The sequence below is a fragment of the Nisaea sp. genome (assembly GCF_040217065.1).
Lineage (GTDB): Bacteria > Pseudomonadota > Alphaproteobacteria > Thalassobaculales > Thalassobaculaceae > Nisaea.
Map to the genome: position 1 here is coordinate 286,785 of NZ_JAVJNX010000011.1, position 114,733 is coordinate 401,517.

At 64.0% G+C, this 114,733-nt stretch carries 110 protein-coding genes, 1 other RNA gene and 1 pseudogene (2 of these 112 only partly in view); 66 read left to right on the top strand and 46 right to left on the bottom strand.

Annotation, left to right across the window (positions count from 1 at the left end):
* Positions 1–1,225: the 3' portion of a serine hydrolase gene (locus RH950_RS19560; protein WP_350059428.1), read on the top strand. Its footprint begins 29 nt before the window's first position; 1,225 of the gene's 1,254 nt are visible here — the last part of the coding sequence; the start codon falls outside the window, past its left edge; its stop codon occupies positions 1,223–1,225.
* A 59-nt stretch (positions 1,226–1,284) separates the two neighbouring features.
* Here RH950_RS19560 and pgmG read toward each other — a convergent pair whose 3' ends face one another.
* The 5 genes from pgmG to RH950_RS19585 form a co-directional block, all read right to left on the bottom strand.
* Positions 1,285–2,667, bottom strand: a complete 1,383-nt coding sequence (gene pgmG, locus RH950_RS19565; RefSeq protein WP_350059429.1) for a phosphoglucomutase/phosphomannomutase PgmG — start codon at positions 2,665–2,667, stop codon at positions 1,285–1,287.
* A complete protein-coding gene (locus RH950_RS19570) occupies positions 2,664–3,992 on the bottom strand; it encodes a UDP-glucose dehydrogenase family protein (protein ID WP_350059430.1) in 1,329 nt (442 codons plus the stop codon). Before RH950_RS19570 ends, pgmG begins: the two co-directional genes overlap by 4 nt.
* 15 nt (positions 3,993–4,007) lie before the next feature.
* Positions 4,008–4,877 carry a UTP--glucose-1-phosphate uridylyltransferase GalU gene (gene galU / locus RH950_RS19575; RefSeq protein ID WP_350059431.1) on the bottom strand — a complete coding sequence of 290 codons (870 nt, stop codon included), beginning with the start codon at positions 4,875–4,877 and terminating at the stop codon, positions 4,008–4,010.
* A 105-nt stretch (positions 4,878–4,982) separates the two neighbouring features.
* Complete coding sequence (locus RH950_RS19580; protein WP_350059432.1) at positions 4,983–5,708, bottom strand: DnaJ domain-containing protein; 726 nt, start codon at positions 5,706–5,708, stop codon at positions 4,983–4,985.
* A gap of 25 nt (positions 5,709–5,733) precedes the next feature.
* On the bottom strand, positions 5,734–6,477 hold the full coding sequence (locus tag RH950_RS19585; protein WP_350059433.1) for a VWA domain-containing protein: 744 nt from the start codon (positions 6,475–6,477) through the stop codon (positions 5,734–5,736).
* Between the two features lie 85 nt (positions 6,478–6,562).
* Here RH950_RS19585 and RH950_RS19590 point away from each other — a divergent pair, with 85 nt between their 5' ends.
* Positions 6,563–7,048, top strand: coding sequence for a GNAT family N-acetyltransferase (locus RH950_RS19590; protein WP_350059434.1), 486 nt, complete (start codon positions 6,563–6,565; stop codon positions 7,046–7,048).
* Between the two features lie 6 nt (positions 7,049–7,054).
* Here the strand turns inward: RH950_RS19590 and RH950_RS19595 are convergent, their stop codons facing one another.
* A complete protein-coding gene (locus RH950_RS19595) occupies positions 7,055–7,999 on the bottom strand; it encodes a division plane positioning ATPase MipZ (RefSeq protein ID WP_350059435.1) in 945 nt (314 codons plus the stop codon).
* A gap of 495 nt (positions 8,000–8,494) precedes the next feature.
* On the opposite strand from RH950_RS19595, the gene RH950_RS19600 reads away from it, so the two are divergent.
* Together RH950_RS19600 and RH950_RS19605 are read left to right on the top strand one after the other, a co-directional pair.
* The gene (locus RH950_RS19600) at positions 8,495–8,701 is read left to right on the top strand and encodes a hypothetical protein (RefSeq protein ID WP_350059436.1); all 207 of its coding nucleotides are present in this window, start codon (positions 8,495–8,497) and stop codon (positions 8,699–8,701) included.
* A gap of 68 nt (positions 8,702–8,769) precedes the next feature.
* A complete protein-coding gene (locus RH950_RS19605; RefSeq protein WP_350059437.1) occupies positions 8,770–9,510 on the top strand; it encodes a class I SAM-dependent methyltransferase in 741 nt (246 codons plus the stop codon).
* 16 nt (positions 9,511–9,526) lie between these two features.
* On the opposite strand, the gene RH950_RS19610 is transcribed toward RH950_RS19605, so the two are convergent.
* From RH950_RS19610 to RH950_RS19620, 3 genes are read right to left on the bottom strand one after another with little or no spacing between them, the layout of a single operon-like run.
* A complete protein-coding gene (locus RH950_RS19610) occupies positions 9,527–10,744 on the bottom strand; it encodes a TonB-dependent receptor (protein ID WP_350059438.1) in 1,218 nt (405 codons plus the stop codon).
* Positions 10,741–11,553: an outer membrane lipoprotein-sorting protein gene (locus RH950_RS19615; RefSeq protein ID WP_350059439.1), complete on the bottom strand. Its 813-nt coding sequence runs from the start codon at positions 11,551–11,553 to the stop codon at positions 10,741–10,743. The genes RH950_RS19610 and RH950_RS19615 overlap by 4 nt, the downstream gene beginning before the upstream one ends.
* Positions 11,554–11,557: 4 nt before the next feature.
* Positions 11,558–13,930 carry an efflux RND transporter permease subunit gene (locus RH950_RS19620; protein ID WP_350059440.1) on the bottom strand — a complete coding sequence of 791 codons (2,373 nt, stop codon included), beginning with the start codon at positions 13,928–13,930 and terminating at the stop codon, positions 11,558–11,560.
* A 154-nt stretch (positions 13,931–14,084) separates the two neighbouring features.
* On the opposite strand from RH950_RS19620, the gene RH950_RS19625 reads away from it, so the two are divergent.
* A complete protein-coding gene (locus RH950_RS19625) occupies positions 14,085–14,678 on the top strand; it encodes a TetR/AcrR family transcriptional regulator (RefSeq protein WP_350059441.1) in 594 nt (197 codons plus the stop codon).
* 12 nt (positions 14,679–14,690) lie between these two features.
* Here the strand turns inward: RH950_RS19625 and RH950_RS19630 are convergent, their stop codons facing one another.
* On the bottom strand, positions 14,691–15,596 hold the full coding sequence (locus RH950_RS19630) for an allantoinase PuuE (RefSeq protein WP_350059443.1): 906 nt from the start codon (positions 15,594–15,596) through the stop codon (positions 14,691–14,693).
* Positions 15,597–15,734: 138 nt separating this feature from the next.
* Here RH950_RS19630 and RH950_RS19635 point away from each other — a divergent pair, with 138 nt between their 5' ends.
* Positions 15,735–16,721, top strand: a complete 987-nt coding sequence (locus RH950_RS19635; RefSeq protein ID WP_350059444.1) for an NAD-dependent epimerase/dehydratase family protein — start codon at positions 15,735–15,737, stop codon at positions 16,719–16,721.
* A 28-nt stretch (positions 16,722–16,749) separates the two neighbouring features.
* Here the strand turns inward: RH950_RS19635 and RH950_RS19640 are convergent, their stop codons facing one another.
* The 5 genes from RH950_RS19640 to RH950_RS19660 all read right to left on the bottom strand — a co-directional run bounded on the left by RH950_RS19640 (position 16,750) and on the right by RH950_RS19660 (position 21,117).
* The gene (locus RH950_RS19640; protein WP_350059445.1) at positions 16,750–17,649 is read right to left on the bottom strand and encodes an HNH endonuclease; all 900 of its coding nucleotides are present in this window, start codon (positions 17,647–17,649) and stop codon (positions 16,750–16,752) included.
* Between the two features lie 47 nt (positions 17,650–17,696).
* The gene (locus RH950_RS19645; RefSeq protein WP_350059446.1) at positions 17,697–18,929 is read right to left on the bottom strand and encodes an aspartate aminotransferase type Ic; all 1,233 of its coding nucleotides are present in this window, start codon (positions 18,927–18,929) and stop codon (positions 17,697–17,699) included.
* Positions 18,930–19,017: 88 nt separating this feature from the next.
* A complete protein-coding gene (locus tag RH950_RS19650; RefSeq protein ID WP_350059447.1) occupies positions 19,018–19,740 on the bottom strand; it encodes a transporter substrate-binding domain-containing protein in 723 nt (240 codons plus the stop codon).
* A gap of 149 nt (positions 19,741–19,889) precedes the next feature.
* On the bottom strand, positions 19,890–20,738 hold the full coding sequence (locus RH950_RS19655; protein WP_350059448.1) for a TauD/TfdA dioxygenase family protein: 849 nt from the start codon (positions 20,736–20,738) through the stop codon (positions 19,890–19,892).
* Positions 20,739–20,832: 94 nt separating this feature from the next.
* Positions 20,833–21,117, bottom strand: coding sequence for a hypothetical protein (locus RH950_RS19660; protein WP_350059449.1), 285 nt, complete (start codon positions 21,115–21,117; stop codon positions 20,833–20,835).
* Between the two features lie 175 nt (positions 21,118–21,292).
* On the opposite strand from RH950_RS19660, the gene RH950_RS19665 reads away from it, so the two are divergent.
* Positions 21,293–22,339 (top strand): hypothetical protein, encoded by a 1,047-nt coding sequence (locus RH950_RS19665; RefSeq protein ID WP_350059450.1) that lies wholly within the window; start codon positions 21,293–21,295, stop codon positions 22,337–22,339.
* 262 nt (positions 22,340–22,601) lie between these two features.
* Here the strand turns inward: RH950_RS19665 and RH950_RS19670 are convergent, their stop codons facing one another.
* Both RH950_RS19670 and RH950_RS19675 read right to left on the bottom strand, forming a co-directional pair.
* Entirely contained in the window at positions 22,602–23,006 is a 405-nt protein-coding gene (locus tag RH950_RS19670; protein WP_350059451.1) for an ester cyclase, read from the bottom strand.
* Between the two features lie 45 nt (positions 23,007–23,051).
* Positions 23,052–23,573 (bottom strand): CIA30 family protein, encoded by a 522-nt coding sequence (locus tag RH950_RS19675; protein WP_350059452.1) that lies wholly within the window; start codon positions 23,571–23,573, stop codon positions 23,052–23,054.
* 40 nt (positions 23,574–23,613) lie between these two features.
* On the opposite strand from RH950_RS19675, the gene RH950_RS19680 reads away from it, so the two are divergent.
* Positions 23,614–23,901: a VOC family protein gene (locus RH950_RS19680; RefSeq protein ID WP_350059453.1), complete on the top strand. Its 288-nt coding sequence runs from the start codon at positions 23,614–23,616 to the stop codon at positions 23,899–23,901.
* A gap of 206 nt (positions 23,902–24,107) precedes the next feature.
* On the opposite strand, the gene RH950_RS19685 is transcribed toward RH950_RS19680, so the two are convergent.
* From RH950_RS19685 to trhO, 3 genes are all read right to left on the bottom strand, one after another.
* The gene (locus RH950_RS19685; protein WP_350059454.1) at positions 24,108–24,695 is read right to left on the bottom strand and encodes a hypothetical protein; all 588 of its coding nucleotides are present in this window, start codon (positions 24,693–24,695) and stop codon (positions 24,108–24,110) included.
* Positions 24,696–24,855: 160 nt separating this feature from the next.
* Positions 24,856–25,527 carry a glutathione S-transferase gene (locus RH950_RS19690; RefSeq protein ID WP_350059455.1) on the bottom strand — a complete coding sequence of 224 codons (672 nt, stop codon included), beginning with the start codon at positions 25,525–25,527 and terminating at the stop codon, positions 24,856–24,858.
* Positions 25,520–26,518 carry an oxygen-dependent tRNA uridine(34) hydroxylase TrhO gene (gene trhO, locus RH950_RS19695; RefSeq protein ID WP_350059456.1) on the bottom strand — a complete coding sequence of 333 codons (999 nt, stop codon included), beginning with the start codon at positions 26,516–26,518 and terminating at the stop codon, positions 25,520–25,522. The genes RH950_RS19690 and trhO overlap by 8 nt, the downstream gene beginning before the upstream one ends.
* 204 nt (positions 26,519–26,722) lie before the next feature.
* On the opposite strand from trhO, the gene RH950_RS19700 reads away from it, so the two are divergent.
* From RH950_RS19700 to RH950_RS19740, 9 genes are all read left to right on the top strand, one after another.
* Positions 26,723–27,643: a dihydrodipicolinate synthase family protein gene (locus tag RH950_RS19700; protein WP_350059457.1), complete on the top strand. Its 921-nt coding sequence runs from the start codon at positions 26,723–26,725 to the stop codon at positions 27,641–27,643.
* Positions 27,644–28,146: 503 nt separating this feature from the next.
* Positions 28,147–28,704 carry a cupredoxin domain-containing protein gene (locus tag RH950_RS19705; protein ID WP_350059458.1) on the top strand — a complete coding sequence of 186 codons (558 nt, stop codon included), beginning with the start codon at positions 28,147–28,149 and terminating at the stop codon, positions 28,702–28,704.
* Positions 28,705–28,762: 58 nt separating this feature from the next.
* Positions 28,763–30,517 carry a copper resistance system multicopper oxidase gene (locus tag RH950_RS19710; protein WP_350059459.1) on the top strand — a complete coding sequence of 585 codons (1,755 nt, stop codon included), beginning with the start codon at positions 28,763–28,765 and terminating at the stop codon, positions 30,515–30,517.
* A 4-nt stretch (positions 30,518–30,521) separates the two neighbouring features.
* Positions 30,522–31,223 carry a copper resistance protein B gene (locus tag RH950_RS19715; RefSeq protein ID WP_350059460.1) on the top strand — a complete coding sequence of 234 codons (702 nt, stop codon included), beginning with the start codon at positions 30,522–30,524 and terminating at the stop codon, positions 31,221–31,223.
* A gap of 425 nt (positions 31,224–31,648) precedes the next feature.
* The gene (locus tag RH950_RS19720) at positions 31,649–32,263 is read left to right on the top strand and encodes a DUF2652 domain-containing protein (RefSeq protein ID WP_350059461.1); all 615 of its coding nucleotides are present in this window, start codon (positions 31,649–31,651) and stop codon (positions 32,261–32,263) included.
* Positions 32,264–32,580: 317 nt separating this feature from the next.
* Entirely contained in the window at positions 32,581–34,011 is a 1,431-nt protein-coding gene (locus RH950_RS19725; RefSeq protein ID WP_350059462.1) for a UbiA family prenyltransferase, read from the top strand.
* Entirely contained in the window at positions 34,008–34,430 is a 423-nt protein-coding gene (locus RH950_RS19730) for a GtrA family protein (RefSeq protein ID WP_350059463.1), read from the top strand. Before RH950_RS19725 ends, RH950_RS19730 begins: the two co-directional genes overlap by 4 nt.
* Positions 34,427–35,752, top strand: coding sequence for an FAD-binding oxidoreductase (locus tag RH950_RS19735; RefSeq protein WP_350059464.1), 1,326 nt, complete (start codon positions 34,427–34,429; stop codon positions 35,750–35,752). Before RH950_RS19730 ends, RH950_RS19735 begins: the two co-directional genes overlap by 4 nt.
* Entirely contained in the window at positions 35,749–36,486 is a 738-nt protein-coding gene (locus tag RH950_RS19740) for an SDR family oxidoreductase (RefSeq protein ID WP_350059465.1), read from the top strand. The genes RH950_RS19735 and RH950_RS19740 overlap by 4 nt, the downstream gene beginning before the upstream one ends.
* A gap of 28 nt (positions 36,487–36,514) precedes the next feature.
* On the opposite strand, the gene RH950_RS19745 is transcribed toward RH950_RS19740, so the two are convergent.
* On the bottom strand, positions 36,515–37,759 hold the full coding sequence (locus RH950_RS19745; RefSeq protein WP_350059466.1) for a hypothetical protein: 1,245 nt from the start codon (positions 37,757–37,759) through the stop codon (positions 36,515–36,517).
* Positions 37,760–37,900: 141 nt separating this feature from the next.
* On the opposite strand from RH950_RS19745, the gene RH950_RS19750 reads away from it, so the two are divergent.
* The gene (locus RH950_RS19750; RefSeq protein WP_350059467.1) at positions 37,901–38,695 is read left to right on the top strand and encodes an SDR family NAD(P)-dependent oxidoreductase; all 795 of its coding nucleotides are present in this window, start codon (positions 37,901–37,903) and stop codon (positions 38,693–38,695) included.
* A 13-nt stretch (positions 38,696–38,708) separates the two neighbouring features.
* On the opposite strand, the gene RH950_RS19755 is transcribed toward RH950_RS19750, so the two are convergent.
* From RH950_RS19755 to fliG, 4 genes are all read right to left on the bottom strand, one after another.
* A complete protein-coding gene (locus RH950_RS19755; RefSeq protein ID WP_350059468.1) occupies positions 38,709–39,959 on the bottom strand; it encodes an MFS transporter in 1,251 nt (416 codons plus the stop codon).
* A gap of 142 nt (positions 39,960–40,101) precedes the next feature.
* A complete protein-coding gene (locus RH950_RS19760; RefSeq protein ID WP_350059469.1) occupies positions 40,102–40,935 on the bottom strand; it encodes a glutathione S-transferase family protein in 834 nt (277 codons plus the stop codon).
* Complete coding sequence (locus RH950_RS19765; RefSeq protein WP_350059470.1) at positions 40,932–41,903, bottom strand: 2OG-Fe(II) oxygenase family protein; 972 nt, start codon at positions 41,901–41,903, stop codon at positions 40,932–40,934. Before RH950_RS19765 ends, RH950_RS19760 begins: the two co-directional genes overlap by 4 nt.
* 156 nt (positions 41,904–42,059) lie before the next feature.
* Positions 42,060–43,082: a flagellar motor switch protein FliG gene (gene fliG, locus RH950_RS19770; protein WP_350059471.1), complete on the bottom strand. Its 1,023-nt coding sequence runs from the start codon at positions 43,080–43,082 to the stop codon at positions 42,060–42,062.
* A 281-nt stretch (positions 43,083–43,363) separates the two neighbouring features.
* Here fliG and RH950_RS19775 point away from each other — a divergent pair, with 281 nt between their 5' ends.
* From RH950_RS19775 to RH950_RS19815, 9 genes are all read left to right on the top strand, one after another.
* Positions 43,364–43,915, top strand: coding sequence for a PAS domain-containing protein (locus RH950_RS19775; protein WP_350059472.1), 552 nt, complete (start codon positions 43,364–43,366; stop codon positions 43,913–43,915).
* Between the two features lie 137 nt (positions 43,916–44,052).
* Positions 44,053–44,610, top strand: a complete 558-nt coding sequence (locus RH950_RS19780; RefSeq protein ID WP_350059473.1) for a CIA30 family protein — start codon at positions 44,053–44,055, stop codon at positions 44,608–44,610.
* A gap of 59 nt (positions 44,611–44,669) precedes the next feature.
* Positions 44,670–45,215 carry a DUF6512 family protein gene (locus RH950_RS19785; protein WP_350059474.1) on the top strand — a complete coding sequence of 182 codons (546 nt, stop codon included), beginning with the start codon at positions 44,670–44,672 and terminating at the stop codon, positions 45,213–45,215.
* A 33-nt stretch (positions 45,216–45,248) separates the two neighbouring features.
* A complete protein-coding gene (locus RH950_RS19790; protein ID WP_350059475.1) occupies positions 45,249–45,467 on the top strand; it encodes a helix-turn-helix domain-containing protein in 219 nt (72 codons plus the stop codon).
* Between the two features lie 222 nt (positions 45,468–45,689).
* Complete coding sequence (locus tag RH950_RS19795; RefSeq protein ID WP_350059476.1) at positions 45,690–45,980, top strand: DUF6512 family protein; 291 nt, start codon at positions 45,690–45,692, stop codon at positions 45,978–45,980.
* Between the two features lie 65 nt (positions 45,981–46,045).
* Positions 46,046–46,411 (top strand): type II toxin-antitoxin system HigB family toxin, encoded by a 366-nt coding sequence (locus tag RH950_RS19800; protein ID WP_502889821.1) that lies wholly within the window; start codon positions 46,046–46,048, stop codon positions 46,409–46,411.
* A complete protein-coding gene (locus RH950_RS19805) occupies positions 46,412–46,822 on the top strand; it encodes a helix-turn-helix domain-containing protein (RefSeq protein ID WP_350059477.1) in 411 nt (136 codons plus the stop codon). It abuts the gene before it with no gap.
* Positions 46,823–47,484: 662 nt separating this feature from the next.
* Positions 47,485–49,686: an excinuclease ABC subunit UvrB gene (gene uvrB / locus RH950_RS19810; RefSeq protein WP_350059478.1), complete on the top strand. Its 2,202-nt coding sequence runs from the start codon at positions 47,485–47,487 to the stop codon at positions 49,684–49,686.
* Positions 49,687–49,985: 299 nt separating this feature from the next.
* On the top strand, positions 49,986–50,963 hold the full coding sequence (locus RH950_RS19815; protein ID WP_350059479.1) for a calcium/sodium antiporter: 978 nt from the start codon (positions 49,986–49,988) through the stop codon (positions 50,961–50,963).
* 8 nt (positions 50,964–50,971) lie between these two features.
* On the opposite strand, the gene RH950_RS19820 is transcribed toward RH950_RS19815, so the two are convergent.
* Both RH950_RS19820 and RH950_RS19825 read right to left on the bottom strand, forming a co-directional pair.
* Positions 50,972–51,334: a dihydroneopterin aldolase gene (locus RH950_RS19820; protein WP_350059480.1), complete on the bottom strand. Its 363-nt coding sequence runs from the start codon at positions 51,332–51,334 to the stop codon at positions 50,972–50,974.
* Positions 51,335–51,336: 2 nt separating this feature from the next.
* Positions 51,337–52,173, bottom strand: coding sequence for an SDR family oxidoreductase (locus RH950_RS19825; protein WP_350059481.1), 837 nt, complete (start codon positions 52,171–52,173; stop codon positions 51,337–51,339).
* Between the two features lie 461 nt (positions 52,174–52,634).
* On the opposite strand from RH950_RS19825, the pseudogene uvrC reads away from it, so the two are divergent.
* The 10 genes and pseudogenes from uvrC to RH950_RS19875 form a co-directional block, all read left to right on the top strand.
* Positions 52,635–54,530, top strand: a pseudogene (gene uvrC, locus RH950_RS19830) (excinuclease ABC subunit UvrC); the annotation flags it as partial.
* Positions 54,531–54,605: 75 nt separating this feature from the next.
* Complete coding sequence (gene pgsA / locus RH950_RS19835) at positions 54,606–55,238, top strand: CDP-diacylglycerol--glycerol-3-phosphate 3-phosphatidyltransferase (RefSeq protein ID WP_350059482.1); 633 nt, start codon at positions 54,606–54,608, stop codon at positions 55,236–55,238.
* A gap of 37 nt (positions 55,239–55,275) precedes the next feature.
* Positions 55,276–55,782 (top strand): molybdopterin-guanine dinucleotide biosynthesis protein B, encoded by a 507-nt coding sequence (mobB, locus tag RH950_RS19840; protein WP_350059483.1) that lies wholly within the window; start codon positions 55,276–55,278, stop codon positions 55,780–55,782.
* Between the two features lie 3 nt (positions 55,783–55,785).
* Positions 55,786–57,057, top strand: a complete 1,272-nt coding sequence (locus tag RH950_RS19845) for a molybdopterin molybdotransferase MoeA (RefSeq protein ID WP_350059484.1) — start codon at positions 55,786–55,788, stop codon at positions 57,055–57,057.
* Positions 57,054–57,305: a molybdopterin converting factor subunit 1 gene (gene moaD / locus RH950_RS19850; RefSeq protein WP_350059485.1), complete on the top strand. Its 252-nt coding sequence runs from the start codon at positions 57,054–57,056 to the stop codon at positions 57,303–57,305. The genes RH950_RS19845 and moaD overlap by 4 nt, the downstream gene beginning before the upstream one ends.
* A gap of 4 nt (positions 57,306–57,309) precedes the next feature.
* Complete coding sequence (locus RH950_RS19855; protein ID WP_350059486.1) at positions 57,310–57,756, top strand: molybdenum cofactor biosynthesis protein MoaE; 447 nt, start codon at positions 57,310–57,312, stop codon at positions 57,754–57,756.
* Between the two features lie 317 nt (positions 57,757–58,073).
* Positions 58,074–58,439, top strand: coding sequence for a ParB/RepB/Spo0J family partition protein (locus RH950_RS19860; RefSeq protein WP_350059487.1), 366 nt, complete (start codon positions 58,074–58,076; stop codon positions 58,437–58,439).
* Between the two features lie 84 nt (positions 58,440–58,523).
* Positions 58,524–58,880, top strand: a complete 357-nt coding sequence (locus tag RH950_RS19865; RefSeq protein ID WP_350059488.1) for a CidA/LrgA family protein — start codon at positions 58,524–58,526, stop codon at positions 58,878–58,880.
* On the top strand, positions 58,880–59,599 hold the full coding sequence (locus tag RH950_RS19870; RefSeq protein WP_350059489.1) for an LrgB family protein: 720 nt from the start codon (positions 58,880–58,882) through the stop codon (positions 59,597–59,599). The genes RH950_RS19865 and RH950_RS19870 overlap by 1 nt, the downstream gene beginning before the upstream one ends.
* Positions 59,600–59,686: 87 nt before the next feature.
* Positions 59,687–60,688, top strand: a complete 1,002-nt coding sequence (locus RH950_RS19875; RefSeq protein WP_350059490.1) for a DMT family transporter — start codon at positions 59,687–59,689, stop codon at positions 60,686–60,688.
* A gap of 3 nt (positions 60,689–60,691) precedes the next feature.
* Here RH950_RS19875 and RH950_RS19880 read toward each other — a convergent pair whose 3' ends face one another.
* The 5 genes from RH950_RS19880 to RH950_RS19900 form a co-directional block, all read right to left on the bottom strand.
* Positions 60,692–61,678 (bottom strand): NAD(P)-dependent oxidoreductase, encoded by a 987-nt coding sequence (locus tag RH950_RS19880; protein WP_350059491.1) that lies wholly within the window; start codon positions 61,676–61,678, stop codon positions 60,692–60,694.
* Positions 61,678–62,418 carry an HpcH/HpaI aldolase family protein gene (locus RH950_RS19885; protein ID WP_350059492.1) on the bottom strand — a complete coding sequence of 247 codons (741 nt, stop codon included), beginning with the start codon at positions 62,416–62,418 and terminating at the stop codon, positions 61,678–61,680. The genes RH950_RS19880 and RH950_RS19885 overlap by 1 nt, the downstream gene beginning before the upstream one ends.
* Before the next feature lie 154 nt (positions 62,419–62,572).
* Entirely contained in the window at positions 62,573–63,490 is a 918-nt protein-coding gene (locus tag RH950_RS19890; RefSeq protein WP_350059493.1) for a carbon-nitrogen hydrolase family protein, read from the bottom strand.
* A gap of 23 nt (positions 63,491–63,513) precedes the next feature.
* Positions 63,514–64,110 carry a GNAT family N-acetyltransferase gene (locus tag RH950_RS19895; RefSeq protein ID WP_350059494.1) on the bottom strand — a complete coding sequence of 199 codons (597 nt, stop codon included), beginning with the start codon at positions 64,108–64,110 and terminating at the stop codon, positions 63,514–63,516.
* Positions 64,107–64,532, bottom strand: coding sequence for a ketosteroid isomerase-related protein (locus RH950_RS19900; RefSeq protein ID WP_350059495.1), 426 nt, complete (start codon positions 64,530–64,532; stop codon positions 64,107–64,109). The genes RH950_RS19895 and RH950_RS19900 overlap by 4 nt, the downstream gene beginning before the upstream one ends.
* 195 nt (positions 64,533–64,727) lie before the next feature.
* On the opposite strand from RH950_RS19900, the gene rnpB reads away from it, so the two are divergent.
* The 21 genes from rnpB (at position 64,728) to ligA (ending at position 89,815) form a co-directional block, all read left to right on the top strand.
* An RNA gene (rnpB, locus tag RH950_RS19905) (RNase P RNA component class A) lies at positions 64,728–65,118 on the top strand.
* Between the two features lie 421 nt (positions 65,119–65,539).
* Positions 65,540–66,001 (top strand): division/cell wall cluster transcriptional repressor MraZ, encoded by a 462-nt coding sequence (mraZ, locus tag RH950_RS19910; RefSeq protein WP_350059496.1) that lies wholly within the window; start codon positions 65,540–65,542, stop codon positions 65,999–66,001.
* Positions 65,998–66,969, top strand: a complete 972-nt coding sequence (rsmH, locus tag RH950_RS19915) for a 16S rRNA (cytosine(1402)-N(4))-methyltransferase RsmH (protein WP_350059497.1) — start codon at positions 65,998–66,000, stop codon at positions 66,967–66,969. The genes mraZ and rsmH overlap by 4 nt, the downstream gene beginning before the upstream one ends.
* Positions 66,966–67,337, top strand: a complete 372-nt coding sequence (gene ftsL, locus RH950_RS19920; protein ID WP_350059498.1) for a cell division protein FtsL — start codon at positions 66,966–66,968, stop codon at positions 67,335–67,337. Before rsmH ends, ftsL begins: the two co-directional genes overlap by 4 nt.
* Positions 67,337–69,073: a peptidoglycan D,D-transpeptidase FtsI family protein gene (locus tag RH950_RS19925; protein WP_350059499.1), complete on the top strand. Its 1,737-nt coding sequence runs from the start codon at positions 67,337–67,339 to the stop codon at positions 69,071–69,073. Before ftsL ends, RH950_RS19925 begins: the two co-directional genes overlap by 1 nt.
* On the top strand, positions 69,060–70,553 hold the full coding sequence (locus RH950_RS19930) for a UDP-N-acetylmuramoyl-L-alanyl-D-glutamate--2,6-diaminopimelate ligase (RefSeq protein ID WP_350059500.1): 1,494 nt from the start codon (positions 69,060–69,062) through the stop codon (positions 70,551–70,553). Before RH950_RS19925 ends, RH950_RS19930 begins: the two co-directional genes overlap by 14 nt.
* On the top strand, positions 70,550–71,986 hold the full coding sequence (locus RH950_RS19935) for a UDP-N-acetylmuramoyl-tripeptide--D-alanyl-D-alanine ligase (RefSeq protein ID WP_350059501.1): 1,437 nt from the start codon (positions 70,550–70,552) through the stop codon (positions 71,984–71,986). Before RH950_RS19930 ends, RH950_RS19935 begins: the two co-directional genes overlap by 4 nt.
* Positions 71,987–71,995: 9 nt before the next feature.
* A complete protein-coding gene (gene mraY, locus RH950_RS19940; RefSeq protein WP_350059502.1) occupies positions 71,996–73,084 on the top strand; it encodes a phospho-N-acetylmuramoyl-pentapeptide-transferase in 1,089 nt (362 codons plus the stop codon).
* Positions 73,085–73,089: 5 nt separating this feature from the next.
* Positions 73,090–74,478: a UDP-N-acetylmuramoyl-L-alanine--D-glutamate ligase gene (gene murD / locus RH950_RS19945; protein WP_350059503.1), complete on the top strand. Its 1,389-nt coding sequence runs from the start codon at positions 73,090–73,092 to the stop codon at positions 74,476–74,478.
* Positions 74,475–75,599: an FtsW/RodA/SpoVE family cell cycle protein gene (locus RH950_RS19950; RefSeq protein ID WP_350059504.1), complete on the top strand. Its 1,125-nt coding sequence runs from the start codon at positions 74,475–74,477 to the stop codon at positions 75,597–75,599. Before murD ends, RH950_RS19950 begins: the two co-directional genes overlap by 4 nt.
* On the top strand, positions 75,596–76,732 hold the full coding sequence (gene murG / locus RH950_RS19955; RefSeq protein ID WP_350059505.1) for an undecaprenyldiphospho-muramoylpentapeptide beta-N-acetylglucosaminyltransferase: 1,137 nt from the start codon (positions 75,596–75,598) through the stop codon (positions 76,730–76,732). Before RH950_RS19950 ends, murG begins: the two co-directional genes overlap by 4 nt.
* A complete protein-coding gene (gene murC, locus RH950_RS19960; RefSeq protein WP_350059506.1) occupies positions 76,729–78,174 on the top strand; it encodes a UDP-N-acetylmuramate--L-alanine ligase in 1,446 nt (481 codons plus the stop codon). Before murG ends, murC begins: the two co-directional genes overlap by 4 nt.
* Before the next feature lie 2 nt (positions 78,175–78,176).
* Entirely contained in the window at positions 78,177–79,133 is a 957-nt protein-coding gene (gene murB / locus RH950_RS19965; protein ID WP_350059507.1) for a UDP-N-acetylmuramate dehydrogenase, read from the top strand.
* The gene (locus RH950_RS19970; RefSeq protein ID WP_350059508.1) at positions 79,130–80,047 is read left to right on the top strand and encodes a D-alanine--D-alanine ligase; all 918 of its coding nucleotides are present in this window, start codon (positions 79,130–79,132) and stop codon (positions 80,045–80,047) included. Before murB ends, RH950_RS19970 begins: the two co-directional genes overlap by 4 nt.
* On the top strand, positions 80,035–80,910 hold the full coding sequence (locus RH950_RS19975) for a cell division protein FtsQ/DivIB (protein ID WP_350059509.1): 876 nt from the start codon (positions 80,035–80,037) through the stop codon (positions 80,908–80,910). The genes RH950_RS19970 and RH950_RS19975 overlap by 13 nt, the downstream gene beginning before the upstream one ends.
* A complete protein-coding gene (ftsA, locus tag RH950_RS19980) occupies positions 80,910–82,211 on the top strand; it encodes a cell division protein FtsA (RefSeq protein WP_350059510.1) in 1,302 nt (433 codons plus the stop codon). Before RH950_RS19975 ends, ftsA begins: the two co-directional genes overlap by 1 nt.
* Positions 82,212–82,399: 188 nt before the next feature.
* Positions 82,400–83,986 (top strand): cell division protein FtsZ, encoded by a 1,587-nt coding sequence (ftsZ, locus tag RH950_RS19985; protein WP_350059511.1) that lies wholly within the window; start codon positions 82,400–82,402, stop codon positions 83,984–83,986.
* Positions 83,987–84,167: 181 nt separating this feature from the next.
* Complete coding sequence (gene lpxC, locus RH950_RS19990; protein ID WP_350059512.1) at positions 84,168–85,082, top strand: UDP-3-O-acyl-N-acetylglucosamine deacetylase; 915 nt, start codon at positions 84,168–84,170, stop codon at positions 85,080–85,082.
* 124 nt (positions 85,083–85,206) lie between these two features.
* On the top strand, positions 85,207–86,040 hold the full coding sequence (locus RH950_RS19995; protein ID WP_350059513.1) for an outer membrane protein assembly factor BamD: 834 nt from the start codon (positions 85,207–85,209) through the stop codon (positions 86,038–86,040).
* Between the two features lie 6 nt (positions 86,041–86,046).
* Positions 86,047–87,711: a DNA repair protein RecN gene (recN, locus tag RH950_RS20000; protein WP_350059514.1), complete on the top strand. Its 1,665-nt coding sequence runs from the start codon at positions 86,047–86,049 to the stop codon at positions 87,709–87,711.
* A 13-nt stretch (positions 87,712–87,724) separates the two neighbouring features.
* Entirely contained in the window at positions 87,725–89,815 is a 2,091-nt protein-coding gene (gene ligA, locus RH950_RS20005; protein WP_350059515.1) for an NAD-dependent DNA ligase LigA, read from the top strand.
* A gap of 380 nt (positions 89,816–90,195) precedes the next feature.
* Here ligA and RH950_RS20010 read toward each other — a convergent pair whose 3' ends face one another.
* Positions 90,196–90,984, bottom strand: coding sequence for an enoyl-CoA hydratase/isomerase family protein (locus RH950_RS20010; RefSeq protein ID WP_350059516.1), 789 nt, complete (start codon positions 90,982–90,984; stop codon positions 90,196–90,198).
* A gap of 20 nt (positions 90,985–91,004) precedes the next feature.
* On the bottom strand, positions 91,005–92,819 hold the full coding sequence (locus RH950_RS20015) for an aminopeptidase P family protein (protein ID WP_350059517.1): 1,815 nt from the start codon (positions 92,817–92,819) through the stop codon (positions 91,005–91,007).
* Positions 92,820–93,071: 252 nt separating this feature from the next.
* Here RH950_RS20015 and RH950_RS20020 point away from each other — a divergent pair, with 252 nt between their 5' ends.
* Positions 93,072–93,518 carry a DUF1127 domain-containing protein gene (locus RH950_RS20020; protein ID WP_350059518.1) on the top strand — a complete coding sequence of 149 codons (447 nt, stop codon included), beginning with the start codon at positions 93,072–93,074 and terminating at the stop codon, positions 93,516–93,518.
* Positions 93,519–93,600: 82 nt separating this feature from the next.
* Here RH950_RS20020 and RH950_RS20025 read toward each other — a convergent pair whose 3' ends face one another.
* From RH950_RS20025 to RH950_RS20040, 4 genes are all read right to left on the bottom strand, one after another.
* A complete protein-coding gene (locus tag RH950_RS20025; protein ID WP_350059519.1) occupies positions 93,601–94,521 on the bottom strand; it encodes a 50S ribosomal protein L11 methyltransferase in 921 nt (306 codons plus the stop codon).
* Positions 94,518–96,842: an ATP-dependent helicase gene (locus RH950_RS20030; protein WP_350059520.1), complete on the bottom strand. Its 2,325-nt coding sequence runs from the start codon at positions 96,840–96,842 to the stop codon at positions 94,518–94,520. Before RH950_RS20030 ends, RH950_RS20025 begins: the two co-directional genes overlap by 4 nt.
* Positions 96,843–97,170: 328 nt before the next feature.
* Complete coding sequence (locus RH950_RS20035; RefSeq protein WP_350059521.1) at positions 97,171–98,979, bottom strand: chloride channel protein; 1,809 nt, start codon at positions 98,977–98,979, stop codon at positions 97,171–97,173.
* Positions 98,980–98,982: 3 nt separating this feature from the next.
* Positions 98,983–99,459 carry a thioesterase family protein gene (locus RH950_RS20040; RefSeq protein ID WP_350059522.1) on the bottom strand — a complete coding sequence of 159 codons (477 nt, stop codon included), beginning with the start codon at positions 99,457–99,459 and terminating at the stop codon, positions 98,983–98,985.
* Between the two features lie 75 nt (positions 99,460–99,534).
* Between RH950_RS20040 and RH950_RS20045 the strand changes: the two genes are divergently transcribed.
* The 4 genes from RH950_RS20045 to RH950_RS20060 all read left to right on the top strand — a co-directional run bounded on the left by RH950_RS20045 (position 99,535) and on the right by RH950_RS20060 (position 104,040).
* Entirely contained in the window at positions 99,535–100,464 is a 930-nt protein-coding gene (locus RH950_RS20045; RefSeq protein ID WP_350059523.1) for a hypothetical protein, read from the top strand.
* Between the two features lie 115 nt (positions 100,465–100,579).
* The gene (locus tag RH950_RS20050; protein WP_350059524.1) at positions 100,580–102,340 is read left to right on the top strand and encodes a hypothetical protein; all 1,761 of its coding nucleotides are present in this window, start codon (positions 100,580–100,582) and stop codon (positions 102,338–102,340) included.
* 240 nt (positions 102,341–102,580) lie between these two features.
* Positions 102,581–103,402, top strand: a complete 822-nt coding sequence (locus tag RH950_RS20055; RefSeq protein WP_350059525.1) for an MlaA family lipoprotein — start codon at positions 102,581–102,583, stop codon at positions 103,400–103,402.
* A gap of 14 nt (positions 103,403–103,416) precedes the next feature.
* Positions 103,417–104,040, top strand: a complete 624-nt coding sequence (locus tag RH950_RS20060) for an MlaC/ttg2D family ABC transporter substrate-binding protein (protein ID WP_350059526.1) — start codon at positions 103,417–103,419, stop codon at positions 104,038–104,040.
* 71 nt (positions 104,041–104,111) lie between these two features.
* On the opposite strand, the gene ettA is transcribed toward RH950_RS20060, so the two are convergent.
* From ettA to RH950_RS20085, 5 genes are all read right to left on the bottom strand, one after another.
* On the bottom strand, positions 104,112–105,794 hold the full coding sequence (ettA, locus tag RH950_RS20065; RefSeq protein ID WP_350059527.1) for an energy-dependent translational throttle protein EttA: 1,683 nt from the start codon (positions 105,792–105,794) through the stop codon (positions 104,112–104,114).
* Between the two features lie 327 nt (positions 105,795–106,121).
* Positions 106,122–106,406, bottom strand: coding sequence for a GIY-YIG nuclease family protein (locus RH950_RS20070; protein WP_350059528.1), 285 nt, complete (start codon positions 106,404–106,406; stop codon positions 106,122–106,124).
* 255 nt (positions 106,407–106,661) lie between these two features.
* Positions 106,662–108,119: a DUF294 nucleotidyltransferase-like domain-containing protein gene (locus RH950_RS20075; protein ID WP_350059529.1), complete on the bottom strand. Its 1,458-nt coding sequence runs from the start codon at positions 108,117–108,119 to the stop codon at positions 106,662–106,664.
* Positions 108,116–109,516, bottom strand: coding sequence for a 3'-5' exonuclease (locus RH950_RS20080; RefSeq protein WP_350059530.1), 1,401 nt, complete (start codon positions 109,514–109,516; stop codon positions 108,116–108,118). The genes RH950_RS20075 and RH950_RS20080 overlap by 4 nt, the downstream gene beginning before the upstream one ends.
* A 6-nt stretch (positions 109,517–109,522) precedes the next feature.
* On the bottom strand, positions 109,523–110,134 hold the full coding sequence (locus tag RH950_RS20085; protein ID WP_350059531.1) for a hypothetical protein: 612 nt from the start codon (positions 110,132–110,134) through the stop codon (positions 109,523–109,525).
* Between the two features lie 211 nt (positions 110,135–110,345).
* Here RH950_RS20085 and RH950_RS20090 point away from each other — a divergent pair, with 211 nt between their 5' ends.
* The 3 genes from RH950_RS20090 (at position 110,346) to RH950_RS20100 (ending at position 112,991) form a co-directional block, all read left to right on the top strand.
* Positions 110,346–110,621 (top strand): DUF4212 domain-containing protein, encoded by a 276-nt coding sequence (locus RH950_RS20090; protein WP_350059532.1) that lies wholly within the window; start codon positions 110,346–110,348, stop codon positions 110,619–110,621.
* Positions 110,622–110,633: 12 nt separating this feature from the next.
* The gene (locus RH950_RS20095) at positions 110,634–112,448 is read left to right on the top strand and encodes a sodium:solute symporter family protein (protein ID WP_350059533.1); all 1,815 of its coding nucleotides are present in this window, start codon (positions 110,634–110,636) and stop codon (positions 112,446–112,448) included.
* 168 nt (positions 112,449–112,616) lie between these two features.
* On the top strand, positions 112,617–112,991 hold the full coding sequence (locus RH950_RS20100; protein ID WP_350059534.1) for a hypothetical protein: 375 nt from the start codon (positions 112,617–112,619) through the stop codon (positions 112,989–112,991).
* Between the two features lie 140 nt (positions 112,992–113,131).
* Here RH950_RS20100 and RH950_RS20105 read toward each other — a convergent pair whose 3' ends face one another.
* The 3 genes from RH950_RS20105 to RH950_RS20115 form a co-directional block, all read right to left on the bottom strand.
* Positions 113,132–113,416, bottom strand: a complete 285-nt coding sequence (locus RH950_RS20105) for a GIY-YIG nuclease family protein (RefSeq protein WP_350059535.1) — start codon at positions 113,414–113,416, stop codon at positions 113,132–113,134.
* A 165-nt stretch (positions 113,417–113,581) separates the two neighbouring features.
* Positions 113,582–114,469: an HpcH/HpaI aldolase/citrate lyase family protein gene (locus RH950_RS20110; RefSeq protein ID WP_350059536.1), complete on the bottom strand. Its 888-nt coding sequence runs from the start codon at positions 114,467–114,469 to the stop codon at positions 113,582–113,584.
* Position 114,470: 1 nt separating this feature from the next.
* A protein-coding gene (locus RH950_RS20115; RefSeq protein WP_350059537.1) for a CaiB/BaiF CoA transferase family protein crosses the window boundary here: on the bottom strand, positions 114,471–114,733 show its 3' portion. 967 nt of this gene lie beyond the right edge of the window; 263 of the gene's 1,230 nt are visible here — the last part of the coding sequence; its start codon lies beyond the right edge, outside the window — the gene reads right to left on this strand; the stop codon is at positions 114,471–114,473.

A 114,733-nucleotide genomic window follows, 5' to 3' on the forward strand; every position in this document is an offset into this window, starting at 1 on the left:
CAGGGCTTTCTGCGCTCTCACAGTCGGCTTGATGGTCTGGCTTGCGGCCAGCGGCGCCGAGGCGCGCTATGCCTCCTTCGTCATGGACGCGGATACGCTGGACGTTCTCTACGCCAAGAATGCCGACACCCGGAACTACCCGGCATCGCTGACCAAGATCATGACCCTCTACATGCTTTTCGATGCTCTGGACCGGGGCAAGGTCACTCTGAAAACCAAGATGGCGGTTTCCAAGCGTGCGGCCGGGCAACCGCAGACCAATATTAACCTGCGGGCCGGCGAGACAATCTCCGTCAAGGACGCGATCCTCGCTCTGGTCACCCGCTCCGCGAACGATGTCGCCACCGTCGTCGGCGAACATCTGGCGAAAAGCGAAATAAATTTTGCCGTGGCGATGACCCAGAAAGCGCGCACACTCGGCATGACCAAGACCGACTTCCGGAACGCATCCGGCCTGCCGAACCGGCGCCAGAAAAGCACCGCACGGGATATGGCCAAGCTCGGCCTCCGCATCCAGCGCGACTTTCCGCAATATTACCATTTCTTCAGAACCACGAAATTCACCTACAAGGGCCGCACCTACGGCAACCACAATAACCTTCTGAGGCGCTATTCCGGTACCGACGGCATCAAGACGGGCTACACCCGGGCTTCCGGCTTCAATCTGGTGTCCTCCGTCCACCAGGACGGCCGGCACCTGATAGCCGTGGTGTTTGGCGGCCGGACCGCCAAATCCCGCGACCAGCACATGATTTCACTCCTGAATCGCGGCTTCAAGAAGGCAGAACTGATCGCCCGAAACCGGACCCCGGCGCCAATTCCGATGGCACGCCCGGCCCTTGGCGACAAAGCTGTCGTCCAACTGGCATCACTTCAGTCCGACATCGCGGACAGCGGCCTGCAAACAAATGTGGCCCTGCAATCGGGTCCCGCCGATTCAGACCGGGACTGGGGCATTCAGGTCGGCGCCTATTCCAGCAAGGGGCCGGCGGAAGCGATGATCGACACCGCCCACAAGCACCTGAAGAAAGTCCTGAGCGGTTCGGTGGATTCCGTCGAGCGGGTGACCCGCGACCATGGCACGGTCTATCGTTCGCGCATTACCGGCCTGAGCGAGGCCGGCGCGCGGAACGCCTGCGCCATGCTGGCCCGCCAGCATGTTCCCTGCGTTCCGGTCCCGGGAACCGACAGCGTCGAAGTCGCAACCATGCCGGCCAGCGACTGAGCAAAAAAGCGCCGCTCAAACCGGCGGCGCATTTCCAGAATATAATCTCGATTGAACAATCAGATATCCGGCGGTGTCTCACCGACAGCTGCCAGCGCGCCCCGAAGCTGGTCTTTCAACCGCTCCAGCCCGTCTTCGGTCTGTGACTCGCAGCGGGCGACCAGCACGTCCTGGGTGTTGGAGGCACGCAACAGCCACCAGCCGTCGGGCGTGTTCACCCGAACCCCGTCCGCGTCGGACACCTCGATGCCGTCCTGGCCGGAGAGCCAGTCCCTGACCTCCGTCACCACATCGAACTTGCGGGTATCGTCACACTGGAAGCGCATTTCCGGTGTGTTCATGACCTGCGGCAGCGCGTCCCGGATGGCAGACAGCGGCTCGTCCCGATGGCTCAGCACCTCGATCAGTCTGACAGCCGCGTAAAGCGCATCGTCGAAGCCGAAATAACGGTCCTTGAAGAAGATGTGCCCGCTCATTTCGCCCGCGAGCGGGGCGCCGGTCTCGGCCATCTTGGTCTTGATCAGGGAGTGGCCGGTCCGCCACATCAGGGGCTGGCCGCCATATTCCGCGATCTTGTCGAACAGCACCTGGCTGGCCTTCACATCGGCGATGATGGTGGCACCCGGATTTTCCTTCAGCACGTCCTCTGCCAGCACCGTCAGCAGCTGGTCGCCCCACAGCACCCGGCCCTTGTCGTCGATGACACCGATACGGTCGCCGTCGCCGTCAAAGGCAATACCGAGATCTGCCCCGCGCTCCAGCACCATGGTCACGAGTTCTTCAAGGTTCTCGGGTACGGTCGGATCCGGATGGTGGTTCGGGAACGTCCCGTCGACTTCCGGGAACAGAACCTTGTGGTTCGAGGGCAGCCGCATGCAGACCTCATTCACCGACGGTCCGGCGGCGCCGTTGCCACAATCCCAGACGATCTTCAGCTGCCGGCCCAGTGTGATGTCCCGCATCAGGCGCTCGACATAGCTTTCCAGGATATCGACATCACCGACCGATCCGGCGCCGCTTTCGTAATCGCCTTCCGCGGCGATCCGGCCGAGATCCTGGATGTCGGCGCCGAAGAACGGCCCCTTGCCCAGCATCATCTTGAAACCGTTGTGGCTCGGCGGATTATGCGAGCCGGTAATCATGATCCCGCCGTCGGTCTCGAGGGCATGGACCGAATAATACAGCATCGGCGTGGCAACGCCGCCAAGCCGGGTGACGGCGATCCCCGCCGCCATCAGACCCTCGACCACCGCCGCTTCCATCTCCGGCGAGCTCAGCCGTCCGTCCCGGCCGACGGAGACCTTTTTCCCGCCATTGCGGATGACCCGGGTGCCGAAAGCCCGGCCCAGGGCCCGTGCATCCTCCGCGCCCAGCGTTTCGCCGATGACGCCGCGCACGTCGTATTCGCGCAGCACCGTCGGCTGGAAGCGATGCGCGCTCATGCGGAGGCCTTTGCGGCGACGGTATCGCGGCCGATGCAGACATAGGTGAAGCCTGCGTCGGCCATGTCGGCCGGATTGTAGACATTGCGCAGATCGATCATGAGCGGCTCTTTCAGCAGACCTTTGACACGCTTCAGATCGAGAGCGCGAAACTCGTTCCACTCGGTAATGATCGAGACCGCATCGGCCCCCTCCATCGTGGCATAGGCATTCTCGCACATTTCCACGTCGGGGAGCATCTGGCGTGCTTCCTTCATGCCTTCCGGGTCGTAGGCCCTTACCGTCGCCCCGGCAGCCTGCAGGGCCGGAACGATATCCAGGCTCGGACTGTCCCGCATGTCGTCCGTGTTCGGCTTGAAGGTCAGCCCCAGCACAGCGATCGTCTTGCCCGAAACATTTCCGCCGCAGGCCGCGATGATCTTCTCCGCCATCTGCTTCTTGCGCTTGTCGTTGATGTCGACGACCGTCTCGACGATGCGCAGCGGCGCCTCGAAATCCTGTGCGGTCTTCACCAGCGCCAGCGTATCCTTCGGGAAGCAGGAACCGCCGTAGCCCGGTCCCGCATGCAGGAACTTCCGGCCGATCCGGCCGTCCAGCCCGATGCCGCGGGCCACGTCATGCACGTCGGCGCCGACCTTCTCGCACAGATCCGCGACCTCGTTGATGAAGGTGATCTTGGTCGCGAGAAAGGTGTTCGCGGCATACTTGATGAGTTCACTGGTCTGCAGCGTCGTGAAGACGATCGGCGTCTCGATCAGGTAGAGCGGCCGATAGATCTCCCGCATCACTTCCTGGGCCCGCTCGCTCTCGGTGCCGATCACCACGCGGTCCGGTCGCATGAAATCGGTGATCGCGGCGCCTTCGCGCAGGAACTCCGGGTTCGAGCAGACATCGAATTCAGCGTCAGGCCGGGTCTCGCGGATAATCCGTTCCACCTCGCGGCCGGTGCCGACCGGAACCGTCGATTTGGTGACAACGACGGTGTAGCCGTTTATTGCCTCGGCGATCTCTTTTGCCGCTCCGTAGACATAGGAGAGATCCGCATGGCCATCGCCGCGCCGGGCCGGCGTGCCGACGGCGATGAACACCGCGTCCGCATCACTCACGGCCGATTTAAGGTCCGTGGTGAAGGTCAGCCGGCCCGCCCGCACGTTATTGGCGACAAGATCGTCGAGACCGGGTTCGAAAATCGGAATCTCTCCGCGATCAAGGCGGGAGATCTTGACCTCATCCTTGTCGACGCAGACGACATCGATACCGAACTCGGAAAAGCAGGCTCCAGACACCAGGCCAACATAGCCGGTGCCGATCATGGCAATACGCATGAATTCGCTCCGTTATCAGGCGTAATTCTTCAAAAAGCTCCGGACGGCATCCGCCATATCCGGACGGTCGAGAGCATAGGCGATATTCGCTTCAAGGAAGCCGGCCTTGCTGCCGCAATCAAAGCGATGTCCCTCGAAGAGGAAACCGTTGAAGGGCTGCAGGCCAAGCTGGCGTGCCAGCGCGTCGGTCAGCTGAATTTCGCCGCCGGCGCCTTTTTCAAAGCGCGCCAGATCCTCAAACACTTTCGGCTGCAGGATATAGCGGCCGATAATTGCATAGTTCGACGGCGCATCTTCCGGCTTCGGCTTTTCCACCAGCCCGCGCACCTCGATCAGGCGCCCCTTTACCTCGCCCGGCGTGATGACGCCGTAGGACTGGGTTTCCTCGCGCGAGACTTCCATGGCCGCAACCATGTTGCCGCCGACTTCGTTGTAGGCACTGACCATCTGCTTCAGGCACCCCTGACCGTTCAGGATCAGGTCATCCGCGAGCAGAACCGCGACCGGCTCCATGCCGACGAAATTCCTGGCGCACCAGACCGCATGGCCAAGACCCAGCGGCTCCTGCTGGCGGGTATAGGAAAACTGACCCGGCTCGGGGATCGTGGCCTTGACGACTTTCAGCGCCTCTTCCTTGACCCGGTCTCCGAGCATGGATTGCAGCTCGAACGCGTGATCGAAATGATCCTCGATCGCGGACTTGCCTCTGCCGGTCACGAAGATGAACTCCTCGATACCAGCGGCACGGGCTTCTTCGACGGCATATTGGATCAGCGGTTTGTCGACCACGGGAAGCATTTCCTTCGGCATCGACTTGGTTGCCGGCAGGAAACGCGTGCCAAGCCCCCCAACCGGAAAGATCGCCTTCCGAACTGGCACTGGCATATCTGAACCTCAAATCGTTGCTTGGATCAGCGCCCCTGCCATGACGGTCGACAGGGCGCCCCGTTATTGGCACATAACCGTGGAAAACCGCAAGGATCGCTTGGCTCAGGATCCGAGCAGGACGTCTTTTGCCTCGTTGATCTGGGCTGCGAGGTAATCCGATCCGCCCCGGTCGGGATGATTGACCATCATCAAGCGCCGGTGCGCTTCCCGAATCGCGGCCTCATCGGCTCCCTCTTCCAGGCCCAGAATTTCCAGAGCCTGCTCCCGTGATAATCCGCCCGAACGCCGCTCCGTACCTGATGACCGGTCATTGCCGGCCTGGTCGTCGAACTCGCGCCAGGATTCCCCGTGTGTCCCGTCGAGAAAGCTCTCCAGCACGGCAACGGATTGCGGGTCCTGACGGACACAGTCCTCAAGCAGCTCCAGAAGATCATCCAGAGACAGGGCGGAAAGCTGCTGTCCCGCGAACCGTCCGCGCAACACCTCGCCATCCATCTTCCCGCTATCATGATCCAGACTGACAGCGAGGGTTTCCGTGCGGACTGCACTGCTTTGCCCGGACGCCGGGCCGCGTGCCATCTTTACTGCGTTCCGGAAGCGGCGGAAAATGGCGCCCGCCCGAATCAGAAACGGAAGACCGATCGCTGCGGCATAGACCAGCCAGTCGAAACGCCGGAAAAAGATCAGGGCGATCACCAGAAGGCCAAGCAGCCCGAGTCCTATCCATTTCGCCGTCACGCGAATCTTCGCCGGATCGGCATTGATGAACCAGTAGCCGATCAGGCCAAGCCCGATCAGGAGGCTGGCGCCGAGTATCAGAAACTGCACCTGATTTTCCCTCTCCAGTCGGTCGTCACTTGCCGAAACGATGGGTGAGTTGCAGCGCCGCTCCACCCCGGCGTGCCGAGAAATCCCGCAGGGCGCGACGCCCGCCCGCAGCATAGACTGCAACGGCCCCCAAAAGGTCCCGGAGTTGCTGTGCGCTGTTTCCGTCGAACGGACAGCAGGCGCCCTTTGTCAGTCTGGCGATCTGCTCGAACGCCCGACGCGCGGCCGGATCGCCTCCTTCGTGAAAAATGAAAACAGGCACGCCGAGAACCCCGAGTTCACCGGCCCTGTGGCAGACTGCGTCGATATCCTCTTCGAAGGCGTCGCCGACAAACACCGCCGCCTGCACCCTCTCCTTCTTCGTCTCGGAGATGATGTGACCAAGCAGACGGCCGATCTGGGTCTGTCCACCGAGGCAATACACCCCGGTCATTTCACGCAGCAGTTTCTTCGTGTCCGTCAGCCAGGCGCCGGCCTTGAATTCGCCGAAGCCCCGGTAATAGGCGAGCTGTACCGCGAGGCCACCGAGGGCCGCCGTTTCCGAAAACATCTCCCCCTGCAGCTGGCAGGCCCGGTCCCAGGACGGCTCGCGGCTGGCCGTCGCATCCATGGCGAAGAGCAGACGGCCCGGCCGCCCCGCCGGGACGGCGGCAGGCGCACTGCGCACACGGCGGACAAAGGCATCGATCTCGGATCGGGACGAGATTTCCCGCGCTGACTCCGTCGTGGGTCTGTCAACGACCCCGCCACTCTTTTTTCTTGTGGTCATTTTCGCCGCTTCACTTTCCTCACTGCTTTAGCATTATGTTGCATCGCAGCCTGAGGTTTCCAACCCGCATTGCAGGGAGAACATGATGGAGTTCGGTATCCGGGCCCTTCGCGAAGACGATGCCGAGCGCGTGGCAGAGATGGCAGCCGCCTTGTCCGCGCATGAAGGCATGCCGCCACCGCCCTTCGGCAGCGCGGATGTCATCCTGTACGGATTCGGGGAAAACAAGCGGTTCGACGGCATCGTTGCGGAAACGGAGTCCGGTCTGATCGGCTACACCCTGTTCATCGACAGCTTCAATATCGGAGTCGGCACGCCGGGGATCCACATGCTCGACCTCTATGTCGAGGACCGGGCACGGGGCACCGGGGCCGGGCGCGCCCTGATGGGCGCCGTTGCAGCGGAAACCATTGCCCGCGGCGGCTCCTGGATCGTCTGGCAGTCCCTGCCGACCAACAAGGTCGCGATCGATTTCTACACCCATATCGGCAGCCGGCAGTACCAGGCGGCGGATTTCGAACTCAGCGGACCTACCCTGGCCGAGATGGCAGCCGAATCTCCCTGGCGCTGACCTCCATCACTTTTGTTCAGCACCCTCATCACCGATAACCGGCGGAGTCTCGATCGCCTCGTCATTGGGCTGGCTGGAATGCGGCGTCGGAATTCGGTTCGGCAGCTGCAGCGCGTTTAGCAGGCCCCGGACTTCCTGGCGCGCAGCGACATGGGAAAGCTGCGGCTTGCCGCTGTCACCGATCTCGAAGACATCCAGCATGGTCAGACCGCGCAGGAACAGCTCGCGAAAAATCACCCGCTCGCTGAAGCCGGGCGCAACCCGAAAGCCGATCCGCTTCGCCAGCAGCCCGACCACGCGCTCCATCTCGAGCTTGTTGCGGGCGGCAAGACTGGAAAGGCGATTCCGCATCACGATCCAGTCCAGCGAACTGCCGTCGCGGGCCGCCTTCTGCTTGCGCGCCTCCCAGACCATTTCGGAATAGACGCTCGGCTTGATGATCTCCCCGGTCCGGCCGTCAACGTTGGCCAGCATGTCGAGGTCGACGAAACTGTCATTCAGCGGCGTGACCAGCTTGTCGGCATAACCGGTCGCGAGCCTGCCGACATAGGTATCGGTGCCCGGGCAGTCGATGACCACGAAGTCGCTTTCGCTGCGCAGTTTTTTCAGCACCGCCCCGAACCGCGTCCGGTCCTCGGCCTCCGCATCCTGCCGGTTCGGCTTGTCACTGCGGGAGAAGAACACATGCACCGGCATCGGCATCGAAATGCCTTCGTTCTTCATCGACGCCGCACGGTTCGAGAGATATCGGGTCAGCGTCCATTGACGCATGTCGAGATCAATGGAGCCGACTTTGAAGCCGAGCCGCAAAAGAGCCACGGTCACATGCATGGAGCCGGTGGATTTACCGGAGCCCCCCTTCTCGTTCCCGAAAACGATAACCGTTGCCGGATCGTCCTGGCCGAGCGGCGCCGGGGCCCTAGCGCCGGTATCCGGAGAGTGGTCGGTCACATTGTCACCTCGCAATGAATTGCCTTCGGTTCTTATCTCCGGTCCCAGGCGGCGTAAAGAGCGAAGCAGCACCCTTGGATACGCCCTTCTCGCGGTAGTGGTCCTTTTCGGTGACCATTGTCACCTCATGTTCAACCCCGAGCAGGCCACCAGGTTCAACCGAACGGCCGGGGTCGAGCAGAATTGCAGGCGTTTGCAGCCACGGTTAGGAACCGATATGCAGCCGGATAACAGATGCCGCGCGACGTCATTCGCCACGCGTCACCGCAAGGTATGCAAAATGCGCTTTTGGCGCCTGCCAACCATATTTCTGCATAATAATAGTGGATTATTGCGCTGATTTGCCTGTTTTCCGAAACTTGGCCGAATATCCCCACTGGCGACCTTGTCCAGCAATAGATTTTCTTTTTTTCGAATATTTTTAGGACGGCTGACACTTCACCTAGTGCCTGCTTTTTCGTCAACTGACCTTGCCAAAAGGTGCGGGAGGTAGTGATGACTCTGACAATGGGACACGGGACCGCTCGGTATACCGGCGACATCCATGAGGTACTCATTAATCGTATCGGCAAGATCAGCAAGGCTCATGGTCACGATGACCCACATTCTCCGGAAGTCGGTCTCTGGGTCTTCTTGCCGAAAGAAGCCGACATCGATCCGGTCCTGATCCGCCGGCGCGACTGGGAAGAAGACGCCCGCTGACGTCGGATTGACCGCAGGGGTGGGTATCCCCATTCTCCCCGGCAGCGATGAGGTGGGGAGCACGTTGAATGGCACCGGAATTGCCACGCTGGAACGAGCAGGATACCGCGGCGTTCCTGGCCGAAGGCGACGTCTTCGTGCCGCGGCGCGAAGAACAGATCCGGATCATAACCGACCGGCTGTTCGAGGGAGCAGTGCATCCGGCCGATGTGTTCGATTTGTGCAGCGGCGAAGGTCTGCTGACCAGGGCAATCCTTGACCGCGACCCGAATGTCACTGTGACGGCCTATGACGCCTCGCCTGGCATGCTTGACGCGACCGTCAGAACGGCCGGAGATGCCGCAGCGCGCCTGATCATAAAGCCGTTCCGGCTGGAAGAGCGGGACTGGCGTCGCGACGCCGGCCCGGCCGATGCCATCGTCTCTTCGCTTGCCGTTCACCATCTGGATGGACCGGGCAAGGCGGATCTGTTCCGCGATCTTTTCCCCATTCTCACCGCGGGCGGCGTCTTCGTCCTTGCCGACCTGACCGAACCGGCCTCCGATGCCGCACGGCGCAGCTTTGCCCGGCAATGGGAGTTAGAGGTCGAGCAGCGCTCGCTCGCCCTGCGGGGAGACCGCTCCGGACAGGAACGGTTCCGCGCCCTCGACTGGAACCACTACGATCCGCGCGTGCCCGACCCGCTCGACAAGCCCTCAACCCTGCTGGAGCAGATGGACTGGCTGCGGGATGCCGGGTTCGAGCAGATTGACCTGCTCTGGTGCGTTGCCGGCCACGTCATTCTCTCGGCCGTGAAACCGGCGGCATAGCCCCGCCGGCCACGCCTCAGAAATAACGGATCAGTGTCAGGCTGACGAAATCGTCACGCTCCAGCGCCTTCAGGGCGTTTTCCCTGTCGGCATTGAGAAAGAAACGGGCAACCGCCGCCAGCTTCCAGGCATCCCCGATCCGGCGCTCCGCCTCCAGGGACAGCAGGGTCGAGCGATCCTCGTTATCGATAACGGCCCCGGCGAGGAGCGAGGTGTCGTCGACATCGTTGAAGGTCAGCCGCGTGCCGATGAACGTGTCGTTGTTGGCAAGCGTCCCCGGCGCACTGCCATCCTCGTCCCGGCCGTCATACTGATATTCGGCCAGAAACCCGAGATCCATGTCGCTGCCGCGAATGCCGAAAAGCGTGTATTCGAACCCGGCGACGGCTGCGGGGAAATAGTCGCCGTGCCCGCCCCTCCCGATGGCCTCAAGCTTCCAGAGCCAGGCATCTTTGGTGTATTGCAGATCCAGCCCGGTCTGGTCGATCTGGTCGTAATAAGGCGTCAAGTTGGACGGATTGGCGGGATCGAGCGCGAGCAGGCGCGGCTCGCGGCTGGTGCCGTGAAAATGCGACAACCCGACGTCGAAATCGCCGATCACCTGGGACCAGCGGACGGCAAGGTCCGGATGGAACTCTTCCGCGTCCGAGTCGTACTGCGCATCGCCATCGACACGCACGCCGCCGCTCAGCCGGGCATCCGCGTCAGGGAACGTCCGCTCGCGGAAATAGGGCATGGCGAAGAAGCTGAACGTGCCCAGGTCGCTCGGCACCGCGAGCTGGACCATGGGCTGGCCCAGTTTGTCTTCCAGGTCCACATCCTCGACCCCGTCGCTCTGGTTGATGATATCCACCAGATGCCGGGATTCGGTGACACCCCAGAAAACCTTGTCCGCGCCGATCACCAGATCGTAGCCATCGCCGATATGCAGCCAGTTGGCCTCCCGGAGATCGACATGGGTCCGGCTGTCATCGTCCCTGTCGACACGCGCATAGGGCACCAACGTGAGACGGTCGTCTCCGCCATTCCAGTCCGCGGAGATTTCCGGCTCGAGGTAGAAGGACGGACTGACGGCCTGGTCCCGCTGCAAGCCGAAGGCGGGGTCGTTCGGGAATGCCCGGAGCTCCATGCCGAGTTCCAGACTGGTTTCTATGTTCGGCTCCTCCGCCAGAGCGGGCTGAGCACCGGCGGCAAGGCAAAGCCCCGCCGCCGCAAAACAAGCGCTCCTGATCATCTGACGCGCTTCAGCCGGTTCTTCTCGAAATCGCCCTCCGAGAGCCCGACCTTGAAGCTGTATTCCTCGAAGCTCAGGGTGGTGGACTTGCCGGTCTGGTGGTTGGTCATGTCCATCCGGTGGGTGCGCCAGTAGCGAGCCTGATACTGCTTGTAGTCGAGCATCAGCAGGGTCTTCAGCAGGGCATCCTTACGATCGTAGAACTCGATCTTGCGCGGCTGATAATCCTGCTTGTCCACCCAGGAGATCTGTTTGGTATAGCCGGAATGCTCATAGAGCGGTGTGCGCTCGACAACGAAGCACTCCCTGCTCGGTGCCGCCTCGCCGCAATTCTCGTCCCGGAGCCATGTATAGTCGTACCGGGCGACTTCCTGGCTCACCAGATCCTCGTAGGCGAATTCAGAGCCGACGAAGGGGCCAGACTTGTTCTTGGACGAGATCCGCTTCACCCGCTTCAGGGCCGGCAGGAAAAGCCACTGATCGTCCGGGTCCAGGATCTTGGTGTGCGAGAGAAAGGCCGTTCCCTCGATATCCCGCGGTTTGTCAAACACCGTGATGCTCTTGTCACCGACACCCTGCTCCGGCACTTCGAGAGAACGGAGACGCAATTCGCGAACGCTGCTCTCCCCCTCGGCGTTACGCAGGATCATCGACATCACGACGTCGCTGTCGCCCCAGCCAAGATCCCGCCGGTCGGTCTCCTCGGCAATCGCGCGCCCCTTCTCTTGCGGTGTTTCCGCATAGGCGGATTGCAGCATCGGGCTGATGGCCAGCACCGTCAGGGCAAGAATACGCTGAAGTTTTCCCATTTCCTTACTCCGCAGCTTGGGCAAGGGGAGCCTGTCCGGCACCCCGGTCTTTACGCCGGCCGTCGAGCAACAGCAGCATGGCCGGCAACAGCAGGAAGTCGATGATGATGGCCATGACCAGCGTGATCGCCGTCAGCATCCCCATGGACCCGTTGATCTTGAAAGTGGAGAGGGAGAGCACCGCGAACCCGGCGACCAGAATGGCGGTGGTGACCCAGAGCGCCGTGCCCACCGTCGAGAAGGCGTAGCGCACGGCATCCTCCGCGTCCTCGCCCCGCTCGACCCGGGCACGCCGGTATTTCGAGAGGAAATGCACCGTCGCATCGACGATGATGCCGAGGCTGGTCGCGGTGACCACCGAGGAGGCCATGCCGACCTCGCCGACCGTCAGCCCCCAGATCCCGAAGGCCATGGCCGCCGGCACCAGGTTCGGTGCCAGAGATATAGCGCCGAGCTTCCAGCTCCGGAGTGCAATCGTCAGTGTCGCGGAGATCAGCAGGAAGGCGAGGAAAGTGCCGGTCAGCATGCCCTCGATATTGCGCTTGGCAATATAGGCGAACATGACAAACGGGCCGGACGCCTTGGTTTCCGCTGCGCTCGGAAAATTTTCCTGGAGCCAGGCCGAGGATTCATCGTCCAGCGCCCGGAGCTCGTTGGTGGTGATGTTCTCCAGCGTGGCGATCACCCGCACCGCCGATTTGTCGACATTGACCTGGTTGTTCAGGTCGAGCCCGAATGGCAGGGACATTTCGAACAGCAACAGGTACTGCGCGGCAAGGTCCCGCTCGTCAGGCAGCCTGTACCAGTCCGGATCGTCGCCATGCATGTTCCGGTTCAGGCGCTTGAAGATGTCGGTCAGTGTCAGGACATGGACGACCTCGCCCCGCGCCCGGAGGAACTGCGTGAAATCTTCGAGACGGCGCAGATAATCGGGATCGGAAATCCCGCCGCTCTCCGCTGCCGGAATACTCCACTGGGCCTGGTAGATGCCCGAGAGATTATCCGTCGCCCAGTCCGTGTCGTTCCGGAATTCGATGCTCTTGTCGAAATACTTCACGAACTGGTCGTTCAGCTCGATCTTCGGAATAAAGGCGACGAGTCCGGCAACGAGAGCCAGCGTGCCAACCATGATCGGCACGCGCCGCCGGATGACGAATTCCGCCAGCCGTTCCATGGCAACACTCTCATGCTCGTCCCGCTGCTTGATGCGCACCGGGAGCACGGCCATCAGGGCCGGCAGGAAGGCGATGGAAAAGAACCAGGCCGCCCCGACGCCCATTGCCGTGATGTTGCCGAGATCGCGGAACGGCGGTGCGTCCGAGAAATTCAGCGACATGAAGCCGATCATGGTGGTCAGGCTGGTCAGGAAAACCGGCTGGAAATTCACGCGCAGGCTTTCCACCAGTGCATCCCGCTTGGACATCCCGCGCCGCATGCCATGGAACATGCTGATCAGCACATGGACGGAATCCGCAATGGCCAGTGTCAGAATGATGGTCGGCGCCGTGACCGACGGCGGTGTCAGCTGGATACCGAGCCAGCCGGCCAGTCCCATCGCCGTCATGGCCGAGAAGGCAATCACGAGAAGCGTCGCGAATGTTCCGGAGATGGACCGCAGCAGCACGGCCATGACCAGCAGCAGCACCCCGTACATCAGCGGGATCAGGGTCTGCATGTCGTTCTGCGCGGACACCGAGAAGCTGTTGTTGAGCGCCACCGACCCGGTGATCGCCAGGGTGATGTCCGGGTTATCGGCCCGGAATTCCGCTACCAGCCCGTCGACATGGGCCATCGCCTCTGGCACTTCCGTCAGCGCTTTCTGCGGCAGCGTGATGGTGATGTTGACCATCGTTGTCCGGGCATCCGGAGCGATGATCCGGTGCAGCAGCAGCGGCTCGGTCATCGCAGCTGCGCGGATTCTCTGCAGATCGGCAGCATCAAGCGGACTGTCCGCCGGCACCAGATCGTCGACGACCAGATCGTCTGCCACTGCCGTGCTGTTCTGGAAATTCGAAATGCTGTCGACCCGCGTGGCAAAGGGGACCTGCCAGGACTTCTCCGTCAGGTCCCGGATCGCGGCGAGCACGTCCGCCTGGAACACGTCGCCGTCTCCGGGCTGCAGCACCAGGGAAATATTGTCTTCTTTGTTGAAAACCCGCTGCAGACTCTCGAAGGCCTGAAGCTGGGGGTTCTCCTTGCTGAAAAAGACCCGGTAATCCGTGGAGAATGACAGGAACTGGCCTCCGAAGCCGGCGCCCAGCATAAGCAGAATGGATGCGGCGATCACCCCCCAGCGCCAACGGATGATCCAGTTGGCGTAATCCGTAACCCAATTGGCCTTCCGCATGGCGGAATTCCCCGACCGTTCGTTCGACATCGGCCCCTCCGGCAAAAACGAGAACGTGCTAGTATTCTCCTCACGGCATACAAACATATACTACACCGTGTAGTTTCCCTAAACTGGGCAGTGTACCCAGAGACGTCAAGGACCCATGGCGCACATTGATAAAAATTTTTCGGATAGCGGCCCGTTGACCGAGAAACAGCGGCAGATCGTTGATGCGGCCTGCAAACTTTTCACCGAACAGGGCTACGAAGTCACCTCGATGGACAAGGTTGCGGCGGAGGCCAATGTCTCCAAGCGCACGGTCTACAGCTACTTCGACAGCAAGGAGCACCTGTTCTGCACGGTGATGGGCGGAATGTGCCAGGGCTTCGGCGAACCGTCGCCGGACGATATCGACTTTTCGGGAGATTTCCGCACGGTCCTGACCGAGAGCGCCAGGCTGATCCTGGGCAAGGTGACCAGCACGGAAAAACTTCTCCTGATGCGCACCGTGGTCGGCGAGGTCGAGCAATTCCCCCTGATCGGCAAGACCTTCTGGAACGAAGGCCCGGGCAAGATGCGCGACGAGATGGCAAACTACTTCCGCCAGATGCAGGAGCAGGGGCTGATGAAGAAATCAGACCCGGTCCTGGCCGCGTCCCGGTTCCAGGGCTTCGTCGCCGGCCCCTTCCTCTTTCAAACCCTGTTTTCTGGCACCTGTGACTGGAGCCAGGAAGAAGCGCTCGGCACAATCGACGACGCCGTCGATGCGTTCCTCAGAGCCTACGCGCCGGACTGATCCGCCCGTCACTCAGCGATAGGGATGGTGCTCCCGCCAATGCCGGGCGATATCCAGCCGGCCGGTCACCCAGACATCTTCGAAACCCTTCATGTAATCCAGCAGCCGCGCCAGCCCGGCCGCACGCGCCGGATGGCCGATCAGCCTGGTGTGCAGGCCGATTGACATCATCTTCGGCTGGGTCGCGCCCTCCGCATAAAGCATGTCGAACCCGTCCTTGATGAATTCGAAGAACTGCTGGCCGGTGTTGAGCCAGCCGCGGGAGAACTTTGAATCATTATGGGTCAGGGAATAGGGCACGACGAGATGCGGGTTGCCGCCGACCTCGACCCAATAGGGTAGCTCGTCATTATAGGCATCGCTGTCATAGAGAAAGCCGCCTTCCTCCACCAGAAGCTCCCGCGTCGCCTCGCCCGGGCCGTGCCGGCAGTACCAGCCGAGCGGCCGCGCGCCGAGGGTTTGCTTCAGGGACTCGACCGCACGCCGGATATGCTCCTGCTCCTCCTCGCGGGACAGCTTGAAATGCTCAATCCAACGCCAGCCATGGCAGCAGATATCGAAGCCGGAGGACCGGATCGCCGCCGCCAGTTCCGGATTGCGCTCGACCGCCAGGGCGCAGGTGAAGAAGGTCGCCGGCATCTCGCGCTCCTGAAACAACCGAAGCACGCGCCAGAAACCGACCCGGCTGCCATATTCGAACATGGATTCCGCCGCAAGATCCCGGCTGCCGGGACCGGTTGGCGAATCCGGCGATTCCGTCAGGCTGGCTTCGGAGAAACCGTCCCCGTCAGGAATGGAATATTCCGATCCCTCCTCGATATTGATGGCGAAATTGACCGCCAGCCGCGCCCCGCCCGGCCAACGCGGATCCGGCGGATTGGCCCCGTAGCCCACAAGATCGCGCGGATATGCCGTCATGGTCTCTCACTCCTCAAACATTCAGAGGCAAGACTAGCGCGCAGCTGCGCAGGGAGCGATGCCTTTGGAAGTTCTTGGCAATCGTGCCACCCGCACTAGGATCATGCATCTGACTCAACTGGCTGGCTGGAGAATAAGATGGCGGTCCTGATTCTGGGTGGTGCGGGCTTTGTCGGCCTCAATATCGCCGAAGCGCTGCTGGCAAAGGGCGAGACCGTCGTGGTCTTCGACCGCCGCCCGATCCCGGCGGCCGCGAAACGCGCCTTCGCCACGCATCCGGGCAGCGTTGTCGAGGTCATCGGCGACGCGCTGAAGGACGGCGCCATCCTCGCCGCCCTGAAGGACAACAAGGTGGACCGGATGTTCTGCGCCGCCGCCATCACCGCCGGCCCGGAACGGGATGCCAACGCACCGCGCTCGATCCTTGAGGTCAATCTGATGGGTTTCACCGCCGCGCTGGAAGCCGCGCGGGACGCAGGTCTGAAACGGGTGATCAATGTTGGTTCCACCGCCGCCTACGGCACCACTGCCTTTGGCGACAAGCCGTTGTCGGAAGATCTGCCGGCCTGGCCGCACAACATGTATTCAACGACGAAGTTCGCCTCGGAATGCATCATCCGCAGGCTGGCCGAGCTCTGGGGCATGGACATGTTCAGCGTCCGCCTCTCCGGCGTGTTCGGTCCGTGGGAAGTCGACAGCGGCTTGCGCGATACCCTGAGCCCGCAGATGCAGGCCTCGCTCATCGCACTCAAGGGCGGCGAGGCCACCCTGCGCTACCGGGACATGCGGGACTGGACCTACAGCCGCGACATCGCCGACGCGCTGGTCCGTCTGATCAATTCGGAGAGCCGCCCCTACGACGTCTTCAACATCAGCTGCTCCGATCCCTGGAGCACGGCGGACTGGTGCGCATTGCTGGCCGGCGGCTATCCGGACTTCTCCTGGCGCCTCGCCACGCCGGAGGAAGAGCCGACCGTGAACCTGCATGGCGACACGGACCGGCAGCTCCTGGTCAGCGCGCGCCTGAAAGAGGCACTCGGCTGGTCACCGGATCTGAACCCGGAACGGAATTTCGCCGATTTCAAGAAATGGGCGGATGCTTATGGGGATTACTGGCTGGGCTAAGCGTGTATAGGCAACTCTCCACGTCTTTTTAATGCTTGAAGCAGTTATCCCGGTGCCACTTCAGAAAGCGAGGATGCGGCCGGTCTAACAGGCGATGCGGCGGTGTAGCTTTCCCAGATTTGTTGACAAGGGCTCGAACTGCTTCCGGATCGTTCGCCTGCCTTGAAACCAAAACCCCAAGATCATCATCCAAGCTTATCAATCCACGGTCGAACATCCAATGAACAGTTCCCGAAAGTGCAAGACCGTTGTTCACAATATCCGGCCCTTCGCTCGCTACCGGCTGAATGTGAGCCGCCTCGACCTCAGCTCGGCCGCCACCATTGATGAGCTTGATACCGCTGATCGCACAACGCTCGTCATAGGCCGACAGCACAACTTGGCGAAAAACTCGATCCCGAACAGCGCGCGACGAAATGTACGTCACTCGATCACGCTCTTGCTCATGCAAAAAAGCTGTCTGGTCTTCGTGAAAACCTGTTGCAGGCGTTGCATGGCCAGTTCTTGGCAGTTTTTGATCTTCCTCGCCCAGGCCCAGGCCAATGATCCGATTGAAATCCTCTCGAGAGAGGGAGCGAACAGCAGACTGTGCGCGCCCTGAAAGACTACCTTGTGCGTTCAGCAATCCCCGTTCGACATATTCACCAGCGAGCGTCAATGCAACAGGGTTTGAGAAATCGAGATAGGTCCCTGGTTCGATCAACGCCAGATACATATCCGGAGCAGTTGGATCCGGCACGATCTGTGAAACCTTTGCAACGGCATAATAGCCGCGTGTAATCGGCACTTTCGTTGGCTCGTAGTAAATAATCCAGTCATTCACGCATTCAGCCGCACGCTTGAAATATGGGCTAGGGAACTGATAGCGCTCGGCGGGACTATCCTCGTAAATCGAGTCGGCGCGGTGGATGAATACCCCAAATCCCATGCGGCTTACTTAACCTGACCACAACCGAGGATCATTCGGCGCCTGCATCAGCCCGCCGCCTTTCGCAAACACACCATCTTCGCCGTGGTGCAGAACACTTCCATTGCCCGTTCCAGCTCATCCACAGTCGGCATGGTCGGGGCGAGGCGGATGTTGCGGTCGCGCGGATCGTTGCCATAGGGAAAGCAGGCGCCGGAGGCGGTGAGCTTCACGCCGGCGTCGGCACAGAGCTTCACGGTCTCGGCGGCACAGCCGTCCATCAGGTCGACACTGACGAAATAGCCGCCCGCGGGCTTGGTCCATGTGGCCAGCCCGGTGCCGTCAAAGGCCTTGCTCATGGCCTTTTCGACCGCCGCGAATTTCGGCCCGATGATCGCGGCATGCTTCAGCATGTGCGCCTCGATTCCGGCCTTGTTCTTGAAAAAGCGGACATGGCGGAGCTGGTTGATCTTGTCCGGGCCGATGCTTGAATAGAACATCCGCTCCAGCGCATCCTCGACATTGACCTTGGAGGCCGCCATCGCCGCCACGCCGGCGCCGGCCAGGCTGATCTTGGACGTCGAGACGAAGGTCAGGATGCGGTCCGGATTGCCGACCGCCTCCGCCGCCTTCTGGATATTCTTCACGGCGGCGATCTCACCGGTCAGGTGGTGCACCACATAGGCATTGTCCCACATGATCCGGAAGTCCGGCGCGGCACATGTCATCGCCGCCAGCCGGTCCACCACCGCATCGGAATAGACCGCCCCGGTCGGGTTGGAATATTTCGGCACGCACCAGATCCCCTTGATGGAGGCATCTTCGGCGACCAGCGCCTCGACCGCGTCCATGTCCGGGCCGTCATCATTCATCTCGACCGGAATCATGCCGATCCCGAGCCGTTCGCAGATGGCGAAATGCCGGTCATAGCCGGGCACCGGGCAGAGGAACTTCGCATCGCGCCAAGGCCCGTCACCGCCCGGCACGCCGAATACGACAGCGCCCTGCAGCACGTCATACATCATCTGCAGGCTGCCATTGCCGCCGGCAATCACCAGATCCGGGGTGGTTTCCATCAGCTCGGCAAACAGCGCCCGCGCTTCCGGGATGCCGGCAAGGATGCCGTAATTGCGGTAATCGGTGCCATCCGCGCCCTTGCAGTCGTCGTTGCCGACGAGCTCGAACATGGCCGCCGCCAGATCGAGCTGGGCGGCCGCGGGCTTGCCCCGGGTCATGTCGATGTTCTGGTTGCGGGATTTCAGGTTCTGGTAGGCGGCGGAAAGCGCGTCGAGGTCGGACATGGGTGTGAGCCGGATGATGCTGTTGCGGTGCAGCGAACGCTAACAGATGGCCGGTTTCGAGGCCATAGCCGGATTGTCCGGATTCACCTCAGGATGCGACCGAGAGACGTCCGCGCTGGCCGAACTCGTTGATCATTCCTTCAACCAACCCGGTCGATTTCGCTTCAGAGACAAAGCGTTTGACGGCCTTGGCAAGGGCCGGATTCCCAGGCCGGACACCGACGGCCTGGCGGACCGCCGTATAGGCGCCGTCAAGCACCCGGGCACCGGCCATGCTCTCGGCGTTCTCCAGCAATGCCGGGCGCAACCCCGCCAGCGCGTCAAGCTTCTGGTCCCGGAACAGCTCGAAGGCCGCCTTGAGGCCCGGGGCGCGTTTCAATTCGGCATGTTTCAGGACACGGCTGAGATACAGGTCATAGGCGGAACGGTCGGATACCGCGATCCGCACACCGGGCTTGTCCACGTCTTCCAGCCGCGCCAGCTTCGAGCCGGCAGGCACCATATAGGTCGCCTCGATCTCGGCATAAGCGCCGCAGAACTCGATGGTCTCCGCCCGCTTCGGGTCCTCGGCAATCAGGCAGATATCCCACTCGTCCTCGTCGACGGCGTCGGCCACTGCGCCCGGCGAGGGATAGGTGCAGTAGGCAACGCTGAACCCGAGACTGCGCGCAATCGCCGCCGCAATCGCAGGCGACAGCCCCATGGGATTGCCGCTGTCGGACGTCCCCGTGACCAGCAGCACATTGCCAAGATTGATCCCGGCCCGCAGTCTGCCCTGGCCCGTCAGCCCGTACTCATCGATCTCGATCATCCCCGCATCACTCCCCGGTCACGCTGCCGCACCGCCTCAAAAAAGCAGCGGCGCATGTCACAATATAATGCTCAAACTATTCGAGGGAAATAGCGATGAAATTTCGCATGTTCCTAAAATACAAATAGAATCGGGAGCATAGCGCAGCTCTATACCGGCGCGGCGCCCGAGAAGGTCGTGCGATAGAGCAGCCGGCGATGGCCGTCATAATCGTTCGTCGCATAATGCAGCGTCGTCCGGTTGTCCCAGATCACGACGTCACCCGGCTGCCATTTATGCCGGCAGGAAAAATCCGGACGGGTGCAGTGCCGGTAGATTTCCTGCAGGATCGGCTGGCTCTCCTCCTCCGTCATACCATCGAGACGCGTGGTGTAGATCGGGTTCAGGAACAATGCCTTGCGCCCGGTCAGCGGCTGGGTGATCACGGCCGGGTGGAAGGTTTCCCGATCCGCATCCGGATCTCCCCGGGTCATCCGGATCGACGCATTGGCGCGGGTCTCTGCCGGCGGCGCGAACTTGACGCCATAGGGTTTGCCAACATGCACGGCCCTGCGCTCATCCACCACGGATTTGAGGGCGGCAGGCAGGCTGTCATAGGCGATGGTCTGGCTGGCCCAGACCGTGTCGCCGCCGACCTCGGGGATCTCGATCGCGTTCAACACGGAGCCAGCCGGAGGATTTGCCAGAAAGCTGAAATCGGCATGCCACTCCCCGCCGAAAACGCCGCCCCCGGCCTCGGACGCTTCCTTCAGCACGGCAATGGTCTCCGGATCCTCCTCCAGCGGCGCCACATAGGGCAGCTGCAGTGCCGGACCGAAGACACGGGTCAGCGCTTTCTGCTCCGGCGGCGTCAGGAACTGGCCGCGCAGGACGAGCACCTGATACTCCGCCAGGCTGCGTTTCAGGAATTCCGCATCGGCGCCGGAGATCGTCTCGGAGAGCGTAAGCCCCTCGATTTCCGCGCCGATGAAGCCGGTGAGCTTTTTCAGGACAGTCATTAGGCAGCCAGTCTTGTGGACACAGGACCTTGCATGCTTGCATGCGTTTCGCAGGCGGCAAAGGCATGGTCATTCTGCCTCGCCTCTCCGCAGATCACCAATTTCGTTTCGACAGCAGATGACTTCCGATCGAGAGGGTAATCGCCAGGGCGAGCGCATAAGTTGCCAGCGTCAGCCCCAGAAGCAGGGTGCCCAGAGATCGAACCTTCCCCGACCTTGCAAATTGCAGGTTGATGCCTCCCCCAGAATCTTGCATAAAAATCAAGGCTATAATGCCAATTGGAGAGGCCAAGGATGGACATGGCAGAGGGTGAAACGGGATCAACTGATCTGCACGGCGCTTTCGTTCGCCGCCCGAAACCTGAAATCCGAGGCTCAAAGATTACCTCCGACCCGGATCAACGCTTCTTTCGGGAACAGGACAACGCTCTTTACCGCGCCGAAATGGAGGGGCAAGGACGGGCCGACGGCCGAGCCCGCAGAAACAACTCCCCCTCCCTGACGGCGCAATGTTTACGCGGCCTGATCTCTGGCTCGGGAAGGGACAGCACGCAATGAAGATAGGGCGTCCCCTCGCAGTCCTGCTTGCGACGATGTCTATCGCTTCGCCCGCAGCGGCGCATATCAAGTGGTTTGAGCCCTACGACATCTCGGGTCAACCCAGGTCCATCGACGCCGTACTGAGCTCCACTTTCGTAACTTTTTTCCTGATTTCTGTCGCCCTTGTGTACCTGTTTTTCGTGATCGACCGCATCGCGCTGCGTCGCGGCGTTATGGAGGCGTTCCACCAGCGGCTGAAGGTCTTCGACGGGCTTTCGATTCTGATTATGCGCGGGGCGGCGGGTCTGTTCTTTGCATCGGCCTGGGCCATGGCCATATTCGGCGATATCAGCTTTTACCTTGCCCCGGAGCTGACCGTCGGTGAGAGCTGGGTGCCCTGGTTTCAACTCGCTCTGGCGCTCTGCGCGCTGAGCCGGTGGACCACGCCGTTGCTCGGTGTCGGGATCCTGCTGCTCTACGCCATGGCACTGCAGCATTACGGCGTTTTCCATCTGATCGACTACCTGATCTTCCCGGCCGTCGCCTATTTCTTCATGGCGACCGCCAGCGCCTCACCTGGCTGGAAGAAATCTGGCTTCGTGACCCTTTACGCTGTCACCGGGATCAATTTTCTCTGGCTCTCGATCGAGAAATTCGCCTTTCCGGATTGGACCTATCCGCTGCTGGCCAAACACCCGGCGCTGTTGATGGGAATCGACCCCGAAACCTACATGGTGCTGGCCGGGTTCGTGGAGTTCGTGATCATCTTCACCTTGCTCGGCGCGGCCTCGGTGGCGACCCGCTTGATCGCCTTCGCCTTCCAGACCCTGCTGGTACTCGGAATTTTCGAGTTCGGCCTGGTCGATGCCATTGGCCACTTGATGATCAATGCTGTCTTGTTCGTGCTGATCGTTCGCGGCCCGACCGATGCACGTAACATCCTGGTGCTGTCCGCAAAGTCGCCACAGATGGAGGCCTATTTCATGACCGGCCTCTACTATCTCGCCTTCGTCAATGCCTTCATCCTTTACTACGGCCTCCATACCCTGCTGTACGGCTGAGGTTCAGTCCCGCGGCGTTGGACTTCTCGTCCGCTTGCGCGGGAGATCGCGGACCGTCCGACCGGCGAGGACCAACCGGACGGCGGTTGAGATCCGGTGAACAACGATCTGGAATATGGGGTTTGGTCAACATGCCTGCATGCGTTTCGCAGACAGCAAGGGGCTGATCATTCTGCCTTGCCTCTCCGCAGATCACCAATTTCGTTTCGACAGCAGATGGCTTCCGATCGAGAGGGCAATCGCGCTTTCCGCCTGCTCCGGCCTAGCCGTTTTTGAGCGACTGCACGACCAGGGGCAATGTGTTCAGCCCCCAATGCTCGATATACCTCCCGTCCTTCAGCCGGACGATATCGTACACATTGATCTCGACCGCGCGCCCGGTCGCAGGAACACCTGCAAGAGTGCCGGTATGCCGCGCAAGGATACGTTTGCGGGTCGCAACCTTGTCACCCTCTTCCAGCTGATCGTCGATCTCGACCCGGATGTCCGACAGCCCGACATGCAATAGATTGAAGATCGCGTTCCGCATGCTGTCTATGCCGCTACCCATGCCGGGGATTGTCGTGTGGTTGACGAAATCCGGATGGAATATCTCGTCAAAGACCTGCGCGTCACCCCCGGCGAGGCAAGCGTGATTGAAGCGCTGAACGATTTCTTTGTTCGTCATGGTAACTCCCCCAGAACGGCCCGGCGCACGAACAGGAACGTCGCGTCAGTCGTAGAAATGCACCTCGGCGACCGCAAGATCGGCCTCGAAGGCGCGACCGATGGCGACGAGACCGATCCGCCGGAGAGAGGCAAGATCCAGCGGCGCCTCCAGCCGGTGCGGCAGGAAGCCGGAGAATGGCAGATAAACGGTCAGCCACTCCGGACCCGCCTCGAAGCTCTGGCGGTAGGACTGCCAGGACCGTTCAACGTCATCCGTACGCAAATGCATATTGTAGGTCTCGCCATTGCCGCGCACATCGAGGGCGATCCCCGTCCAGCACGTCGCGTCGATGCCCTTGCCGTCGGGCGCGAGATCCAGGGCCATCTGCAGAAAACCGCCATTGTTCTCAAGGCTGACCTGGCCGCGCATCCGAAGCGCCACGCGCCCGGCCACCGCCTCGCGGACCATCGTCCCACCGGAGACTCCGCCCATTACCCTGTCGGAAACCAACTCCCACGCCGTGCCTGTCGCGGCGGCGGGATGCGGGCTGGAAAAATCATCGATCGCTGGAACAGGGTCGGCCATGGCATGGCTCCGGAAAAATACGGTGGCTAAGGTGAAAAGAATGACGAATGCGAAGGATGAGCCCGGATCGCATCTCACCTGCTGCGCCTTCGGCGACGCATACCTGATGATCGAGGTCGGCGGCCCGCCCCCCGCCGATCAGAAAAGCCTCAAGCAAAACCCGACCAAGCTCCGTTTCAATGTCGAGAATGTGGAGGCTGCCGTTGCGGAACTACGCGCCAAGGGCGTAGCTCTGGAAATCGAGACCTTTTCCTGGGGGACCATCGCCAACTTCACAGACCCGGACGGCAATCTCTGCTCGCTCCGCGACGATGCAAGCTTTCATTGAAGCCTTGCCAGGGGTGTCGCGACCGGAGAAACAGGCAGGATTGAAGCGCTGTATGATCTCTTTGTTGATCACGGTAACACCTCCCAAACACTTCAGACGTGTCCAATCCAGACTCGTGCAAACCGACTATCCGGTGACTAACTCAAGATCGACAGCAAAAGGTATCGAAATAAAGAGCACGCCGCTTCGCCGCGCCTCCACCAGCATCATACGTAAACGGCTAAAGATCTCGGACCGTTGGCAAGCGTCCGGAACTGATCGCGCATATCCTTGGAGAACAGATTCTCTTCAATACAATTCATTTGCAGACCGTTCGCCGCTGCAGCCCATTGGAGCATGGCCGAACCACCGTCGTCAGAAAACCCGCACCCAACCAAACCGAGATCACGGAGTGTTGGTGGCAGGGCTGCCGCGAGCAACCGGGCACCTTCATCTCCAAGAGCCTCATTGTAACTCAGGCTGAATGAGGCCAGACCCGGTCGGTCCGCAGGGTCGATAGCCATCAATGCGTTCGCGATCAGAGCTGCCCCGTCCGGACCTATGCCGGCATTCCGAACGTGAAAATTCACGATCGCCGCTGGTTGTTTGGCCTCAAGTTCATCTGCCGCCGTCCGGCACACGCTTGTCCCGATCGCTCGAAGTGCCGCGGCAAGCGGTGCAGCGATTCGCTGACTGCGTCCAGGCTCGACCGAAGTGGGTGCGGCAGCATGGGCAAGCGGTAACTTCATCAAAGAAACCCCAGCAACGCCAAGCAAGCTCGTTCCGCAAAAAGCAATAAAGTCGCGCCGCAACATTTTGAGGTTTCCTTGCGCTCCGGGCTTACGATTATTAGATGAACTGGTAGCAGAACCGGCGGAAGTCCAGCCCTCACGAACCGGCCCCACTTGCGGCCATATAAGTGCGATCGTTCAAGGAACCGCCGCCAGAGTTCCTACGGGGCTGGTTCGTGCGCTTCTAATCTCTCTTTTCATTTGCCTTTCGGCGCATGATTTCCTGGAAGATCTCTGAATTCAGGTGACCGGAAAGCCAGGTTTGCAGCTCTGCCAGAGGCTGGGCATCGAACCATTCCCGGCCGGTATTGGCGAGTTGACGCACGAATGGAAATATCGCGTAATCCGCAAGGCTCGGCCGGCTTCCAAACAGATGGGCCTGGTCTGTCAGATGCTCGTTCAGGCGCCTCAGAAAAACCGCGCCCTCACCGCGATGATGGAGCGGGTCGGTTTCGGGACCATATCGGACGGCGTACTTGTAGCGGTCGAGGTGATGCTTGAAGGTCCCGTCGCACGCGGCAATCAGCGCCTCCATTTCCGCCACGCTGCCGGTCTCCGGGCTGAGCCAGCCGTCCGGGTCATGACGCGCCAGGGTCCAGCGCATGATGTCCAGGCTCTGCTCCAGCACCTGCCCGTCGGGCAAATGCAGCACGGGCACCGTTCCCTTCGGTGAAAGGGCGATCATCTCCGCGGGCTTGTCCCGAAGGACGACTTCATGCAGCACGCAATCCTGCCGGCTTGCCGTCAGGGCCAGCCGGGCACGCATCGCATAGGGGCAGCGGCGAAACGAATAGAGCACGGGAAGCGGACGGCCGGACACGCCCGCCGGCGCGGGGATGGCCTGATCTTCAGTCACCCGGCTCTCCGGAGCGGTCCGACGGCACCCTGGATGCGCTGCCGATATGCCTCTCCCCCCGCTGCTTCGCCAGTTTCATCTGCCGCTCCCGTTCCTCGAAGCGACGTTTCTGCCGGGCATCAATGCTCCCGTGGCACGATGGACAGGATATACCGGGCACATACAGGGACGAGGCCTTGTCCTGCTCGTCTATGGGCATGCGGCAGGCATGGCACATATCGTAGCTGCCCGGCTCGAGACCGTGTTTTACGGACACTCGCTGATCGAAGACGAAACATTCCCCTTCCCACAGGGACTCTTCGGGGGGAACGGTTTCGAGATATTTCAGGATCCCGCCCTTCAGGTGGAAAACATCCTCGATACCCTGCTGCTTGACGAAGGCCGTGGCCTTCTCGCAGCGAATGCCGCCGGTACAGAACATCGCCACCTTCTTGCCCCGCACGACCGCGGGAGACAGGCTCTCCTGGTCCCGGAACCAGCCCGGGAACTCCCTAAAACTGGTGGTGTCGGGATCGACCGCCCCCTTGAACGTGCCAATACCGACCTCATAGGCGTTCCTTGTATCGATCAGGATGACATCCGGGTCGCTGATCAGGTCGTTCCAGGCGTCGGGCTCGACATAGGTGCCGACGCTCTCTGTCGGATCAACGTCCGGCACGCCCATCGTGACGATCTCTTTTTTCAGCCGCACTTTCATGCGGAGGAAGGGATTCACATAGGCGAAGGATTCCTTCAGCTCCATATCCTGGCAGCCGGGAATGAGGCGGATATGCGCAAGCACCGCGTCCACGCCGCTCCGGCTGCCGGCAATGGTGCCGTTGATGCCCTCGGACGCGAGCAAAAGCGTGCCATACACATCGGCCGCCCGGCAGGCTTCCAGCAAGTCCGGCTGGCGGACCTCAAAATCCGGCAAGGCGGTGAACTTGTAAAGCGCCGCGACCACGAATGGGGCATCGTCAAAAGGTGCAGCTTTGTGTGACGCGTCCGTCAAATCGGAAAGCTCCTTCAATCCTCGTCTTTAGTGTCACCGCATATGCGGCATCATCGTGAATGCCGCGCGGTGTGATGATACCAAATGCGCTCTGACGCCAGAATTATATTACAGGGGCAACAACACCGCGCGGGATCGGGAAGTGACACAGGTCCCTGATCGGCTAATCTGCCTGCCAAAGAATCGCGGGAGGAAAAAAAAACCATGTCCAGCAAACCCTATTCCGGCATCTGGCCGGTCGCGCCGACGCCCTTCACCGACAATGGCGCCGTCGATTTCGAGAGCATGAAACGCGTCATCGACTGCATGGTGGACCAGGGCGTGGACGGCATCTGCATCCTCGCCAATTTCTCCGAGCAGTTCCTGCTGAGCGACGCGGAGCGGGCAGACCTTACCAGGCTCTGCCTTGAACACACGGCGGGCCGCGTTCCGGTGATCGTCACCATCTCCCATTTCTCCACCGGCCTCGTCGAGGCGCGGGCGCGCGAGGCCGCGGCCATGGGGGCCGCCATGGTGATGATGATGCCGCCTTATCATGGCGCCGCGCTGAAAGCGGACGAGACGGGCATGGCCGAGCATTTTGAACGTGCCAGCCAGGCCGGTGGCATCCCGATCATGGTGCAGGATGCCCCGCTTTCCGGCGTCGCCCTGAGCGTGCCGTTCCTGGTGCGCATGGCGAAGGAGATCGAGCAGGTGAAGCTGTTCAAGATCGAGGTGCCCCAGGCCGCGGCAAAGCTCCGCGCCCTGATCGAGGCCGGCGGCGCTGCCATAGAGGGCCCGTTCGACGGCGAGGAGGCGATCACCCTGCTGGCCGATCTCGATGCCGGCGCCACCGGTTCCATGACCTCGGCCACGATCCCCGATCTGATCCGCCCCGCCATCGCGGCGCATCTCGCGGGCGACCGTGCGGAGGCCAAACGGATCTACGAACGCCTGTTGCCGCTGATCAATTTCGAGAATCGCCAGTGCGGCTGGCGGGCCAGCAAGGCAGTGATGAAGGAAGGCGGCGTAATCGCCAGCGAACATGTCCGCCACCCGGTGGCACCACTGCATCCGGAGACGCGGGCGCAACTTCTAGAACTCGCACAGGAGCTTGATCCGATGGCGCTGAAGTGGGGAAACTGAATCGGGTCCAAATTGGTGCTTGACCTTCCAGTCGGTGGAAGCCTCATAAACGTCACCATGTGGCGAACGACATTCATAGCGGCAGCGATCCTGCTGATGACCGCGCTCCCGTCTTTCGGGCACGGCATAACAGATGCTGGCGTCATGAGCGCGGCGGGTGACGGCGCCGTGAGTCCGGCGATGGATCAGATGGGCATTGTTCGGGTCAGTGCCCCGTCCTGCTCGGACATCGGATGCACGGACAAGCGGTTTGCCGCATGTGCCGACTTGACTGCGGCCCACTGCCTTTCCGGCTTCCACCCCCCGGAGACGGGACAGTCGGTATCGCCCGGCCATACTGGAATATCGCTCTTCAGAGCCCCGGATGCTCAGCTCCGGGGGATCAGTCCCACCGCCGAGACACCACCTCCACGAAGCTGACCGGATTTCAATCACTTCCGGCGCCCGCCATCCAGCCGGGCCGCTGCATTCAGAAATCCAATCAAGTTCGTGAAGGAACACGCATGTCCTCCTCCAACATCCTTGGCGCTGTCCTCGGCGCCAGCCTTTCATTTGCCCTGCTTACCTCCGGCCCGGCCCTTGCTGCCGGCTCGCATGGCGGCGGCCACGGTATGCACGATAAGAAAATCGGCGGGCCAGGCGACCCTGCAAAGGTCTCCCGCACCATCGAAATCACCATGCATGACAATTTCTACGAGCCGGAATCGCTGAACATCAAGGAAGGCGAAACGATCCGTTTCGTGATCCGCAACGCCGGCGAATTCGTGCACGAGTTCAACATCGCGACCGCCGCCATGCATGAGGCGCACCGCCCGGAAATGATGATGATGGTCGAGCACGGCGTGCTTGAGCCGGACCGGATCAATCACGAGGCCGCGAAAGCCATGCAGGCCTCCATGGGACACGGCATGCATGACGAGGCGAACAGCGTGCTGCTGGAGCCAAGCAAGTCCGGCGAGATCATCTGGACCTTTCCGGAAAATGCCGAGCTCGAATTCGCCTGCAATGTGCCGGGCCATTACGAGACCGGCATGCACGGCACGGTCAAGCTGAGCCGCTGACGCACGCGTGCGCAGTCGCAGGGCTGCCGATCACCATGCATTCGACAGGAGACCATCCATGACATTCGGACTGTTGCGCCGGGCATTGCTGCTCGGCGCTGGTCTGGCGGCATCGCTTTCGGGCGCCGTCACGGCCGGCGAATATTCTCTCACCGTCGATCCGGTCACGGTCGACACGGGCGCCTTCACCCGCACCGGCATCGGTTACAACGGCGCCACGCCGGGTCCGGTCCTGCGCTTCGAGGAAGGCGAGGACGTCACCATCAAGGTGACGAACAACCTCAGCGAGCCAACCTCGATCCACTGGCACGGGCTGATCCTGCCCTTTGAGCAGGATGGCGTGCCCGGGATCAGCTATGACGGTATCGCGCCCGGCCAGACCTTCACCTACCGCTTTCCCATCGTGCAGAGCGGCACCTACTGGTTCCACAGCCATACCGGCTTCCAGGAACCGGACGGGGCCTACGGCGCCATCGTCATCGAGCCGAAGAAGCGCGAGCCGTTCCGCTATGATCGCGAATACGTGGTCCAGCTGACCGACGCGCATCCGCATTCGGGCGACCGCATCATGCGCAACCTCAAGATGATGCCGGATTACTACAACAGGCAGCAGCGCACCCTGTTCGACTTCCTCAGGGATACCGGGGAGAAGGGCTTCGACGCCGCGCTGTCGGACCGCGCCGCCTGGGGCGACATGCGGATGATGCCCACCGACATCGAGGATCTCCAGGGCTTCACACCCCTGATGAACGGCAAAAGCTCGGCACAGAACTGGACCGGCCTGTTCACGCCGGGAGAACGCATCCGGCTGCGCTTCATCAATTCGTCCGCCATGACCTATTTCGACATCCGGATACCCGGTTTGAAAATGACGGTCGTGCAGGCGGACGGGAACAATGTCCTGCCGGTTCCGGTCGACGAGTTCCGGATTGCCGTCGCCGAAACCTACGACATCCTGGTCCAGCCGAAAGAGGACACGCCCTTCGCCATTTTCGCCGAATCCATGGGCCGGACATCCTCCGTGCGCGGGACACTTGCCACGGCCGAAGGTCAGAAGGGTGATATCCCGGACCTGCGCAAGCCTCCACTGCTGACCATGGCGGACATGGGCATGGCCCATGAAGGCATGGATCACGGCGCCATGGCCATGGCAGGCGGCACGCACACAATGCCGGACGGCTCGACAATGAAGGGCATGGACCACAGCACCATGGCTATGACCGGCGGCACGCACACGATGCCGGACGGCTCGGCCATGAAGGGCATGGACCATAGCGCACACGGCATGATGCCCGCGGCGGATCCGTTCTATGCTCCCGGCAGCGGCCTGACGCCGACGGCGGCGAACGGCGGCAAGTTCCTCTCCTACGACGATCTCCGGGCACAGAAGCCGCTCTACCCGCACCGTGACGCGACCCGGGAGATCGAACTCAGGCTGACCGGCAACATGGAACGCTATATCTGGTCGATCAACGGCATCAAATACGCTGACGCCGAGCCGATCCGGCTGCAATACGGCGAACGGGTCCGCTTCAAGTTCGTCAACGAGACCATGATGACCCACCCGATGCACCTGCACGGCATGTGGTCGATCCTCGATACCGGCAAGGGCAAGTGGAACCCGGTCAAGCACGTGGTCAGCGTCGCGCCCGGAACGACGGTCTTCATGGAGACCGAGGTCGATGCTCCGGGCCAGTGGGCCTTCCATTGCCATCTGTCCTACCATGCCGACAGCGGCATGTTCCGTAAGGTCATCGTCGAAGGCGGACCGAAGGCCAAGGCTGCGTCCCTTACTTCCGTGAAAGGGGGCTGAAGCAATGCACAGGACATTGATCACGGCAGCACTCGTTGCCATTGCCCTCACCGGACAGCCGGCATCCGCCGAGCAGCTCTACTGGGGGATCCAGGCGGAGCAACTGGAATGGCGCGGCGGTGAAGGTTCCGAAACCTTTGCCTGGGACACCGATGCCTTTGTCGGCACGGACGAGTTGAAGGTCGTCTGGCGCAGCGAGGCGGAATACGCCACAGGGCCGAACAGCTTCGAGACCCTGGAGAACCAGGTCCGCCTCCAGGTTCCGGTCTCCGACTTCTTCGATGCCGTCGCCGGGGTACGCTATGACAGCCCGGACGAAGGCCCGCACCGGACCTACGGTGTGCTCGGTCTGCACGGGCTCGCCAAGCAATGGTTCGAGGTGGATGCCGATCTCTTCCTGTCAGAATACCCGTCGGCCCGTTTCGAGGTCGAATACGAGGGCCTGATCACCAACCGGATCATCTTTACCCCGAGCATCGAGCTGGATGTCCCCCTGGCCGACGACGAGGCAACGTCCCGGGCCGCCTTCGGGCCAAAGCTCGAGATCGGCGGGCGCCTCAGTTACGACCTGCTCGACCGCGCCGTCGCACCCTATATCGGCGTGCATTGGGAACGTACATTCGGAGAAAGCGGAAGGTTGGTCCAGGCCGAAGGGGAAGATAACGACGTGGTCTCGCTCGTCGTCGGCTTCCGCCTGATGTTTTAGCCGAACCCGTGCGCCCCGGGGAGGATAACTCCATCCCGGGGCGGTCGGCGTGGAGCCTCGCCAAACCAATCCCTGAGAGGATTCGCGGTCAGACAGGGATGCGCGCAAGATGGAAAAACGGATTACCTGTGCTCGCAAGTGTCGACGCCCGCTATAGGTCAACCAGGATGAACCCACACACCATGCAAGACGCGCCGGATCACCTATCGATGATGTGGGGCGGTGCTGCCTTTCTCGCCGCCCTGCTCATCCTTTTGGTCATTCTGGTCATTCGGCTTACCAGGCGGGCGAGATATGCCGGAAGCCCGCTTCCGGATCTGCCCGGCTCCCACCGCTTCGAAAAGATCAGTCGGCCCGGAGCTGATGCCCTTACAGCAGAAGACCTTATCTTTTTCCTGCCCGATATCAGCAACTATACCCGGTTCATGACCAGTAGCCGTTTCTCCTTCGATCATGCCATGACGATCGTGCACGCACTGGTCGAGGCCATGATCGAGGACGCAACTAGAAATCTGGTATTTTCCAAGCTGGAGGGGGACGCTGCCCTGTTCTTTGTCGAGGCCGGTAAACACTCCCCAGACGTGCTCGGCGAGTCCGTGACCGGCATCCTCTCAGCCTTCTACCGGGAGCGCGAACGCCTGAAGGCGTCCAACATCTGCCCTTGTCGAGCCTGCCGACATCTGGACGATCTCGACATCAAGATCTTCGTCCACCGGGGCAAGGCGGCGCGTTTCCAATTCAACAACTCGGTGGACCTGTTCGGGACGGACGTGATCGTGCTGCACCGAATCATGAAAAACAGCATCGATAGCCACCGCTATGTCATGGTCACGGACGCTGCCGCAGACAGCATCGCCCTTCCCAATACGCTCCAGCCACAGGCTGTCGAAGAGAATGTCGAACATATCGGGCTGATCCGGGGCAACGCGTTCATCTTCGGCAACGATCTCATCGCCGGCTGGGCGCAGAACAGTCGACCAGACCGACGGTCGGTCTGGTCCGGCACATTGTCGAAGCTGCGGGAAAACCTGCGACCCTGACACCGGACAGAGTGTGCCCAGTCTTGATCCAGGCCGCGGCATCGGTACGCGCGAGGCCGGTCATTGCGAACACGCCAGAGACCGGCGCTACCGACAAGACCAGGACGTCTGCCTTCCAAGCCCTGAAGAACCGTCTCCACCTTCAGGTCCCGATTTCCGGTCGATGCTCTGACATGAGACGGTCTCCCTCCAGTAGCTGTGCTCGCCGGAGGGAGATGCGAGTCGGGCGTGCTCTACAGGATAGAGCTGTATTCCGCGTTGTTACGGGGTAAGACTCCCGGGCTTGGATCAGGTCCGGAAACCGGGACAGTGTCGGCTTGGCTTTAGAGAAACATGAAATGCTCGTCGTCGATCTCGACGGCACCCTGTTGCGCAGTGACATGCTGCACGAGACCTTCTGGTCTGCTTTCGGCAGCGACTGGCGGATTCCGTTCTCGGCGGCGACATCCCTGTCCGCGGGACGGGCGGCACTCAAGCGCCGGCTCGCCGCCGCCGCGCATGTCGACGCCGCCACCCTGCCCTACGACCCGGACGTGATTTCCTACATAGAAGCCTGGCGCCAGACCGGCGGGCGCACGGCCCTGGTTACCGCCAGCGACCAGGCGGTCGCGGAAGCCGTCGCCGGCCACCTTGGCATCTTTGACGAGGTGCATGGATCGGACGGCAGCGTGAACCTCAAGGGGGACCGCAAGGCCGGCTTTCTTCAGAAGCGCTTCGGCGCACAGGGGTTCGCCTATATGGGCGACAGCGCAGCGGATCTGCCGGTCTGGAGCCAGGCGGCAAAAGCCATCACCGTCAATGCCCCGGCAGCCCTGCGCCGGAAGGCCGGGAAGATCTGCGACAATGTGGAGCACCTCACGACAACCACGACGTCGCCCCTGACTTACGGGAAGGCACTGCGACCGCATCAGTGGCTGAAGAACACGCTCGTGTTCCTGCCCATGCTCGCGGCGCATCAGCTGGATGCGGCAACGTTCCTCGTTGCGTTTCTGGCCTTCGTCTCCTTCAGCCTGATCGCGTCCAGCGTCTATGTCCTGAACGACCTGCTCGATCTCGCGGCCGACCGGGCCCATCCCCGCAAGAAGAACCGTCCCTTTGCCGCCGGCAGCATCCCCATCGCGCACGGCACCGCGATGGTGTTTGGGCTGTTCCTGCTCGGCATGCTGGCAGCGATACTGATCGGCTGGCACTTCCTGCTGGTCATGATCGGCTACTCGCTGCTGACCACGGCCTACTCGCTGCATCTCAAGCGGCGCATCGTGATTGATATCTGCGTACTTGCCGGCCTCTACACAATCCGGATCGTGGCCGGCGGTGTGGCAACGGAAAATACATTGTCCGTCTGGCTGCTGGCCTTCTCGATCTTCTTCTTTCTTTCACTCGCGGCAGTCAAACGGCAGGCAGAACTCGTCGACAGTGCGCGGCGCGGCAAGCTGACAACGGTCGGCCGGGGCTACCATGTCGACGATTTGCCGATGATGCCGATGATCGCCATCGGGGCGGGCTATGTCGCCGTCCTGGTCATGGTGCTCTACACCAGTTCCCCCGCCGTTGTGGATCGCTACGCCCGCCCGGAGGCCCTGTGGGGCGTTGCGGCGGTGCTGATCTACTGGATCACCCGGACCGTCATGGTGGCGCATCGCGGGCAGATGAATGACGACCCGGTGATCTATGCGGCGAAGGACCGGGTCAGCCAGCTCTGCCTGCTGCTGATTCTCGCCTGCGTGGCGGCGGGGATGGTGTCGTGACCCTGCGCACCCTCATCCTGCGCTATGCGGGTTTCGCCGTGATCGCGACACTGGTCAACCTGGCCACCCAGCGGGTCGTCCTGCAATATGGAGACAGCGGGATCACCCTCGCTCTGGCAATCGGCGCCGGCACCCTTGCCGGGCTGGTCATCAAGTATCTGCTCGACAAGCGCTGGATCTTCTACGACCTGGGCACCGGCATGAAGCAGCACGGCCAAAAATTCGCGCTCTACACCGCCATGGGATTGATCACCACGGCCATCTTCTGGGGCACGGAGACCGCGTTCTGGCTGGTCTGGGGCACCGATCTGATGCGCGAGATCGGCGCAGTGCTCGGGCTGACCGTCGGATATGTCGTGAAATACAATCTCGACAGGCGCCTGGTATTCACCGACCGCCGGATGGAGACCGCGCCATGAAGCTGTCCGGCTGGGGCCGCTATCCCGTCATTGACGCGCAGGTGCATGCGCCGCGCGATATCGAAGCCCTGCGGACGCTCGTCACCGGCGCCGGGACCGTGATCGCGCGCGGCAACGGCCGGGCCTACGGGGACAGCGCGATCAATCCGGCCGGCACCATCGAGATGCGCCACCTGAACCGGATGCTGGCCTTCGGTCCCGAAACCGGAACGCTGACCGCCGAGGCGGGGGTGATCCTCGGCGACATCATCGCTGCCTTTCTGCCGCGAGGCTGGTTTCCGGCTGTCACGCCCGGCACGAAATTCGTCACCCTGGGCGGCATGATCGCCGCCGATGTGCACGGCAAGAACCATCATAAAGACGGCAGTTTCCGAGAATGTGTCGACTGGATCGACATCATGGATGCCGACGGCGCGATCCGGCGCTGCTCCCGTGCGGAGCATGCGGAGCTGTTCGACTGCACACTCGGCGGCATGGGCCTGACCGGCATCATCCTGCGCGCGGCCATCCGCCTGCGCCCGGTCGAGACCGGATGGATTCGCCAGACAACCATCCCGGCGCCCGACCTGAAGGCCGCCATGGAGGTTTTCGAGCAATCCGTGGACGCCGCCTATTCCGTCGCCTGGATCGACTGCCTCGGCACCGGCAGCTCCCTCGGCCGGTCCCTCGTCATGCTGGGCGAACATGCGGGCCTTGCCGAGCTGCCCGCCAATCGCTCCGGGCAGCCCTTTGCCATCCCGCTGAAGCGCCCGCTGTCGATCCCGTGCGACCTGCCCGCCTTCCTGCTCAACCCGCTCACCGTGCGGGCGTTCAATGAACTCTACTACCGGGCCGGCGCCAGCCATGCGGGCGAGAGGCTGGTCGACTGGGACAGCTATTTCTACCCGCTCGACGCCATCCAGCGCTGGAACCGGCTCTACGGCCGCAAGGGCTTTGCCCAGTTCCAATGCGTCCTGCCGCTGGAGCGCTCGGAAGACGGGCTGACGAAACTGCTCGAAGCCACTTCCGGGGCCGGGGCCGGATCGTTCCTGGCGGTGCTGAAGCGTTTCGGTGCGCAGGAAAGCCCGTTTTCCTTCCCCATGGAGGGCTACACCCTGGCCCTCGATTTCCCGGTGCACCGCCGGACGCTCGCCCTGCTGGATGTGCTCGACCGGATCACCATCGAGCATGGCGGCCGGTTCTATCTGGCAAAGGACAGCCGGATGACGGCCGGAACGCTGCGTGCGGCCGATGCCCGCACCGACGCCTTCATGCAGAGGCGCGATGACCGCGCCTGGTCCGGCCGCTTCCACTCCTCGCAAGCAGAAAGGCTCTCGCTTTGACCAAGTCACCCGTGCTCATTCTCGGCGCCCGTTCCGATATCGGCATGGCCGCGGCGCACCGGTTCGCGGCCCTGGGCCATCCGATCCAGCTTGCCGCGCGCCATGCGGAGACCCTCGAGCCCGACCGGGCGGATATCGCGCTCCGGCATAACGTCCCTGCCACGCTGCATGAATTCGACGCCCTGGCGACGGATACCCACGATGGTTTTGTCGACGGGCTCCCCGCCCTGCCGGAGATCGCCGTGTCGGCGATCGGGCTGATGGGCGATCAGGAGACGAGCGAGCACGACACCGCTGCCGCCAGCGTGGTCATGCGGAGCAACTACGAAGGTCCGGCCAGCATCCTCGCCCTGCTCGCCAACCGTTTCGCGGAGCGCGGCTCAGGCACGCTGGTCGGCATCAGCTCCGTCGCGGGCGAACGCGGACGGGCGACGAATTATGTCTATGGCTCGGCGAAAGCGGGCTTCACCGCCTTCCTGTCCGGCCTGCGCAACCGTCTGGCAGCGCAGGGCGTGCATGTGGTCACCGTGCTGCCCGGCTTCGTCGCCACCCGGATGACGGAAGGCATGGACCTGCCCGCAAAACTGACGGCACAGCCGGAAGAGGTCGCCATCGCCATTGCCCGCGCGACAGAGCGCAAGACCAACACACTCTATGTCCGCCCGGTCTGGTGGCTGATCATGGCAATCATCCGGAACATTCCGGAAGCACTGTTCAAGAAGATGAAGATCTGACGGGACCCCGCCCCCTCCTGCTGTCTGTCTATTCGGCAGGCGGCAATGTGATCGACCAGTCGACGCCGGGCCATTGCGGATGCGCCCTCACCCGGTCTGTGGCGCCCGAGCGCCAGTCCCGCACCTCGGCCGCCCAGGTGGACCAGTCCGGGTCGTTGAACCCTGCGACCCGGGGTTGCCAGTCAACCGCCTGAAGCAGCAGGCCTGCGGCAAGCAGCCCGCCGGCGAGCCGTCGCCAGACCGGCGGCTCGTCCGGGTCGAACGCCGCCGCCATCAGCAGCAGGCCGAGCAGGATCGTGCCGACCATCATGTAGCGGTCACCGCCGCTCATCCCGAGCGAGGTCAGGATCGACAGCAGGGAGACGCCCCAGGCCAGCAGCAGCCAGTCGCGTCGGGGCCCCTGTCGCAAGACACGAATCTGGAAAGCGGCGAAGGCAAGCGAACCGGCGACGACGATCAGCAGCACCATCCAGCCATGATTGTCCGAGAAGCGGCCGAAAACGGGATAGCGCATCACCGCCTCAATGATTCCCTGCAGCCACTCGCCGACATCCTCGGAAAATGTGAACCGCGTTCCCCGCTGGCCCGCTCCGCCCGTCAGGACCACCGCTGCCTGCAGCAGGCAACCGCCGGTCAACACGGTCGCGACCCACAGGTCCGCGCGCTCCCGGCGGCGCCACCAGCGCAGCCAGAAGGCCGGCGTCATGAAGCAGGCCTGCGGGCTGGACACCGCCGCGAGCGCGGCAATGCCGGTCAGCGCCGCCCGCCAGCCGGGCGCCGGCGTCCGGGTCAGTTCCAGATAGATCAGGGCGACACTCACTGCCAGATGCGCCTGGCTGTTCACCGCGTTCAGAAACAGCTCACCCGCCGCGCCGAAGACCAGCAGCACCGCGCCGGCCAGCAGCTTGCGCCCGGTCGTGGCGAACAGCGGCGACCGGCCGAAAATGACGATGGCGAAGGGCACGAGCTGGATCACCCCGGCGACCGCCAGCGTGCCGTAGGGCGCCCGCTCCAGCGGCAGTTGCGCTGCCAGCCAGCCCGCCAGATTGGCGATGAAGGAGTAATAGCCGAGATGGGCCTGCGTCAGGACATCCAGCGCCCCGCCGCCCTCGAGCGTTGCTGCGAAATAGACAGTCATCTCCTCGGCCCAGAAACGCGGCGCGGTCAGCAGGGCCGGGTCGCGCCCGGCAAGGCACAGGGCGGCCAGCAGCAGGAGCAGCACCCGCACCGGAATTGAGGGCGGGTTTTCAAGGATATCACTGGTTTTTCGCATGATCGTCATCGGCGCCGGTCGGTCCCAGTTTCACAGGAGTGCGAGACTACTACGTCGTGCCGAAAGGTGCTCCCGCCATTTGCCAACCGCCCCGAACTTGGGGACACTGCCCCCACATAAAACCAAAGGGCGGGTGTTTCCATGCGTTTGAAAGACAAGGTCGCCATCATCGTCGGGGCGGGGCAGCAGCCCGGCGAGACGCTGGGAAACGGGCGCGCCGTCGCGCTGCGCTTTGCCCAGGAGGGCGCACGGCTGCTGCTGGTCGATGCGAACGGGGACTGGGTCGAGGAGACCGCCGCGCTGTGCCGGGAGGCCGGAGCCGAGGCGGAAACGCTCGTCGCCGACATCACCCGGGAAGAAGACTGCCGCTCCATCGCAGCGGCCTGCACCGACCGCTTCGGCCGCATAGACATCCTGCACAACAATGTCGGCCGCTCGCGCGGTGACAGGCCGACGCCGGAGATGGACGCGGACATGTGGGACGAGCTCATGGCCATGAACCTGAAGGGCATGTTCATGACCTGCAAGCATGTGCTGCCGGTGATGCGGGCGCAGCGCTCAGGCGTGATCCTGAACATCTCCTCGACCTCGTCCCTGGCCGCCCGCGGCACCGTCGCCTACAAGACCGGCAAGGGCGCGGTGAACACCATGACCCACCATATCGCCATGGAGAATGCGCCCTACGGTATCCGTGCCAACGCGATCCTTCCGGGCCTGGTCGACACGCCGATGGCGATCGAACGGCGGGCGCAGGAAAGCGGCAAGGAGCGCGACACCATCCGGGCCGAGCGCGCCGCCGACGTGCCGCTGCATGGCCATACCGGAACCGCGTGGGATGTCGCCAACGCCGCACTTTTCCTGGCGTCGAACGAGGCTGGCTACATCACCGGGATCTGCCTGCCGGTGGATGGCGGGCTGACCGCCAATATCGGCTAGGAAAACCGGGCCTTCAGGGCTCCTGCGCAGGGACCGCCGCTACCGAACCGGGCGTCCGCTGTTTCGCCATGCGCCAGCCCAGCCGCGGGTTCAACCGCCCCGCCATCACCCAGGAGGCGAGCAGCCCGAGGCCGGTCGCGGCGAACACGCCGGAGATCGGGGCGGCCAGCAGCACCAGCCAGGCGGCGCCGGGCGACAGGATGCCCGAGACATCCCGGAAACTGGCATAGACGGCGGACATTTCGGTCCGTTCCGACGGCTTGACGGACATCAGGAATGGCAGCCCGGCGACGATGTCGAGCAGCACCAGGAAGGCCGAGCCGAGCATCAGCAGGATGACCACCGCCCAGGGCCAGGCGCCGCAGATACCGGCCAGCAGGAAAGCCGCAGCGCTGCACAGGAAGCCGGTGCGCACCGCCAGCCGGACGCTGCGCCGCTCGACCCATTTCAGCATCACCGGGGTGGCGAACAGCATGGCGTTGCTGAGCGACAGCACCGTGCCGCCGACATTCTCGCCGAGCCCGTTCTCGATCGCATAGACCGGAAGATAGACGATATAGGTCCACCAGCCGCAGGACCGGAACACCGCGAACAGCCAGCCCGCGATCAGCCGGGGCTGGGCGAAGAACCGGCCGAGATAGGCGACGGGATTCGGGGTCGGCGCCCGAGCCCGGGTGATCAGCTTGCCGTTGCCGAGCCGCATCCACCAGAACAGCCCGAGCAGCACCAGGGCCGAGCTTCCGGCCACCAGGAACGGCGCCGGCTCCCAGACCTGCAGCAGCCAGACCCCGCCGGCCGGCCCGAGGGTCCAGGACGCGGCGCTGTAGAACAGCCGCAGGGTCTCGCAGCGCCCCAGATCCGAGCTGGCGACGTAATCCAGCACATAGGCATTGAAGCAGATGAAGATCGTCACCGTGCCGGCCATGCTGAAACTCAGGGCCGCCGCGATCATCTCCGGCGGGCCGAGCACCGCGATGCAGGCACTGGCCAGATAGCACAGGGCGCCACCGGTATAGAGCCAGCGGCGCGGCACGAAGCGGACCAGCCAGGGCACCAGAAGCCCCCAGCACATCGAGACCAGGCCGATGACGAAATAGATCTCGGAGACCAGGCTCGAATCCCGGTAGGCCCGGTACATCACGATCGGGAAGACCGAAATCATCATGCCGCGGGCGACCGCCTCTGTCCCGGCGAGCACGGCAAAGCCGCGCGCGCTCGGCACCGGTGTGTGGCGGAGAAGTTCTGGGACGTAACGCTGGAACATGGTGGGAACTCGTTGGTTGACCCGACGAGAAAATCAGGGAAAGCCGAATCCTGCTGCGCCACATCCGACCCGCGATCCGGTTTTTTCAATGCGGACGACGGGTTTGAAACATTTTCAGCGGGGTTTTCGGCCCGCGCGGCCCCTAGTCCAGCCCCATCACCGCCGCCATGGTCTTGCCGTCCGCCTGCTGCCGCGCCCGGACGGCGGCGATCCGTTCCGCCAGGGCCGGCGGCGGGGCGACCTCCTCCTCCCAGCCCGGCGTGGCGCAACACGCGGCGAACCAGGCATCGAGGCGCGGATGCAGCCGCTGCAGCGGGTAGCCGCCGAGATGAAGCCGGTAGGCATAGACGAACCAGGCGATGTCGATGACGGTGAGCCTGTCGCCGAGCAGGAAGGGGTGATCCGCCAGCCGCGTCTCGAAACCGTCGAACGCTGTGCGAAACCGTGCCGCCGAGAGCCGGCAGGTCTCGTCATCGAGTCCGGTGCGGGCGAGCCGCTCGTAGAAAGCGATCTCCGACGCCTTCTCCGCGTCCGGGTCGCCGCTGTCCGGGCCGTAATCCCGATAAGACTGCATCAGCTCCGCCGTCTTTGTGCTGCCGCTGCGGCCATGAACGTAGCGGAAGCTGAGATGCCTGAGATCGTGGTGCAGCGAATCCTCGGCGGCCAGCATGCCCTCGATTTCCGCGCGCCGGTCGGCCGGGATCAAGCAGGGCTCCGGAAAACGCTCTTCCAGCAGGGTGATGATGGCATTGCTGTCGGCATGCACCGCGCCGTCGAGCACCAGCACGGGCACCATGCCGCGCGGATTGATGGCGAGGAAAGCCGGCTGGTAATTCTCATGCGCCGCGAGATCGACGGGATGCCCGGTCCAGGCGATCCCCTTCAGCCGCAGGTACAGCCGGACCTTCTGGGAGCAGGAGGACATGCCGAAATGGAAGAGATGGACGCCCGGCCAAGCGGCGATTTCGGTGATCACAGTCCCAGCTCCGGATCCTTGACCACATCCTGCCAGTGCGGCCGCTGGGAGAAGGTCTTCAGCAGCTGCCAGGCATAGCTGTCCCGCACCGTGACCGGCCCCTTGTGGTCCGCCGGTGTCAGCGGCGCCCCGAGCGCCGGCTCCAGGAAGAAACCGACCGAGCGGCGCGGGCCGTCGCTGGCCCGCACCCGGTGCGGCGTGGCCGGAACCGCGCCCCGGGTCAGCCCGGTCATCACGCTGCCGACATGCACCGAGATCGCGTTCGGCACCATCGGGATGCTGCGCCAGAGGCCGTCCGGCCCCTCGGCCTCGAGCCCCGGCGCCTCCTGCCAGAGCAGGGACAGTCCGGATTCGTCGACATGCCGGGCGGCCGAGACCCGGACACCGTCCGGACCCGTGACCGGATTGGCCGCGCCACCGGCATAGGACAGGAAGCGCAGGGTCGAATGCGCCCCCTCGAACCGGTCCGCGATCGCCGCTTCGGCGAACCCGGCGGAGCGCCCGATCGACAGGATCATTGCCTGCGCCACCCGGTTCAGATGGTCGTAATGCGCCCGCACCGTATCAGCCCAGCCGGGCTCCGGCTCGGGGTCGGGCCAGGGCGTCGGCTCGCTCAGCATTGCCGCGCCGGGCAGGTCCGGGCCGGGCACGGGATCGGCCGGTCCGACATCGAAGAAATCGTTCTTCAGCCGCCGCTCCGGGCTGACCGGCCAGTAGCCGCGATAGAGGTTCGGATTGCCCGGCTCCTCCAGCCGCGTGGTCAGGCGGCGGCGCTGGGCCGCCGGCAGATCGAACACCTGCAGCCCGGACCGGGCCCGCATGTCCACCCTTTCCGCGTCGGGATAGCCGGTGATGATGACGCTGCCCGTGCGGCGCAGGCCGTCCCAGAGCGCCGCGTCGCAGGCGGCACGCGCCGGGCCCGCCGGGCCGAACAGGGCGGCGATATCGATGGTTGCGACGCTGTCCATGGCTGGAACACTTCCCCAGGAATTGCGCGCGGGAGCGCTGTCCCCGCCATCATGCACAGCCGCACGGCAGGTTCCAAGCCTTGGAAATAGGGGCCAGCCTTCGGGACGTATCCGGGAACGAGGGCGCCCGCGCCAGCGGCGCCGCGGATTGTCGAATCAGTAGACCAGCTGGTCGTCGCCGCCGGTGCCGCCGATCACCAGCTCGCCGCGATCGGCGAGATCCTTGGCCGCCGTCACCATGGCGGTCTGCGCATCCTCGACATCCTTCAGCCGCATCGGGCCGAGAGACTGCATGTCCTCGCGCAGCAGCTTGGCCGCCCGCTCCGACATGTTCGAGAAGAACAGGTCCTTCAGCTCCTCCGACGCCCCCTTCAGGGCGATGGTCAGCTTGTCCTTGTCGACGGCCCGCAGCAGCGTCTGCACCCCCGACGGGTCGACCCGGGCCAGATCCTCGAAGGTGAACATCAGGCTGCGGATCTTCTCCGCGCTATCCTTGTTCCGCTCTTCCAGCGCCGAGAGGAAACGGGACTCGGTCGCCCGGTCCAGATGGTTGAAGATCTCCGCCATCACCTCGTGGCTGTCGCGCCGGTTGGTGCGGGCCAGGTTGGACATGAACTCGGTGCGCAGCACCCGCTCCACGTCCTTTTCGATATCCTTGTTCACCGCCTCCATGCGCAGCATGCGCATGACCACTTCCATGGCGAAATTCTCCGGCAGGATCGACAGCACCTTGCCGGCATGGGCCTGGCCGATCTTGCCGAGGATGACGGCGACGGTCTGCGGATACTCGTTCTTCAGGTAGTTCGCCAGGACCTGCTCGTTCACATTGGCGAGCTTGTCCCACATGGTCCGGCCGGCGGGACCCCGGATTTCCTCCATGATGTCGCCGACCCGGTCGGAGCCGAGCACCTTGGTCAGCAGCCGCTCGGTGGAATCCATCGAGCCGACCAGGGAGCCGGTGGAGGAGACCTGCTCGGCGAACTCGACGAACAGCCGCTCGACGACGTTGGAACTGACCGTGCCGAGCCCGGCCATGACCTGGGAGACTTCCTTGATCTCCTCGTCATCGAGCAGGGCAAACAGCTTGCCTGCCTGCTCCTCGCCAAGGGACATCAGAAGCATGCCGGCCTTTTCCGGCCCGGTAATACTGCGATAATCCTCGCGAATGCGCATGCCCATCTGGTCAGCCTTCCCTGAGGACCATCGGAAATTGAATTAAATTATAGCAAACATCCGGACTGTAATCAGAACTTTAAAAAAATGGGTTTCGGCGCGATTCCGCGGACATGCCTGACGGCCTGAGACCGGAAAGTGATAGCCATGCCCGCAGCGGCTTCAGACCGGACCGTCCGCGCGACGCCTGGTGTCCCCGCCGAGAAGTGCGCTTGGCAGCAGCATCCGCCATGAGTACTCTCGTAACCGGACCGGCACCTGCGGTCAGACCGGGAGTATCGGCAGAAATGTGGGAAGATCCGCAAATCAGTGAAGCCGCGCCCCGGTTCGGGTTCCTGACCCACGACCCCGGGTCGAACGCGCCGCATCCGAGACTGCACGCCGCGTTCGAGACCTGGATCAGGGCGCCGAATGTCGACGGCATCGCCCTGCGCCGCGAGATCTCCATCGAAAGCGTGCGGGACGCGATTGGACATGTCGGGATCGCCGACGTGCTTCCCGATGGAACATTCCGCTATCGCCTGTTCGGCTCGTCCCTCGTCGCCGCCCTCGGCTATGACGCGACCGGCTGGCTGACGAGCGCGCTGAGGCCGCCCGCCTATGCCGAGATGGTGACCACCCAGTATCGCGCCGTCATCGCGGCCCGCCGCCCGCTGCTGCACGAGATCCGTACATCCCGGCATGACATGAAGGACATCAGATATTTCCGGCTCACCGCCCCGCTGACCCTCGGCAGCGGACGGATCGACCAGCTCTGGATGACGGTGGCGATGATCGGCAGCTTCGGCAAGGAAGTGTTCATGCCGGAAGACCGGGCGTTTCTCTCGCTGGAGGATTGAGGAGTGGCGGCCAGCCGCGATGACGGCCCTGTCCCCACACTTCCTGAAACCTCACCCACGGGGTGGCAACCGCCCGCCGGACGCCTATGTCCCTCACCGACCTGGCACGCCCCGGACCCAAAGCGGAAATGCGGAAGATGATGAAACGGACCTTTCTGGCCCTCGCGGCACTGCTTGCACTCACAGCCGGGCCGGGCGCGGCAGCGGAGGAACGCATGATCGAAACGTTCGACAAAGCTCCGGAGACACGCTGGCGCTTCATCGCCGACACGGTGATGGGCGGGGTGTCGACGGGCAGGGTCGATTTCCGCACCGAGAACAGCACCGCCTACGCGCGCCTGACCGGCAGCGTCAGCACCGAAAACAATGGCGGCTTCATCCAGTTCCGCACACGCCTCGACACCCCGCCGCCGGACGGCACCGAGGGCGTCCGGCTCAGCGTGCGCGGCAATAACCAGCGTTATTTTGTCCATCTCCGCACCAAAGGCACCCTGCTGCCCTGGCAATATTACCAGGCGGGCTTCGAGGCCCGGGCGGACTGGGCCGAGATACGGCTGCCGCTCACCGCTTTCGAGCCCTCGGGCTGGCTGCTCGCGGACACCCCCGCAGCCGCGAGCCTGACTTCGATCGGCATCGTCGCCTTCGGACGGGATCACGAGGCGGAGATCGAGGTCCGGGAAGTCGGGTTCTATTAGCTGGCCGGCGGGTCTGGCCGGTAATCATGGCCGGGGGGAGACGATTGGAGCATGAAAGAATGACACCGCACTCCCGCGCCATTCTTTACTGGGAGTTCTCCGGCGCCCTCTTCATCATCCTCGCCGGCTCGGCCCTGCATTTCGCCTTCGGCTGGTCCGGAGGATGGCGCCCGCTGGCGCTGATTGCCGCCGTCAACGAGTCCATCTGGGAGCACCTGAAGCTCGCCTTCTGGCCCGGGCTGCTCTGGGCCGCGCTGCCGCGAAAGACGCGCGACCTGCATCTGGCGGACCGGCTCGCCACAAGGGGCGTGACGCTCGTCTTGACGGCCGTCCTGATCGTGGCAATCTTCGAGAGCTACACGGCGATCCTCGGCGACAATTTGCTGCCGCTGGATATCGGGACTTTCGTGCTGGCGGTGCTGGCCGGTCAACTCGCCGCCGCCGCGCTGACGATGCGCGGAGCGCCCGGCCCGGCACTGCGTGCGCTCGGGCTCGGCCTCCTCGCCCTGCAGGTCGCCGCCTACGGGGCCTTCACGTTCTACCCGCCGGATTTCTGGCTGTTCACCGACAGCCGGAACGGATTGCAGGGCCTTCCGCCGATGTGACGCGGGGCACCGGAAAGGTCAGAGAAGGAGCAGATGATGGAAATGCGCCCGATCAAGACAGAAGCCGACCACGCGGCGGCGCTGGCGCGGATCGACGCCTTGATAGACGCGGCGCCGGACAGCCCCGAAGGCGATGAACGCGACGTGCTCGTCACTCTGGTGGAAGCGTGGGAGGCAAAACACACCCCGATCCCCGCCGCCGATCCGGTCTCGGCCATCCGCCACGCCATGGAGGCACAGGGCTACACCTAAAGCGACCTCGCCCGCCTGCTGAATTCCCGCTCCCGTGCGAGCGAAGTGCTGCTCGGCAAGCGTGAGCTGTCGAAGGCGGCGATGTGGCGGTTGCATACGGAATGGAAGGTGCCGGCGGAATGTCTGATTGCGCCGCGAGAGGATCGCGAGCGTGGGGCGACTTAGTGGATAGCGACCTGAATTAAGTCTCGTGTCCCCGCAATTCCCACGGAGTTAAGTTTCGTGTCCCCGCAATTCCAACTGATCGTGGCGATCTTCGAGAGCTATACGGCGATCCTCGGCGACAATCTGCTGCCGCTGGATATCGGAACCTTCGTGCTGGCGGTGCTGGCCGGGCAACTCGCCGCCGCCGCGCTGACGATGCACAAACCGCCCGGCCCGGCGCTGCGCACGCTCGGGCTCGGCCTCCTCGCCGTGCAGGTCGCGGCCTACGGCGCCTTCACATTCTACCCGACGGATTTCTGGCTGTTCACCGACAGCCGGAACGGGTTGCAGGGCCTTCCGCCGATGTGACGAGGCGCCGTTTGCGCGGCAGATTCCGCGCGCTTTGGAAGCAATTGCATGGCGGAGTCAGGTGCGTGTCCCTTTGCCCCCACACCACACTTGCACCCAAATCGGGAACATATTATATTCGGCTCATGCGGATCATTGCGCGCAAGACCCTGGTGGATTTCTGGTCACAGCCAAGCCGGGGCGATGCGAAAGCCGATCTGACGGCATGGTTCAACGCGGTGAACGGGCCGGGCTGCGACTGGGCGACACCCGCCGACGTGAAAGCCAGCTATCGCAATGCCAGCATCGTCGCGGACAACCGGGTCGTGTTCAATATTCACGGCAACACGTACCGGCTGGTGGTGAAGATCAACTACCCCTACCGCGTGGTCTATATCCGCTGGATCGGCACGCACGCGGCGTATGACAAGATCGACGTGACAAAGGTCTGAATGCGCGGCACGCAGGAAAGGCCGGATGAGGAGCAGATGATGGAAGTACGCCCGATCAAGACAGAAGCCGACCACGCGGCCGCACTGACGCGGATCGACGCCCTGATGGACGCGGCACCAGACAGTTCCGAAGGCGACGAACTCGACGTGCTCGTCACTCTGGTGGAAGCGTGGGAGGCAAAACACATCCCGATCCCCGCCGCCGATCCGGTCTCGGCCATCCTCCACGCCATGGAGGCGCAGGGCTACACCCAAAGCGACCTCGCCCGCCTGCTGAACTCCCGCTCCCGAGCGAGCGAAGTGCTGCTCGGTAAGCGTGAGCTTTCCAAGGCGGCAATGTGGCGGTTACATACGGAATGGAAGGTGCCAGCGGAGAGTCTGATTGCGCCGCGTGAGCGTGGGGTTGCTTAGAAGACTGAGAACGGGCGTTTGGCGTGTGTCCCCTTAATTCCCGAGTTTGCGGAAATGCGGTAGCGAAAAAATGCAGACTTCTGACTTTATAGCGTCACTCGCGCTTGTTGTATCCGGTGCTGCTTTGGCCTTAGAAGTTCGCCGCTGGCTGCAGTCAGGCCCCCGATTTGCTCTATCAGTCATGGCCGACGCGGAAATGTACCCGATGGATGACGGAAGAGAAAAATTGATGCTTTCTACCGTAAACCAGGGTGACACACCAACAACGCTAACTCACATGATAGTTTTCGGTTATTCCTCACGGTGGACCCGCCTGCTCCGCAAGCCTGAGCTTACCGCGATCGTTAATCTCCAATCCATCTCACACATGGAACTTCCGCATGAGCTTGGCGTGAACCGACAATGGATGGGCCTAATGAACTATGACGATAAACTTTCCGAGTATCGACGGAGAGGCCTCCTTTACGTAGGTGTTATCGCTTCTCATTCTAATCGGAACTTTCTAGTAAGAGTTCCAACACGGAGGGAAGACGTTCCAACCAACAAGGTCGGATAACGTCCAAAACTACTCATGGCTTAAGTGCAAATTTGGTTGCGTGTGTTTGACCATAATCGAGTATCTCTTTCTTCCCTCTCCCGCCCCCACCCCCTACATTCCCCTCATGAGCACGCAACTCGACGATCCCCGCCCGCTGCCGCTGTACGGCGCCGTGAAGCCCGACCTCAAATCCGATGCCGCGCCGCAGGACCGCGGGCGGCCGTTTGAGATTGTCTCAGAGTACAAACCCGCCGGCGATCAGCCGGCGGCGATTGCGGAGCTGATCGGTGGGATTACCCAGGGCGAGATGGATCAGGTGCTGCTCGGGGTCACCGGCTCGGGCAAGACCTTCACCATGGCGCATGTGATCCAGCAGGTGAAGCGTCCTGCCCTGGTGCTGGCGCCGAACAAGACGCTTGCGGCCCAGCTCTATGGCGAGATGAAGAGCTTCTTCCCGCATAACGCGGTCGAGTATTTCGTCTCCTATTACGACTATTACCAGCCCGAGGCCTACGTCCCGCGCACGGACACGTTCGTCGAGAAGGAAGCGACGATCAACGAGCAGATCGACCGGATGCGGCACTCCGCGACCCGGGCGCTCCTGGAGCGGGACGACGTCATCATCGTCGCGTCGGTCTCCTGCATCTACGGTATCGGGGCGGTCGAGACCTACGGCAAGATGACGGTGAATGTGAAGACCGGCAGCACCATCGACCAGACCAGGTTGATGCGCCAGCTGGTGGAACTGCAATACAAGCGCAACGATGCCAGCTTCCATCGCGGCACCTTCCGGGTGCGCGGGGATTCCATCGAGATCTATCCGGCCCACCTAGACGACCGGGCCTGGCGGCTGTCCCTGTTCGGCGACGAGGTCGAGAGCATCCAGGAGTTCGATCCGCTGACCGGGCACAAGTCCGCCGAGCTGGAGCAGGTCCGGATCTTCGCCAACAGCCACTATGTGACGCCGAAACCGACGCTGCATCAGGCCGTGAAGCTGATCAAGCAGGAGCTGAAGCTGCGGCTGGACGAGATGCACAAGGCGGGCAAACTGCTGGAAGCGCAGCGGCTGGAGCAGCGCACCGTCTTCGATATGGAGATGATGGAGGCGACCGGCTCCTGCGCCGGGATCGAGAACTATTCCCGCTATCTCTCCGGCCGCAATCCGGGCGAGCCGCCGCCGACCCTGTTCGAGTACCTGCCCGAGAACGCCATGCTGATCGTGGACGAGAGCCACGTCACCGTGCCGCAGATCGGCGCCATGTACAAAGGCGACTTCGCGCGCAAATCGACCCTGTCCGAATTCGGCTTCCGGCTGCCCTCCTGCCTCGACAACCGGCCGCTGAAGTTCGAGGAATGGGAGGATATGCGGCCGCAGACCGTGTTCGTCTCCGCCACCCCCGGCCCGTGGGAGCTGGACCGCACCGGCGGCGCCTTCATCGAGCAGCTTGTCCGCCCGACCGGCCTGATCGACCCGGTCTGCATCATCCGGCCGACCGAAACCCAGGTCGACGACGTGATCGCCGAATGCAAGACCTGCGCTTCACTCGGCCAGCGGGTGCTGATCACCACGCTGACCAAGAAGATGGCCGAGGCGCTGACCGAATATATGCACGAGGCCGGCATCAAGGTGCGCTACATCCATTCCGACGTGGATACGCTGGAGCGGATCGAGATCATCCGCGACCTGCGGCTCGGCATCTTCGACGTGCTGATCGGCATCAACCTCTTGCGCGAGGGGCTGGATATCCCGGAATGCGCGCTGGTCGCCATCCTGGACGCGGACAAGGAAGGCTATCTGCGCTCCAAGACCTCGCTGGTGCAGACCATCGGCCGGGCGGCCCGGAATATCGAGGGCCGGGTGCTGCTCTATGCCGACCGGATGACCAACAGCCTGCAATACGCCATCGACGAGACCAACCGGCGCCGGTCCCGGCAGGAAGAGTATAACCGCGAGCACGGCATCACGCCGGAAAGCGTTAAGAAGAGCATCGGCGACATTCTGGAAAGCGTCTATGAGCGCGGCGACCATGTCACGGTCGAGACCGGCTCCGACGAGGGCGAGCTGGTCGGCAAGGACATCAAGCAGGTCATCGCCGAGCTGGAGCAGGCCATGCATGCCGCCGCCGCCGATCTGGAATTCGAGGAAGCCGGCCGCCTGCGGGACGAGATCAAGCGCCTGGAAGCGGCCGATCTCGGCATGACGCTGGACGGCAAACCGCTGCCGAAAGGCGCCGTGGTCCGAGTCAAGGGGCCGGTACAGCCGCCCCGGGGCAAACCGGACAGGGGCAAGGCACAGAAGCGAAGCGCCGGCCGGCGCCGCGGCTGAATCCGCCGAAAACCGGGCCCGTTCCCGGAATCGACATGAAAGCAAGGGCTTCGTCGCGCCCACCGCTGTCGCCGCCGGGTGCGCCGTGAATCGCGCGCCCGGCCATCAAAGCCATTGAAAGCGCAGGGTAAGGTCTAATATCTAGGGGCAGTCATTTGGGCCCGCCTGTCCCCTCGCCGCGATTGGGGAGCGCGTGCCTGTCCCGAACCCGTTGGCGACCATCGCCGTTGGAAGGCTGTTTCCGTGACTGCAGAATGTCGTCATAAGTTGCCATATTGTATGCAACTGGGAGTTCCCGCTTGATTGCCCCCCTCGCCCTTGCAATCGGCGGGCTGGTGCTCCTGCTCGTTGCTGCGGAAATCATGATCCGCGGCGCGGTCGGCGCCTCCCGCATCCTGAAGATTTCACCGCACGTCATCGGCCTTACCGTGATCGCCTTCGGCACCTCCGCGCCGGAACTCTTCGTCAGCCTGAAAGCTGCGCTGCACGGCCATGACGGTATCGCCGTCGGCAATGTCGTCGGCAGCAACATCGCCAATATCCTGCTGATGATCGGCACCGTCGGGGTGATCTATCCCTTTGCCTGCGGCGATCCGGCACTACGGCGCGACGGTTTCGTGCTGCTCGGCTCCACCATCGTCTTCGTCATCCTCTGCCATTTCGACATGATCTCCCGGTGGCAGGGCATCATCATGCTGGGCGGGCTGATCGGCTACCTGGCCCTTTGCTATATCGGGGACCGCCGGAACTGCGCCAATGACGACAGCATCCACGCCAAGGAAGTCGACGAGTTCGACAATCTGCCGGACAGCATGCAGAAGGCGGCGATCTACACGATCATCGGCCTGGTCGGCGTGGCCTTCGGCGCCAAGCTGCTGGTCGACGGCGCGGTCGATATGGCCCGGCTGCTCGGCGTTTCGGAGACAGTGATCGGCATCACCATGGTCGCCCTCGGCACTTCCATGCCGGAACTGGCCACCACCGTGGTCGCCGCCGTCCGCCGCCATAATGACGTCGCCCTCGGCAACATCATCGGCAGCAACATCTTCAACACGCTCGGCATCATCGGCGTGGTCTCGATCGTCACGCCTCTCAGCATCCCGCAGGAGATCATGCAGTCCGACATCTGGGTCATGCTCGGGGTGACAGTGGTGTTCGTCGCGGCCGCGCTCGGGCTGAAGACACTCGGCCGGCCGCTGGCGGTGGTTTTCTTCGCCGGCTATGCGCTCTTCACCATCGGCCAGTTCACCGACCTGACGGCGCTCTTCACCGGCTGAGAGCCGCCTCAGCGCTCATACAGCAGGCTGAAGCCGACGGCCTCGCAATCCTCGTAGACATCGGGCTTGCGGGTGGTCACCCGGGCCCGGCGCACGACAGGGCGGGCCGCGATCATCTGCACGATGGCGTGGCACAGGGTTTCCTGCAGGTTGAAGCGGCGGTTTGCCACCAGGTCCAGGATCTCGGTGCGGACGAAATCATAGTCCAGCACCCGCTCGATCGAATCGGCGGCTCCCGTCGGATCGACATCGACATCCATCTCGACGCTGACCAGCACCCGCTGCGGCGTGCCGCGCTCGAAATCGTGGATGCCGATATCCGCGACCACCGCGAAATTTTCCAGCAGGATCCTTGCGTTCGTAATCGGCACGCCTAGCGGCCTCCCCCGTCCGGATTGTCCATGAAGGCGATATCGCGCGGCAGGGCCTGCAGGACCTGGCCGCCATCGATGGTGATGCATTGCCCGGTGAAGGCCGGTGCCGCGAGGATGAAGCGCAGCGCCGCCAGGATCTGCTCCGGTGTCGAGCCCCGGCCGAGCATCAGGGAGGCCTGGGAGCGCTCGAATTCCTGCTGGCTCTGCGGCCCGCTCGGCAGGGTGACACCCGGCGCGATGCTCGCCACCCGGATATCCGGCGCCAGCGCCATCGCCAGCATCTGGGTCATGCCGTGCAGCGCGAATTTGGTCAGGGAATAGGAAAGATAGTCCGGGTTCGGGCTGAACACCTTGTTGTCCAGCAGGTTCACGATGCAGCAGTCGGTGCCGGGCGCGATTCCTTCCGCCGCCTGTCTGCCTACAATTTCGGCAAATGCACGCGAAAGAAGCGCTGGCGCCCGGACATTCACGGCATGGTGCCTGTCGATCTCCTCGGCGGTCAGAGTTTCCAGGTGATCCTCTTCGAACAGCGCTGCGTTGTTCACCAGCAGGCCGAGAGGCGGCGCCCCGGCGCTCGCTCGTTCGGCCAGCCCGGAGACGGCCGCTGCGTCGGAAAGATCGCCTCCCAGGGCCTCTGCCGAGCCTCCAGCGCCGCGAATCTCACGCACTAGGCGCTCCGCGTCAGTCTCCGACGCGTTGAAATGCACGGCCACGTGCCAGCCGTCCGCGGCAAGCCCCCGACACAGCACCGCCCCGACGCGGCGGGCACCGCCTGTCACCAGGGCGGTCCGTTTTTCAGCAGCGTTTCTGGTCATCTGGAAACCGGTTTCACTCATGCACCCGAACTTAGCCTTGCAAACCCTATCCTTGCGCACCGGGCGCGCAAAGCCACGACTGCGCTAGGGACAATTTTTGCACATTTTGCATCAATAGCCGCAAAAGAAAGGGACGGATCACGACTCTGTCATAAATAGTCATCAGAATCAGTGCTCTAGGATATTTTTTATTGTATTTCAATTAGTTAGTATACTTGCTCAAATTTTGAGCAATACGGGCAAAGTGAGAGAAAATGGGCTCTCGACCCCTGCACAAGAGTGTTATCAACAGCTTTGTCCACATCAAACGGGGATAGAGTCGGGCCACGATGCCGGCTTAAGGTTAACGGCTCCGGCATCCCGCGCGAGACACCGTTTCCGCCCCCCGCCAGATCCGCTACAAAGGCCGTATGTCGACATCGAAGCCAGAGACACAACAGTCAGAGACGACTGCGGAGACAGTCCCGAAAGCGGACATCGAACGCGGCGTCAAGGTTATCCGGAAGCTGGTCAAACTGCTGCCGAACGCCCCCGGCGTCTACCGCATGATGGATGCCGCCGGCGAGGTGCTCTATGTCGGCAAGGCGCAGAGCCTGAAAAAGCGGGTCGCGAACTACACCTTCCCGGCCAAGCTGCCGCACCGGATCTTCCGGATGGTCAGCGAAACCATGCGCATGGAATTCGTCAGCACCCATACCGAAGTCGAAGCGCTGCTGCTCGAAAGCAACCTGATCAAGAAGCTGCGGCCGCGCTTCAACGTGCTGCTGCGCGACGACAAGTCCTTCCCCTATATCCTGCTGACCGGGGATCACGACTGGCCGCAGCTGGTGAAACACCGCGGCGCCCGCAAGCGCAAGGGCGACTATTTCGGCCCCTTCGCCTCGGCCGGCGCGGTGAATCGCACGATCACCGCCCTGCAGCGCGCCTTCCTGATCCGGAACTGCACCGACGCGACCTTCGCCAGCCGCACCCGGCCCTGCCTGCAATATCAAATCAAGCGCTGCGCCGCGCCCTGCGTCGACTATGTCGGCAAGGAAGACTATGCCGAGCTGATCGAACAGGCGAAGGCGTTCCTCACGGGTTCCAGCCGGAAGGTCTCGCAGCAGCTCGCCGCACGCATGCAGGAAGCGAGCGACGCGCTCGATTTCGAGAGCGCCGCCCGGTACCGCGACCGGATCCGGGCGCTGGCCCATGTTCAGGCGCATCAGGACATCAATGTCGAAGGTGTCGAGGATGCGGACGTCATGGCGCTGCATGGCGAGGGCGGCTCCGCCTGCATCCAGGTTTTCTTCTTCCGCGGCGGCAGCAATTACGGCAACCGGGCCTATTTCCCGAGCCACGACAAGAGCCTGGAGCCGGGCGAGATCCTGGCCGCCTTCATCGGCCAGTTCTACGACGACAAGCCGCCACCAAAACTCGTCCTGGTCAGCCACGACATGCCGGAACAGGCCCTGATCGCCGAAGCCCTCGGCACCAGGGCCGATCGCCGGGTCGAGGTCCTGCGCCCGCAGCGCGGCTCCAAGCGCAAGCTGATGGAGCACGCGCTTTCAAACGCGAAGGAAGCCCATGCAAGACGGCTGGCCGAAAGCGCGTCCCAGCGCCGCCTGCTGGACGGCCTTGCCGAGGCACTGGATCTGGACGCCCCGCCGGAGCGGATCGAGGTCTATGACAACAGCCATATCCAGGGCACCAATTCCATCGGCGCCATGATCGTGGCCGGCCCCGAGGGGCTGATGAAAAACGCCTACCGCAAATTCAACATCCGCAATGTGGTCCCGGCGGACACGCCTCTGCCACAGGCGGTCGAGCCCGACGAGAACGGCGACGCGCCGGTTCAGGCCGGTGACGATTACGCCATGATGCGGCAGGTGCTGACCCGCCGCTTCGGCCGGGCCCTGAAGGAAGATCCCGACAAAAGCTCTGGAAACTGGCCGGATCTGGTGCTGATCGACGGCGGCCAGGGCCAGTACAAGGCCGTGCGGGAGGTATTCGACGAACTCGGCATCGAGGATGTGGCGCTGGTCGCCATCGCCAAGGGACCGGACCGTGATGCCGGACGGGAGCGGTTCTTCTCCGGCAAACGGGCGCCCTATTCCCTGCCGATCAACGACCCGGTGCTCTATTTCCTGCAGCGGCTGCGGGACGAAGCCCACCGTTTCGCCATCGAGACCCACCGGGCAAAACGGACGAAGGCCATCGGCCAGTCGAGGATCGACGAGATCCCCGGGATCGGTGCCAAGCGGAAGAAAGCCTTGCTGCATCACTTCGGTTCCGCCCGGGAGGTTTCCCGCGCCGGGCTGCAGGATCTCGAGGCAGTCGACGGAATCAGCGGGACAGTGGCCAAAAAAATCTATGATTTCTTCCACGACGAGGGCTGATTGGTGTAGCGTTTCGGCAATGGAATACGATGATGAAATCATCGTCCCACACACTTTTCAGACCGACGCAGAGATATGACCGGCCTCCCCAATCTGCTCACCATGTCGCGCATCCTCGTGATCCCTCTCATTGTAGGGTGCATCTGGTATGGCGAAGACACCTACAGGTGGATCGCGTTCGGCCTCTATGCCTTCGCCGGCATTACCGATTATCTCGATGGCTATCTTGCCCGGTCCCTGAACCAGCACTCGGATTTCGGCCGGCTGCTGGACCCGATCGCCGACAAGCTCCTCGTCAGCGCCTGTCTGCTGATCCTCTGCTCTCTCGACTATATTTCCGGCTACAGCCTGCTGCCCGCACTGATCATCCTGCTGCGGGAAATCCTGGTGTCCGGGCTGCGCGAGTTTCTGGCCGAGATCCAAGTCCGCATGCCCGTGAGCAAACTGGCAAAATGGAAGACGGCCTTTCAGATCGGCTCGCTCGGTTTCCTCATCGTCGGCTCGGCAGGCCCCGGCTGGCTGCCGACCGTGCTGATCGGCGAAGGCCTGCTCTGGGCCGCGGCCATTCTGACGCTGATTACCGGCTACGACTATCTGCGCTCGGGCCTGCTGCATGTTACTCCGGAAGCCGAGGCCGAACGCGCCCGACGGAAAGCCGGCGGCACCGGTAAAAACGCCGCCAGCAAAAGCGCCCCTGTGGATGCATGACTTGAGTCCGGCCCGTCCGGCCCTCTAGAATTAGCCCATGAAAATCTTCGGCCTTGTCGGATGGAGCGGCAGCGGCAAGACGACCCTGCTCGTCAAGCTGCTCCCAGAACTTGTCACCCGCGGCGTTCGCGTCTCGACCATGAAGCATGCCCATCACGCCTTCGACGTGGACAAGCCGGGCAAGGATTCCTTCGAACATCGCGCCGCCGGGGCCAGCGAGGTGCTCGTCACCTCGGCAAACCGCTGGGCGCTGATGCATGAGAATCGCGACACGCCCGAGCCGACGGTCGAGGAACTGATCCGGCATATGAGCCCGGTCGACCTGCTGATTATCGAGGGATTCAAAGAACACGCACACGACAAGATGGAGATTTACCGGGAGATCACGGGAAAATCCCTGATCCAGCCGAACGATCCGCTGATTCGGGCGGTGGCGTCGGACGGCCCGGTCGCGGCGGCGACTGTTCCCGTGCTCGATTTGAACGATATTGCAGGGCTGGCGGACTATATTCTCGACTTCACTGGATTATCGAAAGCCGCGTGAGCCATGTCGCAACTGACAGATGACTGCTTCGCCTTCGGCGGGAAGCTGATCCCGGTCGCGGACGCGCTTGCCCGGTTTCGCGAGATCCTGGTGCCGGTGGTCGAGCCGGAAACCATACCGCTCGCGGATGCCCTCGGACGTGTGCTCGCGGCGGACGTCATCGCCGGTCGGTCCGTGCCGCCGCATGACAATTCCGCCGTGGATGGCTTCGCCGTCTATTTCAACGATCTGGCCGAAGGCGCCGATACGGTGCTGCCGGTTACCGCCACCATCGCAGCGGGGCATCCCCTGGACAGCCCGCAGAAACGCGGTACGGCAACAAAGATCTATACCGGCGCCCCGATGCCCACCGGCCCGGACGACACCGCTCCCGATACGGTCCTGATGCAGGAAGACTGCCGCGTCTCCAGTGATCGCGTTGTCATTCCGAACGGCATCAAGCGCGGTGCGAACCGCCGCTTTGCCGGTGAAGACGTGAAAAAAGGCGCCCGCATTCTGGAAGCCGGCATGCGCCTGCGGCCGCAGGACATCGGACTTGCCGCCGCCGTCGGACGGACGGAATTCACCGTCTGCAAGCCGCTGCGCGTGGCGATCTTCTCGACTGGTGACGAGGTACGCGATCCCGGCACGGACGCGCCCGACGGCACGATCTACGATTCCAACCGCCACACCGTCTCCGCCCTGCTGCGCGGTCTCGGCTGCGCGGTGATCGACATGGGCATCCTGCCCGACAGGTTCGATGCCATTCGCGGCGGGCTTGAAGATGCAGCCGGCAAAGCCGACATGATCCTGACGACGGGGGGCGTTTCCACCGGTGGCGAGGATCATGTGCGGAGCGCTGTCGAGGCTCTGGGCTCCCTGCATTTCTGGCGCCTCGCGATCAAGCCGGGGCGGCCGGTTGCGCTTGGCCAGGTTGGCAAGGTGCCCTTTATCGGCCTGCCCGGAAATCCCGTTGCCGTGATGGTAACGTTCCTCCGGGTTGCACGGCCTTTGATCCAGCGGCTCGCCGGTGCGGTTGATACGGACCCGGCACTGTTTCCCGTCCGGGCGGCCTTCGGCTACAAGAAGAAGCAGGACAGGCGCGAATATGTCCGCGTCACCCTGAAGCGCACCGGCGCGGGCGGTCTCGAAGCCGTGAAGTTCGACCGGGAGGGTGCCGGAATACTCTCCTCAATGGTGGCGGCCGACGGGCTTGTCGAGCTGCCGGAAGACTGCACCGGCGTCAAAGCCGGAGACATTGTCGACTACCTGCCCTTCAGCGAGGTTGGACTGTGAAAATTCTGTATTTCGCCTGGATGCGCGGCAAGACCGGCATCGGAGAAGAAGATGTCTCCCCGCCCGAGACCGTGACCGACGTCGCCGGACTGGTGGCCTGGCTGAAGACCCGTGGTCCCGGCTTCGAGGACGCGTTCTCCGACATGAAGATCGTGCGCGCCGCCGTGAACCAGGAATTCGTCGAGCTCGACGCACCCGTCGGCCCGCATGACGAAGTCGCCTTCTTCCCACCGGTAACGGGGGGCTGACGCCATGATCCGGGTGCAAAGGGAAGATTTCGATCTCGCCACCGAACTCTCCGCGCTCAGCGCCGGAAATCACAATATCGGCGGCATCACCAGCTTCGTCGGCTTGGTGCGCGACATGGCCGACGGCCAGCAGATCGGCGCCATGACGCTGGAGCATTATCCCGGCATGACCGAGAAGATGCTGGAACAGATCGACGCGGAAGCCAACAAGCGCTGGCCGCTCGAGGCCAGCCTGATCATTCACCGCTACGGCCGGATGGAGCCGGGCGAACAGATCGTCCTCGTTGCCTGTGCCTCCCCGCACCGGGAAGCCGCCTTCGAGGCCTGCAATTTCCTGATCGACTGGCTGAAGACCAAGGCCCCGTTCTGGAAGTTGGAAGAGAAAGACAGCGGCGCCGAATGGGTTGATGCGCGGGAGAGCGACGAGGATGCCGCGGCAAAGTGGGATTGAGCACCTGAACCGAGCCTTGCCCGCCACCTGATTTGTCGCTCTCGGACAAGTTTTTACCGCCCTCGAAAAACTTCCTCCGGAACGATACAGCCCTCTGAATTAGCAAGTTAAATTTCGCCTTTTCCCATGCACAGACTGCATGCGCCCCATGCATAAAACGCAATTGCTGCCGACTGCCCCGTCACTCATACGGGGGGCGGCAATTACACGGGCCGATTGGCCGTTCGCACACTCTTGCGGACGGCCTTTGCTCTTCCCGGAGCAGCGCACGCCCGTCGCCGGATGAGAAACCGACGATGTGGCAGGGAGACCCGGCGATGAGCATTCGCTTGGTAGTGCGCGATTTACTGGACGTGGCGACGGAGTGCGGCCTTGAGGATTATCCTTATTGGGCAGGCAGCGAACGCCGTATCACCGACGCGGACATCAACCGCGCGCTGGCCGAAGACCGGCTGATCGCCCCCGACGACAATCGTGACCCGAACACCCCGATGAGCGCCGACGACCACGCTGCGCGAGTCGCCTGGCTGGTGCGCCACGGCGACCGGAAGCGGATGAGCATCATCATTCGCAACGGCCGGCTGTGCGACGGCAACCACCGTTTCGCCGCGTGCCTGTTTGCCGGGATCGAATATGTCCGCTGCGTCATGATGGAAACCGAAGAGCTCGCCGCCGCGGCCTGACTGCGTCATCTCCGGGCAGCTGTTGTTTATGAACGGAGACAGGCGCTAGACTCCGGATCGTCATATCCTCCGGAGGTCTCCCAGATGATCGCTGCCATTACCCTGCTGCTCGGCTGTCAGCTGCTGGGAGAGTTGTTCATTGCCGCTACCGGGCTGCCCCTTCCGGGCCCGGTTGTCGGCATGGTCATCCTGTTCATCGGGCTGATGATCCACGGCAAGGTGCCCGCGCCTGTCGCCGTCGTTTCCGACACATTGCTCCGCAACCTGTCCCTTCTGTTCGTCCCGGCCGGGGTGGGAGTGATGCTGCATCTGGCCCTCATCGAGCGGGAATGGCTCGGCGTCACGGCCGCCCTGATCGGCAGCAGCGCCATTACCGTCGTGGTCACGGCATTCCTGATGGTTGGCCTGAAGAAACTCGCACGGATCGGGGGGGAAGACTGATGGATGGCGGTTTCAGCGATATCTGGGTCTATCTCTCGGCGAGCCCGCTGCTGCATCTCTTCCTCACCCTGCTCGCCTATCTCGGCGGCCAGAGGCTCTATGAGCGGTTCGACATGTATCCGTTGCTGAACCCGGTGCTGATCGCGGTGATTGCCCTGGTCGCGGTCCTGACCGTGACCGGGACGCCCTATCTGGTCTATTTCGAAGGCGCGCAGTTCGTTCATTTTCTGCTCGGCCCGGCCACCGTCGCGCTGGCGCTACCGCTCTACCGCCAGATCTCGCGGATCAGGAAATCCCTGGTGCCGATCCTGCTCAGCGTTCTCGTCGGCTCCCTGGTCGCGACCGGCAGCGCCGTTGCCATAGGCTGGGCCTTCGATCTGTCGGAAGCGACGCTGATCTCCATTGCGCCGAAATCGGTCACAACGCCCATCGCCATGGGCATCAGCGAGAAGCTCGGCGGCCTGCCGTCCCTGACCGCCGTGTTCGTCATCCTGACCGGCATTCTCGGCGCCATGATCGGGCCGCTTCTGCTCGACCTGTTCCGCTTCAGGGACTGGGCCGCGCGCGGCTTTGCCATCGGCATTTCCGCGCATGGCATCGGCACCGCCCGGGCGATGCAGGTCAGCGATGTCGCCGGCGCCTTCTCCGGTCTCGCCATGGGGCTGAACGCCCTGGCCACGGCAATCCTGTTGCCGCTGCTCTGGCGATTGTTCTTCTAGACTGTCTCCCTTGCGTCGCGCATCCCGGGAGGAGACGGCGCCACGAGACAAGACATGACGGACGATAAACCCTAACCTCCCTCCGCCATGACAGATACATCCACGACATCCATCAACCGGCCGACCTACGGGATTGCCCTCATTCTTGTCGGAATGCTGGCGATCTCGATCAATGACATGCTGATCAAGCAGCTGTCGGGCGGATATCCTCTGCACCAGATGGTCTTCACCCGCTCGGCGATCGGCATCATCTTCAGCCTGGTGATCGTCCAGTTCGAAGGCGGCTGGCATATCCTGAAGACGCGGCGGCCGGGCCTGCATGCCCTGCGCGGCCTGCTGGTCGTCATCGCCAATATGTCGTTTTTCGCCGCGCTCGCGGTGTTGCCGCTGGCCGATGCAACCGCGCTCTTCTTTGCCGCGCCCCTGTTCATCACCCTGCTCTCCATCCCGATTCTCGGCGAGAAGGTCGGGCCGTTCCGCCTCGGCGCTGTCCTCGTCGGCTTCATCGGCGTGCTCATCATGCAGCGCCCGTGGGCCAGCAGCGAGGATATCGGTGTCAGCCGGCTCGTGCTTGTCCTGCCACTGATCGCGGCCATGACCTATGCCGGCATGCAGATCATGACCCGCAAGCTCGGCATGAGCAGCAAGCCTTCCGCGCTGGCGGTCTATATCCAAACCATGTTTCTGCTGGTTGCCGGGCTGTTCTGGATCTTCGCGGGGGACGGTCGGTTTGCCGCGGGATCGGACAATGAGAGCCTGATCTTCCTGCTGCGCGCCTGGGTCTGGCCCGAGGGAACCGACTTATGGCTCTTCGTCGGTCTCGGCTTCAATTCCGCCGCGGTCGCCTACTGCCTCTCCGCCGCCTACCGGTCGGCCGACGCCGCAATCATCGCGCCGTTCGAATATACTGGCCTGCTGCTCGCCGTGTTCTGGAGCTGGGCAATCTGGGGCTACCTGCCCGGCATCGAGGTCAATATCGGCATCTTCCTGATCATGGCCGCAGGCCTATTCGTCTTCCTGCGGGAGCGGCAACGCAACCGCCAGATCGCCAGCGATCCGCCGGCCGGGACCGGTGCGACCCGGCGCTAGGCGTCACTGACCGGCGGCGACCGGATGTGCCGGGTTCCGTCCCAGCGACACCTCGACAATCGACCGCAGCGCCGTCCGGGCGATGTCCTCGAAGCATTCATCCGTCCAGCACAGCGCATGTGGCGTGACGATGGTGTTCGTCATGCCGAGAAGCGGGCTGTCCGGTGCGATCGGCTCGACCTCCGTCACGTCGAGCCCGGCGGCGGCGATCTGCCCCGACGTCAGGGCAGCACAGAGTGCTGCCTCGTCATGGATCGGTCCCCGCGCCACATTGATGAAACAGGCCGTCGGCTTCATTTGCTCGAAGGCTGCCGCGTTCATCAGATGGTGTGTCTCGTTATTGAGGGGACAGGCGACGACGACAAAATCCGCCTCTGAAACGAGTTCCTCGAAAGAGCACTTCACCGCGCCCAGACCTGTCAGCAGACCCGCATCGATATAGGGGTCGTAAACCTGCACCTCGCGGAAGAAAGGCCGGGCGAGCGGAATCAGTTCCCGGCCGATGCCACCGGCGCCGATCAGACCGAGGCGCCGCCCGGTAAGGCCGATCCCCATATGCTCGACGCGGTCGTTCCAGCGGCCTTCACGGACAATCCTGTCCTTGGTGAACAGCTTCCCGGAGAGTGCGAAGATCAGCGTGAGCGCCGCCACGGCCACCGGCCGGCGGATCGCGAACGGTGTATTGGTGACCGTGATCCCCTTGGCCGCACAGGCCGCGACATCGACCGTGTCGAAACCCACCCCGTTCCGGGCAATGATCTTCACCCGGCAGTCGTCACGCGCGACCGACGCCGCGGTCACCCGCGGCAGGTTCACGTGCAGGCCGTCATACCGCGCGGCAATATCCGGCGTGATCTCGGAGACGTCTTCGGGGATCCATTCCCATTCGATATCAGGATTGCCCTGCAGTTCCTCGAACGCCGCCTCGTTGAAGGCCGGCTTGCCCGATGCGGTCAGCAGGTCCCGCGTGGTCCCGATCCTGAACGCCATCACGCCCCCTCCACTTCCTGCAGCACGGAACGAACGCCCTGCATCAGCAAGCCCTGATCGGTTCCGACCGCCAGCATGTTGAAGCCATACTCCTTGTACTCCCTCGCGATGGTGCCGCTGGCCGGCATGAAGCCGAGCCCCTTGCCGTGCCGCTTTGCCGCCGCGACCACTTTCTTCACCGCATCGATAAAGACGGGGTTTGCGAACTCCCCCGGAATGCCGAGGAAATTGGCGAGGTCGAAATGGCCGACCCAGAGCACGTCGATGCCATCGACCGCCGCGATCTCGTCGACATTCTGTAAACCGCGTTCCGTCTCGATCTGCGCAATGACCGTGATTTCGGCATTCGCCGCCGCGATCTTGTCCGCCGGATCCCCGCCCGAATAATCGTCATGGGCGAACCCGAAGGCAGCGCCGCGCCGTCCGGCCGGCTGGTAGCGCGTCGCCTCGACGATCAGGCCTGCTTCCCTGGCATTCTCAACCATCGGGATCATCACGCCCTTCATGCCGATATCAAGCGCCCGGGCGAGGAACTGGTATTCCCCGCGCGGAACGCGGCACATCGGGACAATCGGCAGCCCCCGGCAAAACGAGACCTGGTCCTTCAGGGTCTCCAGGCCGATCCCGGTATGCTCCATGTCGTAGAGCACATACTCGCATCCCGCATGCGACAGGATCTGCGCTATTCCGGGGCTGAAAAACTCGAAAATCATGGCGCCGAGTACCGGTTCGCCAGACATGGCTCTCTGCCTGAGTGTCATCATTTCGCTCCCCCTGGCACCGCTTTCGGTCTGGCGTTCCGAGCCTGCATCGTGCGGTGCACGTGATCATGTACAGCAACGCAGCGTGACGCCATTCAAAGCAGGGCTCAACCTGAAGATTGCCGGATTTCAGCTAGCGGGAAGACGCGTCCGGGTCGGAAAGCAGATCGAAGGTCCGGACCGGCGGGATCGGCCAGAGGTCGGCCCCGGGCTGCTCGACCCAGTGCTGATGGTTCAGCACCTGTCCGGCCTGCCGCGCCTGGGCGACCAGGTCGAGATCGATTTCGGCGAAGAGCAGCATGTCCTCGTCGAACCGGCCTTCGGCGACAATGCCTGTTTCCGGAAAGCCGATGTCGGGCGGCCCGTACACGCCGGCGGTTCCCCGGTTGATATCGACCGACGGAGACCAGGGCGCCTTGCCCACGGTCGGGCTGACGATGGCGTAGCACTGGTTCTCCAGCGCCCGCGCCATGGCCCCGACCCGGACCCGGCCATGACCGCGCAATGTGTCGGTACAGCTCGGGATCAGGATCAGTTCGGCTCCGGCTTCCACCATGGTGCGGACCAGCAGCGGGAATTCGCAGTCGTAGCAGATGGCAATGCCCATGCAGCCCAGGTCGGTCTCGAAGACCGCCAGCCCGTCACCGCCGCCGATCGCCCATTCCTCCCGCTCGAACCGGGTCATGATGATCTTGTCCTGATGCCCGTAGCGGCCGTTCGGCGCGAACAGGCGCGCCCGGTTTACGGACAGCTCCCGGCCCGGCACCCGCACCGGCAGGGAGGCGGCAAGGATATGCAGGCCGTGCTTCGCGGCGAGCTCCAGATGCAGGGTATCGACTTTTGGCGCCAGACCGTCCAGCGCAGTGATCTGCCCCTGCAGATCCGCCTCCACCGTCTCGCCGAAGATCGACGCGAGTTCCATCGCGCCATATTCCGGGAACATCAGCAGGGATGCCCCGCCCTCGGCGGCCTCCTTTGTCTTTGCGGCGATGCGCTGCGCGTACTCCTCGAAAGACCCGGGGCGGCCGATACCATGCTGGGCGGACGCCACCGTGAATTTCCGGGTTCCGGTCGTCACAGGTCACGGACCCAGAACTGCATCACCTTCTCGGTCTTCTCGTCCTCGTTAAGGTCCTTCCAGCTGAACCCCGTCGTCAGCCCCTCGATGCGGCGATAGCCGAGCCGCTCCCAGACGGCTTCCACCGGGCGGGCCGCATGGTCCCGGAGCGGGTGATCGGCGGACCGGACGACGCCGCAGAATGTCTCCCAGCGGAAGCCACCGAGGCGCCGTGCATGCGCCCGGCGGCGCTCCAGGAATTCCCGGTACAGGCCACGCCCCCGGTAATCCGGCAGCGTCACCGTTTCCGCGCCGTAGAACATTTCGGCCGGATCGAATCCGTGTTCGCTGAAGGGACCGATCAGTTCCTCATGCTCGGACAGCAGCGGCATTCCGGTAGAAACACCGATAACGTCATCGCCGTCTTTCGCAGCGACGATGATCGCTCCCTCCGCCTCGGCCAGCTTGGTGATGTACCAGTGCTCGAATTCGGCCGTTCCGTCATAGAGATAGGGCCATTCACGGAACACGGCGATGCGCAGGACCGCAACCTGCTCGATCGCTTTCTCGAACCCCGGCTCCCCGGGGGTCAGGACGGAGAGCGCGACACTCATGCCCCGGTCCCGGTCACCTGCGCGATCCAGTCCTGCAGATTGTAATGGGTGGTCACCCGCGTGATCTTGCCGTCCGCGATGTCGAAGAAGGTGCCGGCCGGCAAACAGTAGGTCTGGCCAGTCGCCGGCGGCAGGCCGTCGTCATCGGAGAGATAGGTGCCGTTGACCGTGAATTCCGCGGCGGCCCGGCGCCCGTCGGCGGACGGCATGACCACGATATCGGTCAGCTGCTCCCGGTAGCAGCGCTCCATATGGGCGCAGAATTCCCCGAACAGGGCCTTGCCGGTGCGCCGCCCGCCCTGGTTGACGTCATGCGCAACATCTTCGGACAGACAGGCAAGCATTCCCGGCACATCGCCGGCATTGAAGGCATCGTAATAGCGCTGCACCAGAGCGGCGGCGGACTGACTGTTGTCGGACATGGCGGTGACCTCGGTGTTTCTGAGAACAGTATCGCGGCGATCCGGCTCAAGCTATGCCGTCGTCCGCGGGGTTAATCAATGCCGGCCACTCTAGCAATATGCGGCCCGGCGCAATCCACCGGAACCGACACAATTTCCGCGTCCGCGTCGGCACCGCTTGACCGGCCCCCTCCCCGGCTCTATCTGTTGCGCCGATCAGGCGGTTGGATGGCCGCTGGCGGCGCAAGCCGCTGGAGGAAAGTCCGGGCTCCACGGAGACACGGTGCCGGGTAACGCCCGGCGGGGGCGACCCTAGGGAAAGTGCCACAGAAAGCAAACCGCCTGTCCGCTTCGGCCGGCAGGTAAGGATGAAAGGGTGCGGTAAGAGCGCACCGCGCGGACGGTAACGGACGCGGCACGGTAAACCCCACCGGGAGCAAGACCAAATAGGGATGGCCGGTCGCGCCGCAAGGTGGCGACAGGTGAGTTTTCGCATCGTCATCCGGGTAGGTCGCGCGAGGCGGTCGGTAACGATCGTCCCAGAGGAATGGCCATCCAGACACCTTCGGGTGTTGGACAGAACCCGGCTTACAGACCGCCTGATCCTCTCGTTTTCCTTGCCGCCGCGCCGGCGATGCGAGATTTCGCACAATCCGGGCAAGTCAAAACAAACGAGAACAAAGCACGAACATTAAGATTTTCCGGCTGTTTCAAGTCAGCCGCAGCATGCGCATTAACCAAACCACCACAGCTCATCCGCGAGTTCTGAGGCTTTCTTTCGAATTACCTCGAAAACCTTAGAAAAACCCCGGAGTTGCGCCGTTTTCCCATTTCATTCCCATTGCACTCCACTTTGACCCATGGTATCCCATGTAATCCCATACGGGACCGTACCAGACCCATGCCAACTCCATCACGGCAGGTCCGGCGGACCGGAAGGGGTCGGCGCCTGGCCAATGGAAGGTCGGCGCCTTGCGGGTGAAGCGGCAGTCCAGCGGGTGGGGTGCCGGTCGAGAACGGGGGACGTCGTGGCAGTATTTCTGTCCACATTCGCGAACAAGGTTGACCGGAAGGGACGCGTGTCCGTTCCGGCATCGTTTCGCAGCGTTCTCGAGCGGCAGGCTTCCTCGGGCCTGATCCTGTACCCGTCCTTCAAACATGCCTGCATCGACGGCTGCGGCGACGAGCGCATCCAGGAAATGGTCGACTCCATCGACCGGCTCGACGCCTTCTCCGAAGAAGCCGAAGACCTGCAGACCATCCTGGCCGACGCGCGGCAGCTCACCATCGATGGCGATGGCCGGGTGCTGATGCCCCAGGACCTGCTCGACTATGCGGGCGTCTCCGACACCATCATGTTCGTCGGCCTCGGCAAGAGCTTCCAGCTCTGGCAGCCGGACGCCTACGAGGCGCACCGGACCGAAAAGCGCCAGCGGGCCCGCGACCGGGGCATCACCCTGCCCATGGTCGGACGCGGGAGAGACACGTGAGTGGCGCGGTCCATATCCCGGTCCTGCGCGACGAGGTCGTCGGCGCCCTCAATATCGCCTCCGGCAAGACTTTCCTCGACGGCACCTTCGGCGCCGGCGGCTACACGACCGCGATCCTCGATGCGGCGGACTGCCGTGTCGTGGCCATCGACCGCGATCCGGATGCCATCAAGCGCGGCGCTCCGCTGAAGGAGCGCTACGGCGATCGCCTGATGCTGATCGAAGGCCGGTTCGGCGACATGGACAGTCTGGTCCGCGCAGCCGGCATCGAGACGGTCGACGGCGTGACCCTCGATATCGGCGTCTCCTCGCCGCAGATCGACGATGCCGGGCGCGGCTTCTCCTTCCGCGAGGACGGGCCGCTCGACATGCGGATGGAACAGTCCGGCCCGAGCGCGGCCGACGTGGTGAACAACGAGAGCGAAGAGAATCTCGCGAACCTGATCTACCGACTTGGCGAAGAGCGGCTTTCCCGCCGCGTCGCCAAAGCCATCGTCCTGGCACGGACTGGCAGCGCCATCCTGCGGACGTCCCAGCTTGCTGAGATCGTCCGCGGGGTGGTGCCGCGCACCCGCGTCAAGGGCCGGGAAGGCATCGATCCCGCCACCCGGACCTTCCAGGCATTGCGCATCCATGTGAACGACGAGCTCGGCGAGCTCGACCGCGGCCTCGAGGCCGCCGAACGCCTGTTGCATCCGGGCGGACGCCTTGCCGTTGTCTCGTTCCACAGCCTGGAAGACCGCCGGGTCAAGACCTTCATCCGGACCCGCGCCGGCAAGACCGCGCGGCCGTCCCGGCATGTCCCGGAAACCGGCCAGACCGGCCCCGCACCGACATTCCTTGAGATCACCCGCAAGCCGATCGGCCCCGGCGAAGAGGAAGAGAGACGCAACCCGCGCTCCCGTTCCGCCCGCCTGCGCGTCGCCGAGCGTACCGATGCACCGGCCTGGGACCGGCAGGCGGCATGATGCGGCGCTCCATGACCCTCTGGCTGCTGCTCGCCACCTGCGCCGGCATCATGCTCTTCCTGGTCAAGCACGAAGTGCAGGACCGCGAGGACCGGCTGAACGCGCTGCACCGTGAAATCCTGGCCGACCAGGAAGCCATCCAGGTGCTGAACGCGGAATGGAGCTACCTGAACCGGCCGGACCGGCTGGAACACCTGATCCGCACATTCAGCGAACGGCCGCGGGCCCGGCACCTGCAGATGACCTCGCTCGACATGCTGCCGCAGCTGCTGGACGAACCGGGCGCGCTGTCCGACGCCAGCGCCGGCGATACCGGCATCATCCTGCCGATGGTCCGGCCGATCTCGATCAAAGCGGGGGCGCAGTGATGACCCATACACGGCTCGACTCAAGCGATATTCCGGCCCCGGAAAAGACCCTCAGGCTCGAGGGCAACGGCAAGCAGGCCCTTGAACAGGGCCGCACCCGCCTGCTCATCGCCGGCTCCGTCTTCGCCCTGGCCTTTTCCGTGATCGCCGCGCGGGTGATCGACGTCTCCGTCTTCGAGCGGGCCGAAGAGCCCCGCCTGGCCGAAGAGCGCGGCACCCTGACCCACAAGACCGGACGGGCCGACATCGTCGACCGCAACGGCATGCTGCTGGCGACCACACTGAATGTGCCGTCGCTCTATGCCGACCCGAAATACATCATGGACCCGGTCGAGTCAGCGCAGGAACTCCGCACCGTGCTGCCGGATCTGGACCAGGCCGATCTGGTCGCCAAGTTCTCCGACGACAAGCGCTTCACCTGGATCAAGCGCAACCTGACCCCGCGCCAGCAATATGCGGTCAACAAGCTCGGCATCCCCGGGCTGTATTTCCAGAACGAGTCGAAGCGGATCTATCCGCAGGGCCGGCTGACCGCCCATATCGTCGGCCGCGCCGGTTTCGACGATGTCGGCCTGTCCGGCATCGAGAAAAGCTTCGACTCCATGCTGCGCGACGGCTCCGATCCGCTGCGCCTGTCGATCGACGTCCGGATCCAGCACATCCTGCGCGAGGAACTGCAGACCCAGATCGACGCCTTCGACGGCATCGGCGCCGCCGGCATCGTCATGGACGTGAACACCTCCGAGATCGTCGCCATGGTCTCGCTGCCGGATTTCGACCCGAACCGCCGGGACAAGGTCTCAGACGACGCTGTGTTCAACCGGGCCACGCTCGGCGTCTACGAGATGGGCTCGACCTTCAAGATCTTTAACACCGCCATGGCGCTCGATTACGGCACCACGACGATGCATAACGGCTACGACGCCAGCAAGCCGATCCGGATCGCCCGCTTCACCATCAATGACGACCATGCCAAGAACCGCTGGCTGTCGGTGCCGGAAATCTTCATGTATTCGTCGAATATCGGCTCCGTGAAAATGGCGCTGGATGTCGGCGGCGAGCGGCAAAAGGACTTCATGCGGAAGCTCGGTTTCCTCGAAGCCTCCGCGATCGAGCTGCCGGAACGCGGCCGGCCTCTGTCGCCGAGCCCCTGGCGCCCGATCAACACCATGACGATCTCCTTCGGGCACGGCATCGCGGTCAGCCCTGTCCAGCTGGCGAACGGCGTCTCCAGTATCGTCAATGGCGGTGTCCGCCATCCGGCGACGCTGCTGCAGCGGGACAGCACGGAGCTGCTGGTCGGCGAACGGGTGATCTCGGAGAAGACCTCCCGGGCCATGCGCCGCCTGCTCCGGCTGGTGGTCGAAAAAGGCACCGGGCGGAACGCCAACGCCAAGGGCTATCTGGTCGGCGGCAAGACCGGCACGGCGGAGAAGCCCGGCCGGCGCGGCGGCTATCAGCGCAAGGCCCTGCTGTCCTCCTTCGTCGCCGCCTTCCCGGTGAATGACCCGCGCTATGTCGTCCTCGCCATGGTGGACGAGCCGAAAGGCAACAAGAGCTCCTTCGGCTATGCCACCGGCGGCTGGGTCGCGGCTCCGGCGGTGAAACGCGTCATAGAGCGCGCCGCCTCGTTCCTGAATGTGACGCCCGTGGACGAAGAGGCGCCCGAAATTCGCCGCGCTTTGGTGGTGAAGATCCCTCAACCCAAGGGGAAAAAGGCACTTGCGTCTTTCTGAGCTGATAAACGGCGACCTGATCCGCCACGACCCACGCACCGCCGCACTTCTGGCGTCGGGCGCGCTGGAGCGTGACGTCTCGGGGCTGACCGCAGACAGCCGCCAGGTCCAGCCCGGCTATCTGTTCGCCGCGCTGTCCGGCAACACGCTCGATGGACGCAAGTTCATCGGCGATGCCGTGCGTCGCGGTGCGGTCGCCGTGCTGGCGGAAGACGGCACCGAAGCCGATGCGGACGACATTGCCCTGATCGCCGACGACAATCCGCGCCGCCGCCTGGCGCTGATGGCCGCCCGGTTCTATGGCAGGCAGCCGAGCGTTGTTGCGGCAATCACCGGAACCAGCGGCAAGACCTCGACAGCCGAGTTCACCCGCCGGATCTGGGCCGCACTCGGAGAGAGGAGCGCCAGTCTCGGCACTCTCGGCATCACCACCGATGACGGCACGGACGGCCCCGGCCTGACCACGCCGGACCCGGTGCAGCTGCATGCAGCCCTCGCCGACCTCGCGGATCGCGGTATTGATCACCTGGCCATGGAAGCCTCCAGCCACGGGCTCGACCAGTTCCGCCTCGACGGCGTGAAGATCGGCATTGCGGCCTTCCTCAATCTCAGCCACGAGCATCTCGACTACCACAAGGACATGGCCTCCTACCTGAAGGCAAAAGCCGCTCTGTTCGAGCGGGTGCTGCAGGCGGACGGCACGGTCATCCTGAATGCGGATGCGCCGGAAAGCGCCGACATAGCGGCCATAGCGACCAGACGCGGGCTCCGGACCCTCTGCTTCGGCACCGCACCGGATGCCAATCTCCGGCTGATTCGCCGGGAGCCGACCTCCACCGGCCAGCACCTGACCATTGCCTTTGCCGACCAGGAGCGCACGGTCGAGCTGCCGCTGATCGGTGCCTTCCAGGCCATGAACGCATTGGCCGCAAGCGCGATCGTCATCGCCTCCGGTGTCGATGCCACGAAGGTCTTCGACAGCCTGCCCGCCCTCGCTGGTGTGCGCGGCCGCCTGGAACTCGCGGTCCGGCACCCGAACGGCGCACCGATCTTCGTCGATTACGCCCACAAGGCCGAGGCGCTGGAAACCGTGCTGACGGCAGTCCGCCCCCATGTCGCCGGTGCCTTGCACGTGGTGTTCGGCTGCGGCGGCGACCGGGACACAGGCAAGCGCCCGATCATGGGCCGGATCGCCTCCGACCTTGCCGATCATGTCTATGTGACGGACGACAATCCGCGGACGGAAGACCCGAAAGAGATCCGGGCCCAGATCATGGCCGCCTGCCCCGGCGCCATGGAAATCGGCGACCGGGCAACGGCCATTTCAACCGCCATCAAGGCCCTGCAACCCGGCGATGCCCTGATCATTGCCGGCAAGGGCCACGAAACCTATCAGATCGTCGGAACCGAAACCCGGTCCTTCGACGACAGAGACGCCGCGCGCGCCGTCGTATCAGCTCTCCTGGGGGAAGTTCGATGACCGCTCCGCTTTGGACATCGGACGAGCTGGTCAAGGCGACGCGCGGCACCCTTCACGGGCCCGCCTTCGAGATCACGGACCTGGTCATCGACAGCCGCAAGGTCACACCGGGCTGCCTGTTCGTCGCCCTGCCGGGCGAACGGGTGGACGGCCATGATTATGTCGGCGCCGCGCTTGACGCCGGTGCGGCGGCAGCGCTGGTCAGCCGCATTCCGAACAGGCTGGACGGCAATGCCTCCCTGCTCGCGGTCGAAGACGTTCTGGGCGGCCTCACCGATATCGCCGTGGCCTCCCGGGCGCGCTCTTCCGCAACCGTGCTGGCCGTGACCGGCAGCGTCGGCAAGACAGGCACCAAGGATTCCCTGGCGGCCGCGCTTGCCGTTTTCGGTTCGGTCCATGCCAGCGCCGGCAACCTGAACAATCATATCGGCGCCCCGCTCAGCCTTTCACGGCTGCCGAAGGACGCGGACTACGCCGTGCTTGAGCTTGGCATGAACCATCTCGGCGAGATTTCCGCCCTGACCCGGCTGGTCCGGCCCGACCTCGCCATCATCACCAATGTCGAGGAAACCCATATCGGGCATTTCCGGGACCTCGAGCAGATCGCCGAAGCCAAGAGCGAAATCTTCGAAGGCCTGGAAAAAGACCGCGGGCTCGCTGTGCTGAACCGGGACAACGCGAACTTCGATTTCTGCGCCGACCGGGCCGAAGCCGCGGGCGCCCGGATCGTCACGTTCGGTCGCAGCGAGGATGCGGATGTCCGGCTGATCGGCGCCGACTGCGGTCCTGACGGCTCCAATATCGTGGTCCGGGTGGACGGCAGGCAACTGGTCTACCGGATCGATGGCATCGGCCCGCACTGGGCCTTCAATTCGGTCGGTGTGCTGGCCTGCATTCAGGCGCTGGGGCTCGACCTCGACAAGGCCGCAAAGGCGATCCGGGACGTTACGGCTAAGGCCGGACGCGGCCGGCAAGAGAACGTCGCCTTCGGTGACCTCGGCCTGCTGCTGATCGACGAAAGCTACAATGCCAGCCCGGCTTCCGTCGCCGCCGCCCTCGAAGTGCTCTCGATGACCAAGCCGAAAGGCCTGGGCCGCCGTGTCGCCGTGCTCGGCGACATGCTGGAGCTTGGAGAGCGATCGGAAATCCTGCATCTGAACCTGCTGGCAAAAATCTGCGGCTCCGCCGATCTCGTCTTCACCGTCGGTCCGATGATGGAGCAGGTGGGGCGCAACCTGCCGCCGGTGCTGTTCGGTGGCCATGGCGCCACAGCGAACGACGTTGCCGCGCAGGTCACCGCCCAGCTTTCCGACGGCGACGTCGTCCTCGTGAAGGGATCCCTCGGCATGGCCATGGCGCCGATCGTCGGTGCCATCCGCGATCTCGCCGAGTCAAACCGGATATCGCCGCCCAGCGCGGCTCACGGAGGCTAGAGGCGCACCATGCTGTACAACCTGCTCGTCCCTCTCTCCGACGACTATCAGATCTTCAACTTGTTCCGGTATCTCACCTTCCGGACCGGCGGCGCCATCATGACCGCGCTCCTCATCGGCTTCGTGCTCGGCCCCCGGCTGATCAACTGGCTGCGCAGCAAGCAGCGCGAGGGGCAGCCGATCCGCGAGGACGGGCCGGAAAGCCACCTGCTGACGAAGAAGGGCACGCCGACCATGGGCGGCCTGCTGATCCTGATCGCGCTGTCGGTCTCCACCCTGCTCTGGGCCGACCTCAGCAACGGGTTCATCTGGGCGGTTCTGGTGGTCACCGGCGGCTTCGGCCTGCTCGGTTTCGCCGACGATTACCTGAAGCTGACCAAGCGCAACACCAAGGGCCTGCCCGGCAGGATCAAGCTGCTCGGCCAGATCGTGATTTCCGTAGTCGCCGTTCTGATGATCCAGGACAGCATGCCGGCCAGCCTGGCCAATGGCCTCGCCGTGCCTTTCTTCAAGGATGTGCTGATCGATCTCGGCTGGTTCTTCGCGCCCTTCGCCATCTTCGTCATGGTCGGCGCCTCCAACTCGGTGAACCTGACCGACGGGCTCGACGGGCTGGCCATTGTCCCGGTGATGATCGCCTGCCTGTGCTTCGCGCTGATCGCCTATCTGACCGGCAACGCGGTGTTCGCCAACTACCTGCAGATCAACCATGTCCCCGGCACCGGCGAGCTTGCCGTGTTCTGCGGCGCCCTGCTCGGCGCCGGGCTCGGCTTTCTCTGGTTCAACGCCCCGCCGGCCATGGTCTTCATGGGCGATACCGGCTCGCTGTCCCTCGGCGGCGCCCTCGGCACCATCTCCATCGTCACCAAGCACGAGCTGGTGCTCGCCATCATCGGCGGCCTGTTCGTGCTGGAAACCGCGTCGGTGATTGTCCAGGTCGCCTCCTTCAAGCTGACCGGCAAGCGCGTCTTCCGCATGGCCCCGCTGCACCATCACTTCGAAAAGAAGGGCTGGGCGGAGCCGACCATCGTCATCCGGTTCTGGATCATCGCCGTCATCCTGGCGCTGATCGGCCTGTCCACCCTGAAGCTGAGGTAGGAGCGATGATCGTCTGCCGCAGCAAATCCGGAAAACGCCTGTTCGTCATGGGGCTCGGCCTCAGCGGGCTGGCCACGGTCGCCGCGCTTGTCGCCGGCGGCGCGATCGTCATTGCCTGGGACGACAGGGAAGAAAGACGGACAGAGGCGGCACGGATCGGCGCAACAATCGAGAACCCGGAACAGGCGGACTGGAAGAGCATCGACGCGCTCGTCCTCAGCCCCGGCATCCCGCATACCCACCCGGCGCCGCATCCGGCTGCCGCATATGCCAAGGCGGCGGGCGTCGCCATCATCGGCGATGTCGAGCTGCTGCTGGCGGAATGCCCGGACGCCAAAATCGTCGCCATCACCGGCACCAACGGCAAATCCACCACCACGGCGCTGATCGGCCATATCTTCGCCACCGCCGGCAAGCGCGCGGAAGTCGGCGGCAATCTCGGCACCCCGGTTCTGTCCTTCGCGCCGCTCGGCGCCGACGGCACCTATATTCTCGAGCTCAGCTCCTACCAGCTCGAGCTGACGCCGTCGCTGGCGCCGGATATCGCCATCCTGCTGAACATCTCGCCGGACCATCTGGGCCGGCATGGCGGCCTGGCGGGCTATATCGCGGCGAAAACCCGGATCTTCGCCAGTCAGGGCACTGGCGATACCGCCATCATCGGGATCGACGACCGCGAGTCCTTCGCCATTGCAAAGCGGCTCGACGGTCAGGCGCCGACGCTGATCCGGATCTCCGGGACCGACAATCGTCTGGCCGATCTCCGGGTCGCCGGGTCGGTCCTGACCGCGAACGACGAGCCGCTCCTCGATCTCTCGGGCGCGAAGACCCTGCCGGGCACGCATAATCAGCAGAACGCCGCCGCTGCCTTTGCCGCAGCCCGTGCCGCCGGGATCCCCGAACATGCGATCGCCCGCGCCATCGACAGCTTTCCGGGGCTTGCCCACCGCCAGGAGCTGGTCGCCGAGTGCGACGGCATCCGCTACGTGAATGACAGCAAGGCCACCAATGCCGACGCAGCGGAACGGGCGCTCGGCTGCTACCAGCCGATCTACTGGATCGCCGGCGGCCAGGCCAAGGAAGGCGGAATCGCGCCTCTGGCCCCCTATTTCCCGCGCATCCGGCATGCTTTCCTGATCGGGGAAGCGGCTGGCACTTTCGGCGCGACGCTGGACGGCGCGGTGCCGCATACCGAATGCGGCACCCTCGACAAGGCCGTCACCGCCGCGCATCTGATGGCCCGCCGGGAACATCTGGCCGACGCCACCCTGCTGCTGTCTCCCGCCGCCGCCTCATGGGACCAGTTCGAGAGTTTCGAGCAGCGCGGCGACCGGTTCCGCGCCCAGGTGCTGCAGCTGACCGCCGGTTCCTGCGGCGGGGAGGTCAGGCCATGAGCTCGATCGCCCGCACCGACACGAGCATCCTCGGCCGCTGGTGGTGGACCGTGGACCGCTGGACCTCCGGCGCCCTGCTGCTGATCATCCTGTTCGGCGCCCTGATGATTTTCGCCGCCAGCCCGGCCGTGGCCGAGCGCATCGGGCTCGACAGCTACCATTTTGTCCGCCGCCAGCTGATGCTGCTGCCGGTCGCTGCCGTCATCCTTTTCGCCTGCTCGCTGATGACCCCGCTGCAGGTCCGCCGGATTGCCGTGGTCGGCTTCATCGGCTGCCTCGGCCTGCTCGTCCTGACCCTGATGGTCGGCCCGGAGATCAAGGGCGCCCGGCGCTGGCTGCCGCTCGGCGGCTTCTCGCTGCAGACCTCGGAATTCATGAAGCCCTGCTTCGCCGTGGTGGCCGCCTGGATGTTCTCCGAATGGCGCAAGGATAACGGCTTTCCGGGACAGTGGATCGCCATCGCCCTCTATGGCCTCGTCGTCTCCCTCTTGCTGCTGCAGCCGGATCTCGGCCAGACCGTGGTGGTCTCGCTGGTCTGGTTCGGCCAGTTCTTCCTGGCCGGCCTGCCGATGATGCTGGTCGGCGGCATCATGCTGTGCGGCGTCGGCGGACTGGTCGCCGCCTATTTCCTGTTCCCGCACGTGAACGACCGGATCAACCGCTTCCTCGATCCGGCCGCCGGCGACAGCTACCAGGTGGACCGGTCGCTGGAAGCCTTCCGCAGCGGCGGCCTGTTCGGCACCGGTCCGGGCGAGGGCCAGGTGAAGGCCTACCTGCCGGACGCCCATGCCGATTTCGTCTTCTCCGTCACCGGCGAGGAATTCGGCGCCATCGTCTGCATCCTGCTCATCGCCCTGTTCGGTTTCGTGGTGCTGCGCGGCTTCGCCCGGCTGTTCGCCGAGCAGAGCCTGTTCGTGCTGCTGGCCGGCGCCGGCCTGCTCGCCCAGTTCGGCCTGCAGGCGCTGATCCACATGGCCTCCGCCCTGCAGCTCATGCCGGCCAAGGGCATGACCCTGCCCTTCATCAGCTATGGCGGCTCCTCCCTGCTGGCGCTGGCCCTCGGCATGGGACTGACGCTGGCCCTGACCCGCAGCCGTGCGGGCCGGATGGAGGCGCTATGAAAGCCAAGACCGTCATCCTCGCCGCCGGCGGCACCGGCGGGCACATCTTCCCGGCCCTCTCCCTCGGCGAAGCCCTGCTGCGCCGCGGCATCTCCGTCGCGCTTGTCACCGATGACCGCGGCGGCCGGTTCGAGGGCGTGAACCCGGACATCGCCGTGCGCCGCATCCGCGCCGCCAGCCCGAGCAGGGGCGGCATGGCCGGCAAGGCGAAGGCGATCGTCGAGCTTGGTTTCGGTGCGCTGCAGTCGGCGCTGCACCTGAAAAGCCTGAACGCGGCGATCGCGGTCGGCTTCGGCGGCTATCCCTCGGTCCCGACCGTGCGGGCCGCCGCCTTCCTCGGCCTGCCGGTGGTGCTGCATGAACAGAACGCCGTGCTTGGCCGGGCCAACCGGTTCCTGGCCCCGCATGCCCACAAGATCGCCACCTCCTTCCGCGAGATGACCAATCTCTCGGAAGGCGAGACGGCGAAGTGCCACTTCACCGGCAACCCGGTCCGCCCGGCCGTGCTCGCCCTGCGCGGCGAGAAAGCGGAGACGGGCGACGGCCATCTCAATCTGCTGGTCTTCGGCGGCAGCCAGGGCGCGACCGTGTTCTCCACTGTTGTGCCGGAAGCCATTGCCGGCCTGCCGGCGGACATGCTGCCGCGCCTGCGCATCACCCAGCAGAGCCGGGCCGAGGATGTCGACCGGGTCAAGGCACGCTACAGCGCCCTCGGCGTTGCCGCTGATGTGCGCCCGTTCTTCGACGACCTGCCGGACCGCATGGCCTCGGCTGATCTGGTAATTGCCCGCTCCGGCGCCTCGACCATCGCCGAGTTGAACGCCATCGGCCGCCCGGCGATCCTGGTGCCCTATCCGAGTGCCTCCGACGACCATCAGACCGCCAATGCCCTTGCCTGTCAGGCGACGGGTGCGGCCTGGATGATGCCGGAGCCAGATGAGTTCATCGCCGAGAAACTGGCGGGCTCCCTGCTTGGCCTGCTGAAAGCACCCGACCGGCTGCATCGCGCCGCGGACGCCGCGCGTGCCGCCGGCACGCCCGACGCCGCCGACCAGCTCGCCGACCTCGTCATCGCCACCGCGCCGGCGCTCTCCGCCGCGACCGCCTCTGTCCAGCAAGGAAGTGCCGCATGAGAGAGATGCCGCTCAACATTGGCACCATCCACTTCACCGGTATCGGCGGCATCGGCATGTCCGGTATTGCCGAAGTGCTGCACAATCTCGGCTATTCGGTGCAGGGCAGTGACCTGTCCGAGAACCCAAATGTCAGCCGCCTTAAGAAGCTCGGCATCACGGTGTTCGTGGGCCAGCAGGCCTCCAATATCGACGACGCCTCAATCCTCGTAATCTCCACCGCCATCAAGCCGGACAATCCCGAGCTGCTGGCCGCGCGCGAACGCATGCTCCCCGTCGTCCACCGCTCCGAGATGCTGGGCGAGCTGATGCGGCTGAAATGGTCCATCGCCTGCGCCGGAACCCACGGCAAGACCACGACCACCTCCCTGGTCGCCGCCATGCTGGACGGCGCCGGGATGGACCCGACCGTAATCAATGGCGGCATCATCAACGCCTACGGCACCAATGCCCGGCTCGGCTCCGGCGACTGGATGGTTGTCGAGGCGGACGAAAGCGACGGCAGCTTCAACCGGCTGCCGGCGACCATCGCCGTGGTCACCAACATCGATCCCGAGCATCTCGATTTCCATGGCGATTTCGACAAGCTGCAGGAAGCCTTCCGGGCCTTCGTCGCGAACATTCCGTTCTACGGCTTCGCCACCATGTGCATCGACCATCCGACGGTGCAGAAGCTGATCCCACGGGTCTCCGACCGCCGCATCATCACCTACGGGTTTTCGCCGCAGGCCGATATCCGCGCCAGCAATCTGGAGATCACCAGCTCCGGCGCGAAATTCGACGTCATCATCGCCGACCGTGCGCATGACAGCGAGCGGGTTCTGGAAGGCATCGCCCTGCCGATGTACGGCCAGCACAATGTCTCCAACGCGCTCGCCGCCATTTCCATCGCCCTTGAGATGGACATGAGCGACGAGCAGATCCGCACATCGCTCGCCGGGTTCAGCGGCGTCAAGCGGCGCTTCACCAAGACCGGCGAGGCCGGCGGCATCACCGTGATCGACGATTACGGCCACCACCCGGTCGAGATCAGCGCCGTGCTCTCCGCCGCCCGCTCCGCCTGCCCGGATGGCCGGGTCTACGCCGTGGTTCAGCCGCACCGCTATTCCCGCCTGCACGATCTGTTCGAGGATTTCTGCGCCTGCTTCAATGACGCGGACGGCGTCATCGTCGCGGACATCTATGCCGCCGGTGAAGAGCCTATCGAGGGCGCCGACCGGGACAGCTTGGTCGCCGGTCTGCGTGCCCGCGGTCATCGGCATGTCTACCCGCTGCAAGCCCCCGAGGAACTCGCCGGACGGATCGCCGAACTGGCCGAACCCGGAGATCTGGTGGTTTGCCTCGGCGCCGGAAACATCACCAACTGGGCACAGGCGCTGCCTGGCCAGCTCGAACACGTCATCGGCGGCAGCACCGACGCTGCCGGGAAGGACGGGCAATGATCATGGCCGCCCTTCGCTCAGATACGCACACATCCCTGATCGAGCGCCTGCCGGAAGTGCGCGGCCGCTATCAGGAGAATGTCGATCTGTCCGGGCAGACATGGTTCCGCGTCGGCGGCCCTGCCGAGGTGGTGTTCCGCCCCGCAGACGCCGAGGATCTGGCCGCCTTCCTGCGCGACAAGCCGGAGAACGTTCCGGTCACGGTGATCGGCGTCACATCGAACCTGCTGATCCGGGACGGCGGCATCCCGGGCGTGGTTATCCGGCTCGGCAAAGGCTTCAACCAGATCAACTTCAGTGCCGACATGGTGACCGTGGGCGCCGCCGTTCTCGACCTCAATCTCGCCAAAGCGGCCCTCGCCGAGGGCCGCACCGGCCTCGCCTTCATGTCCGGCATTCCCGGCTCCATCGGGGGCGGCCTGCGCATGAATGCGGGCGCCTATGGCAGCGAATTCAAGGACGTTCTGTTCTCTGCGGAGCTGGTGACCGGCGACGGCATCCTGCGCCGGGTTCCGGCAGGCACACTCGGCATGTCCTATCGCCACTCGGACGCACCGTCGGACTGGATCTTCACCGCCGCCACCTTCCAGGCGCCGGTCGGAGACAGAGACGAGATCAAAGCCGCGATGGATGAGATCAAACGCTCCCGCGAGGCCAGCCAGCCGATCCGTGAGCGCACCGGCGGCAGCACCTTCGCCAATCCGGAAGGCCACAAATCCTGGCAACTGATCGACGCCGCCGGATGCCGGGGCCTCCAGATCGGCGGCGCCATGGTTTCCGAAAAGCACTGCAATTTCCTGATCAACACCGGCACGGCGACAGCCGCCGATATCGAAGTGCTCGGCGAAGAAGTCCGGCGCCGGGTGAAGCAGACCAGCGGCATCGAACTGCGTTGGGAAATCCGCCGTATCGGCGTCGGCGGTGTTGCCAGCAACACGAACAGGGGAGACCGCTCATGAGCAAGCATGTCGCCGTTCTGATGGGCGGATGGTCCGGTGAACGCGAGGTTTCCCTCTCCAGCGGCCACGAATGCGCCAAGGCGCTGCGCGAAGCCGGCTACCGGGTGACAGAAGTCGATGTCGATCGCAGCATCCCGTTCCGGCTTGCCGAACTGAAGCCGGACGTCTGCTTCAACGCTCTGCATGGCCGGATCGGCGAGGACGGCAACATCCAGGGTCTGCTGAACATCCTCGACATTCCCTATACCCATTCCGGCGTCGAGGCCTCTGCCATCGCCATGGACAAGCCGCGCGCAAAGGACCTCTTCATGCGGGCCGGGCTGAAATGCCCGCCGGGTGTCGTCCGCTCCCGCGCCGAGGCGCTGGAAAGCGAAGCCATGAAGCGGCCGTACGTCCTGAAGCCGATCGATCAGGGCTCCAGCCTCGGTGTGCATATCGTCCGTCCGGGCGACAATTACCGACCGACGGCGGAAGATTGGCCGTTCGGCGATATCGTGCTTGAGGAAAAATTCATTGCCGGGCGCGAGCTGACAGTTGCCGTGCTCGATGGCGCAGCCCTCGCCGTGACCGAGATCACCTCGGAGCACGGCTTCTACGATTACGACGCCAAGTACGCCGATGGCGGGTCGATCCATATCCTGCCGGCCGCTCTGCCGGAAGCCGTAACAAGCCGCGTCCTGCAGATGGCCGAACAGGCCCACGCCACTCTTGGATGCCGGGGCGTGAGCCGGGCCGATTTCCGCTTCGACGACACCGGAGACGATGTCGGACCCGACGACCTTTATCTGCTGGAAATCAACACCCAGCCGGGCATGACGCCGACCTCGCTCGTCCCGGAACAGGCCAGCTTCCATGGCATGAATTTCCCCGCGCTCTGCGCCAAGCTGGTGGAGGACGCGCGATGCGACTACTGAGCGCCGTCAAGAGCAAGACCGGCAAGAAATCCACCGCCACCCGGCGGCGCCAGACCCGGCGCCCGCGGATGTCCGCCCGGCGCATGCGTCAGGTGCTGATCGGCACCGGGTTCGCGACGCTGACCGCCATCGTTGCGGCCAGCGGCTGGCACGCAGCCCGTACCGGCGCCGTGGACGAAGCGGCCCGGATGATCGACATGGTCGGCACGGACATCTCGAACGAGCTCGGCCTCGTGGTTTCCGACATTCTGGTCGAAGGCCGTTACCGGACCGAACGCAGCGCCCTGGTTGCGGCGATCGCGACCGATCGCGGCGCGCCGATCCTCGGCATCGATCTGGAAGCGCTGAAATCCCGTATCGATGCTCTGCCCTGGGTGCGTACCGCAGCGGTCGAACGACGCCTGCCCGACACCCTGTTCGTCAAACTTGAGGAACGCACCCCGCTCGCCCTGTGGCAGCGCGACGGAGACCTGTCCCTGATCGACGATCGCGGCGTCGAGGTCCCGGGCCAGAACCCGCGCCGCTTCGCCGACCTGCCGATCGTGGTCGGTGCCGACGCACCGGCCCGCGCCCATGAATTCCTCAACCTGCTGTCCGGCGAGCCGGACCTGAAGCTGCGTGTCCGCGCCGTTACCTGGATCGGCGAACGGCGCTGGAATGTCCGGCTCGACACCGGCGTCGATATCGAACTGCCGGAGCATGCCCCGGGCAAGGCCTGGTCCCATCTCGCCAAGCTGCAGCGCGATCATCAGGTTCTCGACCGGGACGTCATCGCCATCGACCTGCGCCTGCCCAACCAGCTTGTCGTCCGGGTTGCCCCGAACGTGACCGGCCGCCTCCGGAATCCGGGGAAAGACACCTGATGCGCAAGAGCCTCGCCAAGCCCCGGACCGGAACCGTCGCGATCCTCGATATCGGATCGACGAAGGTCTGCTGCCTGATCGCGCGGGTCGGGGAGAACGGTGCGCGCGCCGAACATCACGGCGAACAGGCAGCCAGCCTGCCGGGGATCCGGGTGACCGGCATCGGTCACCAGATCGCCCGCGGCATCCGCAGCGGCATGATCGTCGACATGGCGGAGGCCGAGGAATGCGTCCGCGCGGCCGTGCATGCCGCCGAAAAGATGGCCGACGAGACCATCCAGCGCGTCTTCGTCAATCTCTCCGGGGGCTATCCGCACTCCCAGACCGTCGGCGTCGAGGTCTCCATCGGCGGCCAGGAGGTCGGCGATTCCGACATGCGCCGGATCCTCAGCCAGTGGCAGAGGGTCGAGGTCGAGGCGGACCGCAAGCTCATCCACTCCATCCCGGTCGGCTTCTCCATCGACGGCAGCCGCGGCATCCGCGATCCGCGCGGCATGTGCGGCGACCGGCTCGGCGCCAACATGCATCTGGTGACCGCCGCCTCCAGCGCGGTGCGCAACATCGCCAGCGTGGTCGAGCGCTGCCATCTCGGCGTCGAGGCCTTCGTCGTCTCGCCCTATGCCGCCGGCCTCGCCTGCCTGGTCGAGGACGAGCGTGACCTCGGCGTCACCGTCATCGACATGGGCGGCGGCACCACCACCATGGCCGTCTTCTTCGACGGCAGCGTGATCTATACCGACTGCGTGCCCGTCGGCGGCGCCCATATCACCAGCGACATCGCGCGCGGCCTTGCCACGCCGGTGCACGAAGCCGAGCGCCTGAAAACGCTCTATGGCAGCGCCATTCCCTCCAGCCTCGACGAGCGCGAAGTGATCGACGTACCGCTGGTCGGCGAGCAGGACGAGAACCATCCCAATCACGTTCCGAAATCCCTCCTGATCCGGATCATCCATCCGCGTCTTGAGGAAACCTTCGAGCTTGTCCGCAACCGGCTGGAAGCCAGCGGTTTCGACAAGGTCGCCGGCCGCCGCGTGGTCATCACGGGCGGCGCGAGCCAGATGCCGGGGATCCGGGATCTGGCACAGGAAATCCTGGATAAGCAGGTCCGACTGGGCCGGCCGATCCGGGTGAACGGGCTGGCGGATGTTGCCAGCGGTCCGGCCTTCGCGACGAGCGCCGGACTGCTTGCCTATGCCGCCGACCCGGCACTTGACGCGTCCCGCCAAGGGCACGTCGCCAACAAGGAGACCGGAGGCGGCCTGTTCGGCCGTGTCCACTCCTGGCTGAGGGAGAACTTCTAATGCAGCAATTCCGGTTCACACCCAACGCAAGCTCCGGCCCGTGCCCGACACGCCCGGCCGAAAGGCCGCGCCGTGACCACAAGCAGACCACCGACCAAGAAAATCAGGCCAGAAGGCCGAAATCCCGCGTGCTCCTCCAGGCACGTATCCCCCAGACAACCCTCTAACGCGAGATCAGGAGGCCCCCCATGACCATCAATATCTCAGTCCCGAACGATGATAACGAACTGAAGCCGCGGATTAGCGTCGTCGGCATCGGCGGTGCAGGCGGCAACGCCGTCAACAACATGATCCGCTCCAACCTTGAGGGTGTCGAATTCATCGTCACCAACACCGACGCGCAGGCGCTGAAACAGTCGCTGGCGGATCGCACCATCCAGCTCGGCACCGGCGTGACCCAGGGCCTCGGTGCCGGCTCCCGGCCGGAAGTTGGCCGGGCGGCCGCCGAAGAGGCGATCGAAGACATCATGGACAACCTTCGCGAAAGCAACATGGTGTTCATCACGGCAGGCATGGGCGGCGGCACCGGTTCCGGCGCCGCTCCGGTGATCGCGCAGACCGCTCGCGAAAACGGTATCCTGACCGTCGGCGTGGTGACCAAGCCGTTCCACTTCGAGGGCCATCACCGCATGCGGATCGCGGATCAGGCGATCGAGGAGCTGACCCAGTATGTCGACACCCTGATCATCATCCCGAACCAGAACCTGTTCCGGGTGGCGAACGAGAAGACCACCTTCGCCGACGCCTTCAACATGGCCGACGATGTGCTGCATTCCGGTGTGCGCGGCGTCACCGACCTGATGATCATGCCAGGCCTGATCAACCTCGACTTTGCCGACATCCGCACGGTGATGAGCGAGATGGGCAAGGCGATGATGGGGACCGGCGAGGCCAGTGGCGAGAAGCGGGCCATCGACGCCGCCGAGGCAGCGATCAACAATCCGCTGCTCGAGGACACCACGATGAAGGGTGCCCGCGGCGTACTGATCAACATCACCGGCGGCATGGACATGACCCTGTTCGAGGTCGACGAGGCTGCCAACCGCATCCGTGAGGAAGTGGATCCGGAAGCCAACATCATCTTCGGCTCGACCTTCGACGAGAAGCTGGAAGGCGTCATGCGGGTTTCCGTCGTCGCCACCGGCATCGCCGCCGAGGGCATGGCCCAGAAGCGCCCGCCGCTGACCGTCGTCCCGACCAAGGCGAAAGCCGCTCCGGTGAAGCCGGCCGCGGAAAGCGCCGTTGCCGGGCCGAGTGCTCCGGTCGGTGACATCCCGGCCATTTCCGCAAGCAGCGGGACGGTACATGTCGCCGGCAACACCCTGGTGATCGGCGAAACCGATCTCGACGACGCGGCCTTGACCGCCCAGACCCAGGCCGACACGGCCCGGGCGGAAGCGGAAGAGGAAGCCAAGGCACCGGCCGAACCGAAGGCAAGCGACAGCTTCATCGCTCCGCCGCCGGCCATGCCGGATTCCAAGGCTGGCGGCGAGCCGGATCCGTTCCAGGCAGCGGCCATGGCGAATGCCGGCCGGCGCGAGGAAACCGGCGGGGAGAAGGGGCCGAGCCTGTTTACCCGGATGACCGGCATGGGCGGCAAGAAGCCGGCCGAACCGGCCCCGGAAGCCCGCCCGCAGCGGTTCGTGGACATCCATTCGGCCGAGCCGAAGCAGGCCCGTCTGGGGTCTCTGGACCAGTCGGAACGGGTGGCCCCGACGCGCCAGGAAGACGATCTCCTGGACATCCCGGCCTTCCTGCGCAGGCAGGCAAACTAACCCTGAATTTACGCCGTTAAATCAATACATTACGGCGTAACATTCAGTCACAAAGAGTGATTTGAGAGCCCCAGGAGATATTGATACATCTTCTGGGGCTTATTTAATTACCAACACTCCGACAGGAATTTGCCGAGAAATCGGACTGAAATTTCCGGGTCCGGTGTCAGGAGCATCCGACGTGATTGCACAACAGACCTTGAAGACGAGTATTTCCTGCCGGGGTGTGGGCCTGCATGGCGGTGTCGACTGCGTGATGACACTGCATCCGGCCCCCGCCGACCATGGCATCGTCTTCAAGCGCACGGATATCTCCGGCCAGGACCCGCTGGTCCCCGCCCGCTGGGACATGGTGCATGACGCCACCATGTGCACCGGATTGCAGAACAGCGACGGGGTCAGGGTTTCCACGGTGGAACATCTGATGGCCGCCCTTGCCGGCTGCCGGATCGACAATGCCCTGATCGAGATCGACAGCCCGGAAGTGCCGATCATGGACGGCAGCGCCGAGCCGTTCGTGCTGCTGATCGAATGCGCCGGCACCGCCTCCCTCGATGCCCCGCGCCGGGCCATCCGGATTCTGAAGACCGTCAGCGCCCAGGACGACAAGCGCCGCATCGCGATCACCCCGGACGATCATTTCTCGGTCAATTTCGAGATCGAATTCGACAGCGCCGCGATCACCGAGAAGAGCCTCGACGTGAAGCTGGTCAACGGCACCTTCAACGAGACCATCAGCGGCGCCCGTACCTTCGGCTTCATGGAAGATATCGACCGGCTGCGCGCGGCCGGTCTCGGCCGGGGCGGCAATCTCGACAATGTGGTGATCGTCGATGGCGACAAGATCCTCAACGAGGGCGGGCTGCGCTTCAAGGACGAGTTCGTCCGGCACAAGATTCTCGACTGCGTCGGCGATCTCTATCTTGCCGGCGCGCCGATTCTCGGCCGGGTCGACGCCTCGAAATCCGGGCATCTGTTCAACAACAAGCTGCTCCGGACCCTGTTCGCGGACGAGACCGCGTGGGAGCTGGTCGACATGACTCCGGAGATGGCCGCAGCGGATCACGATCATCCGTTGCTTGCCGCGACCGCGTAACTCCTCTATCCCAGCACAGTGTTATTCGGCGGGTGCCGGCCGGGCAGCGGATTAATCCGCAAGCCTCTTGGCTCCGGCGCCCGGGAACCGTATTTTCTTGAGGACACATGTCCGGGGAAATCCGATGAAGTTGGCCTATAGAGGTTTTGCTCCGCTGCGGCTGAAAGGCATCGCGCTGATGGTCGGCGCGTTGGCGCTTGCCGGCTGCAGCGATGACAAGCTGGCGCTGGAATATGTCGAGCGCCCGGTCGAGGAGCTCTATAACGAGGCGGTCGATAAGGCGCTGGAAGGCGACTACAGGAAAGCCGCCCCGCTGTTCGACGAAGTGGAGCGCCAGCATCCCTACTCGGTCTGGGCGACCCAGGCCCAGCTGATGGCCGCCTATTCGCTGTACCAGAGCAACAAGTACGACGAAGCCATCAATGCGCTCGACCGGTTCATCCAGCTGAACCCGAGCAATCAGAATGTCGACTACGCCTATTATCTGAAGGGTCTTTGCTATTACGAGCAGATCGTCGATGTCGGGCGCGACCAGAAGCTGACCAAGAACGCCATGGAGACACTGCAGGAACTGGCGCAGCGCTTCCCCGAGAGCAAGTATTCCCGCGACGCCCTGCTGAAACTCGACCTGACCCGGAACCACCTGGCCGGCAAGGAAATGGAAATCGGCCGGTTCTATCTCCGTCAGGAGAAGTATCTGGCGGCCATCAACAGGTTCAAGCGGGTGGTGGAAGACTACGACACGACCGACCAGGTTCCCGAGGCCCTGCACCGCCTGACCGAGGCCTATGCCGCCCTTGGCCTGCATGAGCAGGCGGAACGGGCGGCCGCCGTGCTCGGACACAACTACCCCGGCAGCGAATGGTACCAGGACAGCTATGCCCTGATGACCAACGGCACCAGCCGCGGCGCCGGCGAGGATGACGGGCTCCTCGGTCTCGATTTCTGGATATTCTGACCGGCCATGCTGACCAGCCTCACGATCCGCGATGTGGTGCTGATCGACAGGCTCGATCTGGCATTCGGGCCCGGCCTGTCCGTGCTGACCGGGGAGACCGGTGCCGGCAAGTCCATCCTGCTCGATGCGCTCGGCCTGGCGCTCGGTGCCCGGGCCGATAGCGGGCTGGTCCGGCATGGTGCGAAACAGGCGGTCGTGACGGCCAGTTTCGACGTCCTGGACGGCCATGGCGCGGCGGACATCCTGGACGAGATGGGCATCGAGGCGGAGGGCCCGGTGATCCTGCGCCGTATCGTCACGGCGGACGGCCGCAGCCGCGCCTTCGCCAATGACGAGCCGGTCAATGTCGCCACCCTGAAACGTCTCGGCGAGACACTGGTCGAGATCCAGGGCCAGTTCGACCAGCGCGGCCTGATGGACCCGGCGACCCACCGCGACACTCTGGACGATTATGGCGGCCACGGCGCGCTGCTGGCTGCCGTCAGGCAGGCCCACGCGGCCTGGAGCGAAGCCCGCTCCGCCCACCAGAGGGCCCGCGCGGAGCTGGAACGCGCCCGCACGGAAGAAGACCTGCTCCGGCACAACGTCAAGGAACTCGACTCGGTACAGCCGGAGGACGGCGAGGAAAGCCGTCTCTCCCGGGACCGCACGCTGCTGGCCAATGCCGCGCAGATCCTGGAGGCGATGAACGCCGCCGCCGACGCTCTGCAGAACGAGGACGGGGCCGACCGGGCCGTCGCCACTGCCCAGCGCAGCCTGGAGCGGGTTCGCGACCGGGCCGGCGACAGGCTGGACGCCGTGCTCGACGGGCTGGAGCGGGCCGCCGCCGAAATCCAGGAAGCCCAGCATGCCCTGACCCAGATCGCGGCCGACGTGGAAGCGGATTCCGGCCGGCTGGAGGAAGTCGACGACCGGCTGCACCTGCTGCGCGGCCTCGCCCGCAAGCACGCGGCGGAGCCGGACCAGCTGCCGGAGATTCACCGCGCCCTGTCCGCCCGTCTGGCCGCGCTCGACGATGCCGGCGGCGGCCTCGCCGATCTGGCCCGGGCGGAACAGGAAGCCCGCGATGCCTATGCCAGGGCCGCCGAAACCCTGAGCGCCGCACGCACCAAGGCCGCAGCCCGCCTCGACGCGGCGATCACCTCGGAACTCGGGCCACTGAAACTCGACAAGGCGCATGTGAAGACCCAGCTCGATGCCCTGCCCGAAAGCGACTGGGGCGCCGGCGGCATGGAGCGGGTCAGCTTCCTGATCGCGACCAATCCCGGCGCGCCCCTCGGTCCGCTCGGCCGGATCGCCTCCGGCGGCGAGCTGTCGCGCTTCCTGCTTGCCCTGAAAGTCGTGCTGTCCGAAGCCAACCCGGTTTCCACCCTGGTCTTCGACGAGGTCGACAGCGGCGTCGGCGGCGCCGTGGCGGCCGCCGTCGGCGAGCGTCTGGCCCGGCTCGGCACGGACACCCAGGTTCTGGTCGTCACCCATTCGCCGCAGGTCGCCGCCCGCGGCATCCGGCACTGGCATGTCGCCAAGCAGGCCGATGGCGAGCTGGTGAAGACCGCCGTCTCCCAGCTCGAAACCGGCGAGCGGCGGGAGGAGCTGGCCCGCATGCTGTCCGGCGCGACCGTGACGGACGAGGCCCGGGCAGCGGCCGACAGCCTTCTCAATCCAGCCTGAGGACGATACCGCAATGACCGCTCCGGAAAAGACCAAGCCGGTCGAGGCGCTGAGTCGCGACGAGGCGGATCTCGAACTGCGCATCCTCGCCGCCACGATCGAGAAGCACGACAAGCTCTATCACCAGAAGGACACCCCCGAGATCAGCGACGCGGCCTATGACGCGCTGCGCCGCCGGAACGAGGCACTCGAAGCGCTTCATCCGGACCTGATCCGCCCGAACAGCCCGTCCAAACGGGTCGGCGCCGCTCCGGCCGCCGGCTTCTCCAAGGTCCGGCACAAGCGCCCGATGCTGTCCCTTTCCAATGCCTTTTCGGACGAGGATGTGACGGATTTCGTCGCCCGCATCCGGCGCTTTCTCAGTCTCTCCGAAGACGCGCCGGTTTCCCTCGTCGCGGAGCCGAAGATCGACGGCCTGTCCGCCTCCCTGCGCTACGAGAACGGTGCGTTCGTTCAGGGGGCGACCCGGGGCGACGGCACCGAAGGCGAGGACATCACCCGCAACCTGCAGACCATCGCCGATATCCCGAAGCAGCTCCCGGCCGGCGCGCCCGCCGTCTTCGAGGTGCGCGGCGAGGTGTTCATGGGCAAGGCGGCGTTCCGTGCCCTCAACGAACGCCAGGAAAAGGCCGGCAAGAAGATCTTCGCCAATCCGCGCAATGCGGCGGCGGGCTCCCTGCGCCAGCTCGACCCGGGTATCACCGCCGAACGGGCGCTGCATTTCTTCGCCTATTCCTGGGGCGAGGTCTCCGAGATGCCGGCGGACACCCAGATCGGGTTCCTGGAGACGCTGAAGGGCTGGGGATTCGTGATCAATCCGATGACGCAGCTCTGCGACGGCTCGGCCACGGCGCTCGAAGCCTACAAAACCATCGGCGCGGCCCGGGCCGGCCTCGACTACGATATCGACGGCGTCGTCTACAAGGTCGACCGGCTGGACTGGCAGGAGCGGCTCGGCATGGTCAGCCGGGCGCCGCGCTGGGCCATCGCGCACAAGTTTCCGGCGGAACAGGCCGAGACCGTGCTGGAAGGCATCGACATCCAGGTCGGCCGCACCGGCGCCCTGACCCCGGTCGCCCGGCTGACGCCGATCACGGTCGGCGGCGTGGTGGTCTCGAACGCCACCCTGCACAATGAAGACGAGATCCGGCGCAAGGGCGTGCGGATCGGCGATCGGGTCATCATCCAGCGGGCCGGCGACGTCATCCCGCAGGTGGTCCGCGTGATCGAGGAAAAGCGCCCCGCCGATGCCGTACCCTACCTGTTTCCCGACCATTGCCCGGTCTGCGGCAGCGAGGCCGTGCGTCCCGAGGGTGAAGTCATCCGGCGCTGCACGGGCGGACTGATCTGCCCCGCCCAGGCGGTCGAGCGGCTGAAGCATTTCGTCTCCCGCGATGCCTTCGATATCGAGGGGCTGGGGGCCAAGCAGGTCGAGGCCTTCTACGAGGACAGGCTGATCGCGCAGCCGGGTGACATCTTCCGCCTGAAGAACCGGGCCGAGGAGATCTCGACCCGCGAAGGCTGGGGCGAGAAATCCCTGACCAACCTTCTGGCCGCCATCGAGGAGCGCCGCAAGATCGGTCTCGACCGGCTGATCTATGCCCTTGGCATCCGGCAGATCGGCCAGGCGACCGCGAAGCTGCTGGCCGCCAATTACGGCACGCTCCCGGCATTGACCGAGGCCATGCTGCAGGCGGCGGACCCGGACTCGGAGGCCTATGCCAACCTGATCAATATCGACCAGATCGGCCATTCCGTGGCCGCCGACCTCGTTGCCTTCTTCCACGAGGACCATAATCGGGCGGTCCTGAGCGATCTCGGGAACGAGCTGCAGATCGAGGTTTTCCAGCGCGCGGTGGCGGCGGACAGTCCCGTGGCTGGCAAGACCGTGGTCTTTACCGGCACCCTGACGACAGTCAGCCGGGGCGAAGCAAAGGCAAAGGCAGAGGCTCTCGGGGCAAAAGTTGCGGGCTCGGTGTCAAAGAAAACTGATTTTGTAGTGGTCGGCGCCGATGCCGGATCGAAGGCCCGGAAGGCCGAAGAGCTCGGATTGACGATCCTGAGCGAGGAAGAGTGGCTGGATTTGATCGGCACAAAAAGCTGATTATAAACGCTTTTTCCTACCACCGGCACCAGACGGAAGCCTCATGCCAATCGTCATGCTCTAAACGCATACCAACCCTGACATTTCTCGATTACTCCCCGATCACTTGTTCGCTTATTTGGGAATGAGACGAACAGCGGAATGAGCACCGGGCTCATTGCCCCTCACCCCCTAGGAGGTTGCGATGACGACTTTTCATTATGTCGGACTGACGAACGTGGCCGCAATCGGTCTGCTGACGCTGGTGCTCGCCGTCATTACCGGCTAGATCCAGGCTGGACAATCCCCGTCCCGTAAAAAACGGGCTCAGGTTTCCTGAGCCCGTTTTTGTTTGTCTGAAGACTGTTTCCCGCCTGATGCCCCCGGCAGGCCGACGCCGGTCAGCGTCCCTTGAAGACCGGCTTGCGTTTGTGCAGGAACGCGTCGAGCCCCTCGCGCCCGTCCTCGGTCTGGGCCAGTTCCGCGATGGTCCGGGTCTCGTCTTCCATCTGGGCCTCCACCGACTGCTGGAAGCTGGAGGCGAGCAACCGCTTCACGCCGCCATAGGCCCGGGTCGGACCGGCCGCGAATTTCGCCGCCAGCTTTGTAGTCTCCGCCGCGAGATCCTCTTCCTCGACCACCCGCGTAACGATGCCCCAGTCCCGCGCCTCTTCCGCACTCAGGGTCCGGTTGGTCAGCATCAGTTCCTGCGCCCGTCGCATGCCGACGATCCGCGGCAGGAAATAGGTGGAGCTGCCGTCGGGAGACAGGCCGGCCGCCGTGTAGGCCATCTTGAACTGCGCCGATTTCGCCGCCAGCACGATGTCGCCGATCAGCGCGGTGCTGAAACCGGCGCCTGCCGCCATGCCCTGCACGGAGACGATGACCGGTGAGTTCATCCGGTACAGACGGGAAATCGCGGCGTGGAAATAGGCCGTCGTCTCCTTCAGGCAGGCCCCGATCCGGTCGCTCTGGGAGTCGAAATACCGCAGGTCGCCGCCGAAGCCGAAGACGGTACCGCTGGCATCGAGAATGACGGCGCGGACATCCGGATCCTCGCTGGCATTGATCGAGGCTTCCAGCAATTCATGCGCCAGCGCGAGATTGACGGCATGGCCGGCTTCGGGCCGGTTCAGCGTGATCCGGGCCACGCCGTCCGACGCCGCATAGAGAATGGTCTCATAGGCCATTTTTCGTCCCCCGTTGCCGCTTAACTCTGTGTCGCCCGGGGCGCCAGCGGCGCCGTCGCATCCACCAGCCAGGCGGCCGTCTCCGGATCCAGATCCGGGCCCAGCGTCTCGCGCACCCGCGCATGGTAGGTGTCGAGCCAGGCGATCTCCCCGCTGTCAAGCAGGGAGAGATCGATCAGCGCGCGATCGATCGGCGCCAGCGTGAGTGTCTCGAAGCCGAGCATTTCCCGGTCCGCGCCGGGCACATCGCGGCGCTCCACAACCACGAGATTTTCGATCCGGATGCCGAAGGCACCGGCCCGGTAGTAGCCGGGTTCGTTCGAGATGATCATGCCGGGTTTCAGCGCGGCCCCGCCGCCGGACTTTGAAATCCGCTGCGGCCCTTCATGTACGCCGAGATAGGCGCCGACCCCGTGCCCCGTGCCATGGTCGTAATCGAGGCCCGCCTCCCAGAGCGGGCGCCGGGCCAGGGCGTCAATCTGCCCGCCGCTGGTGCCGACCGGAAAGACCGCACGGGAGAGGGCGATCATGCCCTTCAGGACCAGCGTGAAGCAGCGCTGTTCCTCTTCGCCGATGATGCCTGTGGAAAGCGTCCGCGTGATGTCCGTGGTGCCATCGGGATATTGCGCGCCGGAATCGACCAGATAGATCTCTCCCGGCTCCAGGTCCCGGTTGCTCTCCTCGGTCACCCTGTAATGCACAATCGCACCGTTCGGTCCGGCGCCGGAAATCGTGTCGAAACTCGGGCCCCGGAACATCTCGTGCTCGGCCCGGAAGCCATGCAGCCGCTCCACCAGCGTCATTTCGTCCAGCCCGCCCTGATGCGCCCTGTTGGAAAACCAGCAGAGAAAACGCGCATAGGCAAGGGCATCGCGATAATGCGCGGCGCGCACACCGGCCAGCTCGACATCGTTCTTCACGGCCTTGGCCGCGACGGTCGGATCCGCCTGCAGGTCGAGCTTGCCGTCGGCTTTGCGGACCCGTTCCATGGCCCAGACCGGGGCACTGTCCGGATCGATCCGGATTGTCAGCCCGCCGGCAGCAATTCTGTCCAGCGCCGCACCGAGCGCCTGTTGCGGGTGCACGGAAACGGCATTGCCGAGATGCGCCAGAATGTCGGGTCCGAGCTTCTTGCCGTCGATGAAGAGTTCAAGCGTCCCGTCCGCCGACAGGATGGCGAAGCACAGGCAGAGCGGCGTGTTTGCCACGTCACTGCCGCGGACATTCAGCAGCCATGCGATGGATTCCGCCGACGTGATCAGCAGCGCATCGGCGCCGGCTTCCCCCAGCTCCCCGGCGATCTCCGCCCGCTTTTCCTCGGAGCTCCGGCCGGCATAGGCGAGCGCATGGGGCTGCATCGGCTCCGACGGCGCCGCCGGGCGGTCTTCCCAGACCGCATCCAGCGGATTGCTGTCGAGCAGGACCAGCTCCGCGCCGGCCTTCTCGACCGCCTTGCGCAGGCGCGCGACCTGCTGGTCGGTGTGCAGCCACGGATCGACGCCAAACCGCTGGCCGCTGCGGAGCTGCTCGCCGATCCAGTCCGCAACCGTTTTGTCCGCAATGTTGAACCGGTGATACAACGCGCCGTCTACCTGGCTTTCGATCTGCAGGCTGTAGCGGCCGTCCGTGAAGACAGCGGCGGCATCCGGCAACACCACGGCAGTACCGGCTGAGCCGCTGAAACCGGTCAGCCAGGCCACCCGCTCGGCCGAGGCCGGCAGGTACTCGCTCTGATGCGCGTCAGCCCGCGGCACGATCATGCCGTCGACCCCTGCAGCCGCCAACGCCGCCCTGAAACTCTCAAGCCGCCCCGCCGTCCTGCCCGTTGCGGACATCTCCACTGCTCCCTGCCTTGCGCCTATCCGGTACTCGTCTCGCCAGACTAAGCACCGCGTGGGCCGGGAACAAGGGATGGCGATGCGCTCTTCACATTAGGTTTGTTAACAGGTAGTTAAGAATACGCATAGCAAACGCCCACATGCATGCATGAAACGCATGACTGCGCTGCAAACACATCGCTCCTCCCCTGTCAACGTTCGACCTATATCTCCGTCAACAGAACGAAACACCGCCTTAGGGATAAAAAAATGAACTACTACAAACTGACAAGACGCCTCGAAGACCTGAACCTGAGTGAAGTTGGCCCCTTTGTCGCCCGGATCGCGAATCCGGCCGACACAGTGTCCCGCAGCCACAACCTGTTCAGCGCCGAAATGCACATCCGGGCCGAATGGAACCGTTACGTCGGCACCCTCATTACGAATGGAGCCAAAGCAATGTTCAAGAAACTCGTCAACCGTCTGCGCGTGTCCCGGACCATGTTCGAGCTGAACAGCCTCGATGACCGGATGCTGGCAGATATCGGCCTCACCCGCAGCGATCTCCGCACGGTTGCCCGCCGCATCGCCAGCACCTCGACCCAGCCGATCGAAGCCCGGACGATGATCCAGCCGACCGCGACCGTGACCGAAATTCCGGCCGGCTTCACCACCACCGAAGCCGCCAACTCCGACGAGCAGCGGGTAGCCGCCTAATTCCCCTCCCCTTGAGGTGGTTAACCAAGCAGCTCGAAAGTAGGCGGTTCCGAATCTTCCTCCCGTTCGGAACCGCCTCTCCCTAAGTTGAAGAGCGTCCCTGCCGGCGCGGTCCCGAGACCGCGCCGGTTTTCTTTTTCAGCATCAGCGTCATCCAGTCGCCGAACCGCCACTTCCCGGCCAGCACCAGCCCCTGCTGACGATGCGCCGAAAGCACGGCCGCGCTCTGGTGATAGAGCAGGCCGGACAGCACGGCGGTTCCACCGGGCTTCAGGGCACGATTAAGCGCCGGCGCCATCTTGCAGAGCGGCCGGGCCAGGATATTGGACAGGATCAGCTCATACGATCCGGATGGCTGGTCCGTGAGCACGGCATACCCGTTTCCGGCCCGGGCCTCGACCCGCCTGCCGACCCCGTTCGCCACGGCGTTTTCAAGCGTTGTTTCCGTCGATACGGGATCGATATCGACGGCCATGACCCTGGCTGCCGGCCAGATCTTTGCCGCCGCCATGCTGAGAATACCGGATCCGCAGCCCATATCGAGCACCCTGGCCGGCGTCATCCGCCGGGACAGCCGGTCGATCGCCCGCAGGCAGCCTTCTGTCGTCCCGTGCGAGCCGGACCCGAAGGCCTGCGCCGCGTCCACCTCGATATTCAGGGTTCCGACCGGGGCCTTGCCGCGCAGGTGCGAGCCATGCACCAGGAAACGGCCGAACTGCATCGCCGGGAAGGATTCCCGGTTCTGCCGCAGCCAGTCGGTCTCCGGCAACAGCTCGATCTCGATCTCCGGCAGCGCGAAGCCGCCAAGGGTTGCGGCGACGGACAGGGCACCGACAATCTCGCTCCTGACCGGCTCCTCGGTGGAAACGCCTTTCAGGATCCAGCTCTTGTGTTCTTCCTCCTCGAACACCGAGATCGCCTCGACGAACGGCTCAAGCACATCGGACAACGGGAGCGCGGCCTCCGGAGAGGTCCGCAGGGAAACTTGCCAGATCGGCGTCATGGTTTGCTCACAAAACTGGCGACGAGCTTCTTGCTGCCCGCCTTGTCGAAGGAAATCTGCAGCTTGTCGCCGTCCACGGAGGTCACGGTGCCCATGCCAAATTTCTGGTGGAAGACGCGCTCGTCCACCGCGAAGGGCGGCGGTTTGCTGCGGTCGACGACATAGCCTGTGCCGTCAAGCATCGGTGGCTTGGCCCTGGCCTTGAGCTCTCCCCCGCGGCGGCCATATCCCGGCCCCCTTCCGCCCTGGGCCGAGCCATAGCCGAAGCTGCCGGCGCCCCAGCTGTCGTCGCCGTCGCCGTCGCCGAAGGCACTGCCGAAGCCGCCATAGCGCGAGCCCTGGAAACCGGTCTCGCTGCTGGCCTCGACCTGGTCGGCCGGCAGCTCGTCGACGAACCGGGACGGGATCGAGCTCTGCCACATGCCATGCACCCGGCGGTTCGCGGCGAAACTGATATGCACCTGCTTGCGGGCCCGGGTCAGGCCGACATAGGCCAGCCGTCGTTCCTCCTCGAGCCCCGCGGCGCCGCTCTCGTCGAGCGCCCGCTGGTGCGGGAACATGCCGTCCTCCCAGCCGGGCAGGAAGACATGATCGAACTCCAGCCCCTTGGCGGCATGCAGGGTCATGATGCTGACCTGGTCCTGGTCGATGCTCTGGGCATTCTCCATCACCAGGCTGATATGCTCGAGGAAGCCCGCCAGATTCTCGAACTCCTCCATGGCGCCGCAGAGTTCCTTCAGGTTCTCCAGGCGGCCGGGCGCTTCCGGCGACTTGTCCTTCTGCCACATTTCCGTATAGCCGGATTCATCCAGCACGATGCGGGCGAGATCGCTGTGATCCTCGACATCGATCAGCGAGCGCCAGCGCTCGAAATTCTCGATCACCTCGGCCAGCTTGCGCTTGGCGGCGGGTTTCAGCTCATCCGTCTCGATGATCCGGGAGGCCGCCCGGTACAGCGACATGCCCTCGTTCCGGGCCAGATGATGCACGACCTGCATGGTGGCATCGCCGATGCCGCGTTTCGGCTTGTTGACGATGCGCTCGAAGGCGAGATCGTCGTCCCGCTGGTTGATCACCCGCAGATAGGCCAGCGCGTCGCGGATTTCCATGCGCTCGTAGAACCGGGCGCCGCCGACCACCCGGTAGGGCAGACCGATGGTCAGGAAGCGTTCCTCGAACTCACGGGTCTGGAAGCCGGCCCGGACCAGAACCGCCATCTGGGACAGTTTCGCGCCCTTGCGCTGCAGCGCCTCCATCTCGTCGCCGACATGCCGGGCTTCGGATTCCCCGTCCCACAGGCCGCGCACGGCCAGCTTCTCGCCTTCCGCCCCCTCGGTCCAGAGCGTCTTTCCCAGACGCCCCTCATTGTGCGAGATCAGAACTGAGGCGGCGGCCAGGATGCGCGAGGTCGAGCGGTAGTTCTGCTCCAGCCGGATGATCCCGGCGCCTGGAAAATCCTTCTCGAACTTCAGGATGTTGCCGACCTCGGCCCCGCGCCAGCCATAGATCGACTGGTCGTCATCGCCGACGCAGCAGATATTCCGGCTCTTCTGCGCCAGCAGCCGCAACCAGAGGTACTGCGCCACGTTGGTGTCCTGATATTCGTCGACAAGAATATAGGTAAACTGATTGTGATATTTCGTGAGCACATCGGGATGGTTCTGGAACAGCGCCACCGTGAGCAACAGCAGGTCGCCGAAATCCACCGCGTTCAGGATCTTCAGGCGGTCCTGGTATTGCCGGTAGATTTCCACCAGCCGGCCGCCGGCCGCATCGCCGGCTTCGTCGCGCCCGACCTTGTCCGGCGTCAGCCCGCGGTCCTTCCAGCGCTGGATCACGCCCATCATGGCCCGCGCCGGCCACTTCTTGTCGTCAATGTTTTCTGCCTGCATGAGCTGCTTCAGCAGGCGCTGCTGGTCGTCCGCATCGAGGATGGTGAAGTCGGGACGGAGCCCCATGAGTTCGGCGTGGCGCCTCAGGATCTTGGCCCCGAGCGCATGAAACGTGCCGAGCCAGACCTGCTCCGCCATGGGGCCGATCATCGTCCCCACACGTTCGCGCATTTCCCGCGCCGCCTTGTTGGTGAAGGTCACCGCCAGGACGTTCCAGGGCCGGGCCCGGCCGGTCGAGATCAGATGCGCGAGGCGGGTTGTCAGCACCCGGGTCTTGCCGGTACCGGCACCGGCAAGGACCAGCAGGGGCCCCTCCGTCGTCCGGACGGCCTGCGCCTGCGCCTCGTTCAGGCCTTGCAGATACGGCGCGTCGGATTCCGTTCCGGGCGGCGGGTTTTCGGGCTCGTTCTCGAAAAACAGGTCAGACATGGGGTCCGGCGGAACAATTTCTGGTCAAGGTGAGGTCCGTTGGTCTTTAACAAAATTTTAGTGAATCCCGAGTTAACCTCGTCACCAGCAGCCCGGTGGGCTCCCAGATTTGGTTAAAGGACTGCGTAAGAGCACATTGCGATCCGTTGAAAACAGCGCCCCTTGCGCTACCTCTATCACAACAGATCACAGCTCGCGTCACTACTGATTACTGATCCGTTGTCGCACCTTTCAAGAGCCGGTCCCAAATGGTCGCGACAAACGGTAGACGGGGTGTCGGTCCTGTGCTTGTCCCCAACGAGCATACGGAGGCACCCCGTCGCCTTTCTCAGCCCAGATATCCGCTGCCTCTGCCCTGATCGCCGTGCTCCTCGTCGCGGAGCTGCTCCAGGGCACGATTATAGGCACGCATCACATCCGCCTCGTCGAGCTGCCCGATCAGGATCGGCGCGCCCTGCCCTTTGACGACCGGAAGCACGCCGTCCGAAATCCCGGCAAAACTGTCGAGAACCGGGCCGACCCTCTCCGAGGCGCGCAGAGCCGGACGGGAAGTATCGAGGAACCGCGCGAGGTCGAAGTCTGCTTCGGCGCCGGCAGCAAAAACCGCGTTCCCGAGTCCGGCCAGCGTCAGGCTGCCTAGAAGCGCCCCGTCGCCGTCCGTGACAAAAACCACCCCGCCATTCGCCCCGAGCAGCGCCGCGCGGACCTCCGCCAGGCCGGCATCGCGGGAGACCGTCGCAACCTCCTCGTGGCTGAGATCGGACACCACCATGCCGCCCAGCACCTCGACATCATGGCCGCCACGCACCATCACGCCGCGGGCTGCAAGCTGATGGTGGAAGATGGACGGACCGCTCAGCGTCCGGGTCAACAGCGACGCGATCACCACCGCCACCATCACGGCGATGGTCAGACGATAGTCGCCGGTCAGCTCCACGATGATCAGCATGGTGGAGATCGGCGCTCCGAGAACCGCGCCGGAGACAGCCCCCATGCCAACCAGCGTGTAGGCGCCGTGCCCTGACGAAAGATGCGGATAGGGGATGGTAGCCACAATACCGAAGGCCCCTCCGACCATGGCGCCGATGAACAGACTCGGGCTGAAAATCCCTCCGCCGAAGCCAAAGCCCAGCGAGATCGCGGTCGCCAGCATTTTCAGCAGGGCAAGCGCGATCAGGGTGGTCAGCACATAATGCTCGTTCAGGGCGCCGTCCATCGCTTCATAGCCGACGCCGAGCACCTCCGGAAAGGCGATCCCGATGGCCCCGACAAAAAGCCCCCCGATGACCGGCCGGACCCATCTTGGCAACCCGGTCCGGTTGACCAGGTCCTGCGTGGTCAGCAGCAACCGCATGAAGATGATGGCCGCGCCGGCCGCCGTGACGCCGAGCAGGGCGAAAGCGCCGAATTCAAAGAAGGAGGCAATCTCGTGCGGCGGCACGATGAAGGCCGGAACGTCGCCGAAATAGGTGCGCGAAACGATGGTGCCGGCGACCGACGCAATGACGATCGGCGCGAAGGCCGTCAGCGCGTAATGTCCGATAACCACTTCCAGGGCGAAGAACACACCGGCCACCGGCGCGTTGAACGACGCCGCGACCGCAGCAGCGACCCCGCAGCCGAGCAGGGTGCGCGATGACGAGCGGGCAAGCCGGAAGCGCCGCCCCATATAGCTGGCGATCGCCGCGCCGAGATGTACCGCCGGGCCTTCCCGGCCGACCGACGCGCCACAGCCGATGGAGGCTGCACTGACGAGTGCGGCACCAAGCCCGGCGCGTCCGGACATCCTTCCGGCCCGAAGAGCATTCGACTCGATGACATCGGCCACGGCCTGGGGCCGGCCGCCGGGCATGAAAAAGTGCAGATAGAGGCCGATCAGCAGGCCACCGGCCGCCGGCGCCAGCAGAATGTGCCACCAGTCGAGCCCGGCAACCCCGGATGCGACCCGCTCATGGCCAAAGCCGTAAAACCCGGTCTGGAACAATCCGATCAGCTCACGGAACAGGACCGCCGCAAAGGCAGCCGCGATTCCGACGGCCACGGCGAACAGTGTGAGCAGCACCTGATCGTTGCGGAGCAACGCCCCGGCACTGCCCCGCGAAGCCCGCAGCAATGCTGTCAATCGTTCACCGGCCATCCCCTAAGACCTCGCGATACCGATTGTGCGCCCGGCCGCTTCCGGCCGCGGCAGCGCATCATGGTTCCTCCGCAAAGTCTCGATACGCTCCAGCGCGTCCGCCGGGAACGGAGCGGAGCGCCGGGTTTTCAGGTCAACATGCATGATCATGAGCTCATTGGTCGCGGCAAGATAGTTCTCCTCAGCATGATGCATCCGGTGGAACACATGCATCCGCTTGGCGTCATGGTCGAGGATCTGCGTGCTGAAACGGAGCCCGTCTCCGGGCCCGACCTCGCGATCGTAGGTGACATGCGCCTCCAGGACGAAGACGGATGCGTCATGGTCGTGACGGTAGGCCGAACCGAGCCCGAGATGGTCCAGCACGGCGTCCGTCGCCTTGTCGAAGGCGACGACATAGTAGCCGACATTCATGTGCCCGTTATAGTCGACCCATTCCGGCCGGACCGTCAATGCGCCGGAAGCGAAACACTTGTTCAAATCAACCTGTTCCATAATGCGGACATTAGCGGCAATTGTTCTGTCCCGCCAAGGCACACAAACGAAAGTTCAGCGGTGAGGCTTTTACAGTATCTCGGGCGGCGCGCGGCGCTGGTCATGGCGCTCGGTGTTTTCATCGGGCTTGCCCTGCCGGACCTCGCGGCCGTGGCAAAGCCCCTGCTGTCGCCGACGGTTCTGGTCATGCTGACCGTCGCCATGACCCGGACCGACGCCTCATCGCTCGGCCGAACCAGCCGCCGGGCCGGCACCCATCTGGTCGCCCTGTTCTGGCTGCTTGTCGCAACGCCGTGCCTGATGTACGTCGCGCTTGTCTTCCTTGAGGTCCCGCCGGAGCTGGCCACGCCGATGCTGATCTGGAGCGCCAGCCCGCCGCTGGTCACGGTGCCGGTCATCGCCCTGATCATCGGCCTCGATTCGGCCGCGGCACTCTTCCTCATGGTGGTCTCGACATTCGTCTTCCCGTTCATCCTGCCCGGCCTGCTGTTCTGGCTGATCGGCATCGAGGTGGAGCTGAGCGCCGGCGCGCTGACCCTGAAACTGGCGCTCATGATCGCAGGGTGCGCTCTTGCCGCGACCATCATCAGGCGCAAGCTCGGCACGGAGAGCCTGCGGGAAAAAGCCGCGCTGTTCGATGGCATCGCGGTTGTCCTGATGCTGATTTTCGCCGTCTCCGTGATGGACGGCGTGCGCGACTGGCTGGCCTCGGACCCGGCAACCGTCCTGCTCTATGTCGGCGCCGCCTTCGCCGGCAGTCTGGGCCTGCAGCTTGTCGGCGGGCTGGTGTTCTTCTGGACCGACCGGCAGAACCAGCTCTCCATTGCCCTGTCCAGCGGCAACCGCAACATGGCGCTCTTCATGGCCGCGGCAGGCGCGGCGCTCGGCCCGGAGGCCTTTCTGTTTTTTGCAGTCGCCCAGTTCCCGATCTATATACTTCCTGTCGTGCTGAAGCCGATTTATCAGAAATTGACGCTCCGGGCGCCCTGATCGAGATGTGGGTGCAGATGAAATGATCTAACCATATTAACGAATTAGCCTTTATTTTTAAGTAGATTGCCGGTGGTTTTGGCATCGCCAAACGAGGCAAAAGAGGAGAACGCCTTTGCGTTCTGCGATCACACGGGCAAAGCGCAGGGGCCGGCTCGGTCTCTGGCAAAGGCGGCTGACGGTTATTGCGCTGACCGCCATCGGGGTGTTCGCGAGCTACTTTTTCACCCTTGGAAAGGCCGCTAATTATCAACATCTGGTCGCCGCGACGATCAGCGTTTTCGGGATCTGCGCCCTGATCGCGGACTGGGTCGTGTCCCGCGACATCAAGCGCGGAGGCGGCGTTCAGGCGATGCGCTCCGGCGGCACCCTCAGCACCGGTCCCGGCGCCATGGCCGGACGGCTCTGGGCCCAGGGCGAAGGGTTCCGGCTGCACAGCCTGAACACCGAAGCGCGGGAAAACTTCAACGAGGCGGAAAGCCTGTTCAAGGAGGCCAAGGACACCGACGGCGTGATCGAATGCATGATCAGCCTCGGGAAACTCGAGCGCGCCCGCGATCATCCTGACGAGGCCTCGAAGAAATTCGAGGCCGCCTACAATGTGGCGAACGAGGCCAAGAACCGGACGGGAATGGCCAACGCCCTGCTGCAGCAGGGCTATCTCCTGATCAACAGGAAAAGCCCGGACGGCGCCCGGCAGGCCTTCGAGGAAGCCGGCAAGCTGTACTCCGAGGAAGACAGCCGGTTCGGAGAGGCCAACGCCGCGCTTGGGTCGGCGGAAGCCTCCATGCAGCTGACCAAGGCGGAGGAAGCGGCCGCCACATTCGATCATGCCCATTTCCTCTTCAGCCAGGTCGGCGACCGCAATGGAGAGGCCCACGCGCTCTATTGCCGGGCCGAGATCGACCGGCAGAAGCGGCGCGCGGCCGAGGCTCAGAACCGCTTCGAGCGCGCCCTCACCCTTTATCGCCGGACCGGCGACTTTCTCGGCGAAGCCGCCGTGCGTCTCGCCATGACCGATATCCTGCGCCGGCTCGGCCGGGCACCGAACGCCCAGGCCTCGGCTCTTGAAGCGGCTGACCGGTTCCGGGACGCGGCCCGGCGGGTCGGCAACAGCCCGATGCTTGCGGGTCGCGGGGATACCCGGCGGGCGCCCATCCGGTTCGAGATCGCCCGCGCGCACGGCGGCATCGCCCGGACCATGCTCGCGGAGTCGACCGACGGCACCCTCGAAGCCCGCCTGCTGATCGGCCTCGGCGAGATGGAGCGATTGGCCGGCCGGCTGGAGGATTCACGGATGAATTTCGACCGGGCCGTCCAGCTTTCGAAAAGCTCCAAGAACACGAACAATCTGGCCATCCTGGCCGATGCGCTGAAAGGAAAAGGGCGTGTCGAGATGCAGAAGGGCAATTCCCGCGGCGCCCGGGAAGTGATGAAGGAAGCGCAAAACCACTACAAGACCGCCGGCGGCGCCCGGGACGCAGCGCAGACACTCATGGATCTCGGCCAGATCGACCTTCTGATGGAAATGCCCGACAGGGCCCGGGTCACATTTGCCCAGGCCCGCACCATGTATCGGGGGTTGAACGAGATGGGCCTGGAAGGCGCCGCGCTGCGGGCCATCGGGGATCTCGAATCACAACTCGGGCGGCTGCCCCAGGCGCAGCAGGCCTATGCCGAGGCGCGCGGCCTGTTCCAGCAGTCCGGCGACCATATCAGCGAGGCCGATTCGCTTCTGATGATCGGCTTGCTCTCGATCAATGTGGACAATGCGACCGCCACCGCCTTCACGATTCAGGCAGGACGGCTTTACAAAGCGGTCGGGACCATCGAATGGTATCGTCGCGCCTTCGCTCTGGCACGCCGGATAAGATAGAAACCTGCAGCATGGCGCATGAAGGAACGCGATATTTTTGCAACATCGCTGTGGTAAGAAATCAGCGCTAAATTGCGGGGCCTTGGCCTTGGTTGAACCTCTGTGGTACCAGCTTGTCCTCGCGAACTTGGATTTTGGGTCGTCTGTCTGTTCTTTGCATGGCCGCTCGGGGCACGGAAGTTCAGGCTCTGGCAATAGAGGCGGTTACTTGCTGAAAAGCGCAGTTAGCGGGTTGGAATGATGACGTTTCTGTCTCGGATACACCGGGCTGCCGGTGTCGTTGCCGTGTTGATCGCCCTGACGGGATGCGCAACCCAGCCGCAGGAAAGCACGGCGGGTCCGCAGGTTTATGACCCGATCGAACCGGTCAACCGTTTGGTCTTCGCCATGAACGAAACGGTCGATACCTTCGTGCTTCAGCCCACGGCCTTCGTCTACAAGACCGCTATGCCCGATCCGATGCAGGAGATGGTCCGCAACTTCCTGCGCTGGCTGCGCTCACCGGTGGTGATCGCGAACAGCCTGCTGCAGGGCGACACGGACAATGCCGGCAACGCGACCCGCCAGTTCTTCGTCAACGGCCTCACAGCAGGCCTGATCGACTGGGGTCACGGCCAGGACTGGGGCTACCGGAATGAAGATTTCGGCCAGACCCTTGGCGTGCATGGCGTCGATGGCGGTGCTTATCTGGTGGTTCCGCTGATTGGACCGTCGAATGGCCGTGATCTGGTTGGACGTGTGGTCGACATCTTCTTCGATCCGCTGACCTATATCGTCAGTGGCCCGGACGCACAGACTGCCATCACCATCGGTCGCAACGGCACCGAGGCCGTCGATTTCCGCGCCCGCAATTTCGACCAGATCAACGAGCTCAAAGCGTCATCGCTGGACTACTATGCCCGCCTGCGGTCGATCTACCTGCAGCGCCGGGAGGCAATGATCCGCAACGGAGAACCGGCCGCCGACCCGCTGGCGGCTGACGGCAGCAATGCGTTTGAGGAGTTCTCTCCGTCCGACCGGCCGCGCTCCGAGACCGGCGCACTTCCGGCCAAATCGAACTGAGGCAGGCGATCCATATGATTGTTCTCCGTCGCGTCCTGTTCCTGCTGTTCCTCTGTACCGTCATAACGCCCACGCCCGTCTGGGCCGACGACAAGGGAGCGGCGGCAGAGAAATTCGTCGCCGAGCTTGGCGACAAGGCGCTGGCTCTGGTCACAGACAAGGCCGCCGTTGGCGAGGCCCGCCGGGAGAAATTCCGGGTGCTTCTGAACGAGCATTTCGACCTGCCCTGGATCGGTCAGTTCGTGCTCGGCCGCAACTGGCGCCTGGCCAGCCCGGAGCAGCGGGAAACCTATCTCAAGCTTTTCGAGGAAAGCATCGTCTTCACCTATACGAGGCAGTTCGACAGTTATTCCGGGCAGCTTTTCGAAGTCACCGGGAGCGGCGAAAACGGCCGCTATATCGTGGTGAAGAGCCAGATCATCAATCCGGCGAACCCGAACGGCAACGTCGTCGTCGACTGGCGCCTGATCCCGGATGGCGAGACCTTCAGGATCGTCGACGTGGTGATCGAGGGCATCAGCATGGGCATCACCCAGCGCAACGAATATGCTTCCGTGATCGAGAGCAACGGCGGCAAGATCGACCCGCTGCTGGCCCGCATGGAAGAGATTCTCGAAGGGCTGCGCAAGCGCACCTGATCCTCCGGGACTTTCCGCAATAAAAAACGCCGGCTTCTCAGCCGGCGTTTTCGTATCGGCAGGGAAGCCGGTCAGGTACGCGCGATCGGCTTGTACTTGATCCGGTGCGGCTCGACCGCGTCGGCGCCGAGCCGGGCCTTCTTGTCTTCCTCATAGGCCTGGTAGTTGCCCTCGAACCACTCGACATGGCTGTCGCCCTCGAAAGCGAGGATGTGGGTCGCGATCCGGTCGAGGAACCAGCGATCATGGGTGATGACCACGGCGCAGCCGGCGAATTCCAGCAATGCCTCTTCCAGCGCCCGCAGCGTGTCGACATCGAGATCGTTGGTCGGCTCATCGAGCATCAGCAGGTTGGCGCCGGATTTCAGCATCTTGGCCAGATGCACCCGGTTCCGCTCACCGCCCGACAGCTGGCCGACCTTCTTCTGCTGGTCGCCGCCGCGGAAGTTGAACAGCCCGCAATAGGCCCGGCTCTGCATCTTCCGCTTGCCGAGATCGATCTCGTCCAGCCCGTCGGAGATTTCCTCCCAGACGGTCTTCTTGGCGTCGAGGGAGTCGCGGGACTGGTCGATATAGCCGAGCACGACAGTGTCGCCGACCGTGAAGGAGCCGCCATCGGCGCTCTCCTGGCCGGTGATCATCCGGAACAAAGTGGTCTTGCCGGCACCGTTCGGGCCGATCACGCCGACAATGCCGCCCGGGGGCAGCTTGAAGGACAGATCGTCGATCAGCAGCCGGTCGCCAAAGCCCTTGCTCAGGTGATCGGCCTCGATCACCTGGCTGCCGAGACGCGGGCCGGCCGGGATGACGATCTGGGAGGTGTCGGTGGCCTTCTCCTCGCTCTTCGCCAGCAGCTCCTCATAGGCATTGAGACGCGCCTTGCTCTTGGCCTGGCGCGCGCGCGGCGACTGCCGGACCCATTCCAGCTCCTGGTTCAGGGAGCGCTGGCGGGCATCCTCCGCCCGGCCTTCCTGCTGCATCCGCTTCTGCTTCTGTTCCAGCCAGCCGGTATAGTTGCCCTCGTAGGGAATGCCCCGGCCCCGGTCGACTTCCAGGATCCAGCCCGCCACCTCGTCCAGGAAGTAGCGATCATGGGTCACGGTCACGACAGTGCCCGGGAAGTCGTGCAGGAAGCGCTGCAGCCAGGCGACCGACTCGGCGTCCAGATGGTTGGTCGGCTCATCGAGCAGCAGCATGTCCGGGGTGGAGAGCAGCAGCTTGCAGAGCGCCACCCGGCGGCGCTCACCACCGGACAGCTTGGTCACGTCCGCATTGCCCGGCGGCAGCCGCAGCGCGTCCATGGCGATCTCGACCTTGCGGTCCAGGTCCCAGGCGTCGGCGGCGTCGATCTTCTCCTGCAGCTCGCCCTGCTCGGCCAGCAGCTCGTTCATCTGATCGTCGGTCATCTCCTCGCCGAAGCGGGCACTGACCTCGTTGAACCGGTCGAGCAGCTCCTTGGTCTCGCCCATGCCTTCCATGACGTTGCCATGCACGTCCTTGTCGGCATTCAGCTCCGGCTCCTGCGCCAGGTAACCGACCTTGATGCCGTCCGCAGCCCAGGCCTCGCCGACGAATTCCGTATCGACGCCGGCCATGATCTTCAGCAGCGTGGACTTACCCGCGCCGTTGCCGCCGAGCACGCCGATCTTGGCGCCGGGCAGGAAGGACAGATGAATGTTCTTCAGAACCTCGCGCCCGCCGGGCCAGGTCTTGCTCAGACCTTTCATCACGTAGATGTACTGATACGCAGCCAAGGCGCCGCTCCTATGAAGGATGAGAATGAGGGCGCATTTGTAGCCAAGTGCGGGCACGGCGGCAACCGGCGCCTTGCGGTGGCCCGGATGACGGCCTGAACGGGGCCGGTTGCGGCGGGCTGTGCCGGCGAAAAGGCCCGGAAAACCGGCCACCGTCCCGGCCCCCTTTATTCGTCATCCCGGACTCGATCCGGGACCTTTCGGCGGAAGGCACCATCTCTCTATGCCGGGCAGTGCCCCATGATCAAAAAGGTCCCGGATCGAGTTCGGGATGACGAACATGGGAACGGAGATAACGGCTTGTGACTGTCTAATGAAGAAAGTTTCTCAAAACAGCTCCCTGAACCTGTCTCGCCATTCAGGGTTATGCCGTTCGATCATTTCGACTTTCCAGTGTCGCTTCCAGCGCTTGACCTGATGCTCCCGGCGGATCGCGTCTTCCATCGTCTCGTGCGGCTCGAAATAGACGAGATCATGCACATTGTAGCGTTTGGTGAAACCGGCAATGGCTCCGCTCTTGTGTTGAGCGATCCGGGTCAGGAGGTCCGAGGTGACGCCCGTATAAAGGACACCGAGCCGTTTGCTCGCGAGGATATAGACGAAAGGCCGCATGTCCCGGTTATGGGAGGGGCAGAGAGAATAGTCGTCGTCATCTGGACTTCTTCAGCCATCACTCCATACTTTTCCAGCCGTCATCCCGGACTCGATCCGGGATCTCCCGGCGACGCGCTCCGCCCCGGGGATCAAAAAGGTCCCGGCTCTCAGGCCGGGATGACGGCCAAAACAGGGTGGGACGACGATACTAGGCTGGCGGCGTGTGGTTCCCGCTGGTCGGACTGGCGACTTGTAAAAGCTGCCACACGCCCCCTACCGGCCGACCGCCCCCTCGACCATCGGCTGGATGATATCCACCATCGCCAGATGCGCGCGCAGGGACCGGCGGTCGCGGCGGTCCAGCAGGGACGGGTCGATCTTTGACGACGGTGCGATCCCGGCCGCGATATCGGCCAGCTGCTGGCGCAGGATTGCTGCCATGAAAGCCTCCAGCGCCTCCGCAACGGCCGCGGCATCGCCGGCCGAGATCAGCTTCCCTTCCCGCAGTTTCCGGAACCGCTCGAATGTCGAGGTTGCCTCGATGCCGTGCCGCAGGGCCAGGATGCGGGCGGCGGAAACCAGCGGCAGGGTGCCGCCCAGCTTCAGGTCGACCCGGCCGTCCTGCAGCTGGAACCCGCCGGCGAGGCCGAACCAGTCCCAGGCCAGCGGCGGCCGGAAGGCGCCGATATGCTGGACCAGGTTGCCGAGGAACACGGTCTCCCGCCCGGCCGCCGCGATGGCGTCCCGGCGCAGGGCCGCCGCCAGCCCGGCATCGCCGAGCACGGGGGCGAAATCGAAGAAGATATCGACATTGAGCAGGCTTTCGCCCTGCCCCCGGGCGATCCATTCCCCGACCCGCCGGCGCCAGTCGTCCGGCGTGCCGCGCCAGAGCGGGTTGGACGCCATCACCCCGCCGCTGCAATAGGGGATTCCGGCGGCATCCAGGATGTCCGTGAGACGCGCGCCCCATTCCGCGAACCAGCCGTCATGCGCCGGGGTGCCGTCATAGATCACCGCATTGTCCTGGTCCGGTGCCAGCAGGCTCTCCCCGCGCCCGCCACTGCCCAGCACCAGCAGGGCGAAGGGCACCGGCGGCGGGCCGAGACCGGCGCGCTCCATCGACTCGCGCGCCAGCATGCCGGCACGCTCGGTCGAGTCCCGCATGGCGGCACTGATGGCGCCCGCGACGATGGCCGCGCCCGCGCCGTCCTGCAGCAGGGCCCCGGCCAGAGCGGGCAAGCGCGCCCGGGCCGCCGCGATGGCCGCACTGTCCGGCGCGGACTCGATGGCGTCGCCAAGCGCGAAGGCCGCCGTGTTCCGGGTCTTCAGGATGGTCCGGAGCGAGACCACACCGATGGTTCTGCCGTCCGGATCGGTCACGGCCAGATGCCGGATGCCGAGCCGCTCCATCCGGCCGAGCGCCTTGTAGACCAGCGCATCGGCCGGCAGGGACTCGACCGGGGATGACATGACATTGCGGACAGCACTGCCACCGTCATCGCCCATGGCGATCCGGCGCATGATGTCCCGCTCGGTCAGAATGCCGACATGCGTGCCGTTCCCGTCCTGCACCAGGATCGAGCCGACATTCCGCGATGCCATGGCCGCCGCGGCCTGGGCCATCGTCGCCCCGATATCGATATCCAGCGGCTCCCAGCTCAGCACGTCGCTCAACCGGTGCCGATAGGGATAGCTGTCGAATGCCGTCTCCGTGCTCATGCTCATGCTCATGCCCGGTCCGGCTCCCGGCCCCAGGGCGGTGGCGCCGCGATCTCCTGCGCCGCGGCGAAATCCACGATCGACCGCTCCCGCAGGGATGGCAGCATGGCATTGAACAGCTCCGCCGTGACGATCGCATCGCCCAGCGCGGTATGCCGCCCGAACACACTGAGCCCCATGGCGTCCGCCGCACCGTCCAGACCAACCTGTTGACCGTCCGAGATCTGCCGGAACAGCATCATGGTGTCGAGGGCCGGCAGCTCGAGTTCAGGCAAGCCGTGGCGCCGGGCTTCCGCCGCCAGGACCGCAAGGTCGAAGCCGATCTGGTGGCCGATGATGACACAGCCGTCGACAAATTCACCCAGCGCGTCCCAGAGCGCCGGCAGGGGCGGTGCATCCGCGACCAGTTCGTCCGAGATGCCATGCACGTTGAAGGAACGCTCCGGGATCGGGATCCCCGGCCGGACCAGAAGGTCGAGGCTGGCGGCGGTGAAGACATGCCCGTCCTGCACCCGCACGGCCCCGATGGAAAGGATCCTGTCCAGCGACGCGTCCAGCCCCGTCGTCTCCAGATCCAGGCTGACCAGCGGGAGCGCGCCGAGCGGCGTGGCCGGCAGACAGGGCTGCGGCGGGGGCGGAGACGCCGCCGCGCCGGGGCCGAGATCCATCGCGGTCTGCTCCGGCGTGACCTCGCCCGCCGGAGCCGTGAAGGAGATCACGCCGCCGTCGGCCATGGCCGCGACCTGGGCCTCGACCGGCCCGCCCGCCGTGTCCGACAGACGCAGTGCGACCGGCTGCCGGCTCTCCCGTGCCCGGCTCAACGCCGTCTCCAGCCGGCCGTGATCGACCAGCGTGAAGATACTGTGGCCGGGGGTGGTGCCGTCGTCGCCGAGACGGCGCCGGGCCGCCGCATTGGACAAGGACACCAGCCCGGTCCGCCGGAAGGCGATCACCGCGCTCGGGATACCCGCGAGCACGCCGGCGATCCAGGCCCCTTCGGCGCCATGCCGCTCCCGCCGGATGAAGGCCCGCTCGATGGTCTGGGACAGGCCCGCGATTTCCCCCGGGCCGCCGGTGAACTGGCGCCAGCGCGCGGGCAGCCGGCCGGTGGTGGCGGCAAGATCGAGATCTTCCTTCATCCGGTCGAGATCGCCGATATGGGCGGCAACGATGCCGTAGACCGCATAGGCCAGCACGGCGGCGAGTCCGGCCCCGGCGGCCGGCAGGATGAGCGCGGACCAGTCCGTCCCGCCTTCGGGCTTCCAGCCCTGCAGTGCGATGGCGCAGACCATCGCCACCAGCAGCACGGGAATGGCGCCGAGCAGAAACGCAAGGGTGCGCCGGGTGCGATAGCGCATGATGATGGCGCGCCTGAGCGGAGAATCCTCCCGGTCCGGAATACCGGCCATCGGACGCTAGTCTCCCACGGCGGCAGCGGCGGGCCGGAAGTCCTGCAACACGGCCTCCGCCCGCAACAGCGCGGCGGTCCGTTCCCGGACGTCACGCCACTTGAAGCGGATGGAATTGCGCACGATCCCTTCGTCCAGCACCTTCAGTTCGTCCGAAATCGGTGCCCAGTGAACCAGCGCATCGGCACTGCCCCTGAAAGCCGCGTCCGCATCTGGTGTGTCAGGCCGCGCCTGCAGCAGCCGGGTCTCCGCCCGCCCCACCTCTTCCTCCCAGTCCGGCCCCGCCCCTTCCGGCTCCGGATAGTCGGCAAGCGCTCCCCGGAACAGGGCAAGCGCCAGCCGCGCTTCGGTTTCCCGGTCCGTGCCGGCACATACGGACGCCGCAACAAAGCCGGCAAGATCCGCAGTGCAGGCAAGGAAAACCTGCCATTTTGCAATATTCAGGGACTGCACGAAAAGGTCGTCATCAAACAGAGCGGTGTATCGGGTGCCAGCACGGGTGCGCACATAGCCGTAAAGTGTTGTCTGGGCAACAAAAGATGCCTTTGCGCTGACGAACCTTGATGCCGATTCGACTTTATCCAGGGGCTCTTCCCTCCAGCGCGTGGAGAAGGGCATGAAGAGCCGGACTCTATGCCAAAAATCGCCTAAAAGACCATGAAACATAACAATTTTCCGAGTTTCATCGAGTTCATGACTCCCCCATGGATTTCACAAACCTGTGGATGCAGTCCTTAATCCATTATAGACTAAGGCCATTGCGCGCAGAGCGCGATAGACAAAAATCGCCGCACACGAAAGGCGACGGGCAAGAAAGGGGGGGTGAGTCATGGCTGTAGCCGACTCCAATCATGAAGCCCACTGGCAACGCACCAAAGGGCTGACTATCAAGACACTCATTGTCTGGTTCATCTTCGCATTCCTGGTGCACTGGTTCGCACCACAACTCAATGAATTCTCCATCCTCGGGTTCCCGCTCGGCTTTTACATGGCCGGCCAGGGATCCCTGTTTGCGTTCGTCGTCATCATCTTCTGGTTCGCAAGAGCCCAGAACAAGATCGACGAGGAGTTCGGCGTTGCCGAAGAAGCAAATGAAGACGAGTAGGGGAGACCGGACATGAAGGGTGATTTCATCCAGAATCTGGGGAAGATCTACGGCCTCTATACGGGCGGGTTCCTCCTCTTCATCATATTGATGGCCATACTCGAACAGGCCGGTGTCAGTCCAGACACGATCGGCTATCTGTTCGTCGGCTTCACCATCGCCATCTACGCGCTGATCGGTGTGCTGTCGCGCACCATGGCGACGGACCAGTACTATGTCGCGGGACGTCAGGTTCCGGCACTCTATAACGGCATGGCGACAGCGGCGGACTGGATGTCCGGCGCGTCCTTCGTCGCCATGGCGGGCGGCATCTATTTCGGCGGTTACGGCTACATGGCCTTCCTGGTCGGCTGGACCGGCGGCTATGTGCTCGTCGCCTCGCTGATGGCGCCGTATCTGCGCAAGTTCGGCTGCTACACGGTGCCGGACTTTATCGGCACACGGTATGGCGGCAATTTCGCCCGGCTCTGCGCCGTGGTCGTTCTGGTGGTCGCGTCCTTCACCTATGTGACGGCGCAGATCAACGCCACCGGCACGGTCGCCGCACGGGCCCTGCAGATCCCGTTCGAGGTCGGCGTCTGGTTCGGTCTTGCCGGTATTCTGGTCTGCTCGATGCTGGGCGGGATGCGGGCTGTGACCTGGACCCAGGTGGCCCAGTATATCGTGCTGATCATCGCCTATATCGTGCCGGTGGTCTGGATGTCGAACAAGAGCGGCTTCGGCATGATCCCGCAGCTCTCCTACGGCGATGCCGTCCAACGCGTGCAGGAACTCGAAGTCCTGCATCAGGTTGGCGTGCTGAAACCAACCGAGGCTTTCGCGGGCCTCTCGGCACTTGTGACCCCGATCAACGCGCCGGGCGAAACCTTCATCGACAAGTGGAAGTTCGCCACCCTGGTGCTCTGCATGATGTGCGGAACGGCCTCTCTGCCGCACGTGCTCATGCGCTACTTCACAACGCCGTCCGTGCGGGCTGCACGGATTTCCGTAGGCTGGTCGATCCTGTTCATCTTCCTGCTCTACTTCACCGCACCAGCACTCGCAACCTTCACCAAGCTGTCCCTGCTCGATCCGACTCTGGCGACCGGAATCATCGGCAAGTCCATTGCCGAGGTGAACGCTCTGGAATGGATCCAGAAATGGGCGGCCGTGGACTTCCTCCAGGTATCCGATTCCAACGGGGACGGGATCCTGCAGATCAACGAGCTCTTCATGCGCTCCGGCATCGTCGTGCTGGCAACGCCTGAAATCGCCGGTCTGCCCTACGTGATCTCCGGTCTGGTGGCGGCAGGCGGTATGGCCGCGGCCATGTCGACGGCGGACGGGCTGCTGCTCGCCATCGCCAACGCGCTCAGTCACGATCTTTACTACAAGATCATCGACCCGCAGGCAGAGACCAGGAAAAGGCTCATTGTGGCCCGTATCCTGCTCCTCGGTGTCGGCGCGGCCGGGGCGTTCGTGGCCAGCCTGAAGCTGACCTCGATCCTCGGGGCGGTGGCCTGGGCGTTCGACTTCGCCTGCTCCGGCCTGTTCTTCCCGCTGGTCCTGGGAATCTGGTGGAAACGGGCGAACCGGCAGGGGGCGATCGCCGGCATGATGGGCGGCTTCGTCGCCGGGACCGCCTATCTCTACTATGTCCATTTTGCCGGCGGCACGCCCTGGCTAGGCATCGACCATCTCCGCTTCGGCATGATCGGCATGCCGGTCAGTCTGGTGGCCATGATCGTGGTCAGCCTGATGACGGAAGAGCCGGACGCCGAAACCCAGGCCATGGTGGACGCGGTGCGGACCCCGCGCGGCGACACGGTCCTCGCCAGCACCCACTAGGCGACACATCTCCATCCGGGACGGCGTCAACCCCGTCCCGGACCTGCTTGACCAGACTTGAAGAGAAATCCGGGACGCGGCTAAGCTTCGTCCCGGATTTTTTCTGCCCGCCTAAAGGACCGGAATGGCGGGCCAATCAAGAAACCAGCGTCGGAAGGACCCGCCCCCATGGACATGCCAACGGAGATCGGCGCCTTCCCGCTCTGGGTCATTGTCATCGATTATGTGCTGGGCACGGTGATGTGGACCCTGTTCGGCCGCTTCGCCATGTCGATCTTCCTGCCCGAGGACAGCAACTTCTTCTTCATGCGCTTCTTCGTCCGCGTGACCGACCCGATCATCCGCGCCTTCAAGCCGGTGACGCCAGGCTTCTTGCTGCCCTGGCTGCACCCGGTCTATGTCGCCTGGTTCTTCTTCATGATCCGGTTCTACCTGATGCCCTGGCTGCTCGGGTACAACGTCATGGGCATGCTGTCTTTCCCGCTGGAGAGTGAGATATCGTTCATGATCTACGATCTGTTCGGGCAGATTCTAGGACGGTAGCTCGTCTCTGGCCGTCATCCCGGACCTTCCTGCAAAAGGCACCGCCCCTTGATCCGCCGGTGACGGGCTGCTCTTCAGGATCGAAAAGGTCCCGGATCAAGTCCGGGAAAACAGTTAAGGAGGCGTGAGTGCTGGGGCATTCACAACAGCTCTTCGAACCTGTCGCGCCATTCAGGATTATGCCGTTCGATCATTTCGACCTTCCAGCATCTCCGCCAGCGCTTCACCTGATATTCCCGGTAGCGCGCCTCCTCCATGCTCTGGTGCGGCTCGAAATAGACCAGGTCATGCACATTGTAGTGCCTGGTGAAGCCGGCGATGGCGCCGCTCCTGTGCTCGGCCATGCGCCGAGGCAGGTCCGACGTGACGCCGGTATAGAGGACGCCATGCGGTTTGCTGGCGAGGATGTAGACGAACGGGCGCATGTCCCGGTTATGGGAGGGGTGTTCGCGTTTTCCTCCGCAGCTTTTCCCGGACTTGATCCGGGACCTTTCGGCGAAAGGAACTCTCTGTCTACTTCAGGCACATCCCACGATCAAAAAGGTCCCGGATCAAGTCCGGGAAAACGACGATGGTGGGGCCAGACGGCGCTAACCCTTCCCAACAATCCGGTCGCGCAGCACCAGAACCCGTCTGGCCCGCTCCACCACCGGCACATCGATCATCTTGCCGCGGAAGCTGACCGCGCCGAGACCCTCGGCCATGGCGGCGTCATAGGCGGCGACCATGGCGTCCGCCGTCTCCACCTCTTCCGCCGTTGGGCTGAACACCGCGTTCAGGATCGGCACCTGTGCCGGGTGGACGCAGGAGCCGCCTTCCATGCCGAGGGCGCGGGCGCGCTGGGCGCTGGCCCGGAAGGCCTCCATGTCGGTGATCTCGGCGATCGAGCCGGCATAGCCGAGCGGCAGGATGCCGGCCTCGCGGGCGGCGCGCTGCACCAGACGCATGTCTTCCAGCAGATCCTCCGGGCCGAGGCCGGGCATGCCGAGAGCGGCTGAATAGTCTTCCTGGCCGAGGGACAGGCCCTTGAGGCGCGAGCTCGCCCTGGCGATGGCGCGCACATTGTTGAGGCCGCGCGGAGTCTCGATCAGGCCCATGAAGCAAATGCGCCCGACCGGCATGCCGCGCTCGCGCTCCAGCTCCTCCACGGTCTCGTCGAGGAAGGCGAGATGATCGGCGCTCTCCAGCTTCGGCAGGCACAGGCCGGAGACTTCCGGCCAGATTGCGGCTTCCAGATCCAGAACCGTCATCCGCCAGGGCCGGTTGATGCGGACCAGCACTTCGGTGCCCGCGTCTTTAATCAGCCGGGCCGCGTCGCGCACCGCCGCCCGGGCGGCGGGCTTCTCCGCCGGCGGGATGCTGTCCTCGAGATCCAGCTTGATGACATCCGCGCCGCGCGCCGAGGCCTTCTCGACAAAGCGCTGGTTGGTGACGGGCACATAGAGCAGCGAGCGCCAGAGAGGGAGGGTTCCCAACATGTCAGATCACTCCCGCGTCGGTCAGTTTTGCCTGTTCGGCCGCATCAAGGCCAAGCGCGCCCCAGATCTCGTCATTATGCTGGCCCAGTTCCGGCGCCGGAGCGCGGACAACACCGGGCGTTTCGGACAGGCGCGGAATTACGGCATGCATCGGCAGGCTGCCGATTTCCGCGTCGGGGAAGCTCTCGACCACGCCACGGCCTTCCATGTAATCGTCATCCGCAAGCTGGGCGACATCGGCGACGGGGCCGACCGTCACACCGG

Excerpts from the sequence above, each read along its gene's own strand:
- pgmG (WP_350059429.1), bottom strand. The coding sequence starts at position 2,667 with ATGAGCGCGCATCGCTTCCAGCCGACGGTGCTGCGCGAATACGACGTG.
- RH950_RS19570 (WP_350059430.1), bottom strand. The coding sequence starts at position 3,992 with ATGCGTATTGCCATGATCGGCACCGGCTATGTTGGCCTGGTGTCTGGA.
- galU (WP_350059431.1), bottom strand. The coding sequence starts at position 4,877 with ATGCCAGTGCCAGTTCGGAAGGCGATCTTTCCGGTTGGGGGGCTTGGC.
- RH950_RS19585 (WP_350059433.1), bottom strand. The coding sequence starts at position 6,477 with ATGACCACAAGAAAAAAGAGTGGCGGGGTCGTTGACAGACCCACGACG.
- RH950_RS19590 (WP_350059434.1), top strand. The coding sequence starts at position 6,563 with ATGGAGTTCGGTATCCGGGCCCTTCGCGAAGACGATGCCGAGCGCGTG.
- RH950_RS19600 (WP_350059436.1), top strand. The coding sequence starts at position 8,495 with ATGACTCTGACAATGGGACACGGGACCGCTCGGTATACCGGCGACATC.
- RH950_RS19605 (WP_350059437.1), top strand. The coding sequence starts at position 8,770 with ATGGCACCGGAATTGCCACGCTGGAACGAGCAGGATACCGCGGCGTTC.
- RH950_RS19610 (WP_350059438.1), bottom strand. The coding sequence starts at position 10,744 with ATGATCAGGAGCGCTTGTTTTGCGGCGGCGGGGCTTTGCCTTGCCGCC.
- RH950_RS19615 (WP_350059439.1), bottom strand. The coding sequence starts at position 11,553 with ATGGGAAAACTTCAGCGTATTCTTGCCCTGACGGTGCTGGCCATCAGC.
- RH950_RS19620 (WP_350059440.1), bottom strand. The coding sequence starts at position 13,930 with ATGTCGAACGAACGGTCGGGGAATTCCGCCATGCGGAAGGCCAATTGG.
- RH950_RS19630 (WP_350059443.1), bottom strand. The coding sequence starts at position 15,596 with ATGACGGCATATCCGCGCGATCTTGTGGGCTACGGGGCCAATCCGCCG.
- RH950_RS19635 (WP_350059444.1), top strand. The coding sequence starts at position 15,735 with ATGGCGGTCCTGATTCTGGGTGGTGCGGGCTTTGTCGGCCTCAATATC.
- RH950_RS19640 (WP_350059445.1), bottom strand. The coding sequence starts at position 17,649 with ATGGGATTTGGGGTATTCATCCACCGCGCCGACTCGATTTACGAGGAT.
- RH950_RS19645 (WP_350059446.1), bottom strand. The coding sequence starts at position 18,929 with ATGTCCGACCTCGACGCGCTTTCCGCCGCCTACCAGAACCTGAAATCC.
- RH950_RS19650 (WP_350059447.1), bottom strand. The coding sequence starts at position 19,740 with ATGATCGAGATCGATGAGTACGGGCTGACGGGCCAGGGCAGACTGCGG.
- RH950_RS19655 (WP_350059448.1), bottom strand. The coding sequence starts at position 20,738 with ATGACTGTCCTGAAAAAGCTCACCGGCTTCATCGGCGCGGAAATCGAG.
- RH950_RS19665 (WP_350059450.1), top strand. The coding sequence starts at position 21,293 with ATGAAGATAGGGCGTCCCCTCGCAGTCCTGCTTGCGACGATGTCTATC.
- RH950_RS19670 (WP_350059451.1), bottom strand. The coding sequence starts at position 23,006 with ATGACGAACAAAGAAATCGTTCAGCGCTTCAATCACGCTTGCCTCGCC.
- RH950_RS19675 (WP_350059452.1), bottom strand. The coding sequence starts at position 23,573 with ATGGCCGACCCTGTTCCAGCGATCGATGATTTTTCCAGCCCGCATCCC.
- RH950_RS19680 (WP_350059453.1), top strand. The coding sequence starts at position 23,614 with ATGACGAATGCGAAGGATGAGCCCGGATCGCATCTCACCTGCTGCGCC.
- RH950_RS19685 (WP_350059454.1), bottom strand. The coding sequence starts at position 24,695 with ATGTTGCGGCGCGACTTTATTGCTTTTTGCGGAACGAGCTTGCTTGGC.
- RH950_RS19700 (WP_350059457.1), top strand. The coding sequence starts at position 26,723 with ATGTCCAGCAAACCCTATTCCGGCATCTGGCCGGTCGCGCCGACGCCC.
- RH950_RS19705 (WP_350059458.1), top strand. The coding sequence starts at position 28,147 with ATGTCCTCCTCCAACATCCTTGGCGCTGTCCTCGGCGCCAGCCTTTCA.
- RH950_RS19710 (WP_350059459.1), top strand. The coding sequence starts at position 28,763 with ATGACATTCGGACTGTTGCGCCGGGCATTGCTGCTCGGCGCTGGTCTG.
- RH950_RS19715 (WP_350059460.1), top strand. The coding sequence starts at position 30,522 with ATGCACAGGACATTGATCACGGCAGCACTCGTTGCCATTGCCCTCACC.
- RH950_RS19720 (WP_350059461.1), top strand. The coding sequence starts at position 31,649 with ATGACCAGTAGCCGTTTCTCCTTCGATCATGCCATGACGATCGTGCAC.
- RH950_RS19735 (WP_350059464.1), top strand. The coding sequence starts at position 34,427 with ATGAAGCTGTCCGGCTGGGGCCGCTATCCCGTCATTGACGCGCAGGTG.
- RH950_RS19745 (WP_350059466.1), bottom strand. The coding sequence starts at position 37,759 with ATGCGAAAAACCAGTGATATCCTTGAAAACCCGCCCTCAATTCCGGTG.
- RH950_RS19750 (WP_350059467.1), top strand. The coding sequence starts at position 37,901 with ATGCGTTTGAAAGACAAGGTCGCCATCATCGTCGGGGCGGGGCAGCAG.
- RH950_RS19755 (WP_350059468.1), bottom strand. The coding sequence starts at position 39,959 with ATGTTCCAGCGTTACGTCCCAGAACTTCTCCGCCACACACCGGTGCCG.
- RH950_RS19765 (WP_350059470.1), bottom strand. The coding sequence starts at position 41,903 with ATGGACAGCGTCGCAACCATCGATATCGCCGCCCTGTTCGGCCCGGCG.
- fliG (WP_350059471.1), bottom strand. The coding sequence starts at position 43,082 with ATGGGCATGCGCATTCGCGAGGATTATCGCAGTATTACCGGGCCGGAA.
- RH950_RS19775 (WP_350059472.1), top strand. The coding sequence starts at position 43,364 with ATGTGGGAAGATCCGCAAATCAGTGAAGCCGCGCCCCGGTTCGGGTTC.
- RH950_RS19780 (WP_350059473.1), top strand. The coding sequence starts at position 44,053 with ATGATGAAACGGACCTTTCTGGCCCTCGCGGCACTGCTTGCACTCACA.
- RH950_RS19785 (WP_350059474.1), top strand. The coding sequence starts at position 44,670 with ATGACACCGCACTCCCGCGCCATTCTTTACTGGGAGTTCTCCGGCGCC.
- RH950_RS19790 (WP_350059475.1), top strand. The coding sequence starts at position 45,249 with ATGATGGAAATGCGCCCGATCAAGACAGAAGCCGACCACGCGGCGGCG.
- RH950_RS19805 (WP_350059477.1), top strand. The coding sequence starts at position 46,412 with ATGCGCGGCACGCAGGAAAGGCCGGATGAGGAGCAGATGATGGAAGTA.
- uvrB (WP_350059478.1), top strand. The coding sequence starts at position 47,485 with ATGAGCACGCAACTCGACGATCCCCGCCCGCTGCCGCTGTACGGCGCC.
- RH950_RS19825 (WP_350059481.1), bottom strand. The coding sequence starts at position 52,173 with ATGAGTGAAACCGGTTTCCAGATGACCAGAAACGCTGCTGAAAAACGG.
- pgsA (WP_350059482.1), top strand. The coding sequence starts at position 54,606 with ATGACCGGCCTCCCCAATCTGCTCACCATGTCGCGCATCCTCGTGATC.
- mobB (WP_350059483.1), top strand. The coding sequence starts at position 55,276 with ATGAAAATCTTCGGCCTTGTCGGATGGAGCGGCAGCGGCAAGACGACC.
- RH950_RS19845 (WP_350059484.1), top strand. The coding sequence starts at position 55,786 with ATGTCGCAACTGACAGATGACTGCTTCGCCTTCGGCGGGAAGCTGATC.
- RH950_RS19855 (WP_350059486.1), top strand. The coding sequence starts at position 57,310 with ATGATCCGGGTGCAAAGGGAAGATTTCGATCTCGCCACCGAACTCTCC.
- RH950_RS19860 (WP_350059487.1), top strand. The coding sequence starts at position 58,074 with ATGAGCATTCGCTTGGTAGTGCGCGATTTACTGGACGTGGCGACGGAG.
- RH950_RS19865 (WP_350059488.1), top strand. The coding sequence starts at position 58,524 with ATGATCGCTGCCATTACCCTGCTGCTCGGCTGTCAGCTGCTGGGAGAG.
- RH950_RS19870 (WP_350059489.1), top strand. The coding sequence starts at position 58,880 with ATGGATGGCGGTTTCAGCGATATCTGGGTCTATCTCTCGGCGAGCCCG.
- RH950_RS19875 (WP_350059490.1), top strand. The coding sequence starts at position 59,687 with ATGACAGATACATCCACGACATCCATCAACCGGCCGACCTACGGGATT.
- RH950_RS19880 (WP_350059491.1), bottom strand. The coding sequence starts at position 61,678 with ATGGCGTTCAGGATCGGGACCACGCGGGACCTGCTGACCGCATCGGGC.
- RH950_RS19885 (WP_350059492.1), bottom strand. The coding sequence starts at position 62,418 with ATGTCTGGCGAACCGGTACTCGGCGCCATGATTTTCGAGTTTTTCAGC.
- RH950_RS19895 (WP_350059494.1), bottom strand. The coding sequence starts at position 64,110 with ATGAGTGTCGCGCTCTCCGTCCTGACCCCCGGGGAGCCGGGGTTCGAG.
- RH950_RS19900 (WP_350059495.1), bottom strand. The coding sequence starts at position 64,532 with ATGTCCGACAACAGTCAGTCCGCCGCCGCTCTGGTGCAGCGCTATTAC.
- ftsL (WP_350059498.1), top strand. The coding sequence starts at position 66,966 with ATGATGCGGCGCTCCATGACCCTCTGGCTGCTGCTCGCCACCTGCGCC.
- RH950_RS19925 (WP_350059499.1), top strand. The coding sequence starts at position 67,337 with ATGACCCATACACGGCTCGACTCAAGCGATATTCCGGCCCCGGAAAAG.
- RH950_RS19935 (WP_350059501.1), top strand. The coding sequence starts at position 70,550 with ATGACCGCTCCGCTTTGGACATCGGACGAGCTGGTCAAGGCGACGCGC.
- mraY (WP_350059502.1), top strand. The coding sequence starts at position 71,996 with ATGCTGTACAACCTGCTCGTCCCTCTCTCCGACGACTATCAGATCTTC.
- murD (WP_350059503.1), top strand. The coding sequence starts at position 73,090 with ATGATCGTCTGCCGCAGCAAATCCGGAAAACGCCTGTTCGTCATGGGG.
- RH950_RS19950 (WP_350059504.1), top strand. The coding sequence starts at position 74,475 with ATGAGCTCGATCGCCCGCACCGACACGAGCATCCTCGGCCGCTGGTGG.
- murG (WP_350059505.1), top strand. The coding sequence starts at position 75,596 with ATGAAAGCCAAGACCGTCATCCTCGCCGCCGGCGGCACCGGCGGGCAC.
- murC (WP_350059506.1), top strand. The coding sequence starts at position 76,729 with ATGAGAGAGATGCCGCTCAACATTGGCACCATCCACTTCACCGGTATC.
- murB (WP_350059507.1), top strand. The coding sequence starts at position 78,177 with ATGGCCGCCCTTCGCTCAGATACGCACACATCCCTGATCGAGCGCCTG.
- RH950_RS19970 (WP_350059508.1), top strand. The coding sequence starts at position 79,130 with ATGAGCAAGCATGTCGCCGTTCTGATGGGCGGATGGTCCGGTGAACGC.
- RH950_RS19975 (WP_350059509.1), top strand. The coding sequence starts at position 80,035 with ATGCGACTACTGAGCGCCGTCAAGAGCAAGACCGGCAAGAAATCCACC.
- ftsA (WP_350059510.1), top strand. The coding sequence starts at position 80,910 with ATGCGCAAGAGCCTCGCCAAGCCCCGGACCGGAACCGTCGCGATCCTC.
- ftsZ (WP_350059511.1), top strand. The coding sequence starts at position 82,400 with ATGACCATCAATATCTCAGTCCCGAACGATGATAACGAACTGAAGCCG.
- RH950_RS19995 (WP_350059513.1), top strand. The coding sequence starts at position 85,207 with ATGAAGTTGGCCTATAGAGGTTTTGCTCCGCTGCGGCTGAAAGGCATC.
- recN (WP_350059514.1), top strand. The coding sequence starts at position 86,047 with ATGCTGACCAGCCTCACGATCCGCGATGTGGTGCTGATCGACAGGCTC.
- ligA (WP_350059515.1), top strand. The coding sequence starts at position 87,725 with ATGACCGCTCCGGAAAAGACCAAGCCGGTCGAGGCGCTGAGTCGCGAC.
- RH950_RS20010 (WP_350059516.1), bottom strand. The coding sequence starts at position 90,984 with ATGGCCTATGAGACCATTCTCTATGCGGCGTCGGACGGCGTGGCCCGG.
- RH950_RS20015 (WP_350059517.1), bottom strand. The coding sequence starts at position 92,819 with ATGTCCGCAACGGGCAGGACGGCGGGGCGGCTTGAGAGTTTCAGGGCG.
- RH950_RS20020 (WP_350059518.1), top strand. The coding sequence starts at position 93,072 with ATGAACTACTACAAACTGACAAGACGCCTCGAAGACCTGAACCTGAGT.
- RH950_RS20025 (WP_350059519.1), bottom strand. The coding sequence starts at position 94,521 with ATGACGCCGATCTGGCAAGTTTCCCTGCGGACCTCTCCGGAGGCCGCG.
- RH950_RS20030 (WP_350059520.1), bottom strand. The coding sequence starts at position 96,842 with ATGTCTGACCTGTTTTTCGAGAACGAGCCCGAAAACCCGCCGCCCGGA.
- RH950_RS20035 (WP_350059521.1), bottom strand. The coding sequence starts at position 98,979 with ATGGCCGGTGAACGATTGACAGCATTGCTGCGGGCTTCGCGGGGCAGT.
- RH950_RS20055 (WP_350059525.1), top strand. The coding sequence starts at position 102,581 with ATGACGTTTCTGTCTCGGATACACCGGGCTGCCGGTGTCGTTGCCGTG.
- RH950_RS20060 (WP_350059526.1), top strand. The coding sequence starts at position 103,417 with ATGATTGTTCTCCGTCGCGTCCTGTTCCTGCTGTTCCTCTGTACCGTC.
- RH950_RS20070 (WP_350059528.1), bottom strand. The coding sequence starts at position 106,406 with ATGCGGCCTTTCGTCTATATCCTCGCGAGCAAACGGCTCGGTGTCCTT.
- RH950_RS20075 (WP_350059529.1), bottom strand. The coding sequence starts at position 108,119 with ATGAGCATGAGCATGAGCACGGAGACGGCATTCGACAGCTATCCCTAT.
- RH950_RS20080 (WP_350059530.1), bottom strand. The coding sequence starts at position 109,516 with ATGGCCGGTATTCCGGACCGGGAGGATTCTCCGCTCAGGCGCGCCATC.
- RH950_RS20085 (WP_350059531.1), bottom strand. The coding sequence starts at position 110,134 with ATGCCCTTCTCCACGCGCTGGAGGGAAGAGCCCCTGGATAAAGTCGAA.
- RH950_RS20090 (WP_350059532.1), top strand. The coding sequence starts at position 110,346 with ATGGCTGTAGCCGACTCCAATCATGAAGCCCACTGGCAACGCACCAAA.
- RH950_RS20095 (WP_350059533.1), top strand. The coding sequence starts at position 110,634 with ATGAAGGGTGATTTCATCCAGAATCTGGGGAAGATCTACGGCCTCTAT.
- RH950_RS20100 (WP_350059534.1), top strand. The coding sequence starts at position 112,617 with ATGGACATGCCAACGGAGATCGGCGCCTTCCCGCTCTGGGTCATTGTC.
- RH950_RS20105 (WP_350059535.1), bottom strand. The coding sequence starts at position 113,416 with ATGCGCCCGTTCGTCTACATCCTCGCCAGCAAACCGCATGGCGTCCTC.
- RH950_RS20110 (WP_350059536.1), bottom strand. The coding sequence starts at position 114,469 with ATGTTGGGAACCCTCCCTCTCTGGCGCTCGCTGCTCTATGTGCCCGTC.